Raw genomic sequence first — 105,051 nt, forward strand, 5'->3', positions numbered from 1 at the left:
GAGCGATCTGCTCGGCCGGAGCGGATTCTGTTTGCTGCTGCTGATTGCGCCGCTTCTTGCGGGGTTGCTCGGACTCGGCTGGAGCGATCTGCTCGGCCGGAGCGGATTCTGTTTGCTGCTGCTGATTGCGCCGCTTCTTGCGGGGTTGCTCGGACTCGGCTGGAGCCGCCTGCTCGGCCGGAGCGGATTCCGTTTGCTGCTGCTGGTCGCGCTTCTTCTTTCTGGGCTGCTCTGCCTGCTGGCTTTGCGCGCAGGCCTCCGCCGACTCGCCCTCGGCGCAACTCGATTGCACTGGGATGAGCGGCGCTGCGGTACGTTGCACGGGGCCGAATGCGGCGTCGCCTTGCAGCGGGAACGCGCCTAGCGGCGCGGACGCCATCAACAGGCCAAGCGCCGTGCCTGCCAGAATCCGTGGTTGGCGTTTCATCATAAACACTCCTTGTGGCGTCCCATCCATGCCCAAACTTTCAGCAACCATGTTTGGTTCCTGTTTGTAGGTTCTAGCTGTGGCACAGGGCGATTGACCGGCGTTTTGAAGGCGACTTCATGTCATTCGTATGGTCCTGGCGTATGTTCCGGCGTATGGTCCCGGCGTATCGTTCGGACGAGGGTGCACGGTTGCCGTGCTTGACCTTGAAGCGTCCGGGGGCCACATGCCGACGATGGAAAAGCCGTTCTGGAAGACCAAGACGCTCGAGGCGATGACCCCGGCCGAGTGGGAATCACTCTGCGACGGTTGTGGCAAGTGCTGCCTGTCCAAACTCGAAGACGAGGACACCGGAGAGATCTACTGGACCAGCGTCGGCTGCCGGCTGTTCGACGCTGGAAGCTGCCGCTGCTCCGACTATGCCAACCGGCTGGCGCGTGTTCCGGATTGCGTCGGGCTGACGCCGCAGAACGTGCGCACCATCAGCTGGCTGCCCAAGACCTGCGCTTACCGGCTGGTGGCCGAGGGCCGCGATCTCTATTGGTGGCACAGGCTGGTGTCGGGAAGCGACGAGACCGTGCACGAGGCCGGCATCTCGATGCGCGGCCGGGTCAGCGCCAGCGAGACCGACCTTGCCGAGCCGGACGACTATTTCGACCATATGCTCGCGGACGAGCCTTAGGATTTCCTGCGGTAACGAAGACCGGGAACCATGGCAAAAGGGTACGTTCCCCATCTGCCCTGCATAGAACGGTTCCAGAAACGGACAGACTAACGGCTGGCCCATTCTTGCCGCATGAACGGGGGATGAATGGCCGGTTCGCAAAAAATTCAGACAGGCGGGTGCATTCTCCTCGCATAGGTTTGACGAAAACGGGTGGAAACCCTCAAACAAGGAGAGAAGACAATGTTCAATACCATCAAGACGATTGCTCTTTCGGCACTTGTCGGCCTTGGCACGCTTGCTGCCATCCCCGCTCATGCTGACAGCATCTATCTCGGCTTCGGCAACAACCAGGATCCGCGCGTCGGCGTCTATACCGGCGACGAAGATGATGGTTACTATCGCGAACACCGCCGTCATGGCGGCTGGCGCCGGTCCTGTTCGCCGGAGCGTGCCATTGACAAGGCCGAACGCATGGGCCTGCACCGCGCCCGCATCATCGACATCAACCGCCGCACGGTCAAGGTCGCCGGCCGCCAGTATGGCGACCGCGTCGTAATCGTATTCGCCAACGAGCGCGGCTGTCCGATCATCTATCGCTAAGGTCTTCGGGCTTGCGGCCGGCTGACTTGCAGCCGGTAGAGTAGCGGAGCCCTTTCCGCCAGGACGGAAAGCGCGGCTCAAAAAACCCCGGAGGATCGATCCTCCGGGGTTTTTTCATGCTGCAAGCGATGATCATTTCAATTCGAAAGTCACCGTCACCTGTGCGGTATAGGAATTCTCGCCGGCTTGCACCGGGACCGACGCGCCGGCGGCATCGAATGCCTTGGCGTTGATCGGCATCGGCGGTGGTGCGAAATTCTGGTCGGTGATTTCCAGGACCCGGCCGATGCCGACGCCGGCCGCTTCGGCCAGCGTCTTGGCCTTGGCCATGGCATTGGCGACGGCCTTCTTGCGCGCCTCGGTGACGGCTGCCGCCGGATCGTCGTTGGAGAAGGAGATGCCGCCGCCCTGGTTGACGCCGAGCGACACCGCCTTGTCGAGAATGTCGCCGGTCTTGTCGATGTCGCGGACGCGCACCGAAAGCGTGTTGGTCACCTGATAGGCGACAAGCTCGGCCTCCTGGCTGCCGTCGGGCTTGTTGGTGTAGTTATAGCGCGGATTGATCTGGATGCCCGCTGTCTGCAGGTCGCGCTCCTTGATGCCGGACGATTTCATGGCAGCGATCACCGCGGCCATGGCGTCGTTATTGGCATCGAGCGCTGCACGTGCCGTCTTGGCTTCGCGCATGACGCTGAGCGTCAGCAGAGCCAGATCGGGTGCTATCGCCGCCTCGCCTTCACCGGTGACGACGATACGCGGCGGCGGTGGCGAATCGGCGGCGGCCGCGATCGCCGGAAATGCGATTGCGGCGGCAATCGCCAGGGGCAAAATACGTCTGGTCATGAAATCTCCTCGATCTGGGATCCCAAGACAGCCGAGTGTTGGCCGGCGTCCAATGGGCGACGTGCAATAGGTTATCAATATGGGCTGATTTGGGCGATCCCTGCCAGCCCCCTTGGAACGCCTGCTCGGAAAGCCCTCGGAAAGCCTTGTGCGGTTCAGGGAAAAACACTAATCCAGCGCCGTGGGGCCTGTAGCTCAATGGTTAGAGCCGGCGGCTCATAACCGCTTGGTTGGGGGTTCGAGTCCCTCCGGGCCCACCATTGGCTTTTGTGGCCGTTGATTTAATTGGATTTTTTGGCCATTTTTGTCCCACCTCTTTCAACCCCCTCAGAAAGTGGGACAATTTTGTTCTCTTTTCGATCGATAACCAGCAGGTATTTCGCCGCTCTCGCTACCTTCCGGCGACGCGCTTTCTTGATGTAGTGGTCGGGCTGCTGGTACGTAGTCCACCCATATATCGCCTTCAGCTGCTCGTGCGTCGCGCCGTTCTCAGCGGCGATCGTCGCGCCGGCCTTCCGAATTCCATGAGCACTGCAGTGCGGCAGCTCAGCTTGATCACACCACTGGCGCATCTTGTTGCCCAGACCGTTCTCCGAGAACGGGCGACCATACTCATTGACCAGGAAGGTCATCTGGTCGGAAGGCGTGTGCTCAAGTTCCGCCTCTAGTTCGGGCAGAAGCGGGAGCTCCACCAACACCGCATCCTTGTTACGACTGGTCTTCCCAGGCTTAATTCTGATCCACTTCTCCCACTGCTCGGTCTCCTCGTTGTAGACGAGCGTGATGTGCTGTCGACCGAAGATCGCGACGTCGGACAACCGCAGGCCAGTAAACATGAAGATCGAGAGCGCACGTCTGGCTGCGGTACCCAGCGGATGCCGCTTCTCATATTGAACGATCTCCGACACGTCCCATGGGTGCCAGCCGTCGCCGCTCTTTAGCCGTCTGATGCCGCGGGCGGGATTGGAGTCGACGCCCGGAATCTCTGTGTCCTTTGCCCACTCAAACATCGCGCTGATGGCTTTTACGATATTGTTTGCCGCGCCCAGGGCGTCGAGCCTGGTGTCCCTGATCTCCTTAACATGAGACCGTTTCATACCGGCGAATGGCAGAGATCCCTTGGTGGGATACTGAGGATCCGGGTCACCTTCGAGGGGATGAGGTAATTCGCATACGCGCTCCAGAATTGCTCGTCGGCGCGCCATAGTGTCTTGGGTGATTTCCGTGCCGCCCCGACGGTAATACTCCTGGCAAAGCCACACTAACGTGCCTTTCTTCGCTGGCTCGGAAGGCTTGGGGAGGCGCCGGCAAATCTCGGGAAGAGTGCCGGGCCGAACATAAGAGACCTCGGCGCGTGCGCAGCGCAGTTCCTCGAGGAACTCGTCGCTGCCGGTCGGTTCACGGAGCCGGACCTTCTTCCGACCCGGTGCGCGAAAATAGTACCGATCATTGCCGTGGCGATCAGTGTCCTTCACTACGCCCTTAAGATCGATTTTCACGGGCTCATCCGTCATGTTCGTGGTTTTCGATCCCAAGGATTGTCTAGTGGCGGCGAATCTTCGTCAAGCTTTGGTGCTCCTCCGATTTGGCGGTGAGGGAGCTTTCGAAAAGCCAATACAAGTTCCTCGACGTCCCAAACAATGCGCCCCTTGCTCGGCATTCGTGGCTGCGGCATCCGGCCGTCCTGGACCATTTCATCAAAGGTCGTTGAGCTTACGCCGATGAACGTCGCAGCCTGCTCGCGATTGATTCCTACCGGCGGGAGCGAGGGCGGCAAGACGCTCGGGGTGCGTAGCATCGGTTTAGCGCGTTGAAAGCGCGTTTTTGACGCCTGCCTGTCTTCCTATGTACCTGTCCGAATATTGCAGACGCTCAATCATGTCCTGGCCCTGTGCTTGCAGGCTCACCCTAGGTCTCCAGACCTAGGATCGCTCAAGACACCGGACTCTTTTCCAGCCTTTGTGTACGATGATGGGTATCTTAATGCGCTCGAGGCCAAGAACTGAATGGTCGGCGACTTGGAAGGGCAAAATGACCGCGGAACCACGAATCTGAGTCAGAGGCGGAATCCAACTGAGGAAAGCATGGCTGTGTTTTCAGACGGTTATGACTCTCATGCATGCGTAACAACCAACAAAAATACAAACAAAATATTTCTGTGGATTACTTTCATTCCTCATGGAATGCGCGACTGATTTGGTCCGACAGCGGCTTCACAAAATAAGAAAGCGCCGTACGCTCGCCCGTCTGGATCATCGCTTCGGCCGGCATGCCGGGCACGAGCGTCAGGTCCTTGAGCTTCGTCAGTTCCGCATGCGGAACCGACAGACGCACCAGGTAATACGAAACGCCGTTTTTTTCGTCCGTCGCCAGATCGGCTGCGATCCGGCTGACATATCCGTTCAATACCGGCGTGGTCCTCAGATTGAAGGCTGACATCCGCAGCACGGCCTTGTGACCAAGCTGGATTTGGTCGATGTCCTTCGGGGTGATTCGTGCTTCAAGCGCAAGATCGTCGCCTTCCGGCACGATTAGCATAATCGGATCGGCGGGCGTGATCACTCCTCCGACCGTATGAACTGCGAGTTGTTGAATGGCGCCTGACTGCGGCGCGACAATATCGATCCGTCGCAGTTCCTGTTCAGCCGCCATCTTGCGCTCAACATACTCCCCAACCTGCGCCTGAACCTCTCTGAGCTCCTGGCCGACTTCCGTCTTGAAATCCGGATCGATCTGCAGGATCTGGAGGCGCGTTTCGGCTATGCGGGCTGCCGTCTGTGCCTGATGTGCAATCTTCTCACCGCGTTCGCCGCCGAAAGTGGCAACCTGCGTCTTCAGGCTGTTCAAGCGTTGGTCCGAGACAATGCCTTGGTCGCGCAGCCCACTCAGGGCAGCAATTTCCTTTTGGAGAATCTCGGTGCTTTTCTCAGAAGCGATTTCCTGCGCCTTGAGCCCCTCGATCTCGTGCTCATATTGAGTGATGCGTTCCGCTAGCTGCGCCTGCCTTCCGTCGCGGGATTGTCTGCGGAATTCGAACAGCCGCGTCTCGCCATGTACTGCCGAAGCTACGTCCGGAACATCTCTGCGGGCGAGCAGCCAGTCCGGGAAGGCGATCTCCGCCAGATCGTCACGCTCAGCTTCGAGTCGTGCCAGGTTGGCGGCCAGCTCATCGAGCCGCTTGGTGACTACAGCGAGAGTGGCGCGCGTCTGGGTGGCGTCGAGCCGCATGAGGATGTCGCCGGCTTTTACTTTATCACCTTCGCTCACCAGGATTTCTCCCACCACCCCGCCGGTCGGGTGCTGCACCTTCTTCACATAGGAATCGACGACAAAGTGTCCGGACGCGACAACCGCACCGGAGAGATTCGTGAAGGCCGCCCAGGCTCCGGCTCCTCCAACAAAGATCACGCTCGCCAGAAGGCCCGCCACCAGGTGCCGGCGAATGGAGCTGGAAACGTCATTATTCTGATGAATGCCGGCCACCGGGATCCTCCATGTCAGCGCGCTCTCCCACGTTATCCTGTGTAGACTCGATGGCCTTGACGCCAGCGCCTGGTGCCATCGCTGCCCTCTTCAAGACTTTGGAAAGCGCTTCATCACGCGCACCGAATGCTCGCTGCCGTCCACCTTCCATGACCAACACAAAATCCACGGCGCGGATGGCGCTCGGCCGATGGGCGACGACAACCGCAATGCCCTTGCGCCCGCGCACGGAGGCGATCGCCTTGACGACCGCAGCCTCACCTTCCGCATCGAGATTGGCATTGGGTTCATCCAGCACAACAAGGAAAGGGTCTCGATAAAGAGCACGGGCAAGACCGATACGCTGGCGCTGCCCGGCGGAAAGTGCCGATCCGGCCTCACCAATCGGAGTTTCGTAGCCGTGCTCAAATCGGAGGATCAGTTCGTGCGTGCCCGCTGCTTTCGCCGCGGTGACAATAGCCTCAGGGTCAGGATTATCTTCAAAACGAGCGATGTTTTCGGCAATGGTGCCGTCGAACAGTTCAACACCTTGCGGCAAATACCCGATATGACGGCCTAGCGCTTCCGGGTCCCATTGATCGAGGCTTGCGCTGTCGATGCGAACCTTTCCGGCGACCGGCGTCCATGCGCCGACGATGGCGCGCGAGAGTGTCGACTTGCCCGAACCCGATGCACCGATGATCCCGAGTGCGCTTCCCGCCTGAACGGCAAACGCAAGGCCGGTCACGGTCGGCTTCCTTTCGCCGGGCGGAACGATTGTCACGCCTTCGACGCGGAGTTCGCGTTCAGGTGCAGGCATTGGCATAACAGGAGCGGTTTCAGGAACCTTTCCCAGGAGGTCCTCCAGCCGCGCCCAACCCTGGCGCGCCATGAGGAAGGGTTTCCAGCTTGAAATGGCCAGATCGACCGGAGCCAGCGCACGCCCCATCATGATCGAACTGGCAATCATGACCCCGGCCGTAGCCTCCTGCCTGATGACAAGGTACGCGCCGACGGCAAGAATGGCCGATTGCAGCAGCACGCGCAACGACTTTGCAATGCCACCCAGCCCACCTGCCACGTCCCCAGCTTTCCGGTTGGCGGCCAGATACTCGGCATTGGCCTTGTGCCATCGGGCAGCGATCCGCTTTGCGAGACCGAGAGCTTGCACGACCTCGGCATTGCGGCGCGCTGCTTCCAGTAGACCATTGCGTACCATGTTGTGGTCAATGGTATCGCGTATCGGCCGTTGCGAGAGAGTGTTGGTAAGAAGTGTCAGAGATGTGAGACCGATCGCCCCGATAAGTGCCGTCATGCCGATCCAGAAATGAAGGAGGAAGCAAATGGCAAGATAAAGCAGCATCCATGGCAGATCGAAGAACGCTGTCGGACCGTTTCCACCTAAGAATCCGCGAATATTGTCGAGGTCGCGAAGCGGCTGCAAGCCGTCGCCCGGCATGCGCGTTAAAAGCGGAAGGCGAACGATCGCATCGTGAACGCGTCCGGAAAACTGTTCATCGAAACGCTCGCCAATCCGCAGCAGCACGCGGGCGCGCAAAACGTCGAGCAGGCATTGGAACGCATAAAGCCCTGCAGCAAGCACGACGAGCCCCACTAGCGTCGATACGCTGCCACTTGCCAGAACGCGGTCGTAGACCTGAAGCATGAACAGCGGCGAGATCAGCGCAAGCACGTTGACCACGCCGCTGATCAACAGAATTCCCCAAATAGCGGAAGTCAGAGGGAAAGGTCTCAAAGCTGAATCCTTCAAGGAATGGTTACTCACGTAGGTCTCCGTGAGGATCTGGCGACCCAGCTCCCTATATTGCTCCCCGAGCGGCAACCGACTCGCTGATTCAGGATCAGTGCTCCCGCCGAATATGTTTGGCTTGGCATCTAATGGAGCGGGTCAACAACAACACCGTCCGGCTGAAGGTTTGGAAGGGCAACGTCATCGTGGCCGGCCGCAAGGGCCCGAACAGGCTTCCGCCTCCACGCGTTCAGGGAGATTTCGGTGTACGACCAGCGCGACGTGCAGGGCTTCGTCAAGCTGTACACGCTGCGACTGCTCCCGGGCGCCCCGGCCCATCGCAAGTAGCGGAAACGGAAGCGCCCGCCCCCGGGGGGCGGGGCGCTGTTCCGTATGGGTTTTCTGGATCAAACGAAGGTGAAGTCCGACGCGGTCAGGCCTAGGTCGGCCACGGTGACCACACCGCCCAGGTGGACGAATTCATGCGCGTTGTTGTCGGCGGTGACATAGGCCAGAGTTGCGACTCTGTCGGTGTAGCTGCTTTGGTAGACAATGATGTCGCCGGCGTGCTCGCCGGAGATCGCACTCGCGGCTTCAGAAGCAGAGTTGAAAGATTCGCCAGTGATTACCACGACGTGTTCGCCGTTCGCACCTGAGGCCGCACCACTGTAGAAGCTGCTCACCGGGTAGCCGGACTGTATGCTGGCGTTGTTGACGAAGTTCGCGCCAAAACCGTCATTGTAGAGGCCCACCGCATCGAAGGCGAACTTGTCCTCCGCCGGGTTGAAATCGGTGATAGTGGTAATGTCCGACTTCGACCCGACAACCCCAGGCACCGGATTGTGGAACTGGAACACGAACGTGTCACTGTCGGTGCCCCCGGTCAACGTGTCCTGGCCGTCACCCACGTAGAGGACATCCTGGCCGGGACCGCCGCTGAGCCTGTCATTGTCCTCACCGGAGACGCGCGGGTTGAAGCGGCCGTTGTCGCCGGAGAGATCGTCCCAGCCATCTCCGCCGAAGATGCGGTCGTTACCCTTGCCGCCGATGAGTCGGTCACTGTCCGGGCCACCCGAGATCTCGTCGTTGCCGCCACGACCGTCAATCCAGTCACCGCCCTGGAAACCCTCCATCCAATCGTCAAGCTCGGTGCCGATGAGTGTTTCGGCACCCGGGCCACCCTCGATAATCTTTGCCATCGAAAATACTCCTAATGATGCACCCTGCCTGACGCGTTCATATTGCTCATCGGATAATTAGAGAAATCGATTGCTTGGATAGACACACATTTACGAAATGGATGCATTCACGTTCACTTCGCCCTTCTGCTGAGCAGTTGCGGGCTCGCTGGCGGCGGGGACGCTGGTCGCCCAAGCAATCGATGAAGATTCGGCACTCAAACCGGGACTAGGACGAACTTCGTAACGGGGCCGTCCTGGTTGGGCCCCAAACTTCTCTCTGTTTGCTCGACGCCGGCATACCCGCACCGTGAGCGCTGGACGAGGACAAGTTCCGCTGGCGGAGAACGGCGTGATCGGCTTGCCGCGCCGAAACTGATGGCGCTCGTCGAAGGCATGGACTGGACACGCGTTCGAGCCGAACGGCGACGGCGTCCGGCCGGAAGGCGGTGGCGAAGTGACTCAGGCGCAAAAGGCGGGCTTCAGGCCGTGCACAATAAGCTTCTGTCGGCGTCATGATGAGAAGCGCTTCGGCCCGTCCCCACGAAATCGATACGCTCAAGGCGATGTTCGTCGCCATGGCGGCGGAGAAGGCCGAACTGCAACAACTCCGGAGCGAAACACTCAAGGCCGAGATCGTCCGGATGGCGACACTCAACGAGCGTGCCCAGGTGAGGATCGCCGACCTTCATGGGATCGTCAAGCAGCTGGAGCGCGCCGCTTCGGTCGCAGCTCCGAGAAGCTCGAACGTGCCTAGCAGGCCTTCGCCTTCGAAATCCAGACCGGGCTCGGCGCGATTGAGTCCGAGCTCGAGGCCGCAAGACCGACACGCGAGCCGCGACGTGCTGCGCGACCGCGCAAGGCGTTCCCGGCGCATCTGGAGCGGGTCGAGATCGTCATCCAGCCCGAGCCATGGGGGAAGAAGCGCTCCCGCAGCCAATCGTCCAGTCCGTCAAACGCGGTCGGCCGCACAGGCTTGCGAAACGGAACAGTCCCGCCCTCGCTTAGATACCGAGGCACCGTGTTGCGAGCGCACCCGAATTCGTTCGCCCGTCGGTTCCCCAGCCAAGCTCATGCAGCGGCAGCATCGCTGCCACCTCTTCAGGCTGAAGGATCTGCTCTCCCTGCATCGTTCTCGACAATGCAGGAATCGCCCAATCCCAATCGCCATCCATGCCTCCTCTCATAACGGAGGGGTCGTCGGCCGACAACTGAGACGTCCGGTGCTCTTAGGCGGGGTAATCATACGAGATGCCTCCTGCAACATCATTTCCCGCATCCATAGGCTTGCCGGATCATTATTGTGAAGCGCAGGCCATTGGACGGCCTCCGTGAATGCGGCAGGAAGTGGCGGCGGAAGTTCGACAATCCGCAGGGGTGTTAATTTTGCGAAATGCTGCGCCAGCCGTAAGGGCATTGTCCCAATGCGGTTGGTGCCTGATAGAAGGGGCGGGATCATGCTAAAGCCCTGTACGACGACCTCGATACGTCTCTCGAAACCGTTCTCGAGCAAATACCATTCCTCGATGGAGGGCTGCCGGGTGTCCCCGAATTTAAGCACAACCTGCCCCATCGACAAGTATCGGTCGAATGTAAGTGGCTCTGACAGCTGCTTGTTCGTGCCGCAGCCTACGCATACGAGCATATCTTCGAACAGGGCTGCGCGAGGATGTTTCGACATGAACACTTCGGGCATAATCAGAAAATCAACGTCGCCGCGCCGGAGAAGCTCCTCGGGGTCGTCGGAAATAAGCAGACATTCGAAGCGGACGGCGGGAGCTTCCCGCGCAGCACGCTTTACGATCTTCTTAAAAAATACGAGCGTGAGGTAATCGGAAAGGATGATGCGGAAGCGACGATCCGATCGGGCCGGGTTAAAGGCGTCCCAGGAAATAATCGACAGCTGGATGTGCAGCAATGCCTCCCGGACTGCTGTGGCGAGCCCCTCCGCGCGCGGTGTCAAAATGAGTTCGCGGCCGTTCATCGTAAATAGCTCATCGCTGAAATAGGCGCGTAACCGACCGACGGCGGCGCTCATGGCCGGCTGACTCAGGTTAATACTGCGGGCCGCGGCGGTGACTTTACGCTCCCTGATCAAAGCGTCCAGCACAACCAGGAGATTTAGATCGAGTCCCTTAAAACGCATGTATTGACCTATCCGACGCGTGGATGGGTATCGCCCAAAGAATCAATTTTACGAATGGTGAGTAGCGTCAACGCATCAGCCGACGACGAAATAGAGCAACCGATAGGAAGAACGGCAAAACCGTGTATATGCAAAGCGCGCCGATATGCAGGCCCATGCTGCCGGCCGGACGGCCAAGCATCGCCGGACGAATGAGGTCAATTGCATGTGCGAGCGGCAACAAGGAGGCGACGTCCTGAAAAGCGCCGGGCAATTGGTTGACCGGAAACATCGCGCCGCAAAGGAACAGCATGGGTGTTATAACAAGCGTATTATAAAATATGAAATATTCATAACTGGGCGCAAGCGCCGTGACGACCATCGCTAGACTCGCGAAGGCGAGGCCACTGAGAGCGATGACTGGCAGCAAGCAGAGGATGGATGGCCACGATGTGTAGCCGAGCGTGGTGGCAACAATAGTGATTGCTGTGCCCGCCATCAGGGCCTTGGTGGCTGCCCACGCCAATTCGCCGAGTAAGATATCGCCGAGCGTCAGCTGAGTGCATAGCATTCCTTCCCAGGTGCGCTGGTTGTCCATGCGGCCGAAACTCCCGTAAACCGTTTCAGCAGTCGCCGATGCCATCGCGCTTGTGGCAACCATGCCAGCCGCGAGAAACGCAATGTACGAAGTGCCCTCAACAGGACCTATCATTGTTCCGATGCCAAAGCCGAGACCGAACAGATAGATCATCGGATCGGCGAGGTTGCCGAGAACCGATGCAAGCCCGATTTTCTTCCATCCAAGATAGTTGCGGCGCCAAACCGCGACCCAATTCCACGCATTGGCGGGCATGGCCGCCGCATAACGTTCGCCCATTGTTCAGTCCTCCATCTCGCGCCCGGTTAGCCGCAAGAACACATCCTCGAGATTGGGGGGACGCTGCAGAAGGCGCAGACCCGCGCGCCCGCGTAGCTGCACCAGCACCTGCTCCGGATCGGGTGCATAGCAAAAAAGCGTCTCACCGCTCACCTCGATGCGCTGTGCGTACGGCCGGATCAGCGCACCCAGTTCATGCGGATTGCCGCCGTAGACCTCGACCACGTCACAGCCGATCTGCTCGTCAATGAGTGCGGACGGGCGGCCTTCGGCGATCTTGCGCCCCTCCTCCATAACGCACAGCCGATCGCACAGCCGCTCGGCCTCTTCCATGAAATGGGTAGTCAAAAGAATAGTCTTGCCCCGCGCCAGCAGCGATCGCAGCCGTTCCCAGATCAGGTGGCGGGCCTGCGGATCGAGGCCGGTGGTCGGCTCGTCCATCACCAGCAAGTGCGGGTCATTGATCAGCGCACGCGCGAGCGTCAGGCGCCGCTTCATGCCGCCGGACAGTTCGGCGACGCGCGCATCCGCTTTGTTCTCGAGGCGGGCGAACTCAAGCAGCGACGGTATGACCGCTTCGATCTGGCGTCTGCTCATCCGGAAGTAGCGCCCGAACACCAACAGGTTCTCGCGTACAGTAAACGCGGTATCAAGATTGTCGAACTGCGGGACCACGCCGATGCGCATACGTGCCAAACGCGCGCGCGCCGGCACTGGAGCGCCGAGCACAGTAATCTTCCCCGCATCAGGCGATGTCATGCCGAGGACCATACGCGCAATCGTGCTTTTGCCCGCACCGTTCGGTCCCAAGAGCCCGAAGCATTCCCCCGCCGCAACGCGGAACGACAGTCTGTCGACAACGAGCTTGTCATAAGTTTTGCTTACGTCAGTAAGATCGATCGCTACCATGGACATGGGTTCATTTTACCGAGAGGGACGCCAAGACTGGCGGTTGCTTGGTTGCCTGCCGGACCTGAAACTGTGACTCGTCTTCGCCATCCCAGCCGTCGATAACGAACTGATCGACATCACAAGGATTTAGCCCCTGTTCCGCCAAAGCGGCGACAATTACGTCGAGATTGTCGATGGTTTGATAACGCGGATTGTTGTGCCGCTTTTCCTGCTCAACGCAGAAGACGAGCCGTCCATCCTCGACAAGGGCGATCGCCCCATCATGGGTCAGCTTGGTACCACAGATGCGCATAGTGTCTCCACGTTAACGGCGATAGATTCGATTCATCAGGAAGCGGAAAGCGGGTTCCGGAAACGGACGAGCAAGCAGTCTTCGTTGACCGACTCGCCCCGACACTCAAGACGCTCTACCTCGATCAACGTTTCGTTCAGCATGGCGATGACCGGCTCAGCACCAGCGGCGTGACCCCAGCGACGGCAATTAGCATCCCTTGCCGATCCGAAGATCAGATGCCCGCCTGGCGCAAGCACCCGCACCAGGTTTTTGACGGCCGCGCGCATCTCGGCTATGTCTTCGAGGTAGTATAGGACCTCCGCCACAACGATCAGGTCAAACAACTCGTCGGTCGAAAACTGTTGAACATCGGAGACTATCCAGTTGATGCGCGACGGCTCCTTTATCCGTTGACGTGCTCGAGCAATCGCTTGCGCCACGACATCGATGACGGTGAGCCCTTGGCAGTAGGGGGCTAGTTTTTCCGTGAATGCGCCGGCAGCGCACCCGACTTCGAGGGCATTTGTAATGGAGCCTTGGGCAAGCGCCAGCTGGAGCATTTCCGTGTGGCGCTCCCGCTCGAACGGATTGCCGTCGAGGCGCCACGGATCGTCTGCGGCCAATTCCCGATCGAGCAACTGATGATTCATGTTCTGGGTCAAACTCGTCCACCTCTCGTCTACCTAGGTAATTAGCGATCACTCGTCGCCGCAGATGTTGCTCGACAGCGCTAATCCCGAAGAATCCGCGCAAGATTGAGCCTGCGAAGCGGAGCCGCATGCGGTGAGAATTCTGCCCTGCTTGATCCAGTGATCGGAGTTTGGGTGGGGGCCTGTTTTCCCCCAGTGTTCGATGTAGCGACAGCAGAGCTTCGCGACAGCCAATCGCTATTGCTCAATGTACACAGCGCGTAGGCCTTCAAGGGAAGTAAGAGAAAGATGTTGATGAACGTGTGCAGGGAAAAGCCCAGAAATCGAAACTGTCGAGCACGAAATGCTACCACGCTGCATCGGACCATGGTCATGGACACAATCATCAGTCCTGTCCACCAAGGCACAGTGCCTGTCAGTGCGAAATGTGCGAGGCCCGTTAGTACCGATAGGGCGAGGAGTAGCGGCCCGAGATTCTGTCCGACCACGTCCAACGTGAGATAGCTATTGAGGCCGGGCAGCAAGCGCAGCCCAAGCAGCGTGTCCCGGAATGTGCTTCGTGCCCAACGGAGTTGTTGGCGCAGATACGGTCCGAGTCTGTTCGGAACGACTGTGGCCGCGATGGCGCCCGGAACGTACTCGGTTCGAAAGCCTGCTTTCAGCATGAGGATAGTGAGATGGCGATCCTCCCCGAAGTCGCTTGGCTTGCCCCGAAAAAATTGCGACTCGTACTGGTCCAGTAACAAAAGGAGCGCAGACCGGCGGTACATGGCACATGGGCCGCAACAGCACATAACGGCACCGAAGCGAGCCTGTGCCGCGCGCTCCTCGTTGCAAGCCAGCCAGTACTCCATGTCTATCAGCCTTGTCAGCCAGCTCTCGCTCCGGTTACTGGCAATCAACTGACCCATGACTGCGCCGACCGCTGGATCTCGCATCTTCGGTACAAGCTTGGTGATGACGTCGGACGCGAGTATCGTGTCTGAATCAACGTTAAGCACCAAATCCCCGGATGAGCGGCGTATCGCGGCGATCTGCGCCTTGCGCTTTCCAACATTCTCGGGAAGCAAAATGATGTCGAACCTAGGGTCGCGCGCGTAGGTTTCGTGGACAGTTCGTACGGCTTCGCGATTTCCAGAACCGTCATCAACCACATAGACCCGAAGTCTTCCGGCGTATTCTTGGTCTGCAATGGACGCCAGGCACTCTGAAAGCGTGCGCGGATCCTCGTTGAAGCAGGGGACGATGACATCCACGCTGGGCAGTTGATCGGAGCCGACGAGATCCTCCAACGCCGATGAGTCGTTTGTCGGCAGAGCATAAATCCCCTGCATGCTCTTATAAGCAGTCGAGAGCAGTGCATAAAGCGAAATGGCCACAGTGCTGGTTGTACCAAGAAGAGTCATGGGATCTCGTTTGTTCAGTGATGTTGAGGAAGTGAGCGGATTACAAATCCGCGCTCATGAAGTGCTGGAATCAGCCGGGACAGCGCCGTGACCGTCTGGTCGCGCAGACCGGCGTGAGCGCCCTGGCTCAACTCGCCGGGAGGGCATCCGTCGTGCAAGAGTACGATTGCGCCCGGCCGGACAGAGGCGAGCACGGTATCGATAATCGCGTCGACCCCAGGGCGAGACCAATCTCGAGGGTCGACGGACCAATGGAGGGCCGTCAGCCCGGCGATCTGTGACGCTGTGAAGACTTCTTCGCTCCAGGCCCCGTAGGGCGCGCGAATATAGCGCACCGAGGCCTGAGGGCACGCCCTCATGATGGCGCCGTTCGCTTCAAAGATCTCACGTTGCACTTCGCCGAAGCCGCATTTGTACAGATCCGGATGAGTCATCGTGTGGTTGCCTAGCTCGTGCCCTTCTGCAAACATTCGTTGGATTAGATCCGGGTGCTCTAAGGCGTAGGCGCCGATGACGAAGAAAGTGGCCGGCACCCGCTGCTCTGCCAGCACATCCAGAATCTCCGGTGTGAAAAGTGGATTGGGACCGTCGTCAAACGTCAGATAAACGCTGCGACGGCCGGTGCCGTCAGAGCACTCACGGCGCACTTCGTACAAGCAATCGGGACGGCTCATAGCTCTGGTCCGTTCCGATCGATCATCGTGCCCGTGGGCCATTCGCTGATCGGCCGTCCAACTGGCAGAACAATGGTGAGTGCGTCATCAATGCGTGTGGGCGGCAGGTCGAGGCGCGCCTCTGGTCGGGTGGAGCGCACGCGAATTCCCGACAAGACGGCCAAAGGGCTGTATCGCCGCCCGAACCTCTCAACATGATTCCGCAGCGCGTGCCGGACGGTTCCGAAAGCGAATGGAACGCCAAGCTCCTGCAGTATTGGAAGCACGACATGGATTGAATGGGCGATTCCGAGACTCTCAAGATCCGGACGTACCCCGTACAGGCCCAGCTCAGCCACCAACAGATCGACCGCGTCAACCTTGATGAAACGGCGCAGTATGCCCATGTGAGCCGCTACACCGTTCGAATCATACGCGATTGCGCGGAGTTCAGGCCTGGCGCCGGCCCAGCTTCGACTACCTTCGAACGGTTCTGCGTTGGACGCCCCAGTCGGCCCGTAGGTATTACGAAAGAACTGGGCGAGCTCGACGTGGTCCGAGAGCTGCAACTCGTTTTCCCAGCACAATTTCCACTGCACCTGAGGGCGCATTCAGGACCTCTCTTCAAAATAGTTTCTTGCGGGCCGCATTACCCGGCCAAAGCGGCGGCGTTGTTGGCTGCACTCAACCGTTGTCGTTAGCGAAGGTGAGCCAGCCGGTGGGGCTCGCCAATGAGCTCTCTCGATGTTCCCGCCCGTCGCGGCGCCGTCGATTTGAGCTTGACGTCGGTCATTTACGTTCCTCTAATGCATGGTTCGTAAATTCGTAAAATTGATTGTTTAGATGATGCCCATCCACACGCTGGATAGATCAGGATATGCGGTTTAAGGGGCTGGATCTGAATCTCCTCGTTGTGCTGGACGCTCTGATCAGGGAGCGTAAAGTCACTGCCGCGGCCAACAGTATTAACCTGAGCCAGCCGGCCATGAGCGCCGCCGTCGCTCGGTTACGCGCCTACTTCAGCAATGAGCTATTTACGATGAACGGCCGCGAGCTCATTTTGACACCGCGCGCGGAGGGGCTTGCCCCAGCAGTCCGGGACGCATTGCTGCACATACAGCTATCGATTATTTCCTCCGACGCCTTTAACCCAGCCCAATCGGATCGTCTCTTCCGAATCATGCTTTCCGATTACCTCACGCTCGTGCTTTTTAAGAGGATCGTAGAGCGTACTGCGCGGGAAGCTCCCGCCGTCCGCTTCGAATGTCTGCCTATTTGCGACGACCCCGAGGAGCTTCTCCGGCGCGGCGACGTTGATTTTCTGATTATGCCGGAAGTGTTCATGTCGAAACATCCTCGCGCAGCCCTGTTCGAAGATATGCTCGTATGCGTAGGCTGCGGCACGAACAAGCAGCTGTCAGAGCCACTTACATTCGAGCGATACTTGTCGATGGGGCATGTCGTGCTCAAATTCAGGCACACCCGGCAGCCCACCATGGAGGAGTGGTATTTGCTCGAGCACGGTTTCGAGAGACGTATCGAGGTCGTCGTACAGGGCTTTAGCCTGATCGCGCCCGTCCTATCAGGCACCAACCGCATCGGGACCATGCCCTTACGGCTGGCGCAGCATTTCGCAAAAACAACACCCCTGCGGATCGTCGAACTTCCGCCGCCACTTCCTCATCCCGCATTCACGGAGGCCGTCCAATGGCCCGCGCTTCACAATACTGATCCGGCAAGCCTGTGGATGCGGGAAATGATGTTGCAGGAGGCATCTCGCCTGGCGCCTTTGCTTGAAAGCTATTGAGCGTCTCGGGCTTCCTGGAGGCGGTCGCGATCGCGTAGGAGCGGTTGCCATTCGGGCGTCAGGCCTTTGGCTCGGCAGAGCGGCGCAGTTCCTTGCTGAGTACGAGGGCCAGGAACGAGCAGAACACATGCCCGGGTTGGTGCTGAGTTGACTGCCGCCTCCGATTTCGCGTGCGAAGTCCCAGAAGATGTCTAGCCCCACTCAAATGCCAACTTTGCCGGCCTTGCCGCGGCTTTTCACGCGCGGCCAGGCGAGGAGATGCCGGTCGACGAGGTCTCCCAATGGACTGTGCCGGCCTCGCTCGGCTACTGGCGTGAGGCATCCTTGACGACACCGCCCTGGACCGACAACGTCGAGATGTTGGCAATGAAGCCGGTCGCGACCTCGCGCTTCCGCCTGAACGCGTGGCCGATCCGTTCACCAATTGGCGCTTCATCCTGGGCCGCGGCTGAGGCCTGTGGGGTGCGGCTACCCCGCGTGGATAGGATCATCAATCAACTTTCTCTCATTTATGAAAGGAAACTTCCCCGCTTACGATAGAAGCCATCAGTTTCATATATTTTCCGGCAGATGAATATCGAACGGCAGAAATGTCTGTCCTGGTGTTTCAGCAGTGCCGGTCTCGATAGCCCGCGTCATCAGCGTTATCAGCTCCTGGGAAAGCCGGCGCATTGGCGTGGCGACCGCCATCGTGATGATGTTATCAGCGAGTGCCGCCCGAGATTCCGGCGTGATTTCATTCACGATCGCGACGAGATCGCGACTTTTACCCTCTTCCCGGACCGCGGAGATGGCGCCCTCCATGCCGCCCCCGGCGACATAGAAGCCGACGAGCTCGGGTTCCCGCTGCATGAGATCAAGCGTTGCCTCGTAGGTGACCTGCCGTTTCTCCAGGTTCACAAGCGGATCGAGCACCTCGAACGTCGGCGCGTTCTCACGGCAATAGGAGCGAAAGCCGACGTCACGGAGCTCGTGCCCCTGGAAACGATGGCTACCGACAAACACCGCCACCTTGCCGGGCCGTTTTGCGACCTTGGACACCATCCAAGCGGCCGTGCGCCCCACCTTGCGGTTGTTGAGGCCGATATAGCCCTGTCGCACGCCGGCGGCGAAGTCGGAAAGCAGCGAGAAAACCGGAATGCCTTTGGCCTTGAGGTCCTCAACCGCTGCTGTAATTTTTGGGTGGTCCGGTGCCACCATCGCGATCGCATGGCAGCGTGCGCCCAAATCCTTGAGCGGTGCGATTAGGTCGCTCGGCATATGTGACGGGGCGAATTGGATGAGCGGAATGCCGTGGAAGGACTGGGCCAAATTGACCGACGCTTCGACCTCGCGCGCAAAGTCTTGGTAAAAATGCTGGGCCGGTTTTCTCAAGATGAAGCCCAGACGGTAGCACGGTAGGTCTCGCCGCAAGCGCTGCTTGATGAGCCCGGCAGCATGATAGCCGATCGCGTGGGCGGCGTCGTGGACCCGCCGCGCGGTCTCCTCGCGCACCGGATGGCGGGCGTTCAGAACCCGATCGACCGTTGCTACGCTGACTCGGGCTTCGCGGGCGAGATCGGCAATTGTGGGGCGCTTGGTCATGGGTCCTATTCTGATTGGTTTTTGACGCAGGCTGGCTCTCTGTCACCTAGCGCGATTCGACAATGGTTTCGGGTGGGCAAAGTGAAGACGCCCGCATACTGAATGATCGACAGCGTATTGGACTACTCCAGACGTAGACCGGCCGGGTATAACGGAAGGTTCATTCGCTTAGGGCGGCGACGATTTGCACTCACACATTTAGCGCTTCTGATACATGGTCCGTGAGGCGCCGTTTAGAGCCTGCGAGTCGATCGTTCAGGTCATGTGACCAGCTTGGCGAAACCGGTCGCGGTGCGTCGCCCTTACTCGGCGGAGGATAGCCGGTTTGATGCCTCGGCAAGCTGATGACCGGAGAAGGCGGCTTTCATCTGCGCTCGGTCCAATTCTCCTTCCCAGCGGGCAACGACGAGGGATGCCACTGCGTTGCCGACGCAATTCGTCAGCGCCCGGCATTCGGACATGAAGCGGTCGATGCCGAGTATCAGTGCCATCCCAGCAACGGGAACACTCGGAACTACGGCGAGCGTAGCAGCCAGGGTGATGAAGCCCGCACCTGTTACACCTGCAGCGCCCTTGGAGGAAAGCATCGCAACAAGCAGCAGCAGCACCTGATCGCCGATTGACAGATCCGTGTTCGTCGCCTGCGCGATGAAGAGGGCCGCCAGGGTCATGTAGATATTCGTGCCGTCCAGATTGAACGAATATCCGGCCGGGATGACGAGACCCACAACCGAACGCCTGGCGCCCGCCTTCTCCATCTTCTGCATGAGCGAGGGGAGCGCGGCCTCCGAGGAGGACGTTGCGAGGACAAGCAGCAGCTCTTCCTTGATGTAGCGAATGAGAGAACAGATCGAAAAGCCGTTGTAGCGGCAGACCGCGCCGAGAACCCCGAACACGAAGAGGAAGGCGGTGAAATAGAACGTCGCGACCAGCATCGCGAGGTTGACGACCGAACCGATGCCATATCTGCCGATGGTGAAGGCCATTGCGCCGAAAGCGCCGATCGGCGCGGCTTTCATCAGAATGCCGACGAGCTTGAAGACAGGCGCGATGAGCGCCTGAAGGAAGGAAACGACAGGCTTGCCCGTCTCTCCGGCCATCGCGAGCGCCATGCCGAACAGAACCGAGAAGAACAGCACCTGCAGGATGTCGCCTTCCGCGAAGGCGCCGACTATCGTTGGCGGGATGATGTTCATCAGGAAGCCGGTGACCGACTGCTCGTGGGCCTTTGCGGCATAGGTATTCACGGCCTGGACATCGAGCGAGGCCGGATCGATGTTGAGGCCGGCGCCAGGCTGGACGACATTGGCGACGATCAGGCCGACGATCAGCGCGAGCGTCGAGAAGGTGAGGAAATAGACCATTGCCTTGCCGGCGACCCGGCCGACCTTGTGAAGATCGTTCATGCCGGCAATGCCGGTCGCAATTGTCAGGAAGATGACAGGCGCGATGATCATCTTGACCAGCTTGATGAAGGCATCACCCAGCGGCTTCAGGCTCTCGCCGGTTCCCGGATAGAAATAGCCAATTGCGACGCCGAGGGCGATGGCGGCAAGCACCTGCGCGTAAAGCTTGGCATAGAAGGGTTTGCGGGGCGCGGGACTCGCGCCGCGGACTTGTGCAGCTGACACTGTTTCTCTCTCCCTGACCGGATCGAGGTGGCGTGACTTCTCCCGGGCTTCTCCCTATCGCGGCGCTCCGGTCGAACGCTGCACCAACGCCGCCGCAATACCCATGCCAAATGGATCCGCATGACCTGAACTGACGTTGGGCTCGCCAATGATGGGATGAATGCGGTGGCACAAGACGGGAATGACAAGGCCGCCGTCCAGCACGCGCTTGATGTTCTCCGGCAGATTGCCGGTCGATCTCTCTGGCTTGCGGTTTTGCTGCACATCGTGGTGGGCTCCTCGGTTTGCCGACTTTGGGAAGGGCCGCATCGCTGGCACCAGAGCGGAGAATTGCCGTGTTCTTTGCCGCGCTGCCGCTGCAGCGACAGCTTGAAAGCGACGTCGAGACGTAGGGATTGACGCCGCTGGTGCTGACCGCGACGATGCGGTTCAGAAGTTCCGAGCACCGCCGAGAAAGCCGCGCTCGACCGCCACCTTCGCGCCTTCACACGCGACGCCGCCGCCTTATCTGTGTCATCAATATCGAGGAAATGGCGGTTGCCGCGACCGACCAGTGTCGTCGGCAGTGATTATCGCTCCCGCCCCTGGTTCGCAGGCGCTGGTGACTGGCACGGCCCGGCAACTCGGCGCGGTCAGCCGCTCGGGCACCGCATCGCCGGCGCCGTATTTCTGTCGTTCAACATCGCCGACAAAAATTAGAACTGATGAATTCTATCATAGGCCGCGAGGTTTCCTTTCACGAATGAAAGAAAGCTCGATTGACTATCCCGCCTCGCTCCAGTCTTTTGAAAATCAACGTGTGGTTGCCCCCGTGCAAGCCGAGAACGTGGCCAAGCTTCGTGGAGGGAGAGCCAAGCGATGCGTCAGGGGTCGACCCGCTTTGCACTCGACCACACGGCGGTGGCACGAGTTCACGTCAGAGCATTTTCGCGCTTGCCCGCGACGTCGCGGGCGCACATGCCGCCGGCATGCATTTCATGGCGCGAGATCGAGGATCATATGCACCACAACATTCCCAAATCAGAACAAAATGCCAGCGAGTGCCGCATTTCGCTTCCGGATGCGAAAAGGGCTTACCCAAAGTCCGAGACGAACACCGCGGTCCCTTTTGTGCCATCGCACGAGCACGCGCTTACCGGCATCTTCGAAATATCGAAAGTACTCACCGACCCCGCCCGGCTCGAAGTCACGTTGGCCAAGGTCGTCGATCTCCTGCCCTCGTTTGTGCAGATGCGGCACGGCATCATCGCTCTCTTCGACGCTGAGGGCATACTGGACATCACCGTAGTCACCGGCTGCGACGAGAACAGCGATGAGCGCTCCCGGATGCGTCTGCCGCGCAAGGCAATCGATCGGATTGTGACGACGGACACGCCGCTCGTCGCCGAGAACATAGCGGTGCATTCGGCCTTCACTGCCGCTGACATAGAGGTGCTTGGGGCCTCCGACCCCGTGTCCTTCATCGGCGTTCCCATTCGTGTTGATGGGAACGCCGTAGGCACGCTGACTATCGACCGCGCCTTGGACAGCAGGTCAACGTATCGGCTCGATTATGATGTCCGGCTGCTCACCATGATCGCCAACATGGTGGGACAGACAGTCAAGTTGCACCGCTTCTCCGCGGGCGACCGCGAACGACCGACAGAGGTGGAAGATCGGCTGCAAACGCAATTCTCTGATGTCAAGCACCCTGCACCGCAGCGCAAGAAGGTTCACGTCAAGGGGATGATTGGCGATAGTCCGGCGCTAAGCGCGCTGCTCGAGAAGATCGCAGTGGTAGCTAAGGCAAAGACCACGGTTCTGTTGCGAGGCGAATCCGGTACCGGGAAGGAGCTGGTCGCCAAGGCAATTCACGAGTTGTCGCCGCGCGCCAAGCGGCCCTTCATCAAACTCAATTGTGCAGCGCTGCCAGAGACAGTCCTGGAATCCGAATTGTTCGGTCATGAGAAGGGTGCCTTCACAAGCGCGTTCAATTCCCGCAAGGGTCGCTTTGAGCTCGCCGACAAGGGGACGTTGTTTCTGGATGAGATCGGCGAGATCTCGGCCTCCTTCCAGGCAAAGCTACTGCGCGTGCTGCAGGAGCAGGAGTTTGAGCGCGTCGGCAGCAACCAGACCATCAAGGTCGACGTTCGCGTGATTGCCGCCACGAACAGGAACCTTGAAGAGGCGGTTGCAAGGAATGAGTTCCGCGCCGACCTATATTATCGCATCAACGTGGTTCCCTTGCTGGTGCCGGCATTACGCCAAAGGCGCAGCGATATTCCGCTCCTCGCAGCTGAGTTTCTCAAGAATTTCAACGATGAGAACGGCCGTACGCTGACCTTCGATGCGCGTGCGATTGAAGTACTGATGAAATGTGAATTTCCCGGCAACATTCGCGAGCTTGAAAATTGCGTGCACCGGACAGCGATCCTGGCGGAGGGACGATCAATCGGGAGAAACGACTTTGCGTGCTCCCACGACCAATGCTTTGCCGAGGCGCTGCGGAAGAGCAGATCGGGCAAGGCCGCGCTGCAACCAGCGCCAATCCTCCCAGAGGCAGTGAATCCGGCCACGCCGCCGGATGCGGCCGCTCGTTCGGCCGCCACCACAGTCCCGCCTGCCGGAGCAACCCACTCATTGGGCGCGAGGACCACCGACGCCGAGCGCGTCATTGCTGCCATGGAAAGATGTGGCTGGGTGCAGGCAAAGGCGGCGCGCCTGCTTGGACTGACCCCGCGCCAGATTGGCTACGTGCTGAGGAAATACGGCATCGAGGTCAAGCGTCTGTGAAAGCATGACTCAGGCGGATTAGCTGAGACCGCTTAGCGGCTTGGCCCGCGCAGGGATGCAGATCCGCGTCCGCGTCAAGTCGATCCGACCGAGGACAGCCTGGCCGAATTCCCGTGGCAGCCGGCGTTGCGACCATCTTGTGAAAGGCGACGCTGCCATCGTCAATCCGTCCGCCATGTTGCTCTCGTTGCGAGCTCATACGGATGCCCCTGTGCGACTGAAACGGAGATAAAATATGTCCGATGCAAAACTGCAAGCTGTGCTTTCGTCTCTTCCGCAAGGGACGCGACAGTTAGATGCTCTGCCGTCCAACGGACCAGCGCCGGACAAAAGTTTTGTCAAGCTGAATACGAATGAGAACCCGTTTCCGTTGCCGCCAATCATAATGCAAAGTGCAGTGGCGGCCCTCAATCGCCAGTATCTGTATCCGGACGACGATAACATCAGCTTGAGGGAAGCAGCGTCCAGTACCTATGGCGTATCCACGGATCAGGTCATCGCAGGCAACGGGTCGTCTGAACTGCTCGGACTCATCTACAGAGCTTTCCTCGCCCCTGGCGACAAGGTGGCGATGATATCGCCAGGGTTTTCGTTCAACCGCAAACTTGCCATGTTGCATGGTGCTGAGTTTCTCGAGATCGGATGTCAAACTCATTCGCTGCCAATGGAGCAATTGCTTTCCGGTCCGGCAAAAGACGCCAAGTTCATTCTGGTGGCCAATCCAAACAATCCGACCGGAACATTCCTCTCGATAAGCAATATCGAACGCCTCGTGGCACAATCGGATCGCCTGGTCGTCCTTGATGAGGCCTACGTCGACTTTGCACCCGATCACGGGCTGCGCCTCATCAACCGTTATTCGAACCTTCTGATCTTGAGAACATTTTCGAAGAGCTATGCCGCCGCCGGCATTCGCGTCGGTTTCGGTTTCGGTCACCCTGAGATTATTGGCAGGCTGCGCAACATCCAGAACGTCTTCAACATGAACGTGATTGGGCATGCGGTTGGTATCAGCGTGCTTGCGCATCGCGGCGCCTACGCAGAGAACCACAAGCACATCAGACATGAACGACAGCGAGTGACAGCCGCACTGTCGCAACTTGGATTTTCCGTAACGCCCTCCCACGCAAATTTCTTGCTAGCCCGTGTACCAGCGGGACAGGACGGCTCATGGTGGCAAGCAGCCTTGGAAAGGCAAAAGATACTCGTTGCCTACTTTCCGGACAATGGTTTGGAACATTGCATCCGCGTCAGCATCGGCACAAAAGAGCAATTGGATGCATTTCTTGCTGCCGCTCGCGATATAGTTGGAAGCTTAAACATACCAAGCACCACAGGCAGGGGAGCGTCAGGCTCTGCTCGTTCGGTACGCTGACGCTAATCCGATATCACACATTGCTATCTTTAGACTTGCTTGGTCACCCAAGCACGACAACATTTTTCTTTAAAATCGGGGACAATATCGAGTGACAAACGTCTTTCCTTCAAACCTAGCCTTCGGCATCTTCGATCATCTGGACGAGGACGGCCTCGATATCGCCCGGCAGTACGAAGATCGCCTGATATTAGCAGAGGCGTGCGATCAGCTAGGGTTCTATGCCTATCATCTCGCAGAGCACCACTGTACCCCCCATGGGAGAGGTCCATCGCCGAATCTGTTCTTATCGAGCGTCGCCCAGCGCACCCGGCGCCTGCGTCTCGGACCCTTGGTGATGCTGCTTGCGCTTTATCATCCGCTGCGTGCGTTCGAAGAGATCTGTATGCTGGACCAGTTGAGCGGTGGCAGGCTCGAACTGGGCATAGGGCGCGGTGCTCTCCCGATCGAATTGGGTTACTTCGGGATTGGTGCGGACGCGGTGCCGGGCCGCTATGCGGAAGCCAGCGAAATTCTTGTTGAAATACTTGTTAATGCCATGAAGGTTGGCACGCTGTGCTATCAAGGCCGCCATTTTGAGCTCAATGACGTTCCTTTGACGCTAAGACCTCATCAGCGTCCACATCCGCCGACATGGGTCGCCGCCAATCGACCCGAGTCCGCAGCCTGGGCCGCTGCGAATGGAGCAAATATCGCGTGTGTAGGACCTTCCTCTTCTGTTCGCAAAACTACTGATGCGTTCCGCGCCTATCGAGAGGACAACGCTGGCGCGGGCGATCAAGCGCCATTTATTGGATTGCTCCGCATGGTCGTGGTTGGGCGTTCTGAAACAGACGCGTATTCGATCGCGGCACCTGCTTACGATCGATGGCTCAAGAGCTTCCAATTCCTTTACGACCTTAATGCCATCCCGACTCCACCAAACCTGCCGCTGACCTTCGATGCGGCAATAGAGCGTGAATTGTGCGTGGTAGGATCAGCAGCGTCTGTGCGAGAAGCTCTGCTCAGTCAGTTGGAAGAGGCAGGTGCTAACTACCTTCTTTGTCAACTGGCATTTGGAAATCTGCCGCTAGATGCTTCCCTGTACACCGCGACGACCATTCAATCCGAAATCATGGCTCGACTTGGCTGACCATGAAATTCGCGGTCTGATCTGAAGGTTAAATCGTAGTAACAGCGCTCCCTCACATCCACGTGCTCGAGCGTGCACGTGGTGGGGGCGGGCAATCGGGAGGGAGGCCAAACTGACGACGAGCCGGCGGCACAGATTACCAGGTTTGTGCGTTGGCTGGCGTCTGGGCCATCGTGTGAACCTGCACGATCCTAAGGAGCCGAGCGCGTCACGATGCGGGCGCGTCTGCTCGTCGCGCTCGCGCTAGTCGTTGCCCATAGCCCGCCGCAGAGGTTCTTCTCGCCAGGGGCGGCGCCGGTGCGCCGCCCAGATCCAGCTTCATCAGCGGCTCGGCGGTAGCAAAGCCGTCACTCGCTACGGCGCTGTTGAGGGCGCGCTCGCGAGCGGCTTTGCTACGCCGAGCGACACCACCTGGAGCGAGTTCGCCCGATGTCGCGGGGTGCACCGCGGTCGGATAACGATGCTGGAGGAAATCTTCGCAGCCGGTCTTCACGATGTGCGCGAGTGCTTTCCATGAATGCTGCCTGCTTCCTCGTCTGCGGCGGCCTGAGTGTCCGCCGGCACGCCCGAAGTCAATGCCAGTACCACAAGGCCGACAAGACGTCAGGTCTGGGAGCCGGCTTGTACGGTCGTATCGTGTTCGGGAAGGTCGTCGAAGGAGGCGTAGTTGAGATAGTAGAGTTTGGAATACAGGCCGCCCATGCCTATTAGCTCATCGTGGTTGCCAGTCGCAACAACTTGGCCATTCTGAAGCACGATGATGCGGTTGGCACCCCGGGTCGTGGCAAGACGGTGGGCGATCACGAGGCCAGTGCGGCCTTCAAGCAGCTTTATCAGAGCCTTCTGAATCTGCATTTCCGTGTAGCTGTCGATGTTGGCGGTAGCTTCGTCGAGCACGAGGATCTTGGCGTCGGCGACTAGGGCGCGGGCGAAACTGATAAGCTGGCGCTGGCCGAGAGATAAGTTGTCGCCGCGTTCGCCAAGTTGGGTCTCATACCCGTCGGCGAGGCTCATGATGAAGTCGTGGGCGCCGACCGCCTTGGCGGCCTCGATCACCTTGTCGCGCGTGGCTTCCGTCTTGTGGTATCGAATGTTCTCGAAGACCGTCCCGGTGAACAGGAATGGCTCCTGCAGCACCATGGCGACCTGGCGGCCGAGCGATTCCTGGGTGAGATCGCGCACATCATGTCCGCCGACCAGCACTTGGCCCTGCTGAACATCATAGAAGCGGTGGACTAGGGCCATCGCGCTCGATTTGCCGGAACCGCTCGGCCCGACCAGTGCGACCGTCTCGCCGGGATTGACCCGGAAGGAGACATTTTTCAGCACCGAACGGCTCGGATTGTAGCCGAAGGTGACGTCCCTGAACTCGACCGAGCCGTCCATTTCGGGCGAAAGCACCTCGGCATTGGGTTTGTCCTGAACATCGATCTTGACGTCGAGCACATCGGTCAGGCGCTTGCCTGAGGCCATGGCGCGCTGCATGACCGAATATTGCAGGGTGAGTGAGCGGATCGGGTCAAAGAAGCGCTGGATGTAAAATAGGTAGGCAACCAATACGCCCACATCTATGCGGCCATTCATGACCATCGAGCCGCCGACCACAATAACGGCGGCCATGGCGAGGCCGGTGAGGCCATCGACGATAGGCACCATGACCAGTGCATATTTGGCAGCGATCAGGTGGGTCCTGAGGTTGGCATGGGCCTTGTCGTCAAAAAGGATGAAATTCACCTGCTGGCGGTCCATGGACTGGACGGTGCGCACGCCGTGAATGGCTTCGGCCAGCGCGCCGTTGACGACGGAATTAGTCTCGTGTGCAGCCATGAAGGCGGCGCGGGCACGCGGCAGCCAGACAATGCGGACGATCACCAGGACCGGCAGAACCGAGAGCGTCAGGAGGCCGAGGCGGAAGTCGAGCCACAGCATTACGAAAACGATGCCGAAGAGAAGCGCAACATCGCCTACGGAATATACCGAGGTTTCGAGGAATTCCTGTATGGAGTTGACGTCGCCTTGCAGGCGCGACATGAGGCGTCCGACCTCGGTCTTGTCCATGAAGGAGAGCGACACCTTCTGCAGATGGCCAAACATGGCGCGGCGGATGTCGAACAGGACAGTTTCGGCCACTTTCCCAACCACGGTTTCCTGCATGTAGCCGGCAGCGAAATTGACCAAAATCGCCAAAACGAACGCGCCGACGGCCGCAAGCTGGGCTGAGCGATCGGTCCTTGCCGGGTTCATGCCCTGGTCGATCGCGTAGCGGATGATCAACGGGATGAGAAGCTGCGTCCCGGTGAAGATCAGCATTGCTGCAATCGTGATGACTACCCTGGCCCGATAGGGACGGACGAAGGTCCAGATGCGCCGGAGGATGCTCTTGTCGAAAGCCCGGCCGAACATCTCCTCCTCGATGCGGTGCGAGCCGACAACCGCGCGCGGAGGGCGTCTGCCGTCGTCACGTTCGGCTTCGAGTTCGCCGGCGCGGCCCTGCGCCATCAGCGGGCGCCCCCATACTGGGTCATAATGTCATCACCCGGGCGCGTCTGGAGATCGTAAAGGGCCCTGTAGCGTCCCCGCTTCGCCAAAAGCTCTTGATGCGTGCCGCGTTCTACGATTTCGCCGTTATCGACAAAAAGGATCTGATCGGCGTGCATAAGCGCACTCAGCCGGTGCGCGATGATGATCGTCACCCGATCCTTGGCGAAGCGCCGCATCGCCGCGCGGATGCGCTGCTCGGTGCCGGCATCGATCGCCGCCGTTGAGTCGTCGAAAACGACGACGGAGGGGCGCAGCATCATGGTGCGAGCAATCGTGAGACGCTGGCGCTGGCCGCCAGAGAGAGAGACGCCGCGTTCGCCCACGACCGTCTCGTAGCCTGCTGGGAGCCCGAGGATGTAGTTGTGGAGCTGGGCGAATTCGCCAGCGCGTTCTATTCGCTGTCTCTTCGCCCAGGGATCGCCATAAGCGATGTTGTTCTCGATCGTGGTGGTGAATAGGAATGCATCCTGCTGTACGACGGCGACCGCCTTGCGAAGCGTCGCGAGGGTGACATTACGTATGTCCTGGCCGTCCAGCGTGATGGCGCCACCGGTCACGTCGTAAAAGCGGGGGACCAGATGAGCCATCGTCGATTTGCCCGAACCCGGCGGACCGACGATCGCGATCGTCTCGCCTCTACGGGCCTCAAAGCTGAGGTTCTTCAGAATGGCGCAGTTTTCGGCGCTGGGGTACGCAAACGAGACATTGTGGAAGCGCAGAGTGCCGTCGCTTATCTCGAGCGGTCTGGCCTCGAGAGCATCCCTGATTGTGATCTCCTGGTCGAGGAGACCGAAAAGCCGCGAACCGCAGCTAGAAGCGCGGGCAAAGGCATTGACCATGAGGCCGATCTGGCGGACTGGCATTTGCAGGATTGTCATGAAGGTCAGGAAGGTCGCCACCGTTCCGACGCTGATCTCGCCAGCGACGAGCCTGCTGCCACCGATCCAGAGCACCAATCCCATTGCGAAAAAGAAGGACAAGGTCATCGCCGACGTGCTGGGCACGTAGATGTCAACTCGGTCGTGGGCGAGGTCGAGCGCGTTCTTGGAAGCGCCGTCGAACTTTAGCATCTCATAGGCTTGAGCCGCAAAAGCGCGGACCACGCGGATGCCTGCGAGATTTTCCTCCATCACGCGGCTTAGTACCGAAAGCCGCTCATGCAGGTCGAGCCAGGTGGCGCGCAGCCTAAGCTGTGTGGCCGATGAGCGCCAGGCGACAAAAGGCACGAAGCTCAGCGCGATCAGGCCGAGCATGGGATCGGTCGAGATCATCATGTAGGCGCCGATCCCGATCAACATGCTGAGCAGGAGCACGCGAACGAGCGCGGTGGAAAAATACATCCGCACGCCTTGGAGATCGAGCATTCCGATGGTGATCAGATCGCCTGAATGGACCCGGTCGTGAAAGGAAAAGCTGAGACGCTGGATCTTGTCGTAGTAGGCGAGCCGCAGTTCGTACGCGACATGATGCCCGACGGCTTCGGCAAAATAGTTCTGCGCCATCGTGAAAAGGCCGCGTAGCGCGCTGACGGCGAGCAGCAGGAGAGCCGGGATCCAGAGCGCTTGTCCTGCCGCGGTCCCCGCGACACCGCCCCCGATGGCTGTCTGGGTCAGGTCGACGGCCCGGCCGAGAAGCTGGGGAATGAGCAACTGGAGGATTGCCGCCAGGACCGTCGAGCCCATAGCGAAGGCGACCTGCCAGGGATGCCGCAAATTCATACGCGTGATGCGCAACAGCGTACTCAAATCCCGGCCCCAGCGCGCCGCTTCCACATGGGTCAACGAATTCAGAGCGTTCGTTGCGCTGCCGATAGCATCACTGCTCACGGGTGTATTCCCGACTGCATTTTGCGCCTTCGAGGCAAGCCGAAGGACCAATCATCAAAGGGGCCCGCCATTGTTAATCCTGTCCACCACCTGCAGCAGTGCCCGTTCCTATAAGCCGAGCCGCGGCTTCACTTACTGGCATGTCGATCACCGTGATTCCGCTTGCCGCAAGGAAACGCGCTTCGTTTCTGGTCAGCGTTTCCGCGTCCATTACCGCGCAATGTGGACCTCGGGAGCGCTTCATGATCTGCCTGGCGTAGGTGCGCAGCATCTGATCGTTGAAGCGGCAGCCAACGAAGAAAAATCCGCGGGTGATGCGCCGTTCCTTCACCACGTCTGGGATCGGTGTCTGGATATCGATTTCGGTCAGGACTTCGACATAGTCGGAATCTGCGACGAGAAAGTTTTGCGCCGGCCTAATACTCCCGTGAGGTGTATAGAGAACCGTCTTTGCCCCCGATCGGGGGTCGAGTTCCCTCCCGGACAAATCGTAGGTTTTCGTCCAAATGTTACCGATTTCGTTCGCCCGCGTGACGCCTTGTATCTCAACGACGTCCGTTCGGCCGGTCTCTACGAGAGCCGTGCGCATCGCGCCGTCGTACCAGCTGTCGACGATGAGGGAGAGCGGCAGCCTTGCGAGCCAGGCGTGGAGGAGGGTCGGCGCCACCGGCGCTGCGAATATGTCGGTCATCCAAGCTTGAAGCGTTCGGCGATGCCGGCGCTGTTCGATGAACTGCGCAACCGACCACATATTGGTGCGGATCCTGGAAGGGGCTGGCGCCCGTGCATTGAGTGCCGCGGCAACGACCTCGGGCGTATGCGGCACAGGCGGTTCCGCACAGTTGAACCCAAGAAGACCCGGACCGAGATAGGGGATCACCTCATCGGAGGCGAGCGCTTCCTTCGCAAGGTCAAGCAGCTTTTCGGCAAAACTGTCCCGCACGATGACCAGGTGGCCCGATGTCAGGATTGTGTTCATGCTCGTTTCCTCGCGACGCACCTTATGAACGGGCAGCATCAGTCCTCTTCGGAAACCTTCCTTGCCTCGACGGTGATCGGCAGACGCGTATCCCGTGGGAGATCGGGTAGGAGGAGCCGCCACCCGTTCCTGAGCGTCACAGTTCCGCCCCACAACTCTTCCTTCTCGAGCTTGATGATCGGCTCTTCGAGGTCCTTCTTCGGGACATACGCCGACAAGCCAGCATCGGTCCTGCGGATCATGACTTTCATCTGGCCGTCCCTTCATTGGTATTGCTATCAGCACTGCAGGGCACCTCGGCTTTGTCGAGGCTCATCAGTTCACGCGCTCGCATGCCGACGACTGTGCCACGGTCGATCCATTCGACCGCATAGATGAAGAACTGCTGGAGAAAGGTGCCAATGTCGCGCACATATCCCTCGTCGCCCTTCCGCACGAGATTTTCGCCGATCTCCCTGCCAGGATAGGTGCCGTCATTCTTTATGTGGCGAGTGGCACGTACCCGCTCTCCCGGCATGAATCGTGGAGGCCTGCGGATTTCGACCTCCTCTTCGCGTCCGAGCGACATGTCCGTTCCCTGATTTCCCTTGAGGCTGCAGATTGTAAACAAAGGCGTTCCAGGCGTCCTGCGAAGGCATCCCCGACCACGTCGGCGGCCCAAAGTCCGTCACGCAGGAACGCAGGTCTTCGGCACCGGGCATACCGAGGCACATTGCTGCGCATCGAAGACCCCCTCGCATTCGGTGCACTTTTGCGGCTCGATCACATAGCTCTCGCCTTTGAACTTGATCGCGCCGGAGGGACACTCGAATTCGCAGGCGCCGCATTGGGTGCATTGGGATGCGATGATCTTGAAAGCCATTTTAACTCCTGGTCCGAATGGATGAGACGCGCTCAGGCCGTCGCCGCGAGTGCGGGGGTCCCAGACGCGGCCGCGTAAATCGCGCTGATTGCGGTCTCGATATAGTCGTGGGCATATGCGTCGGTGGCTTGGATTCCAGCGTCGGCGAGCTGATCCTGCGGGCAGTTTCCGATCTTGGCGCACAGCACGATATCTATGCCTTCAAGCGCTGCGATGACGCCATCGAGGGCGGCTTCTCCGCCCCAGCCGCCGAGGCAATACTGCTCCACCTTCCGATGCCCGACAAAACTGATCCCTCTCGGCGAGGCTTGATAAACCTGGAATTCCTTCGCATGGCCGAAATGTTCATTGACGCGGCCGCCGCCCTTGGTCGCCACCGCGAAGAGAAGGGACTTGCCGGGGCTCGCTGCCTTGACCAATCCGATCGCTTCTCTCCTAGCCGCCACGTGATCACGGCGCTCCTCCGCGACCAGCTCCCGATAGGCCTTGCGATTGCTGGCATCGTAGGTGACCTCGCCGGGAATCCGGTCGACTGTGAATTCCTGGCCACGATCCTCTCCGAGCAGGCCGACGGCATCTGCCCGGCACTGCCGGCAGTGGCGCATCAACTGGGCGCCGCCTTCGACACGATCCTGAAGAGCCTTCAGCTCCATTGCGTTTGGGCCGCGTTGCCCGCTCAGTCCGTAGTGCGTGCCGTGCGCCGGGTCCGAAATCAGCGGCATGAGGTTGTGCAGGAACGCGCCTCGCTCCTTGACCCATCTATTCACCTTGATCAGATGCTCATCGTTCACGCCGGGGATCATCACTGAATTGATTTTGGTGAGGATGCCGCGCGCGGTCAGCATCTCCAGACCCAACATCTGCCGCTCGTGCAGGATCCGGGCGGCTTCGATGCCGACGTAGCGGCGATGGTCGTAAAAGATCCAAGGATAGATCTTTGCACCGACCTCAGGGTCGACCATGTTGATGGTGATCGTCACGTGATCGACATTCATGTCGGCAAGCTCATCGACATGGTCCGGCAGCGCGAGCCCATTCGTGGAGATGCAAAACTTGATGTCTGGGATTTCCCTGGCAACTCGTTCGAACGTTGCCTTCGTCTTCTTCCAGTCGTAACAGGCATCGCCCGGTCCGGCGATGCCGAGCACGGAGAGTTGCGGCACCTCGTTGGCGACCGCGACCACCTTGCGTAGCGCCTGGTCGGGTGTCAGCTTTTCGGAGACCACCCCAGGCCGGCTTTCGTTGGCGCAGTCATATTTGCGATTGCAGTAGTTGCACTGGATATTGCAGCCGGGCGCGACCGCGACGTGCATGCGCGCGAAATAGTGATGCGCCTCTTCTGAAAAGCAGGGGTGATCCTTGATCTTCTCCCAGATAGCCGGATCCGTGTCGTCCGGCTTTATCGACGAGCCGCAGGACGAAGACGCGCAGCCACCGGCTTTCACGGTGGCAAGCAACTGGTCACCGAATGTCGTGCTGAGGCTCTCAAGCGAAATTGCCGGTGCGGACATCGAACGGCTCCGTTGCTGGGTGAATGTCGCAGTTCAAACCGCAAGAGCTATGCCAGCTCAAAGAGCGGTTTTGGTTCACGAATTGGCTTTCGTGTCGGATTCCGTCGGATTGCTCCGACACATCTTTGTCGGGCTTCCGACAGTGGACAAGCAAATCGGGTCGCGAAGGCTACCAGCCTTGGGCGCGAAGGGTGTGAGGGAGACTACTCCGGACTTACGTTTGACGTCATCACGACGTCTAGAATTTCTTCACCTCGATGCCATATCGGCGCAGCGCGTAGCCGATTTGCCGCGGCGTGAGGCCGAGGATACGAGCCGCCCTGGCCTGAACCCAACCGGCCTTGTCCATCGCGTCGATCAGCCGGTCGCGTTCCGTCAGACGCGGGGGACAAGCGGGATCGTTTGGATCGCCGGCCGCAAGGGGAGATACGTTGCCTGCGGAGGCACCGATGCGACTGGCCGGCAGCCGCAATCCGACCGGCACTGCGTTGACCCGTGCGAGATCGTCGATGGTATTGCCGCCATTCGAGCGGTCGGCTCGCTTCCAGAGGAGCCAGGAAAGGCACTGGCTCTTCTTACAGGCGAAATCGGATGGCGTGATCGTCCTTGAACGCGCAAGTGTGGCCGTCCTTTGGACGCAGTTCTCCAGCTCGCGGACGTTACCAGGGAAGTAGCATTGCGAGATCAGGTCAAGCGCCGACGGCGCGAAGGCGAGTGCGCGATCGTTCTCCTTGTTGAATCGGTTGAGGAAGGCGTTCGCAAGGCGTGGAATATCGCCGGGTCGCTCTCTGAGCGGAGGCAGGATAATTGGCACCACATTGATGCGGTAATAAAGGTCGGCCCGGAACTCCCCTTTTATGACGGCCGTCTCGAGGTCCTTGTTGGTGGCGCATATGAGGCGCACGTCGACCTGTAGCGTTTTGGTGCCGCCGACTCGCTCCAACTCGCCTTCCTGCAAGACACGCAACAGTTTGGCTTGAAAGGCCGGCGAAATCTCGCCGATTTCATCAAGTAGCAGCGTTCCCTCATTTGCCAATTCAAAACGACCGGCGCGCTGGGAGATAGCACCCGTGAAAGCGCCCTTTTCATGCCCAAACAGTTCTGACTCCAGAACGCTTTCAGACAGTGCGGCGCAGTTCAATTTGACGAAAGACTTCTTCCTCCGACGTGAGAGCTTATGGATGGCTTGCGCAAAGAATTCCTTGCCGGTGCCGCTTTCACCCCGCAGTAGCACGGTGGAATTGGTCCCTGCTACGACCGAGACGGTTTCGAGCACCTGCTTGAGTGCGGGGCTTTCCCCGATGATCCCGTCGATTTTGACATCCGCATGCCGGGCAGGGTCGTAGGTCCTCCCCTCGTTGGGCGATTTCTCCGGTCTCCATTGCTCATGGACAGACCGCTGACGATCTGTACTCAGGATGCGATGGAGACGGATCGTCCGGCCGACAAGGTTGGCGACCATCGTCAGGAAGTATGTGTCCTCGTCGTCGCGAAAGTCGGTGGCGCCGTCTCCGGCGCGGTCGATCGACAATGTCCCAAGGATTTTATGATCAGCCTTTAGCGGGATACCGATAAAGGCAATTGGGATGGTGCCGCTGCTCGAAGATGTTTGAAGGTCAGCCTGAAATAGTTGGGACTTGCGGACGTCCGGTATGAAGAGCGGCGTCCCCGTAGCGACGATTTGATCTGTTATGGCCTGTGGTATGACGCGGCGAGTGCCTGATTGAGGTGCGTGGGTATTGCCGGCAGTTGCGGCAATCTCCGGCTCTCCTTCAGCGTCCAGGACGACGATTGCTCCGTGACGCATCTGCAGAAACGAAGGCAGGATGTTCACGACATTGGCGAGCGTAATCTCCAGCTCGCTGGGGGCGGTCAGCACCTTCGATATCTCGTAGAGTCCCCTGAGCGCGATATCTGCTTGGGGCATGCTTTTGATGGGCGGTTCAGGGCGGGTATCCCGAGGTGCTACCTCGTCGACCCGATCTTGCGGTACGTGAGCCATGGAAACACCTCAGCGGTTGTCGTCCAGAGTGCTCCTCCTTTTGTGTCTGAGTCTGAATTGTGAAAGCACAGTATTCACGAGCTTCTCTTCGTGGCGCGGCAATTCAAGCAAAGATAGACTTGGCGTTGGTCGCGACCTCAGGTGTACCAAGATTGACCCTCTTGATACGGTGCGTGCGTCCTCATCCGAATTTGAAGAGGACTCCGAAGCCGCCGCGTGGATAGTTCCACTCGATCTCGCCACTGGTCTCGCACAAAATCCGGCAGGTGCCGCACTCCATGCAGCCGTCGGCAGTGATCTCCACTTGACCTTTGTCGTTCAACTCATAACATTTCGCCGGGCAGACGTGGGTCAGCGCGAGCAAGTTCGCGCTTGGCCTCTCGTGCGGTCGCACTTTGATATGCGGACGGCCGGAATCCACCAAGTAGCGGTTCTGGTAAAGCTTGTCCTCGACACGTGACTTCGTCACTGCGATCGTCATTTCGTCTCCCCTCAGCGCCACGCCAATGCAAGGCGGACCGCGTCGCTGACCAGCCCCCAGCGCGAGCGCGCCTTGATGAAGGCCGCCGTGGTCGCCTTTTCCTTCTCGATCTTCGGCGTGCCGTCGACACGCATGAAGTTCTGCGCGGCTTGCGACATCAACCGCGGATAAGCCGTGAAGTAATTGCAGGAATTGGTGTGGAGCAAGGCCGGCATGTCTTTGTATTTCCTTAGGTCCTTGACCACGAAGGACTTGTCCAGCATGGCTTTGTAAAGGGCGAGATTCCGTTTGGTCATAGGACCGTTGCGGCTCTTGACCTCGATGATTGCCTCAGCCGCGATGCGGCCGGAGGTCATGGCGAGGTTCGAACCCTCGCGGTGAATGGCGTTGTTCAGTTGCGCGGCATCGCCGACCACGACCCAACCGTCGCCAAAGAGCTGCGGAATAGCCTTGTAGCCGCCTTCGGGAATGAGATGCGCGGAATATTCTTTCACTTCCGAGCCGGCGATCAGCGGCCGGATCGAAGGATGGGTTTTTAAGGCGTCGAGGAGGACGTAAGGGCTCTCGACCATCGCGGCGAAATCGGAGACGAGGCAGCCAATGCCCAGTGAGATCGACTCCTTGTTGGTGTAGAGGAAGCCGAGCCCGGCCATGCTGCGGGAGGTCGTGCCCACCGCCTCGATCACGCAGCCTTCATCGCCTTTGAGGCCGAACCGCTGCTCAATGACCTCTTCGGGCAGGAAATGCATTTCCTTGACGGCGAGCGCCACGGTTTGCGGCTTCGGCATCTCGCGCAGCCCGGCCCGCGTGCCAAGCAGTCCGCATACACCTTCTGCGAGGACGACCACGTCCGCGTAGATGGCCCCGCCGGCCCGGTCTGTGCGGACGCCGATCACCCTGTCCTTGGCGTCACGGATGAGTTCCGTCACGGTCGTCTCGCACAGAACCGTCGCGCCGGCCTCTCGCACCTTACGCGAAAACCATTTATCGAACTGGGCACGGATGATCGTGTAGCGGTTGGGCTTCGCCTCATTGAAGTCGTCCGACCGATAGTGAATCCCGGTATGGGATGTGTCGTCCATCACCCAAAGCCGCTGTTCAACCAAATGCCGCTCGAGAGGCGCATCGTCCCGGAAATCCGGGATGATCTTCTCCAGCATGTTCGCGTACATGATGGCACCCTGGACATTCTTCGAGCCCGGATATTCACCCCGCTCCAACTGCAGCACCTTCAGGCCGTGGCTGGCCATGGTGTAAGCAGCTGCGTTTCCGGACATGCCGGCCCCAATAACAATGGCGTCGAATTGTTCCTCAATCATGTCCATCCCTTAGCTCGCAAGCTTATCGCGACTGTGGGGCGACAGCCGCCGGGTGAAGGCTTCCGTCAGTGCGGGCAGGAAGCGGATCGCGTCGGTGACGATCCCGAGGTGAGCGAAATCGAAAATCGGCGCGTTCGGGTCGGTGTTGATGGCCACGATGAGATCCGCCCCCTCGACGCCAACCCGATGCTGGACGGCGCCGGAAATCCCGGCCGCTATGTAAAGCTTCGGCCGGATGGTCTTGCCAGTTTGGCCGATCTGCCGATCAGCTGGCATCCAGCTCTTCTGGACCAACGGGCGCGAACAGCCATGCTCGGCGCCGATTGCCCGCGCGAGATTCTTCACAAGCTGCAGGTTCTCCGCCGCGCCTAGACCGAGGCCTCCCGCAACCACGACGTCGGCATAGGCAAGATTTGCCTTTGCCGACTGACTATCCGGCAGGAAGCCGAGGATTTTGGTAACGATCTCGTCCTCGGCTACCGAGAGCTTGTGCCGGATGACACGCCCGACCGGTTTATCCGCCCGCTGCGGCATGGGCATGACCCTCGGTCGCACTGTCGCCATCTGGGGGCGGAAATTGAGCGTATAGATCGTGCACAACAAGGAACCGCCGAAAGTCGGACGGGTGGCGGCGAGCGAACCGTCGGTATCCACATCGAGTTCGGTGCAGTCGGCCGTGAGCCCTGTCTGCAAGGTCGTCGCCACGGAGCCGGCAAGATCCCTGCCGAGTGTGGTGGCACCGAGAAGAAGGATCTCGGGTTTGTGGGTATCGACCAGATCCGTCATCGCCTTGGTGAAAGGCTCGTTCCTGTAGTCGGCGAGCAGCGGCTCCTCGACGATGTAGACCAGGTCGGCACCATAAGCGAAGGCTTCGGCAACGGCGTTCCCGATGGCCTCTCCCGGCGGTCCAAGCACGACGCCCGCAAGCTGGACCTGAAGCTTGTCTGCTAACTTGCGGCCTTTGCCGAGCAGTTCGAATGATACGGGATGGACCTGACCGCGTTCGAGCTCGATGAAAACCCAAACGTGCCGGTAGTCCTTGAAATGCGCGGGCAGCTCCTTCTTTATGCCGGCACGGCCGGCGGCAGGGCGAGGGGTTTCTCGGTTCGCGTTCGACATCGTCTGATCCTTGCCCTCTCACGCGCCGCCGTTGAAGGCGAGCTCATGTTCCAATGCCGGCTGGCGGGTGAAGATTGCCGTGATGAGTTCGTCAGCGACATCGCGCAAAGCCATCTCGGCGGTGTCGATTTTTGCCGCCTTTTCCGCTCGCGCAGGAGGCGCGAAAACGCGCTTGACGACCGTCGGTGAACCGCGCAGGCCGCATTTGGTGAGATCCTCAATGCCGGCGTCGGCGGCACTCCATTTCAAGACCTGGCTGCGCGCGGCGCACAGGGCGTCCTGGATCGAGCCCCGGCGGATCTCGTTTGTGCCTTCCAGCATAGTGATGAGGCAAGGGAGCCTGCTCTTCAGCATCTGTGTGCCGCCTTCGGAGCGGCGCTCGACCTTGATCTCGCGTGCAGCAAGGTCAATAGAGGCGATCTTCGCGACATAGGTCAGTTGCAGGAGTCCGAGGCGCTTGGCGATGCCGGGCCCGACCTGGGCGGTGTCGCCATCGATCGTCTGCTTGCCGGTGAAGACGAGGTCTGGCGTGCCGAACGTCTCGCCAACTTTTGCGATTGCCTGGGAAAGGGCGAACGAGGTCGCCAGCGTGTCGGAGCCGGCAAAATAGCGGTCGGTCAAGAGCACCGCTCGGTCGGCGCCGTAGCCGAGCGCCTTGCGCAGCGCGTCCTCTGCCATGGGCGGACCCATAGTGAGCACGGTGACTTCGCCACCATAGGCGTCGCGCAGTTTGAGAGCTTCTTCGAGGGCGAACAGGTCGTAAGGGTTGATGATAGTCGGAACACCCTGGCGCATGATCGTGTTCGTCACCGGATGGACCCTTATCTGTGCCGAGTCCGGCACCTGCTTGATGCAGATTACGATGTGCATTGGCGGTTTCTCCAGGCTCCTGTCCGGATGCGGGCTTGGCGGTTTATCTCCTTGGTCTGCATCATTCGTGCCAACTGTTTTGGGCTGCCCCCTATCCCTAGAACTTCGCTTGGTTGCTTCCGAGGGCGCCGTGGTGATGACGGATTTGTCGGCTTCTCGACATTGTCGCGTCGCAACCCGTGTCGCGGTCATTCCTGTCCGAACCGCTTCAGTACGGAGTCGAACGGGACAAAGGTGCGGCCCGGCGTGGCAGGTTTGTTCGGATCGTGGTCTTTGAGCACCTTGAAGACCCGATGCGAGAGCGGCGAGGAAATCGCGAAGTCTTCGTAAGCGCGTTCGAGCGTCGCGCGCACCCGCGCGGCAATCACCTGGTCGGGCAGACCGGAGAAATCTTCTTCGGCAAGGTATTGGCCCACGCGCTTCATGATATGGAGCCGCGAGACATTCAGCACCTTCGGATCATAGGAGACGCCAAGGACTGCGAAGAACTCCTCCGCAGCCGACAGGCGCTTCAGTCGTGCGAGGATGTCGGTGACGTCGATAGGGCGGCTGTCAGCGGAACAATTCATTGCATTCTCCCTGGTCGGAAAACTGTGGTGTCGGTGCGCTCGCGCACGGCTGACCTGGACCCGCACAGCTCCGCGAGGGATGCCTCGCTGCACATTCCATCGTAGAGCTCGACCAGTTGAGTTGCAGTGACGGTCGATTTGGTCTCGGTCGCCTCGCGCCGGGCGCGGGCCACCATCGCGGCTGCCAGATCCGGGTCGAGATCGCGGCCGCTTTCGCTCAGCACATGGGCAATCGCAGTGGCGCCGGAATGCTTGCCGATGACGATACGCCGGCAGCGGCCCACGAGAGCCGGATCGAGCCCCTGATAAGTACGCGAGTCCTTCAGCAGCCCTGCGACGTGAATGCCGGATTCGTGCGTGAAAACATCGGCGCCGACGACCGGTTTAATGGCCGCGGTCTGCCGGCGGGCGGCCCAAGCCACCTGGGCGGCGAGGTCGGGCAATGCGGTCAGCTCGATGCCGGTATCCGCGCCGTCGAGGACCGCCATCGCGGCGGCCACCTCTTCCAGCGCGGCATTGCCCGCACGCTCGCCGAGCCCCAGGACGGTGACGGACGCATGGCGCGCGCCTGCGCGGATCGCGGCCAGCGTGTTGGCGGCAGCAAGTCCGAGATCGTTGTGCGCATGAAATTCAAGCTCGATTGGAGACTGCGGCACGAGCTGGGCGACAAGTTCGAAGGTCGAAAACGGGTCGAGAACGCCGACTGTGTCGGCTAGCCTGACGCGGCTTGCGCCGGCGCGTGCAGCCGTCTCGATGACGCGGGCGAGATGATCCCGATTGGCCCGCGAGGCGTCCTCGCAGCCCACCGCGACGAAGAAGCCGGCGGCGGCTGCGCGCCTGACCATACGTTCGATGACCTGGAGCGCTCCCGCCTTATCGAGGCCGAGCTTGGCGGCAAGTTGGATGTCCGACGCAGGCAGCGATAGATTGATGGCGTGGACGCCGCTCTCGATCGCTGCATCGAGATCCAGCGACGTCATCCGGCACCAGGCCATGAGCCGAACCGGGAGACACCGCGCGACCACGGCGCGAATTGTTTCGATCTCGTCGGCGCCCATGACCGGCGTGCCGATATCGATCTCTGTGACGCCGGCCGCCGCAAGAGACTCGGCGATCTCCAGCTTTTCCGTCGTCGTAAAGGCGACGCCGGGCGCCTGCTCGCCATCGCGCAAGGTCGTATCGTTGAGAAAGACATGACGGGTCATGAACGGTAGCCGGTTCTGCTGCCGCTCAGGCATAGACCGGATTGACCGTCTTCGGAGCTTCGGTTACCCGGCCCAGAACTGGGAAAGCCACGCAGCTTCTCCACGATTGCCGGCATGACCTCGAGCACCCGGTCGACGTCCGCTTCGCCGTTGTCCCGCGCCAAGGAGAAGCGGACTGCCGCGTGTGGCGTTTTCATCGCGCTCAGGACATGGCTCGGTTCCAGAGAGCCGGAGGTGCAGGCAGAGCCGGAGGAACACGCGATGCCCACGCGGCTGAGGAGGAGTGGAATTCCATCACTTTCGACATCTTCGAAGGAGATGTTTGCGGTGTTGGGCAACCGTTCCAGGGGATCACCGGTGACACAGGTGCTTGGGATGCGCTGGAGAATCCCGTCCTCTAAACGGTCGCGGAGCGACTTTACCCGTGTGGTCTCGTCGTCCATGAATTTCAAGGCGAGTTCGGCCGCCATGCCGAGCCCGACTATGCCGGGCGTATTCTCGGTGCCAGCACGCCGGTTGTGTTCTTGGTGGCCCCCCTTGATCAGCGAGTGGAAATTGACGCCACGTTTTACGAAAAGCGCGCCGATCCCTTTCGGCCCGTGCAGCTTGTGGCCGGAGAGCGACAGCATGTCGATTGCGGTCGACTTCAGGTCCATCGGAAGTTTGCCGACCGTCTGCACAGCATCGGTATGGAAAAGGGCGCCCACTTCCTTGGCCAACTCGGCAAGCCTGGCCACGGGGAAGATCACACCAGTCTCATTGTTCGCCCACATTATCGAGACGATTGCCACCTGTGGGGTGAGGGCGGCCATATAGGCGTCGAGGTCGAGCCGGCCACGGCAATCCACCGGGATCCTGTGCACCTTGACGCGGCGGGTCTTCTCAAGATGCGCGCAGAGCGTCAGCACGGCGGGATGCTCGACCGCGGACGTCACGATTTCGGTTCGGTTGGGCGCCGCCTCGAGCGCCGAAAGAAGCGCTGCATTGTCGCTTTCTGTCCCACCCGAGGTGAAGGTGATCTCATCGTCGAACTCCGCGCCGATCAGAGCTTGCAACTGCCTCCGCGCCTTTCTCACCGCCGCACTGACTGAGGCGCCAAGAGCGTGCGCCGACGAAGGGTTGCCGAATTGATCCCTAAAGAACGGCAACATCGCTTGCACGACCTCAGGATCGACCCGTGTGGTTGCGTTGTTGTCGAGGTAGACAGGTTTCATGTGCGATCCTCAGTTGACCGGAATGACGCGAGCGCGCGACCGCCTCATTGAGCCTCTGGCGTATGCCGTTGATGATGATGGGCCCGAACTGGCAGCCGGCGCGGACGCCCGAGAGTTTGACGTAGACCGGATCGGCGTCGGCATGGCCAAGTCCGCAGTCGCCGCCGTCAGCCCGCAGGTAAGGACGCCCGAACACGACAACGTTATCGATAAGCCGAATTTGGCGCAGCGGCGCGATTTGGCCGCCAGCAGCTTGGGTGCCACCAGGAACCGAACTGTTTCGGGAGGCGACGTTCTTTGCATCCTACCTGAAGCGATTGCCGGTCCCAAGATCGGCTTCGACCTTGCCTTGTTCTTGAGGACAGGGACATCTGTTGTGCCGGCCATATAAGCCTCCTCTGCCGCAAATGAGTCCGTCGGCGGCAATCGCTTCATGGACCCGCACAGGCGCTTCGGGCGATCAACTGAAGGACTTGCCGCAGCCGCACTTCTCGCGCGCGTTGGGGTTATCGAAGACAAAGCCGGAAGATTCGAGCCCGGTGAGGAAGTCGACGGTCATGCCGGCGACATGCGGTTGGGAGCCCGCATCCACGAACAGCTTGATCCCATCTGTCTCGGTGATCGCGTCGCCCTCGCGCGACACGCTCTCCAGGCCCATTAAGTATTTGAAGCCGGCGCAGCCGCCGGCCTGGACCATGATGCGAAAGCCTTCCGCCGGCTCGCTGGCGCGGGAAAGAGCAGTCTTGATGGCGGCAACAGCGTTGTCGGTGAGCGTAATCATGGCTCCATTCTCCTCAGTCCGGGACCTGCTTGCGCATCACGTTGCATGCACCGTGCCAAAGCGAAAAAATGTTTCAACACAGCGCGGCATCTCTGACCCTGCGGTGGTTCTTGTGAGTCCATCGCTGCGAAGGTGTCGGCCAACCGACACGTACTGTCGGGTTTGTCGGGTCCGCCACGCGGGATGTTGGGCCTGAGTTGTTGGCTGAACTCACATTAAACCAATGACCATTACAGAAGACTCCTTCTGGGCTTGCTTCGGCGCAATTGGCACAGTTTTTGAAGCTCCACTGGCGAGGCGGCAAGAGACTGCCGATCCACAATCGTGTCGTGGGTGCCCTCGCGATCGATGCGGCGAAGCAAGGGAGCAACATGTCAGGACTGGGTCAGACACGCTTTGTTTGGCGAAGCAGCGCCGCCCGTGGCATCCGAATGACCGATTGGCCGATTGCGACAACACCCACAATCGCTCACCACCACCCGGTGGCCACCGACCGGCTCGATGAGATTCCATCGGCATGTGCCTGCACGTGTCACTCGGGTCTCGCCGCTCCGATAGCACCCCCGGTTTTCGCGCGGGTGCGACGACGTGCGCACGCTGTCCAGCGACACTTTGTTCACGGGCCAGCAGCAGATCAGGGTCGAGCATTTCGGCGCGCCTTATCGGCTGAAGATTCCCGGGCAGTGCAGCTGATCCTCACACGTAGGTGGAAGCAGGGGTAAGACATGGACCAGCGCGAGAAACCATCGCCGGACGAAATCCGGCGGGCGTGCGAAGACAATCCGAAAATCCGGGAGCATGATCTCGCCGCTCGATTGGGCATTTCGGAAGCCGAATTGGTCGCGGCGCATTGTGGTCACGGCGCGGTGCGCATCGAGCCGCGCGTCGATGATCTGCTGACCGGCCTCGAAGCGGTCGGCGAGGTGATGGCGGTCACCCGCAACCAAAGTGCCGTGCACCAAAAGATTGGCGTGTACGACAAAGTGGTCACCGGCAACCCGCATGCCATGGTGCTCGGCGACGAGATCGACCTGCGCATCTTCCCGAAAGCGTGGGCGTATGGCTTCGCCGTCGAGAAGCGCGAGGGAGCCGAGATCCGCCGCAGCCTGCAATTCTTTGATGCCACCGGCGAGGCGATGCACAAAGTACATCTCAGGCCCGCCTCGAACCTGCACGCCTATCAGAATCTGGCGGCAGAGCTCGTATCCTCCGACCAGGAGCCGATCATATCGGTCGAGGCGAGCGGGGCGCGCGATAACGCAGTGAGTCCAGACCAAGCCGCCACGGTCGACGACCTACGCGAGCACTGGAGCCGGCTGAGCGACGTGCATCAGTTCTACCATATGTTGAAAACACTGAAGCTCAGCCGCTGCCAGGCGATGCGTATGGCCGACGAGGATTACGCCTGGCTGCTCGACAATGATGCCGTTGGCGCCCTGTTCCAACAGGCGGCCGAAGACGAGATGCCGATCATGTGCTTTGTCGGCAATCGTGGTTGCATCCAGATCCATTCCGGCCCGATCAAGTCGGTCAAGCAGATCGGGCCGCGGATCAATGTGCTAGACGAGACCTTCCATCTGCATCTTAGGACCCATCACATCCGCGAGGTCTGGGCCGTGCGCAAGCCGACGAGGGACGGTCACGTCACGTCCGTTGAAGCCTATGGCGCCGACGGCAAGATGATCATCCAGTTCTTCGGCACGCGCAAGGAAGGCGAACGCGAGCGCAGCGACTGGCGGTTTCTGGCCGAGAGTCTGCCACGCGTTCCCGGTCCGACCGACAGGGATGTGTAGAGCCGACAGGCCCTCGGATTGAACCGGCCGCCATAGGACTCGGCTCCACGTTCCGACAGCGGCTCGCGAGGAAATTTAGGTCCATGTGCGGAAAAGCTTGCCGTCGTAGCGCATACGCACGGTCAGATGATGCACGCCGGAATCGACGGCATCGATACAGTCAAGCTAGTCGTCGCCGGACCGCTGCGCACGAGTGCATCGCCGTCTAGCCGGAAATCCTTGCAGCGGCTGCAGAGCGATACAACGAAGCGCGGCTCGACCTTGTTGATAATTTCGATCATCGCGCGCAAGCGCCGCCGGGTATTGTCGGACCGCACCCGATCCTTGCGCTGGATCGCGTCGTTGCTCAATCCGGGCCGTGCGAGCGATCTCCTCGCTCGTCGACCGGCAGTGCAGCAGCAGCCAAGCCGAACAGCCCGATGTCGCGGACTCGACAAACCGACCACGGATGTCGGTTGTCGGACGTTGTCCTAACAATGATGGACAGGTGATCATCAGCGGCGGGCCTAGTGCAGGCTGGCATTGCTTGGTGCAGCGCCATGGGTACGCCTATCCGGCACGCGACTTGCTTCGATAATTTGATCAGCAGGGCATCAGCAGTGCGTCACGGAGCTCAGAGGTGATTGACCAGCCTCTCAACCCTAACGGGGATAAGCGGCGGCTTTGCTTCATGACCGCAGCGCGGCGGAGATGCCCCTTCTGATCGACTTCGCAACCGATCTCATCCGCGCTGGTGCAGGTGGGCTGTATCAGGCGACAGAATCTAGAAGGCGCCCGACAAGAGACGTGCCCATGCTGGAAATCGACTTTATGAACAGCGGTGCAATCTCAATCGAGCCATGAACGCCAATGTAGAGAAAACAAAATGGCGACCAACCCCGTTCCAGATCATGTCCCGCCCGAAATGGTGAGGGACTTCAGCCTGTTTACATCGCCAGGGATGCCACCAACACCCAACGGGGATCCACACGCAGCTGTCGCTTGCGTACATGACGGGCCTCCGATCTTTTACTCCCGCTACAACACGCAAGATGGCCGGGGTACCTGGGTCATCACCCGTGCCGCGGACCAGCGGAAGGTGCTGCAGGACGCAGAGACTTTTTCCAGCCATCGCAGCATCTTCTCCTCCATACTGGGTGAAAACTGGCCGACGATCCCGCTTGAGCTCGATCCACCGGCCCATGGCGTCTTTCGCTCACTGCTCAATCCGCTGCTTTCGCCAAAGCGGGTGTTGGCTTTGGAACCGGCTGTCCGCGAACGGGCGGTCGAGCTGATCGAAAGGATCGCCGCGTCGGGCACAAGCTGCGACGTGATGAAGGATTTTGCCTTTCCTTTCGCGGTGAGCACCTTTCTTCGCTTTCTGGGGTTGCCCGATGACCGACTCGATACATTCGTCGGCTGGGGGAAAGATCTGCTCCACGGCGACGATAAGGAACGACCTGTGGCTGCCCGGACGATCGTGGCATTCATCGACGAACTTGCAGCCATGCGCCGCCAGGAGGCGGTTGACGATTTCATGACCTTTATCGTGCAGGCACAGGTCGAGGGCCGCCGGCTGACGGACACCCAAGTCCGCGGCATCGGCGTGCTTGTCTTCGTCGCTGGGCTCGACACGGTCGCAGCAGCTATAGGCTTTGACTTGGCGTACCTCGCGCGGAACCTCAAAGATCAGCAATTGCTGCGGAGCGAACCGGACCGCATCCCGCTTGCAACCGAAGAATTGCTGCGGGCCTATCCGCCCATTCAGTTGATCCGCGTGGCTACGAAAGATATCGACTTCGAAGGCGCGCCGATCCGGAAGGGGGACTATGTTTCCTGCGCCACGATGATTGCCAATCGTGACCCGGCGGAATTCGAATGCCCCAACACGATCGATTTGGAGCGAGAGGACAACCGCCACGCAGCGTTTGGCTATGGTCCCCACCGTTGCCTTGGCTCACACCTTGCCCGGCGGGAGATTGTCATTGGCCTGGAGGAGTGGCTGGCGCGCATCCCACCTTTCAGGATCAAGCAGGGTACGGCACCCGTAACCTCTGGGGGCCATGTGTTCGGGATCGAAAATTTGATCCTGGACTGGTCTTAGGCCCGCCCCGAGCCGGGGCACAGACAATGGAGGCAGCGCCATGCGCATCATCGTCCAAAATGCCAAATGCCAGGGTCACGCGCGATGCGCGGTGCAAGCGCCGGACATCTTCAAGCTTGATGACGAGGGTTACATCCTGCATGGTGACATTGAAGTTGCGGAAGGGGAGGAGCTGCGTGCATCGCGAGGCGCGCGATCCTGTCCTGAACGTGCGCTGGAACTCACCCGCGGACGCTTTGAATCGGACGTCATTCAACCGAGAGTCTAGCGGGCTTGAATGGGGTCGACCATGTGGCCGCACTGGAAAGGACGGCACGCGACCTCTGTCCCAGCACGGTCCACGTCCAACTCCGCGGGGGCATTTCCGGCGCCGAGGTGTTCCCCATGAGGCGCAAACGGCAGGGCGGGGTTCGGAAACACCTCTTCCAATCACAGAATTTGCGACAGAGCCGATGGACCAGACGAAAATTGCCGAACTACTCGACGCGAGGCGATCCGGAGTGCCATACCAAAGAACTGCCCATGTTGCGGCCGACCGGTCGCTGAATGGCTTGATAGGACAACCAGGAGAACAACACCATATTCGCCCAACACTATGCCCGGCTCAGCACCGGCCAATGGCCGCAGATCGAGCTGGAGAGGAGGTTCGACCAGCATGTACTTGCCTGTGTGCTTTCACGTGCGCTCGAGGAGATCGAGGCCGGCGAGGCGACGGCGACGGAGGCAACCGGACTTTCGCGCGCCGAGCTGCGCGATGTCCTGGCCCGCTGTTTCCCTGCTATTCCTATCAACGCGTTTGCCTTGAAAGAGGTGAGCGAGCCCGAGCCGGATCTGGAAGAAGAACTTCTGCATGGACTGCTGCTGGCGCATGCCCGACATGGCGACCCGGCGAGCGCCCGCTTCGCCAAGATCATCGCCCGGCGTGCCATGCGCAATGACCATCTCTGGCAGGAGCTTGGCCTTTTTAATCGAAACGACCTCGGCCGCCTGCTCGCCTCGCATTTTCCGACGCTGGCGGCCGGCAACACCCAAAACATGAAATGGAAGAAATACTTTTACCGCAAGCTCTGCGAGGCCGAAGGTTTTTCGCTCTGCAGCGCGCCCAGTTGCTTGGAATGCAATGATTTCGAAAGCTGCTTCGGCCCGGAGGGACTTTGCGAGTAGTCCGCCCTTAAGTCATTGAATTCTAAAGCGCGAATAGCGTTGACCGAAATCGCCAGAATCAAGAAACGTACACCTGATTGGTGTACGCAAGGGTGTACAGCGCCAAGGATTCCGTTGTCAACATTGAGAAGCGAGGGGGAATCGGTCAGAGATCGCGCAGGGCGGAGCGAGCGAACAATGAGCGTCAATTGGGGCGAAGATGACTTGGCGAGGCTGCTGGCTCTTGAGCACGCCTTTCATGCGCTTGCCCTGCTGTCAGCAAGCAACTACGCCCATCTCGCGGGAACCACACCCAGCGCCGCCGTGAAGCAGTTCCGAGAAGCTATCGAAGGCTCCGTCTACGATAGCGGACAGGCTCCGAAGACCGTACAAGTGCTCATGAGCAAGCATCTGAAGAAGATGTTCGACCACGTGGCCGCAATGGCTGCCACGCGGACCAAGGATTCATAGGTGATGAGTGACATCTACGAGAACGCCATCGCCTCGATCAGGCTTGGTATCCAGGATTTTCAATCCAACGACGAACTTCGGCCGATAAGCGCGCTGCGGAATTTCTACGCGGGGGTGCTACTTCTTGGAAAACAGTGTCTTTTGAATGCTGCGCCAGACGACGCCGACCCCATGGAAATCCTTGCATCGAAGTTCGCCCCCATTTTGGACGACGACGGCGAGGTAGCATATGCAGCGAAGGGCCAGCAGACTATTGACCTTGCGGAACTCCGTGAGCGCTTCAAGGGTTTCAAGCTCACATGGCCTGCTGGCGACATCAAAGGCCTCCAGAAGCTCCGGAATGACTTTGAGCACTACCACTCTGCAACGCCGAAACCAGCGATACGACAGGTGATAGCCGATTGCTTTCCTTTGGTGGAAGGATTCTTCGCAATACTGGAGAAATCGCCCAAGGTTGAGCTTGGCGACACGTGGAATTTGATGCTTGCAGAACGCGCGTTCTTCAGAAAGCTGAAAGACTCGTGCAACGCGACATTCCAGAAAATTCCCTGGTGGCCAGAGATTGCTGAACGCGATGATATCTCGTGCCCGAACTGTAGATCGTCGCTCGTTTACCAGAAAGACGACACCAACGACGAACCAGGTGACATTGAGGGATGCTGCAAGGCATGCGGCGATGCTTTCTCAGCAGAGAAGACCGTCGAGATAATTGTGCAGGCAGGCTTCGGCATTGATGACTTCATGGCTGCCAAGGAAGGGTTGGAGCCGACGATTCACGACTGTCCTGAGTGCTACAACGCCACATATGTGGAAACAGGCATCACCGTAAAATGCTTCTTCTGCGGCTATGCAGTGGGCGGCGACTGCGCGAGGTGCGGTGAGTCACTTAGTATAAGTAACAAGTCTGTCAACAATCCCCGACTCTGCGACTACTGCGATCACATGTTGTCGAAGGACGACTAGGTCCTGAGACCCAGACCGAGCGCCCTCTAACGGGAAACAGATTCGTGGCCAAAGAAGAGGCAGATACCTGGGAACTCGACGAACCAGCGGCGCGCACCCACACCCCCCCAGGTTGGCCGATCAAAGTGATCGAGTTCAGTGCAAGTGGGAAGGCACCAAAGAAGTATGGACCGAACACCTATCGGTTCGGCGCTTCCCTCACGTTGAGCGTGGTTCTTCCAAGGCGGGGATGGTCGCTTGTCAAGCAGACGAAGAACTACGCCTACTTAACACCACCCCCAGATCAGCTAGGCCCCAACTTCCGGATCTCAATAGCAGTTCCACCCGCTTCGGAATGCTTGGCCATCGCGCGCAGGTGTCACGCTCGTGCCGAATCCTGGGCATACCAGCTTGGCGAGTGGCCGGCGTGGTATCTCCATGAGCGAAATCGCGACATGCGCCGCTTATGGCGCGACCCGGTGACAGGAGAGATGGCATCGGAGTTGCATCCCGCCCCGGCGGGATCCAGCCTTTCCATCGGTCAGTGGGGCATTTGGGAGATGCACGTCTCCGGAATCGCCGGGAACTTCGTAATCGGGCGCGCCCCTCCTGCTGCTCCGGCGAACGGCAGCCTGGGCGTTCCCGCTGACGCCCTAACCGAAGGCGAGCTAAGAACAGTCGAACTCACGAAACACGAACGCAACGTTAAAGCTCGACGAGAGTGTATCAGGCACTTCGGCTACCGATGCCAAGCATGCGTTCTCAGCTATGAGGATAGGTATGGTCCGATTGGCGCCGATCTCATCCACGTTCACCACCTGACGCCTCTCTCGGAGATTGGCGAAGCCTATCGGGTCGACCCGATCCGCGATCTGGTGCCGCTCTGCGCAAATTGTCATCACGTCGTGCATCGCCGAAACCCGCCGTATTCAATAGCCGAGCTGAGAAGTGTGATCACCGAGCAGGCAAAACGCACCTTGGCGTAGCCCGGACCTTGCAGCGACCAGCGAATATTCTTGAACAGAAGCAACACGATACCGATCTTACAGTCACACTGGAGTTACCCTGCATGGCTGATGATAGCGAACCCATCACCGTCGATGATTCCGAGGAGCCTACAACGCTGCCAACTAACGTTGGTGTTAGCCTCAGCGGCCCGTTTGAGAGCGAGGACAAAGCTCGCGAGTTTGCCTATCGAGTATTAGGGTCGATGAGGGTTCTCGGCAGATCGATGGACCTCAGCGGGGTCGATGGCGTTACCATTTCTGGGGACTACCATGAAGCTTTGACCGCCCTCGATCGCGGCATTGAAGGCCTCCGACCTTTGACGGCCTCCACCGACGAAGACGGCGTAATCGGCATAGCAATGGCACCAGCGGTTCTAAGAGACGGAAAGCTCAAAACCCACTTGGTCTTCCACGTCCACGCGATCCTCGGCCTTGCAGAACCTGAGTCCGAATTATTCCCGCTGGCTGTCCATACCCTTGCACACGAATGCGCTCATGCGATGCTGCATACAGCATTCGACAACCGATTTCCGAACGTGATTTTACGTGAAGGCGCATCGAACTACTTCGACCGTTTCCGACTAGAGGTCACCGATGCATGCTGGGAAGAATACGGCGCTACTCGGGCGAGCGCAGACTGGGGTACAGATCCGACGGACGGTTATGTCAGCACGTTCGTCAAGGCACTCTCGGAAACAGACCAATCAGCGAATGAATTCATTTTGTCCTATCGGACACACGGCGACATCGACCAAGTTCTTGCAGAGGTCCCGCCGCTATATGGCAACCTCATCAAATGGGCATCCTATCTGATTGGAACGATGCACGGCCTCGATAAGAAGATCGCCGATCTTCCCGAACTGGTCGAAGCACTCAACGGTCATTGGTTCTCCGAGTATTTCGAAAAGCTCGAAACCGCTTATAGGAAACTCTGGGAACGGCTTGGCGAATGGGATGAGCGGGCCGAATTCGATCCAATCGGAGACATCGCGATCGACGCTCGCGAAAGGGGCGGAATGAAGCTGATCAAGACCTCCCCTGACAACACCAAGGTCGAGATTCCTTTTCGAACATGGAACACCCCTATGGGCGGCCTGCTCAATCTAATGGGGCAGCTCTAGTCGGCCAGCGTCAAAACCTTTTCAGGGAGCGCATCCCCCGGCCGGGCATCCGGAACTCCTCGGCGAGGGTGGAAGGCAAGCACACGTCGGGCCATGCGCCTCCTGCATACGGACACGGGACAGGATAGCAAGGCCTTCGCGACGCCAGTTCCGGAGGGCCTGACTGCGGTTGCAGGTGACTTCCTTGAATAGGCGCTGCCAGTCGTGCGGCTCGCGGGCGCGCAATTCGAAAAAGGTCTGAAGGGCGTGGTCTTCGGCAACGCGGGCGTCCAGTCCCAGCCATGGGCACCATGGGAGGCCGGGGCGGCGTACCAGACGGAAGGCTTTCCCGTCGCATCGGCCGGCGGCCTCGGTGGCATTGGATTCCACCCAGCATTGCGTTGCCGGATCGAAGCGCGCGAACTCGGGATAGGTCCGCCCGTGAGCGTGGGCGGACACGTATCTCCGAAGCGCATGGGACTCGTCCTGATTTTCGTGGCTCACGAAATTCAACGGGGCCTCACGGACAGCGGCGTCCGACGCGGCAGGGCCGTGGATTCGCAGTTCGTCTCCGAGATCTTGCAATCGGCATTTTCCGACCTCGATCCACACGCCGTCGGGGGCCTCCGTCACCTCGGTGAAGCCACGGCTACGCCACCTGTCGGCGAGGGATTCAACCTTGGCGAGGCGGTTGCGGATTTCGACGTGCCCGCCGTCCTTCGTGGCGATGCGGATAAGACCGGAGTTCGACGTGTCAATGAAATGCAGGGAACCCGCCCAGCCTTCGGCGTTCGGGAGGTCGGGGAAGCGCTCGCGGAGGAGCTTCTGTTTGAAGTCGGCGCGGCTCCGTGGGCGGATGCCTGCGCGTGCTTGCCTGGTTGCGTTCGTTGCCATGATTTCCTCCTCTACGCTGGCAAGTTCGTTTTCCTGAATCCTTGTCGCGCGCATGCCTGAAACAAGGGCGGTGCGGCGGCCGTGCTTCTTTCGCTTGACGGCGGCGGCTTTCCGACCCTCGCCCATGGTCGGCTCCGGCTGGCGGTCAATGCCAAGGTCGGCCCACGACTTATGAGAGACTCGGCGCGCGCTGCCTGCGCGCTCAAGGAAGGCGTTAGCGATGTCCGCAATGCGCTCGCGCTCGGCCTTCAGGGCATCGCCCCGCTTGCCGCCTCCGTGGCGGCCTCCAGACTCAAAAATCCGGATCAAGGCGTCGTTCTTAGTGGATGCGAATCCATGCGGCCCGACCGCATCCAGCGCGGGTCGTCAGCATCCCGTGGATGTGCGGATTCTTGTTCTTGTCGGCGGCGGTCGGCGCGTGAATGGCGACATCAACCACGGCACCGGCCTCGACGTAGCGTGCACAGATTTCCTCGGCGAAGGCCTGCCAGTCGGATTCAGGAATGTCGCGCGGGATGCTGATTTCCACCTCGCGGCCGACGACACCGTTGGCACGTTCAACGAACTCGCAGGCATTCCACAGGGCTTCGCGGTCGCAGGTCCAATCGGGCGCGTTTTCGGGGGTCAGGATGAATGCCGCAATCTTGTGCTTTCTCGTGTAGTCGAACGTCGCGCCGATACGGTGGTCGGTGAGGCAGGAAGTCGAGCGGTATGCGGCTGCGGCGACGGACGAACGGCCCTTCAGCCGCTGAAAGTCCTGCGGTGCGCGTCTTTTCCTTCGTTCGGAGGCGTGCCAGGTCGCTCTCCAGCTTGGCTTTCCGTTGCAGTAGGCCGCGCTCCCGTTCCCGCATTTTTTCAAGTCCAGCATCCGAATTTTCCTTCTCTTGCGAATCCGCCGGCGGCGTTTGGGAACTCTCCCGACAGAAATCCGCAGGCCAAGTTTGTTGAAGCCGCGAGGCGTTCCGGGCGAAACGCCGCTCACCAAAAAAACGAAGGTCAATTCAATAGTATGGCGAGGCCTTGAAGATCCAAAGCCCGCACCCAAAGATGGTTTCAGGAGACCCAAACGGCGGTCCCCCTGACTAAGGGCGGCGCTTAAGCGAACCAAGGTTCGCAGCGCGCCCTGACGGGCGAGAATTCCAGGCGCGGAGAGGATCATCGGGGCGGTCCGGGCTTACGTGCTGCCGATCCTGCCATTTATTTACGTGTGGGTGTTCATGTCGCTGTGGCTCCTCGCGGTCCTGGAAGCGGCGATTTCGCTCGTCGTATGGGCCTTCGGCTCATCCGCATGGATGGCGAGGACTTCCTAGCGCAGCAGTCAAAAATGGGTGCGATGCTGCTCTTTCAGGTCTTCCTCATGCCCGTGCTGGGGCTGCTCGCTTTCGAGGCGGCTTTCATCCTGCTCCCGCTCATTGTGGGAGGCCTCGAAGTCATGTGGGCGACGGCGTTTTTTGGACAGACGGGCGGACACCTCATCGGGCCGAGCGCGCTACTCGTCGGGTACGTGCTCATCACCTTCCTGTCGCTGTACCTGGTGAGCCATATTTTCGGACAGATTTTTCATATCCCCGACCGCGTGATGACATGGTTTGGAGCACCCTCGCACGGATTCAGCGACAAGAGCCTTTTCGTGGCAACGGCGGGCGGGCTGGCGGCTACGCTCGGCCGAGGCATGCCGGGGCTGCCTTCGATCCCTCGCCCGAAAGGCGAGCGAAAGGACAGCGGCGGCAAGGACTCCTAGCCCTGCCGAAAACTCGTCGCGCCGGAGTCCTTCAAGCTCCACTGCCAAGGCCTTCAGGCTGCGTGTCAGCGTCTCCCTGTCCATGGCTGCATTCAATCCTTCGAACGCCATCACGGCGAGCGCCGTCGCCCGACGCTGCGCCTCACGCCTTTTCAGTGCTCCAAGCCATATGCGCAAAGGGGTTGCACCAAGGTTTACGACTTGCCCGGCAGGGATTCGCATCTGGAAGAAGAAACCTGAGTCCTTGCGCCATAAATACATCGCCCGCTCCAGGACAAAACGGGGAGCACGTCACGATCCACCGGGAAAGCCGGCCGAATCTTTTGAACAATCGACGGTCAGAGCAGCACTTGCGGCCGACCTGTTTCGTCTGCTGCGCGGCCAGAGCAATCTGCCTTCGAATCGCTCGACCTTGCCCTTGCGGTTGAGCGCGACCTCCTCGGGGCTGATCTTTGCCAGGTTAAGGCCGAGAAGGTATGAGCGGACAGGCAGTAGTCGCAGCCGTTCACCTGGGCAACGGCCAATGCAATGCGCTCGCGGGTTTTCACGTCCAGTGCTCTGGTCTGCTTCGGTCCGCCGGTATTCGGCAAGATCGTCGGCCTCGCGTCGCCCGTCGGGGGACAGTTCGACCTCGCCGGCGCAGTCCGACGCGTCATCGATCTCACGCATATCGAGGTGGCCGCGGTTCCATCGGGTCGTTCGCGATGTTGTCAGCCGCCTTCCAGAGCTAGGCACCTATGCTGCCGACCCTGCGTCCTGTCGAGACAGCGTAATACGCGCCTTCGACCGCTTCTGCGACGCTATCGTCGACATCGGCCGCAGGCAGTTTGACCATTTGGACTGGAGCATACGCTTCAGACGGCGAGGTAGCCACTCGCATGAAGCGCCTCGATCATGCCTAGTGCGTCCTTCGCCTCGGTTGCCTTCTGGGCTTTGGACAAGAAGGCCGACGCCTTGGCGACGGGATCTGATCCCGGGGTTCTTTCTCGTTCAACCTCGCCGTCCCCTTTTTGCGAACCAGCGGGTTGCCGGTCACCTACATACAGTAGTCTAAGGGCGAAACAGGGTCAGCGGGAACGCAGCGAATCAAGGCTTAGGTACCCATTTTGCGTAAAGGCTCTTCGAGGCCGTTGGAACCGTCTTGGCATCAACGAGAGCGACGAGCGAGCGGAACCGCTTCTCGCAGCCGCTGTTCGAGTTGATGCGACTTGCGACGAGGGTTGAGGCCTTCGGTAGATCCAGCATCAGCTTGACCTCGTTTGGCGAGAACGACTTGACCATCTCATTGTAGGATGGCGACGCCGCGTTCGAAACGCCGTATGAGTTGCCAGTCGCTGCCGTCACGACTGCCTCCACAAAAGTGGCCTGCGCTGTTTCCGGAACGCGGTTTTTCCGCGACAGCTTGAGGAGCCGATCGGCGAAGGGCGGCTCGTTGTGGAAGTTATCCCAGCCATTGTGCACACTTAAGAGCTTCCTACTCGCTGATGTGAAGATACTGTGAACCTCGGCTTCGCTCAGCAGCGACAACTGGCCCAGCGTCTCGAAGAACTGCAGCGAAGCCTTCTGACGGGCTTCGTCGCCTTTTGCCTTATAGTCCTGGTGTCGATCCACCAGCGCCGACCTGGTCCGGGGGCTAAGGTCGTTACTGAACGATTCGCAGATTGCGATGGCGTTTAGGCGGGCTTCCTCTCCCGACGCTGGGTCACAGTAGATGCCGTGTAACATGACGAAGATCAGCTCGCGCTGGGCCTCGAATGTTTCCTGGATACGGCGTTCCCATTCTTGTCGTTGATCCTTCTTGAACTTCGTTGCTTTCAGCGCGGCGAGCAGGGACTTTGTGTCCACCCCCTTAGGGTTGTGGGCGCTCGAGAGCGCATGCTTCTGGCAGCGGCTTAGGAAGCTCAGGAACTCGTCTTCATCGACCGTCCCCGCAGCTGGGTGTGCGATAGAGAAACTGTTGCGTGTGGCCCTGCACTGGTCGAGGAAGAAGAAGTCGTCGTCACCGATCAGGTTGAGCTTACGGCAGAGGTCGAGCAGCTCGGCGTCCTTGAGGTCGAGGAGCGTGTCCTCGTCAAAGGACTTGTCGTCGAGGATCTGAGGGACGACGTTGATGCCGAACCGTCGCACCTTGTCACGCAGTTCCACCACGGCCGCGTTCCAAACGTAGTTGATGGCTGCGTCGAACAGACCGCTGGCGACGGCGACACACATTTTGACGATCCGCTCATCGCGCAGGTGCGGAGGGATCTTCTTGATCAGGCGTGGGAGCTGGGACCAAGCATGGGCGATCTGGTCGTCCTCGGCGAGCACATTGCGGGGGACTCCCAACGCGGCGGTAAGTTGGGCTAGCATGGGCGAGGAGAGAGGGGTCACGTCGGGCAGTGTGACGGCGGGCAGGTCGGTCTTTGGCTTAACTAGGACGTTGCTCATACCTACTCCTTGCATCGACGAGACCATCTCGCCCCATCGGTAGTCTTTAGCCGAAACAGAGTGAGGTCAGCCGGCGCGTGCGGCCTTTGTGCGATTACGTCCACCTGCCGCTCTTTTAACACTACGCACGGAGACGGCTTTGGGAGCCACGACGTCGCCGAGCCGCTCTATACGGAGGGGCGCGCGCGAGGGAAGGCGAACGACGAGTTCGAGTTGCCCCCCGATCGCCTCGACGTAGCTTTTAAGAGTAGACAAGTACATGTCGGCTTGTTTCTCGATCTTCGAGACCGAAGGCTGCTTGATCTTGAGGACCGAAGCGATTTCGGCCTGGGCCTTTCCAGCGGCACGCCGCAAATCGCCGAGACTCTCGACCTCTCCCCTTAACTCTTCGAAACGCGCGTCGACCCGCTCCCGACGATCCTTGGGGAGCGCAGCGATTAGGTCGTCAAGCTTGCGTCCCATCACTTCTTCTCCTTCTTCGCCGCCGCCAAACGGTCGAGATGCCCTTGATAGCGCTTGTCCCCCTTGGCGATCAGACTTTTATAGAAGCGCTTCTCACTCACGCCCGACTTATCGCCGGCGACGAGCAGGATCGCCTTCCGCTTCCGGTCGAATGCGAACGCAACCCGCCAGACACCATCATCAGCGTCGAAGCGAAGTTCTTTCATGTTCGCGAACGACGAGTCATTCAAGGTATCCGCATACGCTCGCCCCAGCTGGGGTCCGAACACACCGAGCAGCTTAGCCGAGGCCAATACCTCATCTTGGACTGTCTGGTGCAACGCCTCGAACTCCATCGAACTCATCGCCAAAAACGACTTCCCAAGTCATATATAGCTCCTAGGCTATGTGGTCAACATCATCAAGGTGACGAACGATAGTCTGCGGCCGAAACAAGGTACGCGCGGTCGACGATAATCCGGCCGCCGTTGACACGACTGGCAATTCGCGACCTGTCTGCGCTATCGAGTGGCATCGTCACCGGCGTTCTGACGGGCATGGCCGGCGCGTAGCTGTCGCTTGCCCAGAATGCCGGCTTGTTGTGAAGGATATGACGGCCAGCAAGGGTTCCCGCGCCGGCAGCGCTCACCGTCGCCAAATGGAAACCGGTGCCGGCGAGGTTCACGTGTCGGGCGGCGAAGGTCGCCATGGCCCGGAAGTGGAGCCGGCGAGCGCTTCCGCTGGTCCATGCAAGCGAAGGATCGCGCCGCGCCGTGCATGCGTTTGCATCTCTCGTCCCCCTGCGCTGCTGAGACCTCTCTACTGTCAGGCGGTCTAGGTTTCGCGCTTCGGGCCGAGCAGGAACACTGTCAGGGCGGCGATGAACGTGGCAACAGCACTGTAGGCAATGGCACTGGTAACCCCGGCATTGTCCACCAATAGTCCGCCGAAAATCGCGCCGGCTGCGATTGCCACTTGGAATGCTACGACCATCAGCACACCGGCGCTTTCGGCCTGCTCGGGAACGGCCCGCCGCACCATCCACGTCTGTAATCCCACCGGCACCGCGCCGAAGGCAAACCCCCATGCGGCAACCGCAATCGCCGAGGCGAAGGCCGATGCTCCCGCCGTCAGCAGCGAAACAGCGGCTATCGCTATGAGCAGCGGTGCAAGGGCCGCGACTGCCTTGAGACTGTACTCGGCCAGAAGCCCGCCGGCCAAATTGCCGAAGAATCCGCCGATGCCGAAACCAAGCAACACAAGCGAGATCGTCTCGACGTCCAGCGCGGGAATCTTCTCGAGGAAGGCGCGGATATAAGTGATTCCGGCGAAGTGGCCGGAAGCGACAAGCAGGACGACCACAATCGCGACCTTGACCATCGGAATCTTAGCCACATCCAGCAGGCTGCGGAAGCTAGCCACTCCAATCGGAGGCAGTCTCGGAATGGTTATGAGTTGCACCAGCAGTGTAGCCGCGCCGCCGACTGCGGCGAGCATGAAGGCGCTTCGCCATCCCCAGATATCGCCGACATAAGCGCCGATTGGAGCTGCGCAAACGGTAGCCACCGAAACGCCGGTGAGGATGATCGACATAGCGCGCGCCAGGAGGTGGCTTGGAACGAGCCGCATCGCCAGTGCTGCCGACATCGACCAGAAGCCTCCGAGCGCTATGCCGAGCACGACGCGTGCAGTCAGGAGAACCGCCAGCGACCACGCGCCGGCAGCCAGAACGTCCGCCAGGATCAGCAGCAGCGTCATCGCCCACATGACGATCCTGCGGTCCAGGCGCTTTGTGATGATGGCCACCGTCGGCGCCGAGATCGCCCCGACGATAGCGGTCGCCGTCATCGCCTGTCCAGCCGCTCCCTCGGTGATACCGAGATCATGTGCGAGCGGCGTGAGCAGGCTAACAGGCAGAAACTCTGCGGTCACCAGCCCGAAGGTGCCCAAGGAAAGCGAAATGACCGCACCCCATGCGGGACCAGACGGTGGGACGGGCTTTTCTGAGTCGTGCAGAACAGCGTCCACGACGCCTGCCGCGGATTGGGTCATGAACGAAGTCTCCACTTTGATGCAATGCAACGTGATGTTGGCTGCCTTGACCCAAATTTAAAAACACAAGCGCATTTCCCGGCGGCGTTGCACGGAGGAGGGGATGTTCATTGCTTCGCGATATTTTGTGACGGTGCGGCGTGCAACATCGATGCCGGTTTCCTTCAGCCGGGCAGCGATGTCCTCATCGGAAAGCACGTCGCCGGGAGATTCTGCGGCAACCATCGCTTTGATCCGATGCCGGACAGCTTCGGCGGAGTGCGCATCGCCGCCTTGGCAGGACGCGATCGCGACGGTGAAAAAATACTTCAGTTCAAAGACTCCGCGCGGGGTAAGCATGTACTTGTTCGAGGTCACCCGGCTTACCGTCGACTCGTGCACGCCGATCGCGTCAGCGACGGTTCTAAGATTGAGAGGCCGCAGGTGGGCGACGCCATGTTCCAAAAAGGCATCCTGCTGACGCACGATTTCAGCCGCAACCTTAACAATGGTCTTGGCGCGCTGATCGAGGCTGCGGATTAGCCAGTTCGCATTTTGCAAGCATTCGTCGAGAAATGCTTGATCTTTCGAATTTTGGGCAGTTTGACGCGTGACTTCGGCATAGTAGCTTTGGTTGATCAGCAGCTTCGGCAGCGTGGCGGGATCAAGTTCGATCTGCCACCCGCCTTGCGGCGAGGGCGTGACCCAGACGTCGGGTATGATTGATTCAGACGCACCGGATTGGAATCGGTTCCCAGGCTTGGGATCGAGCGCCCGAATCTCATGCATCATGTCGAGAAGGTCTTCTTCATCGACGCCGCAATGCTGCTTCAGTGCCTCAAAATCGCGTCGCGCAAGCATTTCAAGATTGGCAACCAAAGCTGCCATTGCCGGGTCGAGCCGGTTTCGCTGGCGCAACTGGATCTCGAGGCATTCTCTGAGACTTCGCGCAAAAACTCCCGGTGGATCAAATTGCTGCAAGGTTCCGAGAACCCGTTCCACAACAGCCTCACGGACATTCAGGCTCTCGGCCAGCTCCAAAAGGTTTGCCCGAAGATAGCCAGTGTCTTCCAGATCGGCGGCAAGCTGGCCAGCGATCAGCCGCTCCTGTGGTGTGAACGCAGTGAGCGAGATCTGACGAGCGACGTGGTCGTGCAATGTTTCGGCGAGTGTGGCAAACTCGTCGAGGGAAGGGCCATTGCCCGGCGGGTTGTTGGTCGTGTTGCCAAGTGATTTCCATTGCCCGAGCCGTTCAGGCGACCCTGCCCCGGTCGGTCCTTCAACGGCGTTTGCGCCAGGGCCGATAGGTTGATCCGCTCCCGAAATCGAAACATCGTCAAAAGGCCCGCCATCGTTTGATGCAGATTCCAAGAGCGGGTTCTTCTCGATTTCCCGCTCCACGAACTGATGCAGTTCAGTATGCGCCAGTTGCAGCAGGCGAATCGACTCAATGAGTTGAGGCGATGCGACCATGGATTGCTTCTGGCGCTGAAGCAGGCTTGCTGAGGATTGCATGGTGAGCGCGATAATCCTGTCGAGGAGCCTCTTGGGGCCGGCAATGGCACCAGTGAGACGTATTCTAGGTCATACGGCGGCTTTCAGCGTTTCGAGAACGTTTTGCGGGGACGAGACGCCATAGGGGTCGGCCTCGCAGTTGTCGGAGAAACCTTCCTCCTCGAACCAGTGCTCCACCACGCCATTGTTGATCAGGGCGGCGTAGCGCCAAGAGCGCATCCCGAAGCCAAGATTGTCCTTGGCGACCAGCATGCCCATTTTGCGTGTGAACTCGCCTGAGCCATCGGGGATGAGCTCGACCTGCTTCAGGCCCAAGGACTTCCCCCACGCATTCATGACGAAGGCGTCGTTGACTGAGAGGCAGTAAATCGCGTCAATTCCCTCCTTCTCAAACTCATCATAGAGCTCTTCGAACTGGGGCAATTGGTAGGTCGAGCAGGTCGGCGTGAAGGCGCCAGGCAGCGAGAACAGGATGACCCGCTTGCCGGCAAAGTAGTCGTCAGATGTCTTTTCTTGCCAGCGATATGGATTTGGCCCCTGGACTGACTTGTCGTGAACACGCGTGAGAAAGGTGACGAAGGGAACTTTCTTTTGAACTGTCATCAAGTTGCTCCTAAAGAAGAAAACTGGCGCTGAATTCTGGCAGAGGCTGGCGCAACACCGAGCAGAGGCTCGTATGCCCGGCACGGAATGAGGACCTCGCGGCTCGCAACCTCCTTTTTCCCTGCCGACGTATGGGAACGTCTTGGCGGCTGGTCTTGGCCACCCGACCGCAATCGATCTGAGCGAGTTGGACACCGTCGAGCCGCTTGCTTTCCACGGCTATGGCGCCGGAAGCGGGATCGGTCACTCGCGATCGTGCGTTTGGAAAAGGGATAGCGGCCGGAAGTAGCCAATATCGCAAGCATGTGGGGGCCTGAAATGTCACTTCACGCAACAGACCCGCGTCACTGGACTGGTTCAGCGTGTCGTGGATATGTGGCAGTGACCCGCCGGCCTTGGCTTGCGTGACCCTTTGACGGGGCTCTTGGGCACTCACATGCTGGACAGAACCGGTAAACGGCATTTGCGCGAGCGGCCCGTCTTGGCGTGCCGGCATCGGACCAGCCATGCGCAAAGCGGCCACCGAGAAGGGACTTCCGGAGGAGACGATGTCCCGCTGTTCAGCGGGAACGGGCACCGTCTCTTCAGGCCACGGCTTGGAGCTTCGCGTATCGGGCATGGCACAAGTCGCTTTCATCGTGATTTGATGGTGCTCTAACCAGGAGCAGCAAGCGGCGTGCCATTTGGAATAGAGGTGCTGTTGGACCGCCCCCTTCTTCTCGGAGGCCGTGTGTTGGACGATCGGGCGCGCGCTATAACGGCCTCGTCACACAGGCAACAACGATGCTGTATGGTTGCGGGTATTCGGCGCTTCAGCCCCGGCTGGACAAAGACGAACCGGAAGCCGAGCCGATGCACTACCTGAGGCTGGCGGGCACTCCAGTCATTGCGTAGCGTGTGCCGCTAGCGTTCTTGGGTGCGCAGGCACGGCTATCGCGAACACGCGCCTGTCCGCAGCAACCATGAGCGCGCGCTCTTGGGCAAGCGCCCTGGCGCCGTTAGGATCGAATTCCCCAATCGTGTCTGTTTGCCGCCCTCTTATGTTCGAAACTGGACCAGAATGTCGCAAGCCCGACCTAAAGGTCGCCCGAGGCGCTCTGTCCGACACTGTTCTGTCGGCTTTGTTGGTCCGCGATGCCGGCCTATTTCGCCGAGCTCTTGTCCGGCCTCAGGACAAGCCGCCAAAAGCATCACTTTTTTCTTCGGTCGGCCAAATTGGCACGAGATTTGAAGCACCTTCGTTGCGGGCCGGGAGCCGCCGACCGACTTTCATTTCGTGGATGACACGAATGGAACGAAGAAAGAAAAGCAAAATGTCAAATCCGCGTCGGATAGCGTCTATGGGCAGGGGCCCCTCGGCGAAACCGCCCTTACCAAACAGCGCGCCGCCCTTGTCGACCCTTGCGGAAATCTTGGCCGGCGGCGAGTCAAAGGCCCACCACACCGACTTTATCCTGACCTCGAAGGTGCAGGATAACGTTCTGCATCTCGCCGCGCGATGTGCCTAGACAGTACACGTTGGCCGATCTTGATAATCAGGCCGGCCTTCGGAGGACGTCATCTGTATGCCTTAGGTCATTCGCTGCCGTAGCGCCTGCCGGTCACCTTCCGCCCTTCCACCGTTTAGAGAGTGAAGTGCCACCATGTCCGAACAACCCTTGCCGACGCTGCCGATGTGGCGCGTCGATCACATCGAGCCCTCGCCCGAGATGTTGGCGCTAGGCGCCAACGGTCCGATCCACCGCGTGCGCTTCCCGTCCGGGCACGAAGGCTGGTGGGTGACAGGCTATGACGAGGCCAAGGCGGTGCTGTCCGACGCGGCGTTCCGGCCCTCGGGAATGCCGCCGGCGGCATTCACCCCGGATTCGGTGATTCTCGGATCGCCGGGGTGGTTGGTCTCGCACGAGGGGGGCGAGCATGCCCGGTTACGCACGATCGTGGCGCCGGCCTTCAGCAACCGCAGGGTGAAGCTGCTCGAGCAGCAGGTCGAGGCGATCGCCGCGCAGTTGTTCGAGACACTGGCGGCCCAGCCCCAGCCCGCCGACCTGCGGCGCCACCTCTCCTTTCCGCTTCCTGCCATGGTCATCAGCGCGCTGATGGGCGTGCTCTACGAGGATCACGCCTTTTTCGCCGGGCTGTCCGACGAGGTGATGACGCACCAGCATGAAAGCGGCCCGCGCAGCACGTCGCGCCTGGCCTGGGAAGAACTGCGCGCCTACATTCGCGGCAAGATGCGGGACAAGCGCCAGAATCCGGGCGACAACCTGCTGACGGATCTGCTCGCGGCGGTCGACCAGGGCAAGGCGACCGAGGAAGAGGCGATCGGCTTGGCGGCGGGAATGCTGGTGGCGGGGCACGAGAGCACCGTCGCGCAGATCGAATTCGGCCTGCTGGCCATGTTCCGCCATCCGCAACAGCGCGAACGCTTGGTCGGCGATCCATCTCTGGTGGACAAGGCGGTGGAGGAAATCCTGCGCATGTACCCGCCGGGCGCGGGTTGGGACGGCATCATGCGCTATCCGAGGACCGACGTGACCATCGCGGGCGTGCATATTCCCGCGGAGAGCAAGGTGCTGGTCGGCCTGCCGGCGACGTCGTTCGATGCGCGCCATTTCGACGACCCGGAAATCTTCGACATCGGACGCGACGAAAACCCGCACCTGGCGTTCTCCTACGGGCCGCACTACTGCATCGGCTTGGCGCTGGCCAGGCTGGAACTCAAGGTGGTGTTCGGTTCGATCTTCCAGCGCTTTCCCGCGCTGCGCCTGGCCGTGGCGCCCGAAGAACTGAAGTTGCGCAAGGAGATCATCACTGGCGGGTTCGAGGAGTTCCCGGTGCTCTGGTGATGCGCGGACGCTGCCGGGAATCGCGATCTTCTCCGCAATTGCAGGCGCGCCTGGCGCGCGCCGGTCAGATCAGCCAGCCAACAGGTAACCAAGATGGACGTGCAAGAAACCACGGCAACATGCCGGGACGCCTTCGCCGAACTGGCGTCGCCAGCGTGCATCCACGACCCGTATCCGTTCATGCGGTGGTTGCGCGAGCACGATCCGGTGCATCGCGCGGCGTCGGGCCTCTTTCTGTTGAGCCGCCACGCCGACATCTACTGGGCGCTCAAGGCCACGGGCGATGCTTTTCGGGGGCCGGCACCAGGCGAACTGGCGCGCTATTTCCCGCGTGCGGCGACCAGCCTGTCGCTAAGTTTGCTGGCGTCCACTTTAGCGATGAAGGAACCTCCGACGCATACGCGTCTGCGCCGGCTGATCTCGCGCGATTTCACAATCGGCCAGATCGACAAGCTGAGGCCGACCATCGCTCGCATTGTCGCAGCGCGCCTGGACGGCATGGCGCCCGCACTGGAGCGCGGGGAGGCAGTGGACCTGCATCGGGAATTCGCGCTGGCCTTGCCCATGCTGGTTTTCGGCGAACTGTTCGGCATGCCCCCGGACGACATTCTCGGGCTCATCACCGGCATCAGCGCCATTCTGGAAGGCCTGAGCCCGCACGCCAGCGATCCCCAACTCGCCGCGGGGGACGCGGCCAGCGCCAGGGTGCAGGCCTACTTCGGCGACCTCATACAGCGCAAGCGAACCGATTCCCGCCACGACATCGTGTCAATGCTGGTCGGCGCACACGACGACGATGCCGAGACGCTGTCGGATGCGGAATTGATCAGCATGCTCTGGGGCATGCTGCTGGGCGGCTTCGCCACCACTGCCGCGGCCATCGGCCATGCGGTCCTGGCGATGCTGGCGTATCCCGAACAGCGGCACTGGCTGAAGGGAGATGCCGTGGGGGTGAAGGCTTTCGTCGAAGAAGCCCTGCGCTACGACGCGCCCGCCATGTTCAGCTCCATTCCGCGTATCGCCCAGCGCGACATCGAACTGGGCGGCGTGGTGATCCCGAAGAACGCGGACGTGCGCGTGCTGATCGCGGCCGGCAATCGCGACCCGGACGCCTTCGCCGATCCCGATCGCTTCGATCCCGTGCGGTTCTACGGCACCAGTCCTGGCATGTCGATCGACGGGAAGATCATGCTGACCTTCGGCCACGGCATCCACTTCTGCCTTGGTGCGCAACTGGCCCGGGTGCAGTTGGCCGAAAGCCTGCCGCGGATCCAGGCGCGCTTCCCCACGCTGGCATTGGCCGAGCAGCCGACCCGGGAGCCCTCCGCGTTCCTTAGGACGTTCCGCGCGCTGCCGGTGCGGCTGCATGGGCAGGAGGGCTGAGATGCGCGTCCTGGTCGATCAGGATCTGTGCGGAACTACCGGGCAGTGCGTGCTGACGCTGCCGGGCACCTTTCGCCAGCGCGAACCGGACGGCGTGGCCGAAGTGTGCGTGGCGACGGTCCCGCAGGCGCTGCACGCCGCCGTGCGGCTTGCGGCCAACCAGTGCCCGGTCGGCGCCATTCGGGTCATCGAAAGCGACGCTGGCCATGACGAGCGCGCCAGCGCCGACCCTGCGCCTTCTCCGGCGGAGGCCGAGCGGCATGCCGCGAAAGACCAATGCAATTCAGGAGACACGATGGGACGGTTTGAAGGAAAGGTGGCCGTGGTGACCGGCGCCGGCGCCGGCATCGGCAAGGCATGCGCTCTCGCCATCGCGCGCGGGGGCGGCAGAGTGGTGGTGGCCGACATTGATGGCTCGGCGGCCATCGCCTGCACCGCGCAGATCGCGGCCGAAGCAGGCCACGCGCTGCCCTTAGCCATGGATATCGCCGATGAGCAGGCGGTGGCAGCGCTGTTCGAGACGGCGGAGCGGCACTTCGGGGGGGTCGACCTGCTGGTGAACAATGCGAGCGCCATGCATCTAACCCCGCGCGACCGCGCGATCCTCGACCTGGACCTGGCAGTCTGGGACCAGACCATGGCGACCAATCTGCGCGGCACGCTGCTCTGCTGCCGGCAGGCCATCCCACGGATGATCGCCCGCGGCGGTGGCGCGATCGTCAACATGTCGTCGTGCCAGGGGCTCAGCGGTGACACGGCGCAGACGTCCTACGCCGCGTCGAAGGCGGCGATGAACATGCTCTCGGCTTCGCTCGCCACCCAATACGGTCATGCGCAGATCCGCTGCAACGCCGTTGCGCCGGGTCTCGTCATGACCGAGCGTCTCCTCGCCAAGCTGGACGAGTGCATGCAACGGCATCTGCGCCGGCACCAGCTCCTGCAGCGCGTCGGCCGCCCCGAGGACGTGGCCGCGCTCGTGGCGTTCCTGCTCTCCGACGATGCTGCGTTCATCACCGGCCAGGTCGTGTGCATCGATGGCGGCATGCTGGCGCATGTGCCGACATACGCCGACGGTGGCAACAGCTGCGCCGCGCGCCCTGCCGGCGACACCGAAACGGCGGCGGCGGCGCGCTGCTGATGGACACGCTGCTCAACCCGCTCAACCGTCGGCACCGGCTGCGATGCGACATCCCGGTCATGCCTGGCGCTTTCCCCCTGGTCGGGCATCTTCCCGCCATTGTCTGCGACCTGCCGCGCCTGCTGCAGCGCGCAGAACGGACGCTGGGCAGCCACTTCTGGCTGGATTTCGGCCCTGCCGGACACCTGATGACCTGCGTGCATCCGGATGCGTTCGCACTGCTCCGGCACAAGGACGTGTCCTCGGCGCTGATCAAAGAGATCGCGCCCGAATTGCTTGGCGGAACGTTGGTTGCCCAGGACGGCGGCGCGCACCGGCAGGCGCGCGATGCCATCAAGGCAGCGTTCTTGCCCAAGGGGCTGACCCAGGCCGGGATCGGCGACCTGTTCGCGCCCGTCATCCGGGCGCGGGTGCAGGCATGGCGCGCCCGCGGCGAGGTAACCATCCTGCGCGAAACCGGTGACCTGATGCTCAAGCTCATCTTCAGCCTCATGGGAATCCCCGCGCAGGACCTGCCGGGATGGCATCGCAAGTACCGGCAACTGCTGCAGTTGGTCGTCGCGCCCCCGGTCGACCTCCCCGGACTGCCCTTGCGGCGCGGCCGCGCCGCCCGCGACTGGATCGACGCGCAGTTGCGCCAGTTCGTCCGCGACGCGCGCGCGCACGCCGCGCGCACCGGGTTGATCAACGACATGGTGAGCGCCTTCGACCGCAGCGACGATGGGCTCTCCGATGACGTCCTAGTCGCCAATATCCGATTGCTGCTGCTTGCCGGTCACGACACCACTGCCTCGACGATGGCCTGGATGGTGATCGAGCTGGCGCGGCAGCCTGTTCTGTGGGACGCCCTGGTCGAGGAGGCGCAACGCGTGGGCGCGGTGCCGACCCGGCACGCGGACCTGGCGCAGTGTCCGGTCGCCGAGGCACTGTTCCGCGAGACGCTGCGCCTGCATCCGGCGACCACGCTCCTGCCGCGTCGCGCGCTGCAGGGATTGCAACTCGGCCAACGGCGCATTCCCGCGGGCACCCATCTGTGCATCCCGCTGCTGCATTTCTCGACCTCGGCGCTGCTGCACGAGGCGCCTGATCAGTTCCGCCTGGCGCGGTGGCTGCAACGCACGGAGCCGATCCGGCCGGTGGACATGCTGCAGTTCGGTACCGGCCCACACGTCTGCATCGGCTACCACCTGGTATGGCTGGAAATGGTGCAGTTCTGCATCGCCTTGGCGCTGACCATGCACAAGGCCGGGGTGCGGCCGCAGTTGCTGAGCGACGTCGAAAAAGGCCGGCGCTATTACCCGACCGCACATCCGTCCATGGCAATCCGCATAGGCTTCTCATGAGCTGGCATCGCATGCCCCGTGTGGCGACGCAGCGGCGGCGCCAGCGAGGCGCGGCATTGCTGCACTCGGCGCACGCGCTCGGTGCGACACCGGCAACACCGCGGCGGCTTGGCGCCCGCCGTGGCCATCTCGTGTCAGGTACAAGGACATGAAAAACATGCAGACCGGTTCCACGCTACACGACGACCGAACTGGCGTTTCCGCCCTCGGCGGATTGGGTGCGCAGGCGCGCGGCGCATCCGGCAGGCTGCTGCCGGAGATCTGGATGCAGGACGGCGCAAAGCGGGTCGAACAGGCGCTGGCGCGTCTTCTCTGCGCCGAAGACGACGGTGAGACAGAGCTGATGGCGGCGATGCGCTACGCCACCTTGCATGGCGGGAAGCGCACCCGCGCCTTGCTCTGTCTGGCTGCCGGCGCACTGGCCGACACGCCGGCGCACATGCTCGACGACGTCGGCGCCGCCATCGAGATGATGCACGCCTGTACCCTGGTCCACGACGACCTGCCCGCGATGGATGACGACGTGCTTCGCCGCGGCCTTCCGACCGTGCACGTCAAGTTCGGCGAAGCCACTGCGATCTTGGTGGGCGATGCGCTGCAGGCGCACGCCTTCCTGACCCTGGCGAGCCTGGATGCGCCGGGCGACAACCGTATCGCGCTCGTGCGCGAACTGGCGCAGGCCGTGTCCGCCGAGGGTGCCGCAGGCGGGCAGGCCATGGATCTGTCGCTGGTCGGAAAGCACGCCGAGCTGGACAGGATCGTGGCGATGCACCGGATGAAGAGCGGAGCGCTAGTGCGCGCGTCCGTTCGCATGGGCGCGCTATGCTCCATCGCGGAGGATGCCGCGCACGCTGCGCTGTACTGTGCGCTTGATCGGTACACCGCCTGTTTCGGCCTGGCGTTGCAGGTGGTCGACGACATTCTCGACGCGACAGCGGATACCGCGACGCTGGGCAAGACCCCCGGCAAGGACGCGGCGGCGCAGAAGCCGACCTGCGCGTCGATCATGGGGCTGCAGGCAGCGCGCCAGTTCGCGCTGGATTTGTTGCGCGACGCCGGGGCGGCCATCGCCCCGCTGGGGCCGCGTGCGGAACGGTTGGCGCAGATGCTGCAGCGGGCCAACGTGTATCTGTCCGCGCCATACGCATGAGCGCGCCCGTCCGCATGGAGTCGCCCCTGTGCTGCTGCGATCGGCCGGCGGCAGCGGTGGATGCTGCACTGTGTCCGAGTCCGCGGCGACGTGCGCGGCGTCTGCCCGATCCTGGTTCTCCGTTAACCCTCTGCAGAAGGAACATCCCGCGTGAACGCGCTGTCCGAACAGATCCTTTCCGAATTGCGCCACCTGCTGAGCGAGATGAGCGACGGCGGCAGCGTCGGTCCGTCCGTCTACGACACGGCGCGAGCTCTGCAGTTCCACGGCAACGTCACCGGTCGGCAGGACGCATACGCGTGGCTCATCGCGCAGCAACAGGCCGATGGCGGATGGGGAAGTGCGGACTTCCCGCTGTTCCGCCATGCGCCCACGTGGGCGGCGTTGCTGGCATTGCAGCGTGCCGATCCTCTTCCCGGCGCTGCCGACGCAGTCCAGGCGGCAACCCGGTTCCTCGAGCGCCAGCCCGATCCCTACGCGCATGCGGTGCCGGAAGACGCGCCGATCGGCGCGGAGCTGATCCTGCCGCAGTTGTGCGGCGAGGCCGCATCCTTGCTGGGCGGGGTGGCGTTTCCGCGCCACCCGGCGCTGTTGCCGTTGCGGCAAGCGTGTCTGGTCAAGCTGGGGGCGGTGGCGACGTTGCCGAGCGGCCATCCGTTGCTGCACTCCTGGGAAGCCTGGGGGACGTCGCCGACCACCGCATGCCCGGATGACGACGGCAGCATCGGCATCAGTCCGGCGGCCACCGCCGCGTGGCGTGCGCACGCCCTGACACAGGGAAGCACCCCTCAGGTCGGGCGCGCCGACGCGTATCTGCAGGCGGCATCGCGGGCGACGCGCAGCGGCATCGAAGGTGTCTTTCCCAACGTCTGGCCGATCAATGTATTCGAGCCATGCTGGTCGCTGTACACCCTGCATCTGGCCGGTCTGTTCGCGCATCCCGCGCTCGCCGAGGCGGTGCAAGTGATCGTCGCGCAGCTCGACGCCCGCCTGGGCGTGCGCGGTCTGGGCCCGGCCTTGCACTTCGCGGCCGATGCGGACGATACCGCCGTTGCGATGTGCGTCCTGCGCCTTGCAGGCCGCGACCCCTCGGTCGATGCGTTGCGCCATTTCGAAATCGGCGAGCTGTTCGTCACCTTCCCCGGCGAGCGCAATGCCTCGGTGTCGACCAACATCCATGCCCTGCATGCGTTGCGACTGTTGGGAAAGCCCGCCGCCCGCACCAGCGCCTACGTCGAGGCCAATCGCAACCCGCACGGTCTATGGCACAACGAAAAATGGCACGTTTCGTGGCTGTATCCCACCGCGCATGCGGTCGCTGCGCTGGCGCAAGGCAAGCCCCAGTGGCGCGACGAGCGCGCGCTGGCGGCGCTCATGCAGGCGCAGCGTGACGACGGCGGCTGGGGCGCCGGTCGCGCGTCCACATTCGAGGAAACCGCCTATGCGCTGTTCGCGTTGCACGTGATGGACGGGAGCGAAGAGCCGACAGGGCGCCGGCGCATCGCGCAGGCGGTGGCGCGTGCGCTGGAGTGGATGCTCGCCCGCCATGCGGCGCATGCATTGCCGCAAACGCCGCTGTGGATCGGCAAGGAACTGTATTGCCCCACCCGAGTGGTGCGCGTTGCCGAACTCGCCGGGTTGTGGCTGGCGCTTCGTTGGGGGCGGCGCGTCCTGGCCGAGGGAGCAGGAGCGGCGCCATGATCCAGAACGAACGCGCGCTGCAGCAGGTGCTGGAGTGGGGGCGTACCCTGACCGGGTTCGCCGACGAGCATGCCGTGGAGGCGGTCAGGGGCGGCCAGTACATCCTGCAGCGCATCCACCCGAGCCTGCGCGACACCAGCGCCCGCACCGGCCGCGATCCGCAGGACGAAACGCTGATCGTGGCGTTCTATCGCGAACTGGCGCTGCTGTTCTGGCTCGACGATTGCAACGACCTTCGCCTGATCGCGCCGGAGCAGCTCGCCGCGGTGGAGCAGGCGCTGGGGCAGGGCGTGCCGTGCGCGTTCCCCGGATTCGAGGGCTGCGCTGTGCTGCGCGCTTCGCTGGCCGCGCTCGCCTACGATCGTCGCGACTATGCTCAGCTTCTCGACGATACCCGGTGCTACTGCGCGGCGCTGCGCGCCGGACACGCGCAGGCGGCAGGGGCGGAACGCTGGTCCTACGCCGAGTACCTGCACAACGGTATCGATTCGATCGCCTACACGAACGTGTTCTGTTGCCTGTCGTTGCTGTGGGGGCTGGACATGGCGACCTTGCGCGCGCGTCCGGCGTTTCGCCAGGTCCTGCGGCTCATCTCCGCGATAGGGCGCCTGCAGAACGATCTGCATGGACGCGAAAAGGATAGGTCGGCCGGCGAGGCCGACAACGCGGCCATCCTGCTGCTGCAGCGCTATCCGGCTATGCCTGTGGTGGAGTTCCTCAACGACGAGCTGGCCGGCCATACGCGCATGCTGCACCGGGTGATGGCGGAAGAACGCTTTCCCGCGCCGTGGGGACCGTTGATCGAGGCCATGGCGGCCATCCGCGCGCAGTACTACCAGACCTCGACCAGCCGCTACCGCAGCGACGCTGCGGAGGGAGGCCAGCGTGCGCCGGCCTGAACGCGCGGGAGGCGGCGGCGTGCGCGCGCTGCCGTCGGTCCGATCCGACGCAACGCCGTCGCCCGATGCCACGGAGAGAGCGAGCATGAGCGACACCGCCCTGAGCCGGCGCAAGGACGACCATCTGGACATCGTGTTGGATCAGCGAACGGCGCCGGCCACGGTCGCCGCCGGCTGGGAGTACATCCGTTTCGAACACTGCGCATTGCCCGAGTTGGACCTGACGGAGATCGACCTGCGCGCCTCGCTGCTAGGCAAGACCATGCACGCGCCGCTGCTGATCAGCTCCATGACAGGCGGCATGCCACGCGCCGAGGCCATCAACCGGCATCTGAGCGAGGCAGCGCAAGCCTTGGGGATCGCCATGTGCGTCGGTTCGCAGCGCGTGAGCCTGCAATCCCGCAACTCCGAGGGACTGACGCGCGCGCTGCGCCGCCTGGCCCCAGACATTCCCTTGCTGGCCAATATCGGCGCCGCGCAACTGCGCGAGGCCGACGGCCTGGACCTGGCGCGCCGGGCGGTGGATGCGCTGGAGGCCGATGGACTCATCGTTCATCTCAATCCGCTGCAGGAAGCGGTACAGCCGGAGGGCGACCGCGACTGGCGCGGCGTCCTGGCGCAGATTGCTCGCGCCGCGCGCAGCGTGGGCGTGCCGATCGTGGCCAAGGAAGTGGGGTCGGGCCTGTCCGCTCCGGTGGCCTGTGCGCTCGTCGACGCGGGCGTGGCGGTGATCGATGTCGCCGGCGCCGGCGGCACCAGTTGGGCCGCGGTGGAGGGCGAGCGCGCCCGCGATGCCGCCGACCGTGCAGTGGCGATGGCGTTCGCCGATTGGGGGATTCCGACCCCGGCCAGCGTGCAGGCGGTACGTCGGGCGCTGCCAACGGTGAAGCTGATCGCGTCGGGCGGGATCCGCGACGGCGTCGACGTGGCCAAGGCCATCCGCCTGGGCGCCGACATCGCCGGGCAGGCGGCCGGCGTGCTGCGCGCGGCTAGGGTATCCACCGAGGCGGTTGTCGCGCATTTCGAGATCGTCATCCGCCAGTTGGCCGTCGCCTGCTTCTGCACCGGCTCGGCTGATCTGGCGGCGTTGCGTCAGGCGCGCTTGTTGCCCTCGGCACATCTGCCCGCCGGTTGATGCCGGCATCGCCCGCACGTGGCGGCGGGCCTTAGAACTGGAGAAGCGAAAAAGTGCATTACGACATCATCATCATCGGCGGAGCCATCGTCGGCTCCTCGGTCGCCTATTATCCGCGCGAGGAAGGGTTTGCGGGCTCGATCGCGCTTGTCGAGCGCGACCCGCAATTTTCCCATGCGGCGACGACGCTGTCCTGCGCTTCGATCCGCCAGCAGTTTTCGATCCCCGAGAACATCCGTCTGTCGCAATTCACGCTGAAACTGTTCCGGCGGCTCAGGGAAGAGTTTGGCGCGGACGCCGATATCGGCTTTCGCGAAGGCGGCTACCTCATCCTTGCCGGCGAGAACGGGCTGCCGATCCTGCGGGCCAACCACGAGGCGCAGATGGCCGAGGGCGCCGACATCGTGCTCGAGGATGCCGAGGCGCTCGTCCGCCGCTTTCCGTGGCTGTCGGTCGAGGGCATTTCCGCCGGCGCCTATGGCCGCAGCGGCGAAGGCTGGTTCGACGCGCATGCGATGCTGATGCTGTTCCGCAAGGCACTGCGAAGCAAGAACATTGATTTCATCACAGCGTCGGTGACCGGTATCGAACGGCAGGGGAAGCGCGTCGCCGGTGTGACCCTCGACAATGGCGAGCGGCTCGAGGCCGGCACCGTCGTTAACGCCGCCGGGCCGAATGCCGGCAAGGTGGCAGCAATGGCCGGGCTGGCGCTGCCAGTGGAGCCGCGCAAGCGCAATGTCTTCGTCTTCGAGGCGCGCGAAAAATATGACGACATGCCGCTGCTGGTCGACCCGAGCGGCATCTATGTCCGGCCGGAGGGCTCGGTCTACATCACCGGCGGCGCCGAGCCGGAAGAGGGCGAAGGACCGGCCGACCCCGCCGACTTCGATCCCGACTGGCCGCTGTTCGAAGAGGTGATCTGGCCGGTGCTGGCGACCCGCATTCCGGCCTTCGAGGCGATCAAGCCGACGCGCGCCTGGGTCGGCCATTACAACTACAACACGCTCGACCAGAACGCGGTGATCGGTTCGCATTCCGAAGTCGGCAATTTCCTCTTCGCCAACGGTTTTTCCGGCCACGGCTTGCAGCAGGGACCGGCGGTCGGCAAGGCGCTAGCCGAACTGATCGTGCATGGCCGCTATCGCACCGGTGGATTGCTCAGCGTTCGGGTACAGCCGTGTCGCTGAGGGGCGGGCTTTCATGGAATTGAATGTGATTTGAGCAGGAAGGGCGGGTGCGCCGCGACGGCCCTTTTCCATGCAGGGACAAAGGGGCGCGAAGGAACGCGACGGGCGGTCGATGGCCCAAAGCTGGCGAAAACAGCCGGCCAAGGCCTGCCGCGAACGGAATGATTTTGTGATGATCGTGGCGCTCGATCCGCCGCATTTCCGGACGATCAGCGACTTCCGCAAGCGGCATTTGAAGGCGCTCGTGGCGCTGTTCGTGCAGGTTCTGAAGCTGTGTGAGACGGCAGGATTGGTCAAACTCGGCCATGTCGCGCTGGGTGGCAAGAAGATCAAGGCGAACGCGTCGAAACACAAGGCGATGAGTTATGAGCGCATGAAGAAGCGCGAGCTGGAATTGAAAGCCGAGGTCGCTGGCATGCTAACGGCGGCCGAGGCCGCGGATGCCGAGCAGGACGTGACTTTCGGCAAGGACAAGCGCGGCGACGAGATGCCGGATTGGGCCGGCGACAAGCAGAACCGGCTGGCCAAGATCCAGCAGCGATGGCGTCGCTGGAAGCCCAGGCCAAGCTGGCGGCGCACGAAGAGCGCCGGATCGAGGCCGAAAAAGAAGAGCAGCGCCAGGCCGCAGGCCGCAAGAAGCCTGGCAAACCGGCGGCGGCCCCATCAGAGGAGCCCGGTGGCCATAGCAGCTGTTCTCGGAGAAACGCCGTTCGCTGTGCGGGGCTAAAGCATGAGAGATCCTCGAAGAAGGATGATCTCTTTGCATATCATTATCTTCATATATGATACGCTAACAGATCATAAAAGTTTTGACTTGCTCGCTGGATGAGATACCTTTGCGTATCATCGCGCATTGGAATAGATCGTATAGGTATCATGATGGACTCTGAATCGGAAATTCTGCGCGAAATCGGTGGGCTTTTCAGGCAGGCGAGGCTGGCCGCTGCCATGACGCAGGAGCAGGTCGCTGACTTGGCGGGTATATCCCGTCCCCGGTATCGCGACATCGAAAAGGGAGCCGCAGCGGGGCGTGCGACGACGCTCATGAATATCGCTCGCGCGCTCGGGCTGGAAATGATGCTGGTTCCGCAAGTCATGGTGCCGGCTGTCCAGGCTTTATTGCGTCCGCATGATGATGACGATCGACCCGCCTTTGTTTCTCAACTTGACGATGACGATCATGGCCCCAGTCTTTCGCGCACCTAAGACGATCCCGTCGCTGGACGTGCTCTTGAACGCACTGAAGATCGGCACAATCGTTAGGACGCCGGGCGATTTCAATGCATTCAACTTCGATGAGGCCTACCGCGCGACGGGCGGCTTTCCGGTTTCCAGCCTGTCGTTCCGGGCAGCGACGGAAGGATTGCGGAAAGATCCGAAGCCTCTGGCGGGCGCCTTGCCCGCTTTCTTCGCGAACCTCCTACCGGAGGAGAAATTGCGCGAGGCGATGGAAAAGCACCACGAAGGCAATGTGCGGCCAGGCAATGATTTCGATCTTTTAGCGGCGCTGGGCGCCGATTTGCCGGGAGCCGTACGGGCGTTGCCCAGTGACGGCGCGATAGCGGTTTCGCAGGATGCTTCAAAGGATAAGCCCAAGGCACGGTTCTCACTTGCCGGCGTGCAGATGAAGCTGTCGGTCATGAAGAACACTGGAAAAGGCGGCCTGACCTTGCCGATGGACGACGAGCAAGGCCGATACATCGCCAAGTTCCCTTCGACGGCGTTTCCAGGCGTTTCCGAAAATGAATTCGCTAACCTGGCGTTGGCTGCAGCGATCGGCATGGAGGTGCCTGAACGCGAACTTGTCGAGAAGTCCGATTTCGAGGATATTCCCGAGGATTTCAACACGCTGTCAGAGGGCAAGGTCCTTCTCGTCAAACGCTTCGATCGCGGCGCTGAGGGCGAGAGGATTCACATCGAGGATTTCGCTCAGGTCTTCGGTGTGTATCCCTCGCGCAAATATGAGGGGGCCGCTTATCACGACATAGCCTTGGCCCTTGGCGTGGCCGTCTCGCCTACCGCGGCTCTCGAATTCGTCCGCCGCCTGGCGCTGACGGTCATCACGGGCAATGGCGACATGCACCTGAAGAACTGGTCTTTGATTTATCCCGGTAACGGCGACAAGCCGGTGCTTGCACCAATCTACGACGTTCTGTCGACCGTGCCATATATTCCCGCCGACGCCATGGCGCTTTCGCTTGGAGGGGAGCGCTCGTTCAAGGCGCTAGCAGCACCGCGATGGAAAGCATTTGCGAACCGTGCAAGGCTTCCGGAGCCGGCAGTCCTGAAGGCAGTGGTCGAGACCGTCGAACTCGTCAACGAGCACTGGTGGCATCTGCCTGAGCGCGACGTTGTCGCAGCGAAAGTGCTCGAGCGGATCGACGAACATGTGAAGGCGATGACGCCGATACTAAACTCCTGCGCCGATAAGTGAGCCGAGTCCCCTTGGGTTGGTGATATGGCGGAATTATCCGCCCGTGGCCCCGGATGGATGGCCGTGGATCGATGGTATGCCAGCGTGGCGCGCAAGATTCCGCGCAGTGTCGATGAGGACACGCGAGAACCAAGTACGTCAGCTCGCCGGAACAGAAGAGTTCGCAGCATCCCGCAATTAACGCTAGAGGTCGAGATGCTGTTGGCCCACCTCGACACAACGATGCGGTTCACGAATGCGGTGACTGAGGATCGCGATCCGACGCTTTATGTCGCTACTGTCGGGTCCGCTACACGGCTTGTTCCGACGATCCTTTCTTTGGCCTCAAGCTAAATCCCTGAAAAGCAACCATGAAATTATTCTTCGGTTCGATCAGCCAAATTGGCACGAGTCTTGAGATCCTTGGGTGCGAGGCGGCGACAGCTGCCCGACCGGCATTCATGTCGCGGCAGCCGCGATGAATGGAACGAAGGAAGGAAAGCTACATGTCAGGTTTGCGTCAGATCGCCTTTTACGGCAAGGGCGGCATCGGCAAGTCCACCACCTCCCAAAATACGCTCGCCGCCCTTGTCGACCTCGGGCAGAGAATCCTCATCGTCGGCTGCGACCCCAAAGCCGACTCCACCCGCCTGATCCTGAACGCGAAGGCGCAGGATACAGTCCTGCACCTTGCGGCAGAGGAAGGTTCGGTGGAAGACCTGGAACTCGCGGACGTGCTCAAGGTCGGCTACAAAGGCATCAAATGCGTGGAGTCGGGCGGCCCTGAGCCGGGTGTCGGCTGCGCCGGCCGCGGCGTGATCACCTCGATCAACTTCCTCGAGGAGAACGGTGCCTACGACGATGTCGACTATGTCTCCTACGACGTGCTCGGGGATGTGGTGTGCGGCGGTTTCGCGATGCCGATCCGCGAGAACAAGGCCCAGGAAATCTATATCGTCATGTCCGGCGAGATGATGGCGCTCTATGCCGCCAACAACATCGCCAAGGGCATCCTGAAATACGCCCATTCGGGCGGCGTGCGGCTCGGCGGCCTGATCTGCAACGAACGCCAAACCGACCGCGAGCTCGACCTCGCCGAAGCGCTGGCTTCCAGGCTCAATTCCAAGCTCATCCACTTCGTGCCCCGCGACAACATCGTCCAGCACGCCGAACTCAGGAAGATGTCTGTCATCCAGTATGCGCCGGACTCCAAGCAGGCCGGGGAATACCGGGCACTGGCCGAGAAGATCCATGCCAATTCGGGCCAGGGCACCATCCCAACCCCGATCACCATGGAGGAGCTCGAGGACATGCTGCTCGACTTCGGCATCATGAAGACTGACGAGCAGATGCTTGCCGAGCTTCAGGTCAAGGAAGCGGCGAAGGCGGCCGCACACTAACGACCGCTGCCGACACGAGGCGCGGCCTTGACCTGGCGCGCCTTTCAAAGAACGGCGCCTCGTTGGTGAGGCGTCACCCTGAACCTTGAAAGGGGTCCCATGAGCCTGGAATACGAGAATGACGGCGCCCTCCATGCGAAGCTTATCGAGGAGGTGCTGTCGCAATATCCTGACAAGGCGGCGAAGCGCCGCAAAAAGCACCTCAGCGTCGCAAAGAGCGGCGACGAGGCTGGCGAGGAAAGCGAGGGCCTTTCCGAATGCGAGGTCAAATCGAACATCAAGTCCATCCCCGGAGTGATGACGATTCGCGGCTGCGCCTATGCCGGCTCGAAAGGCGTGGTGTGGGGTCCAGTCAAGGATATGGTCCATATCTCGCACGGCCCGGTCGGCTGCGGGCAATATTCCTGGTCTCAACGCCGCAACTACTACGTCGGCACGACGGGCATCGACACGTTCGTCACGATGCAGTTCACCTCCGATTTCCAGGAGAAGGACATTGTTTTTGGTGGCGACAAGAAGCTGGAACGGATCATCGACGAGATCGAGGAACTGTTTCCGCTGAACAAGGGCATGACTGTGCAATCCGAATGCCCGATCGGCCTGATTGGCGACGACACCGAAGCTGTGTCCCGCAACAAGGCCAAGGAGCACGAAAAAACGATCGTGCCGGTGCGCTGCGAGGGCTTCCGCGGCGTCTCGCAATCACTCGGCCACCACATCGCCAACGACGCGATCCGCGACTGGGTGTTCGAGAAGAAGGACGTCGAGTTCGAGGCCAGCCCGTACGATGTCAATGTGATCGGCGACTATAATATCGGCGGCGACGCCTGGGCTTCGCGCATCCTGCTCGAGGAGATGGGCCTGCGCGTGGTCGGCAACTGGTCGGGCGACGCTACGCTGGCCGAAATAGAGCGCGCGCCGAAGGCCAAGCTCAATCTCATCCATTGCTACAGGTCGATGAACTACATCTGCCGGCATATGGAGGAAAAGTATGGCATCGACTGGATGGAGTATAATTTCTTCGGCCCCTCCCAGACCGAAGCCTCTCTGCGCAAGATAGCCAAGCATTTCGGGCCGGAAATCGAGGCCAAGGCCGAGGCGGTCATCGCCAAATACCGGCCGTTGGTCGATGCCGTCATCGCCAAGTACCGGCCGCGCCTCGAAGGCAGGACGGTGATGCTCTATGTCGGCGGGCTGCGCCCCCGTCACGTCGTCACGGCATATGAGGATCTGGGCATGGTGATCGTCGGCACTGGCTATGAATTTGGCCATAACGACGACTATCAGCGCACTGGCCACTACGTGAAGAAGGGCACGCTGATCTATGACGACGTGACTGGTTACGAGCTGGAGAAGTTCATCGAGGGGATCCGTCCTGATCTCGTGGGCTCCGGCATCAAAGAAAAGTACCCGGTCCAGAAGATGGGCATACCGTTCCGTCAAATGCATTCCTGGGATTATTCCGGCCCGTATCACGGCTACGACGGCTTCGCCATCTTCGCCCGCGACATGGATCTGGCCATCAACAACCCGGTCTGGAACCTCTACGACGCCCCCTGGAAGAAAAAAGCCGAGCCGTCGGCGGCGATCGCAGCCGAATGAAAATCTGGCCTCCCGGAAGCCGGGAGGCCGTTGAACGCCTGTGGCCGTTTGTCCGCGGGAGACCTGAAACGTTTCGACGTCCCTGTGCCGCCGTATGGCGCGGCCAGATGGAGAAGAGGTAACCACCCATGCCGCAGTCGGCTGAAAAAGTTCTCGACCACGCGCCCCTGTTCCGCGAGTCGGAATACAGGCAGATGCTCGCCGAGAAGAGGCTGAATTTCGAATGTCCTCACCCGGACCAGATCGTTACCGACCAACGCGAATTCACCAAGACGTGGGAATACCGCGAAAAGAACCTCGGTCGCGAAGCGCTTGTCGTGAACCCCGCCAAGGCCTGCCAGCCGCTCGGCGCGGTGTTCGCGGCCGCAGGCTTTGAGCGAACCATGTCCTTCGTCCACGGCAGCCAGGGCTGCGTGGCCTATTACCGCTCGCACCTGTCGCGCCATTTCAAGGAGCCTGCCTCGGCAGTTTCCTCCTCGATGACCGAGGACGCGGCAGTGTTCGGTGGCCTGAAGAACATGGTCGACGGGCTCGCCAATACGTACAAACTCTACGACCCGAAGATGATCGCCGTCTCGACCACTTGTATGGCGGAGGTCATTGGCGACGACCTGCACAGCTTCATCGAGAACGCCAAGGACGAAGGCTCGGTCCCGCGCGACTTCGACGTGCCCTTCGCCCACACGCCGGCCTTCGTCGGCAGCCATGTCGACGGCTATGACGTTACGGTCAAGGGCATTTTGGAGCATTTCTGGAAAGGCGAGGAGCGCACGGAAGCCGAGGGAACCATCAACCTCATTCCGGGTTTTGACGGCTTCTGTGTTGGCAACAACCGGGAACTTAAGCGCCTGCTCGATCTGCTGGGCGTGTCCTATACCTTCATCCAAGACGCCTCTGACCAGTTCGACACGCCGTCGGACGGCGAATACCGCATGTACGACGGCGGCACGAAGATCGAAGACGTGAGGAAGGCACTCAACGCCGAGGCGACACTTTCGCTACAGCATTACAACACCCGAAAAACACTGGAGTATTGCGAGGGGGTAGGGCAGGCGACTGCCTCGTTCCATTACCCTCTCGGAGTCCAGGCAACCGACGACTTCCTGATGGAGGTCTCCGCGATTTCCGGCAAGCAAATCCCCGAGGCAATCCGCCTGGAGCGCGGCCGACTTGTTGACGCCATGGCGGACAGCCAATCTTGGCTGCACGGTAAGAAATACGCCATCTACGGCGATCCGGACTTTGTCTACGCCATGGCCCGCTTCATCATGGAGACGGGCGGCGAGCCGACCCATTGCCTCGCCACCAACGGCACCTCGGCATGGGAAGCGGAGTTGAAGGAACTGCTTGCATCATCGCCCTTCGGCAAGGATGCTCAAGTCTGGGCGGGCAAGGACCTCTGGGCGATGCGCTCGCTGCTCTTCACCGAGCCGGTGGACCTGCTGATCGGCAACTCCTATGGCAAGTATCTGGAGCGCGACGCCGGCACGCCGCTGATCCGGCTGACGTTTCCGATCTTCGACCGCCACCATCACCATCGGTTTGCCCTTATGGGCTACCAAGGCGGGTTGCGCGTCCTGACGACGATCCTCGACAAGATCTTCGACAAGCTCGATCGCGAGACAAGCGAGACGGGCGTGACGGACTATTCGTATGACCTCACCCGCTAAGCGTGACGGTCGGCTTTGGCCGGTCGTCTTCCCAAGGGACTTTGGAGACCGACGCAATGTCCTCGCTCAGAGCCAAAATCCAGGATGTCTTCAACGAGCCCGCCTGCGAGCAGAACCGCCGCAAGGATGCCAAGGCGCGCAAGGAGGGCTGTTCGAAGCCACTGACCCCCGGGGCGGCGGCCGGCGGCTGTGCCTTCGATGGCGCCAAGATCGTGCTGCAGCCGATCACCGACGTTGCGCATTTGATCCATGGGCCGCTCGCCTGCGAGGGCAATTCCTGGGACAACCGCGGTGCGGCTTCGTCCGGGCCAACGCTGTGGCGCACAAGCTTCACGACCGACCTCACCGAACTCGACGTTGTGCTGGGGCAGGGCGAGCGGAAGCTCTTCAAAGCGATCCGCGAGATCAAGGAAGCGTATGGGCCGCCGGCTATCTTCGTCTATCCGACCTGCGTGACGGCGCTGATCGGCGACGACATCGAGGCCATCTGCAAGCGCGCGGCGGAAAAGTTCGGCCTACCGGTGGTGCCGGTCAATGCGCCGGGCTTCTTCGGCTCCAAGAATCTCGGCAACAAGCTTGCCGGCGAGGCGTTGCTCGAGCGTGTCATCGGCACGGTGGAGCCCGACGATGCCGGCCCTCACGACATCAACATTCTTGGCGAATTTAACCTCGCGGGCGAATTTTGGCTGGTGAAACCGCTGCTGGATCGGCTCGGCATCCGGGTGCGCGCCTGCATTCCGGGCGACGCGCGTTACCTAGACATTGCCTGCGCGCACCGCGCCCGGGCGGCTATGATGGTGTGCTCGACCGCGCTCATCAATCTCGCCCGCAAGATGGAGCAGCGCTGGGACATCCCGTTTTTCGAGGGCTCCTTCTACGGCATCACCGACACCTCGGAAGCGCTCCGACAGATCTCTCAGCTGCTCGTGAAGAAGGGTGCCGATCCGGAGATCCTCGGCCGCACCGAGGCATCGATTGCAGAGGAGGAGGCGATCGCTTGGAAGAAGCTCGCGGCCTACCGGCCGAGGCTCGAAGGCAAGCGCGTGCTGCTCAACACCGGCGGTGTGAAGTCCTGGTCGGTCGTCCATGCGCTGATGGAGATCGGCATTGAGATCGTCGGCACCTCTGTCAAGAAGTCGACCGTCGAAGACAAGGAGCGCATCAAGCAGATCCTCAAGGACGACAACCACATGTTCGAGCAGATGGCGCCGCGCGAGCTTTACGCCATGCTCTCAGAACACAAGGCCGATATCATGCTGTCGGGCGGGCGCACGCAGTTCATCGCCCTGAAGGCCAAGACACCCTGGCTCGATATCAACCAGGAGCGCCAACACCCTTACGCCGGCTATGACGGCATGGTGGAACTCGTACGCCAGATCGACCTCGCTATTCATAACCCGATCTGGCGCCAGGTGCGGGAGCCGGCACCATGGGATTGTCAGCCTGCGGTGAGGGAGGAACTGCCGCGCATGAAAAGCGAGATCGCGACCTTGCATGTTGTCCAGGAATTCGCCGGCACGACGGCCGACGATTTCGGTGAGCGTTGAAGCAAGCCGATGGTCCGCATCCTTCCCCAGACCAAAGCGGCGGCGGTCAATCCGCTGAAATCATCGCAGCCGCTGGGTGCCGCCTTGGCCTTTCTTGGCGTCGACGGCGCGATGCCGTTGTTCCACGGCAGCCAGGGGTGCACCAGCTTCGCGCTCGTGCTGTTCGTGCGGCATTTCAAGGAAGCCATTCCCTTGCAGACAACGGCGATGGACGAGGTGGCGACGATCCTCGGCGGGGCAGACCATCTGGAAGAGGCGATCCTCAACCTCAAGGCCCGCGCAAAGCCAACGCTGATCGGGGTCTGCACGACGGCGCTGGTGGAAACCCGGGGCGAAGACTGCGCAGGAGATATCGCCAATATCAGGCTGAAGCGCACGGAAGAACTCGCGGGTACGGAGGTGGTGCTAGCCAACACACCGGATTTCGGCGGCGCGATCGAAGAGGGCTGGGCCAAGGCTGTCACCGCGATGATCGAAAGGATTACGCGGCCCGGCGAGCAGGCGCGGCAGTCGAAGAAGATCGTGATCCTGCCTGGCTGGAACCTCACTGTGGCTGATATCGAGCATTTGCGTGAAACGATTGAAAGCTTTGGACTCAAGCCGGTGATTCTGCCGGACGTCTCCGGCTCGCTCGACGGTACGGTGCCCGACCGCTGGATCACGACCACCTACGGCGGCACCAGCATCGAGGATATCCGCGAGCTTGGCACGGCCGAGCAATGCATCGTCATCGGTGAGCATATGCGCCGCCCGGCCGAGCTGCTTCAGAGGTTGACCGGCGTGCCTTACGTGCTGTTCCGGTCGCTGACTGGATTGAAGGACGCCGACCGGTTCGTCTCTCTGCTGTCCGCGGTTTCGGGCGCGGCGGCGCCGGCTGGGGTGCGCCGTCGCCGGGCGCAGTTGCAGGACGCGTTGCTCGACGGACATTTCCACTTTGGAGGCAAGAAAATTGCGATCGCTGCTGAACCAGACCAACTCTACCAACTCGCGAGCTTCTTCATCGGCATGGGCTCCGAAATCGCGGCGGCGGTCACCACGACCGACATGTCGAAAATTTTGGAGGAAGTACCGGCGCAGTCGGTTCAGATCGGCGATCTCGGCGATTTGGAAGCTCTTGGCGCCAGCGCTGATCTTCTCGTCACCCATTCCCACGGCCGCCAGGCGGCGCAGCGCCTCGGCATTCCGCTCATGCGGGTTGGCTTCCCGATCTTCGACCGCCTCGGCATCCAGCACAAGCTCACAATCCTCTACCAGGGGACCCGCGACATGATCTTCGAGGTTGCCAACATTTTTGAAGCCAACCGGCACGCGCCGACGCCTGAGGCGCTTCATCCACTCCGTAAGCGAGAAATCCGAGATGAGCTCCGTTCGTCGCCTCTCGCTCGTCACTGACGAGGTTCACGCACCGACGCCGGAACGCCAAGCCGGCGCATTGCGGGTGGCGATCGCCACGCAGGACATGAAGAACCTCAACGCCCATTTCGGATCGGCCAGGCGTTTTGCTGTCTACGATGTGATGCGCGAGGAATGGAATCTCGTCGAAGCCGTGGCCTTCGATGACGTTTCCGACGAGAGCGGGAAGGAAAGGACTGAGGGCGATGATCGCATCACCCCGAAAGTCGAGGCGCTGAAGGGCTGTCATCTCCTGTTTTGTCTGGCTATCGGCGGACCTTCGGCAGCCAAGGTTGTTTCGGCAAAAATTCATCCGATCAAAGTGCCGCACCCCCAAACCATCCAAGAGGTGCTGTTGCGCACGCAGATGATGCTCAGGACGTGTCCTCCCCCTTGGCTGCGCAAGGTGCTGGCGCAGGCAGGTGTCGCCGAACAGAAACCGTCCTTCGAGGACGAGGACTGAAATGAGGAGTGGGCGAAATGTCTGACGCCGTGGTTAGCCCTGCTGTCGCCGAAGACGAGGCGGCCCTTGCCACCCCGTTCGTCAAATGCCTCGTGCGGCTGGTCCGGGCTCATGATTCCCACGGGTCTTGGGAAGGGAAATCGGGCGCCGAGCTGCTGGGCGACTTCATCATCACCAGGGAACAGCGCCGTGCGATCCCGATCATAGGCGATCCCGATCCGGACGTGCTGTGGAGGCTCGAGATGTTTTACACCGCCGTCGGGCTTGCGATCGAGGAGCGTTCCGGCCTGATGGCATCGCCGATGATGGAGATAAGCCATGAGGGCTTTGGGCGCGTGCTTCTCACGGCCGGGCGGTTGGTCGTTCTGTCGAAGACCCTGCGCGACGTCCACCGGTTCGGCTTCGAGACGTTCTGGAAACTCGCCACGGCCGGTACGAAACTGGCCGGCGATGCGACCGCAGCTATTGAGGCTCATCCCGAGGTGGCGCGGGCGTGATGGAACCGATTTTCGATCAACGGGATCGTGTCAGGCCTTGAGGACATGCGATGGCCAGCCCTCTCAATCGAGGCGATCGAGGCCGATGTGGTTCTTGGGGCAGCGCTGATGAAGCCACTGGTCCTGATCTGTTCGCAGGATCCGGAGTTCTATCTGGTCCACAGCCACATTCTGGAGGTGGATGGCTTCACGATTCAACTGGCCGGCAGCGTGGAGGAGGCGCTTGCATTGGCCAGTGAACGGGAGCCGAAGGCCGTGGTGCTGGACTGCCAGCCAACAAGCGCGACAGGCTCCATAATCTGCGCCCGGTTCAAGGGGGAGCCCCGGACCGGCGGCCTGCCCGTAATTGCGCTGATCGCGCCCGGCGCCGAGAACCAGCACCTCGATCTCTTGAAGGCTGGTATTGACGAGAGCTTTGTGCGGCCCTTCGCGCCGGCCAAGCTGCTTGACTGTCTACGGATGAAGCTGGCGCTGCCAAAGCCGGGTTCGAACGGGATTGAAAACGGCGGCTGGATCTCCTGTGGCGACCTTGAGATAAGGCTCGATGCCCACCGGGTTCGGGGCAATGGCCACGAAGTCCACCTTGGGCCGATCGAGTTCAACCTGCTGCGGCTTTTGCTTGAGACTCCCGGCAAGGTCTTCACCAGAGACGAGCTGATCAGCGCGGCCTGGCCGGCCAATATTCATGTCGGTGTACGCACCGTGGATGTCCATATCAGCCGGCTCAGAAGGGCGCTGAAGGCGGCCTCCCCCTCCAGCGTCATTCGTACCGTCAGGTCTGCCGGCTACTCGCTCGAGTGGCCGGACGGGTGAATAGATAACCGATGTGGTGCCACTCCGCATTTCCGCCGTGCTGAGGGCAAGTCTTGCGGCTTCGAAACGCGCCGGCAGGTACGACATATTCAGAAAGAAGCAGTCAAATGGCTTTCAGAAGCGTACTCAGTGTGACCGGAGCTGAGCACTCCGATCAGGATGTCAGAACAGCTGCCAGCTTGTGTGCCGAAGTCGGCGCGTATCTTTCAGTACTGGTGATTTCGCCTCCGCCGCTCGTTATGCCGTCTCCGCTGCTCGGCGATGGCATCCCCGAGTGGCCTAGACAACGCGCACAGGCCATCGCCAGACTGGACAAACGGTTTAGGCAGATCGAGAGATTTTCACAGGACATAGCCAGCCTGGAAAAAGCATCCAGGGAAATTCACAAACTGCTGAGAGCCACGTGGCGGTGCTATGATGTCGATATTGCCAACTGCGATCAGGCCAGTGTCGGTGACGCGGTGCGACAGCGGGCGCTCTGCAACGACCTGACAATCGTCGGCCCCGCACTTCTCAACGACATTAACCTCGGACCCCTTGTTATCAACGGCAGCCTATTCGATACCGGAAAGCCGGTGCTTGTCGTGCCGGAGGGCGCTGAGGCGACTCTGTCGCCACGGCGCGTGCTGGTCGGCTGGGATTCGCGAGCCGAGGCGTCCCGCGCGGTTCGGGAAGCGCTGGATCTGCTATCCGCCGCTGAGGAAGTTCGTGTCGCCCTCGTCGATCCTGAGACGACCTGGACCGGAAGCGGCGCCGAGCCGGGAGCCGACATCGCTGCCTATCTCACTCGGCACGGTGCTCGGGTGTCGGTTGACCTGCTGGCGAGTGCCGGCAAACCGGTGGCCACGGTACTCGCGCAGCACGCAATCGACACGTCTGCCGACATGATAGTCATGGGCGCTTACGGCAGCCGCCGGCTGCGCGAGCGGCTCTTCGGTGGCGTGACGAGATGGATAATTGGGAAGCCGCCATTGCCGCTGTTTCTGGCTCGCTGACAGGCTTTGAAGTAGCACCGATGCTGTTCGAAACTCTACCCCCTGGGCACCCATCCCGATGGCAAGTCAGAGGAGGTCGCGGCAAACGTGTAAGCTTCGCGAAGCTTCTCGGAGCCAATCTGCACGCGCCGCCCGAGAACATCCGCGCACGCTCTAACGCGCGCGCGGCGATGGTTCTGCTCGCCCGAGTTGGTGCGTGATGCTGAGACCAACGGCCGGGCAGAGGTATGGGCAATCCGCACTGCAGCCACGATCACGGCGCAGGAAGGCGTCAGGTCAAAGAGAGTCGTTCAGCGCGGCAGGCCGATTTCGGACCCGTAGCGGCATCGTATGCGCGCTATCACGATCTCCTCATTACTGGCCGGGAGGCTTAACAACGCAACGACCATGCCGTGGCCGACGCCCTCAACTTCGAGTGGGAACGGTCGGGCTCCTGCCGCGGTCGGCGAGAATCGATCGCATAAATCACGTTGCCATGGTCTGGAATGGCAGGCGGGTTAGGGGTGAGGACGGAGCATCTTCAGCGTTTTCAGTCGGTCCGGCCCAACCCGCCTGGCTACCGAGTGGCCTTTGGCCGGTCATTCCGACAACGCTCACATTCGCATCTGGCGGTCCCTGTAGGGCCTGTGAACAGGAACACAGAACGACAAAAGCAGGAATCCGGGAGAGTTCACCGCGCCGGCACATGCCGGCACTCATCCAAGGCCCTCTTCGCCACGATCATCATCGTCAATCTGGCGAAGACGGTACTCGCGACCCGCAGCCGGACATGACCGGCTTCGTCGTGAAGAACTCCTGCGTCGCCAGCCAGGAATTCAATCGCAAAGCGGAAGAGGTAGGGCGGAGGCGATGCTCGGATGGAGCGGCCCCCTGCAATCGCAATGGCGTTCCGCTACCACCTGAGCTACCGAAACGGCAAGAAGCTCAAGCAAGGCTTGAGGCGGACGATGATGACGAGCCTGGCGGTAGCCGACGCAGTCATAATGTCCATCTGCTCGTCCCTCAGCCCGAATATATGTCGAGTCGTCCGTGGCCACGCTTCTCTGGCGACGCGAAGCGCGTGATGCGTGTCCAAGACCTGACAGTGGCAGAAACATGTCGCGTCCAATACAACCGGCTATCTTGGGCCACCCCGAAACTTTTTTAAAATGTAATCAAGTGTTTAGTGCGCGCTGAGCGCGTTGGCACGGCCTTTGCGAATTGAGATTCAGCAACACTGAGTGAAGGCTGACTGCACGCAGATGCGCAAGACGAGCGATGCTCTCCATTCCTTGAACCCTCGTGCCCCGTCTCAAACGGGGAACAAGCTCGCGCATAAGGTCACGCAACCTTTGGCAACAGCTTTGGAGAGCAACATGGTATTGCAGATGGGGTCACCGGCTCCTCCGATCAACGTGGACACTTGGCTGCGTGGCGAGCCCCTGACGAACTTCCAACCAGGCAAAGTGTATATCGTCGAATTTTGGGCAACGTGGTGCGAACTATGCATGGCGGAGATGCTCGATCTGATGCGGATCCAGGAAAAATACAAGGACGGCGGACTTGAGGTCGTCGGCGTCGCGGCTAATGAAGACGCTCCAACGACCGTTGAGGCTCGCACCAAGTTGGACGCGTGGTTGACCGAAAAGTGCTCGCATCTGAGCTATCGGATCGCGTTCGACCACACAGGTGAAATGAACAAGCTTTGGATGAAACCCAGCTTTTCTGTTGGGATTCCGACCTCGTTCGTGGTCGACCGAGACGGCCACATCGCCCTTATCGGTCATCCCAGCCAACTCGATGAGGTTTTGCCGAAAGTGCTCAACGGCAGCTGGCGCATCAGCGATAAAGCTAAAGCCGCCGATACGGAGCGGATCGCCACAAGCGAACTCATGGCGCGCGAACGAGCGTTGAAGCAGCCGATCGATGACAGATTCTGGGCCGCGGTGAAGTTAGAAGATTGGAAGACGGCGCTCTGGGCGATCGAAGAGGGCATCGCCTTGATGCCCGACGACATCAATTTCCGCCTGGCTCATGCGCATCTGTTGCTTCACAAAATTCAAGACATGTGGACCGGCTTGCCCGCGATGCGCCAATTGGTTCGCGACGCGATCGACAAAAACTCCGAGGACTGGATGGTTTCGGCGCTAGACCAACTTTTCCATCCGGCGAATGACCATTCGCGCCTTCCCCCTGCTGAGCGCTTCGCGATCGGCAAGGAGCTGTCCGAACACATCCTGGCGCTGAATCCCCCGCAAGGCGACAGCCCTAAGTTCCGGTCCTATCCCGCCGTCGCCCGGTACTATCACGAGAACGGCAACAATGATCGCGCGATCGAGTTGGTCGAACTGGCACTGAGGTCGCTGGACGGTCCGGAGCCTATCCCGGCCGAATTGAAAGAGCAGCATCTGCCGGATTTGCTGCAGACCCTCGCCAAGTACAGGGGTGCGAAGGCTTGTTGCGGCGCTCTCTTTGCGGCTCCGCAAAACAATTTCCCGAAGGTGCCAAAGCACGGTCGGCCGAGGAGAAAACATAGAAAGGGATGATTGGTTGAAAATATCTTACTGGCCAATTCGTCCATTTCCCTGGCGTGGCCGCAGCAAGGAGGGTCCATGCAGCACTTGGTCGATCGTTTGCAGCAGGATCGAGGCTCGAATGTTCATGACCTTCGGCCGCATTGCGGCGGAAGTGGTGTTCGACGCGAATTCGCGTGGAGGACTTCGCAGTCGAGGAGGTGTTTAAGGTCGGCCACGGGGACATCAATTGCGTGGAATCGGCCGCCCCGAGCCGGGCGTCGGCTGCGCAAGTGTGCCCGAAGTAGGCGTCCCCGAAAACAGACATCGTGCTTCGAGGAAGAGGACTGAAATTGAGGAGAAGGCGAAATGTCTGATACCGCGATCAGCCCTGCCGAGGACGAGGCGGCGCTTGCCACGCCTTTTGTCAGATGCCTCGTGCGGCTGATCCGTGCTCAAGACTCCTACGGCTCGTGCGAAGGCAAATCGGACACCACGCTGCTGGCGGACTTCATCGTCACCAGGAAACAGCGCCCTGCGATGTCTGTCATCGACGATCCCGATCCTGACGTGCTGTGGAGGCTCGACATGTTCTAAACCGCCGTCGGGCTCGCGACCCGAGGAGCGCTCAGGCCTGATCATCGGCAATGATGGAGATGAAATTCACGAGGACTTGGGGCCGCATGCTTTCCACGGCCGGGCAGTTGGTCGTTCTGGCAAGACGTTCATCGGTTCGGCTTCGAGACGCTCCGGAAACTCGCTGAGGCCGGTGCGAAACTGATCGACGATGCGATCGCAGCCACTGAAGCCGGTCCCGGTGTGGCGCCGGCGTGATGAAACCGATTTCGAGGAAGGGTTTATGTCAAAGCTAGATGAAACGGGGAAGAAAGTCCGAAAGCTTCAGCTGCGCGCAGCAGTCGCCAAGATGAAATTGCGCGACCTTGCAGAGGATCTCCCGGGAAAATGGACGGAGATAGAGGACGTTGCCAAGGAAACGTCCGCCGTTTTTGCCGAGTTGGATGGTGCCAAGAGAGAGCTCGCTGCAATGAAGAAGTTAGGATGAGGAGCACATTCACCACCCGCGACGGCTCCGGATGGATGCCGGAATATCTCACCGCTATGGACGGCACGACCTGCATCGGCTGCGGCCGCTGTTTCAAAGTCTGCTCGCGCGAGGTCATGCATCTTTACGGCGTCGATGACGCGGGTGAAATCCTCGGCGCCTGCGACGACGAGGATGACGATTTCGATGGCGAGCTCAATCGCATGATCATGGTCGTCGATCATGCCGGCCGCTGCATTGGCTGCGGAGCCTGCGCCCGCGTCTGCCCGAAGAACTGCCAGACCCATGTTGCGGCCGACCAGGTCGCCGAATGATCTGACAAGACAAACCAGGAGAGCGGCGTTGCCCTTTAGAATTTTTTGTCACGTCCTGGGGCTGGTCCTGTGCAGCACCGCACTGACTGTCTACTTCGCTTCTCATTCCATCGGCGCAGTAGTCGTCACGACGCTGACTTCTTCGCTGCTCCTTCAGCTGGCGTATTTCGCAAGCGTGCTCTTTCTGATCTGGCGGTCTAGCTGCGCTGGCAGAGCTGGCCAAAGGGCTGAGCATTTGGACAGTTGCAAGGACCTTGGATCCCAGCAGCCAGACCATGATGAGGTGACGAGTGAATCTGCAGATTTGCTCCAAAGTCAAATACTAGCCATATCGCTGCTGCTCCCTTGAGGCGCGGCCGTGACAAGATCAGAGCTCGAATTCCCGCCACTTTCGAAACCAAGGGCATTGGGCTGATCGTTCAAGAACAGGTATGCTTGACTTGGACGGAGGTGACCGCATCCCGGGACGTCTAATGGCGCGAGATGCAGCTCTTGGGTTCCGCAGGCATAATAGCCGTCGCAGCAGGCCGGCATGCGGGCTGCTTCGTCTCGATGACAACCGAGGCGCTGGAAATAATGATGGGGCCCTGCTGCAACGTCCGACAACGCAGCTGGCTTCAAATTAAAAAAGCCATGCAATGACCGGTGCATAGCTGGTCAGCTTCGATCACCTGTTGCTGGAGAAAACATGCTGAAAAAGTTCGAACGCTATCCGCTCACCTTTGGACCCACGGCCATCGAGAAGCTCGACCGCCTCGGCAAGCATTTGGGGGGCAAGGTGGAAAAAATCTACGCCAAACGCGAGGACTGCAACTCCGGTCTCGCGTTCGGCGGAAACAAGCTGCGCAAGCTCGAATACATCATCCCCGACGCGATCGCGTCAGATGCCGATACGCTCGTCACCATCGGGGGTGTCCAGTCCAACCATACGCGCATGGTCGCCGCGGCCGCCGCCAAGATCGGCATGAAATGTCTCCTGGTTCAGGAGAGCTGGTACCACACGAGGATGCCATTTACGACCGGGTCGGCAATATTCTCCTGAGCCGCATTATGGGAGCAGAGGTGCGGCTGGTCGACGAGGGCTTCGACATCGGCATCAGCCGCAGTTGGGAAAAAGCGCTCTATGAGGTCAAGGCGAGGGGTGGCAGACCCTATTGCGATACCAGCCGGGCATCTGTTCACCCGAATGGCGGCCTGGGCTATGTGGGGTTGGCGGAGGAGGTGCGCGCCGAGGAGAAACAGCTTGGGTTTGCCTTCGACTACATTGTCGTTTGCACGGTCACCGGTTCAACGCCTGCTGGGATGCTCGTCGGATTCGCCGAGGACGGTCGACAGCGCAACGTGATCGGTATCGATGCCTCTGCCACCCCCGCAAAGACCAAGGCGCAGGTGCTAAGCATTGCCCAACATACAGCGATGCTCGTCGAGCTCGAAACGGAACTCGTCGAGGATGACGTGGTGTTGCTCGAGGAGTACGCGCACCCGAGTTATGGGATTCCGTCGGAGGGAACGAAGGAGCGATCCGCCTGTGGTCGCGTCTCGAGGGTATGATTACCGATCCCGTCTACGAGGGCAAATCGATCCTCGTCCAGAAAGGCTTCTTTCCAGAGGGATCGAGAGTCCTCTACGCGCATCTCGGCGGCGCGCCGGCGATCAACGGTTACAGCTACACCTTCCGCAATGGCTGACGCTCGACAGATTGAGATTGCGCTGTCCTGCCGTGCCGGCGACGCGCTCAAAGTTCGTTTGAGAGTCCGCTCGGCAAAAAGAGGAAGCTGGCCGTTGACTGCTGCCAAGGCGAAGATTGGGCCGAGTTCATTCGCATTACGCGCGGCAGTCGGCCTCGACCATTTCCGAAACGAGCTCATCGAAAGTGGTCTTCGGCTTCCAATCGAGCTTGGTGGCCGCCTTCGAGGCATCGCCGATTAGCAGGTCAACCTCGGTCGGGCGGAAATAACGCTTGTCTATCCGGATCAGCGCCTGGTACTCCTCCGTTCTCGGCCCACCTCGTCGACGCCTTCGCCTTCCCAGACGATCTCCTTGCCGAACCGCCTGAAGGCAGCCTCGACAAAGCTGCGGACCGAATGCGTCTCGCCGGTCGCGAGCACAAAATCGTCAGGCTCATGGTGCTGCAGGATCCGCCACATGCCCTCGACATAGTCGCGCGCCGAGCCCCAGTCGCGCTTTGCCTCCAGGTTGCCGAGATAGAGGCAGTCCTGCTTCCCGGCTATAATCGCAGCTACCGCACGCGTCACCTTGCGTGTGATGAAAGTTTCGCCGCGCGTCGGCCCTTCGTGATTGAACAGAATCCCGTTGCTTGCATCGAGCCCGTATGCCTCGCGGTAGTTCACGGTGATCCAGTAGGCGTAGAGCTTCGCCACCGCGTAGGGCGAGCGTGGATAAACGGAGTAGTCTCCTCCTGTGGGACGCCCTGGACCGAACCGAAGAGTTCGGACGTGGAGGCTTGGTAAAAACCGCGTTTTTTCCTCGAGGCGGAGAATGCGGATTGCTTCCAGCAGCCGCAGCGTGCCGAGCGCATCGGCATTGGCCGTATATTCGGGGTCTCGAAAGAGACTTGCACGTGGCTTTGCGCAGCGAGATTGTAGATTTCGTCGGCCTGCGTGTCCTGCAGGAGACGGATCAGGTTTGTCGCATCCGTCATGTCCCCGTAGTGCAGGACCATGTCGGGACGGTCCTCATGCGAGTCTTGATAGAGGTGGTCGACACGCTGTGTATTCCCGATCAGCGAGGCCCGCCGCTTCAGGCCATGCACCATGTAGCCCTTCGAAAGCAGCAATTCGGCAAGCAACGCGCCGCCCTGGCCTGTATTAAATGCCGTACGCCGGGGTGAACTCATTGCTGATATTTCCATGGATGAAGCGTTTTTGACAGGAGTTGTCAGTCGCACGTGCAAATGACTCCTGTGTGCTACAAGCGGGATGCAATCTGAGCGGATTCCATCGAGTGTGGCGTGCCGTTGGCATCAGATCTAGAAGGACGTCGCCTTCATCTTCCGTAGGACTTGGAGCGCTCCTGTGGACGTCGCCTCCCGAGCGGCGTTTTTCATGTCCTGCGTTGTTCTATCGGCATGCAGAGCAAAATGACGGCCGTGAGGTTTCGAAGTGCATCTGTGCAGCAGATGAGCTGCCGCACAAGCCCGACCTCCATTGTGTGGCGGATCCGGGCCGACAGCCATTATTGCAGTCCGCCGGTCATCGACTGGTGCCGCGCCAACGATATCGACTTCATCCTCGGCCTGGCGCCCACCGTGACCTTGCGCAAGCATGTCGCGGAGCTGGAAGTCAGCACGCTGGCGCGTTTTGAAGCGCCGGCGAAGACGGACAAGGTCCGCAGGTTCAAGGAATTCTTTGACGGCGCCGGCAGCTGGAGCCGTGTCGAGCGCATCATCGCCCGGATCGAGGTCGGCGCCCAAGGTGCCGACGCCCGCTTCATCGTCACCAACCTTGCCGGTGTCAAGGCCAAGGCGCTCTACGAGGATGTCTACTGCCGGCGCGGCGCTGCCGAGAACCACATCAAGTTTTGGAAGACGCATCTCGCCGCCGACCGCACCTCCTGCACAAGAGCGACGGCCAACCAGTTCCGGTTGTCCTGCATGCCGGCGCCTACTGGCTTATATGAGGAAGGGTCAAGGCGGAACGGGTGTGTCAGGGCAACATTTTTTCACTTCCTCGGTTCGGTTGTGCCGATCCATGGTCTGAGCCCGATTGCGTGACGCGGCTCGTTTATCCGAGCCAGATCCAACTTATATACGGTCGCTGTTCGAGACAGCGGCACCAACATCCCGCTCGCGGCGGACAAGGGCTCAGGAGGACGAGACCATCCTAATGTACGGGCCTGTTGAGGCCATACCAGTAGTCGATTCGTCCCACCTGGAACCGCCAAGACTTCTGATCGGGTCCTGGAAGATTGCAGAAATTCAGTTCGGCTAACGCGTCAGGCGGTCTTCATGGCCGCACCCTCGATGACGACGCCGGCATTGAGGTATTTCCACAGCGCGACGAGCAACTTGCGGGTGAGCGCGACGATCGTCGTCTTCTTGAGACGGCCGCCGTTGCGTTTTACCCGATCCTCGAACCACAAGGTGAGCGCCGATCGCGGTTGATGGCGCCGCCACAGCCAGGCGAGCTGGATCAGCGTCGTTCGCAGCCTTGGATTGCCCGATTTCGATACCCCTTAGTCATGATCGACCGCGCCGCTCTGCCAGGGTGTCGGCGCGAGGCCCGCATAGGCGGCAACCTGTCGTCGGTTGTCGAAGTGACGCGACAGCCAACAGGATGGCGAACTCCGGCCCGATGCCTTTTAGATTGAGCAGCATCGCCGGTGCCGGCGAGACGACCTACGCGGCAGCGAGCATGGCATCGCGCGCAGCCTCAACCGCCTTGATCTGTTCCAGCAGCAATTCGAGCCGATCAAGTTTCCGGCTGATCTGCATCTTCAGATGTGCAGGCAGCGGTCGGCCGTCGCCGGTCTTAAGCGCTTCCAGTCGCTTGCGCCGGTCGCGATGCATTGGCTCGTAGCCGGACACGCCTGGGCGAACAGCAGGCCTTTGATCCGGTTAACGTGGTGCACGCGCTCGTTCGTCAAGGCCTTGCGCTCACGCGTGATGCGGCGACGGTCCTCCCCTTCGGGCGTCGGCACCCGGAGCATCGCACACACCCGTGGGTCGCCTCGCTTGTAGGCCAGCAACGCCCGGACCAGCGCCTCACCGTCGATCTTGTCGGTCTTTGCGCGGCGGCGCCGGCGCGAAGTCGCAATCGACGCCGGATCGACGACGTGACTTTCGATCCCTTCGGCCTCCAAAACGCGATGGATCCAGAAGCCATCCCGGCCTCCTGGATCACGATGATCGGAAAGCACTGCCCGGTCCGCGCCTCTGCCTTCTTCTTGAGCTCGGCAAAGCGCGCCAGCAGTCCGGCGACGTGGTCGGCCACCACCGAATGCTTCGACATCTTCTCGCCGCCACCCGGCGACAGCGAGGTGATCAACCATTTCGAGCGGCTCAGTTCCAATGAGACGAAGATTGCGCCAAGATCGGTACGGATAGGGTCAGCACTTCGGATTGGTGAGCTGCAACGGGCATGCTTGCCTCCAGCGTAAGGTGTTGATTCAGCAACCTCACTTTGCCACAGCGCAGGTCGCTATCCAGCCTGCTCATAGGATCTTACGTGGGGCCTGCGCGCCGCGATGCCGAAACGCTCGAGCTTCGCAGTCGCCCAATTCGACACGCTGCGACTGCGCCTCATCAAGATCGCCGCGCGCGTGGTCGAGATGAAAACCCAAATTCGCCTGCACCTGCCGACATCCTGTCCCAACCAGCGCATCCTGCGCATCGTCCTCGACCGCATTCCGCGGCTCGTGACGTAGCCGACGGGCGCCAACGCCCCGAAACGAACCCGCCGACCGCAACCAGCAAACCCCCCCGCTTTCCATCACGACGGATCACCGCCGGCGCCCAACCAGCTTGTCAAAAAGAACCGAAACGGCGACCAGATCACCACCTCAGGCTGCCAAACGTTCAGCGCCGTGCATAAACCCGGCTAGTAGGATACGACCGTTCCTAGGCCGTGCTGCTCTGCGATGTCGAGTATAGCAGAACCTATAGCGACATCATGGATCGCGAGGCCAAGATTGAACACTGCAATGCGATCAGCGATGCGAACTCTGCCGGCGATCCGTCCTGCGATGATGTCGCTTACAGATCCACGAACTCGCGAAATATCATTATACGGAGATCCTGTAGCGATAATATAATTCTTGAATTGCCCAACGTCGTCAGCCAACAACAGATCAGAAGCCGTTGTTATATCCTGCGACCATCCTAGGACATGGACGGGCATAGCCAAGCTGCCCTTTTTTACCCATCCGAACTGAAATGCAACGTCTTCCAATCGACTTGTTGCAGTCACGACAACGTCAGCGACGCGGATCGCGGCCTCTGCCTCCTTCACGTGAATTATTGTTGCTTTAGAATAGGTTTGTTCAGTCAACCGGGTTACAGCATTCTCATTGATATCCACGATATGAAATTCGGCAGTAGGGTGAATCAACGACAACATCTCCACGTGGTAAAGGCCCTGAAGACCAGCGCCAATTATAGCTATTCTGTTCACGTGAGGCGGCGACAAATACTTGCTTGTAATGGCCGACGCTGCTGCTGTGCGAATCGCTGTCAGGTAAGCAGCATCCATCACACAGACTGGCAGGCCGGTGTCCGGATCATTTAACACCAAAAGACCTGTGATGTTCGGCAGGCCAACTTTAGGATTGCTGGAGTAACAGGCAATCCATTTAAGGCCGGCTCGGCGTTGCCTGGGAAGCCAGCCAGCCATCGCATGGATGTGTGAGTCGCGCCCCGGGTGGATTCCGATCTTGGGCGGGTTCTCGAATGCGCCGTCGCCATGGTCACGAAGCGTCCCTTCGACGATGTCTAATGCTGAAGTGAATGGCAAATTCGTCTGTGCCACATCATTTCGACTCAACCATCGTATAGGCGTCGTCATATAACCTCCTCTCTTACCGTTGAGACCGGCACTGGAAGAACAGTCCGGCGCTTGGTTCGGAATGTCGATAGCTGGAATAAGGCTACGCGTATCTCTTCGGCGAATTGGCGTGTGCTGCTGCAGGGCTAAGTGACCTTTAGCGGAGAGTAGATTTGCGTCTTTTGAAGTCTTTCCTTTATGTCAGATAACAAGACTGGCAGCTTCGGAGCCAATGCGATATTGTTTTTTTCGATGTACCGGAGAAATTCTTTGTCGTACATTGTCACATAATTGAGCTTGCTGCTTGCTGCTTCCGACAGCACCGGGATTGACGACAGATCCAGTATGACGCGCGGCTCTAGCCGCAGAAGGGCGTCCTGAAGAGTGGCCTCGTATTCATCGTTGACATCGGCAGTTCCGATAACAACGATGGATCGTGGTTCGCGTGCGTAGCCTATCTCTGCCGGGCGCATGAGCGCGAGTTCCATGTCGATCGAACGGCGGAGGCGTCTGCGAAGGTTCTTAGGGTTCCGCGTTACGACCACCGTGGAGCGGAATTGCTTTCCGACACCACTCCTGATCAGCCCGCGGCCCAACATACCCGCCCCGATGATGTAAAGGCGGTCGGGTAGCTCTTCATTCGCAAATCGATCAGCTACGATGTCTCGAACGATCTGATCGTAGTCGAACGTCGCGACGAACCGCTGCCGTTCGCGCGCCGCGCGACCCATAGCAATTGCCGACCGTGCGATCTGGAAAATCGGAAAGTTTGGGTCAACAGGTTCGATAGCCTTCTCGAGTTGATCGCTGATGTAACTCTCGCCGAGGATTTGGGAATGAGCGGCCGATGCAATCTCGGCGAGACGTTGAGCTATCGCGGGCGCGCCTTCAATACGTCCGTGTGCGAGGTTAGAAAATATGGCGCTGGTTACGTTTTTTAGAGCGGGCTCTTCACCATAGATCTCGATTCGAGCACAGGTAGCGACCAGCAGAACGCCCTTTCTTTTCAGGTCGGTCGCGAGTGGTTTAACCTTCGAAGAGCGCTGCGCTATTGCAACGGGCTCGACCATCCGATGATCACTATAAAGGCCAAGGAGCTCGTTCATCTTTCTCTCCTGATGTTGACGGGACGGAAGATCAGGCAGCAGACGCCAAATTTCCGAACCTTCTTTGCCCTGCGATGAAGGACGGTGTCCCGCGCCTTCGAGTTGGGGATCGGGCGGGGGCTTCGGGGTCGCAGCTGAGGGTCGTCCGCCCGAGGAGGTGCTGATTGGCCGATACCTCCTTCCCACAGAGTGCGGCCCTGACGTGTTTCTTTCCTTTGGGCGCGTGAATAGATGTCACCCCCGCTGGCTACTCCTGCCCAGCAACGGAGTTCCAAAAACCGTGCCAACTGAGCAGAAACAGCTCAAAAGCCAGTTTTCTGCATCAGACGACAAATTAGACAGGCGTGCAGCAGGGCCCGGACCGAACACCACTGCGTCATAAACTCGACTAAACCGACACTTTGTCGGTTTGGCCGCTTCTTCTCAGGATTGAGGGTGCGTATTTCAGGCGATCGGGAGCACGGATTTCACCGCATCGTGAGACAGATTTCACGGGGTCATGAGCAACGATTCCAGACAATCGTGAGCAGCGAGTTCAGGTGATCGTGAGCACCTTTCGGAGGTGCGGGATGCTTAGGCCGACAACCCCAACCGATCTACAGGATGCCTCGTTCAAAACGAGGAAGCCTGATGCCAACCGAGAGATTGTCGATGCGCCGGATCAGAGAAATTTTACGTCTATGGCACGTCCAGGGCCTGACCGAACGCGTCATCGCGCGCACGCTTGGGGTGAACAATGGCGCGTGCATGGTTATCTGCAGCGCGCCCGTCTTGCCGGGCTGAGCTGGCCTCTGCCTGAAGGGATGGATGACGAAGGCCTCGAGCTTCTGCTCTTCCGGGCGCTGAAGGCGGCGTCGCAAAGTCCCCGGCGCCGGTGCCCAATTGGAGCTATGTCGAGAAGGAGTCGGTCAAAATCGCTGAACAGCAGGCATCGGCGATGATCTTGAAGACGCGCTCTCTTCTGGTCCGGCAACAAACGCAGGCGATCAATGCGCGGCGTGCCCATCTGTCGGAACGGGGATCGTCACCGGTGTCGGCATCGCCAAAGTTGCGGCGCTGGTCGAAATGTGCGTGACGAAACTGACGAACGGCTACCCCGCGCCGCGCAATTCGCCTTGACGCAACTCGGTCCGCTGAACTCCGTTGAACAGTTGGCCGTGCAGGCCGTCCATCGGATTCGCCGTCGCTTGGTATCGGATCGGGTCAAACTGGTGAACCGAAAGAATGGGAGGATCGTCTGGTCGATGCTCTCGGGTAATGCTGCCTATCACCGGACCTGTCGGTGAAAACACCCTGACAGTCCCTGGAGAGCGAGAAGGAGGTCCTACCTCGGCAATTGCAGCAAAATGGCAGGAGATGGCGAAACGGGCATCCCGTCGCTTCCAGAACCTGGTGTGTGAACCGGCACGGCTTCGGCCGATGTCTGGGGGCCGTTAAGGTGGAAGCGGGCGAAAACCTATCGAGGCTCGCGGCGCTGAGCATCGATCCGCATGAAGAAGCCGGATATACGTCAGCAGTTGTGACCGTCAACCGGATTCAGCCAACCTGTTGCAGTCGGGCGGGGTCCATATACGTTCAACATGTGTCGCGGTTCAAAGCGCTATGGGCCAAGTTCCTCATGGGAGCGCCACGACGACAGGGGCGATCCGTCGAGCAACATAAAATAGTCAAGAGGGCCTGAAGGCGCTGGCGAAGCACACGGAGGCAGGTAGACGCCCGATCGATATGCGAAGTATCCGCCGGTTCGTCCATCGAGGTTGTTCTGTTGCTTTTGCCTTGCTCAACATCATGTCGCGATGAGTCTTCGGCTCCGCACCGGGAACAATGGAGCGCTGCGAACTGTCAACATTCAGGAAACCTCCAGCAACAACGGTCTGTGGCTGAATCTGCGAGTGGAGAAAAGAACTTCCTTATATCACCTGCGCAATAGGCAGTGACGCGGACTGATAATTAGCGATCGTTTCGGAGACCGGCAGCATGGTGAACCCCGCCAGGGGCTCCATAATACCGGTCTTTGGATTAGCCCGAGGGCTGTGACGCGGTGACTGACAAGGACCTCCCCGCTGCGACGGATGTGACACTTCACTGTCGCGGAGGTCGGGTCAGTCGCCGAGACATCCAACTTCAGGTCCACCAGAGAACAAGATCCGGCCGTGCAAACCCAAAAAAGCTGTTCAGCACCAGGCGACGCTTTCCGTCGCCTGGTTGACCGGTGACGCCATGAACGAAACCGCCGTCAATTAGGGCGATATCCCCGGCCTTGAGCTGGAAGTCGCGACAAGGAACGGCCTCGAGATACGCTGCCGAATAGGGATAGCCAGTGGTCTCCACACCCTGCGACTTTCGGTCCGCGACTGTAGGCTTATGGCTCCAGAGCCGCAGATTGCCACCTTCCTCGGCCATGCTCGGATAGAAATTGAGTGCGGCGACGGTGTTGTTGGCCACCGCAGAAAGCTCGTAATCGTTCCCAGCACATGCCACTTGAGCGACATCGTCGTGGGGCTCCAAGGAAAACGTACCACTGCCAGTCCAACTGAGAGCGCGACAAATATTAGCCCGACCGTGTTCCGAACGGGCCAGCCGCAACTCAATGCCCTGGTCGTGCAGCTCGCGCTTCAACGCGTTGAACAATCCGCGGACTGGATCAACCAAATTGCTAAAAAGGGCATCGACGAACGGTCGCGCAGTTTCCGCCTCTGCGAAATATGTGACTGCATCCTTCCTATAGTGTGACGCTCCGACATATTGTCCGGGGACGCCATCTCTACGCTCTTTGAGACCTGGACTGCCAACAAAGTTCGCGGTGATCTCCTCGGCTATTTCGGCACTGAAAGCTTGCTTGACGTGCAGAGCGGTGATCTCACCTTTCAGGACTGAGACGATTTCCGCAGTGCTGATTGAGCCGGTTCGTTCTCTGATCGTAGGAGGCGAGATAGCAGGTGCCTGAGATGCTTGGTTAGTGCGCATTGGCTTGCTCCTTTAGTGCGTGATCTAGGATGGCGATGCCGTGTTCGAGATCGTCATCGGTGATTGTTATTGGTGGGAGGACTTTGATAACGTCGCGATTGGGCCCTGAAGATTCGATCAGCAGGCCATTTTCGAAGGCCACATCGTGCACACGGCCGACAACAGCCTGTGATCGACACTTGAGACCGGCCATCAGACCGCGGCCGCGCTTTTGTTCGATGCAATTTGGAAATTTCGCAACGAGGTGATCGAGGTGTCTTTGCAGTTTGGCGGCGGTCCGCTCGACGCCAGCTGTAAACTGCCCGTCGGACCACATTTTGCACATGGCCCGTGCAGTCACAAAGGCGAGGTTGTTGCCTCTGAAAGTCCCGCTATGTTCTCCCGGTTTCCATATGTCTATTTCGGGGCGAATGAGAACAATCGAGAAGGGACTACCTGAACCGCTTAGGGACTTTGACAGGCACACGATGTCGGGCTCCAATTTCGCGAACTCGAACGAGAAAAAATCGCCCGTTCGACCCGAACCTGCCTGAATGTCATCAACGATCAAAAGAACGTCGTGCTTACGGCAAATGCGCTGAATTTCTATGAGCCAAGCAGCAGATGCAGTGTTCAAGCCGCCTTCTGCCTGAATGGTCTCCAGAATGATGGCGGCCGGCTTTTCTATGCCGCTCCCTGGGTCGCCCAAAACGAAGTCGATGTAGCTTGCTGAATCGAAAGCTTTGTTTGGATATCCGTCGTAAGGGACACGGATCACATCGTGGCGAGCAACGCCGCCCAGTTCCCTGGTTGACGCCGACCCCGACATTGCGAGAGAGCCGAGCGACATCCCATGAAACGCGTTTGTGAAGGCCATTACGCTCGAGCGGCCGGTATATTTTCGCGCGAGGGCCAGCGCCGCCTCGTTTGCGTTTGTGCCGGTCGGCCCAGGAAATTGTATTTTGTAGGAAAGGCCTCTAGGCTTCAGGATCGAATCCACAAACACTTCAATGAATTCACGCTTTGCCACCGTATACATATCGAGCGATAGAAGAATGTTCTCGCCAACCAGGTATTCGATTGCTGGTGCAATAATATCTGGGTTGTTGTGTCCGTAGTTGAGCGCGCCGGATCCTACAAGGAAATCGATAAAAGGCTTACCGGCCTCGTCCCAGACTGTCGCCCCAAGGGCCTTCGTAAAGACCGTGGGAAAAGACAGCCCATAGCGACGAACATTAGATTCATAATCTGTAAAAATGCCGGTATTCATTTTAGGGTCCCTCCGCAGGTAGCGTTCAACGAGAGAACGCTTGAATGCGTTTAGTTGGTTGGCGGTTGTTCTTTGGTTTCAAAAGAAGGCCAGAACAGTCCGGACGGTGGTTTTGCAAAGAATCTGCTGGCCATGCCGACATGCTCGCTAAAGTTTCCGCCATACAATGGAGGCCCGACTTGCGCGGCAGCTCATCTGCTACGCAGATGCATTTGGAATCCTCCACGGCCGTCGCGTTGCTCTGCATTCCGATACCTCTCGTTTTATCCGTTGATACGAGCTTCGTTTAGAGTGCTGGTCGTCTCTCCTTGATGTTTGGCGCTGGCTCCGGTCATGACGCCGTTCACACCCTCATTGTGAGGGACGACCGCCGCCACCAAAACGCCTCGGTCGCCGGCGCGAGGGCCCGTTACCTCATGGAATCATCAGAACAATGCTTCTTGAACCGAGCAATGATTAGCTTCGCAACCTGGTCCGAGCGGTCCACCCCAGAAACCACTTTCGCGTCGTATAGACCCCCGGGGAAATCAAGATCGAATTCAATCACGTAGGGATAAGCCATATCTATGGCACCGAAGTTGATCCCATGTGCCATCAGCTTTCGGCCAATCAACTCAGCAAGCTCTATCTCATTGGAATTCAGATCGACTGGAATTGCCGTCCCTCCTTGTGTCATATTTGATCGGTGATCATCTGCTGCGCCTTGCCGACCATGCCAAGCAACGACTTTCCCACAAGTAAAGATGATGCGCTTTTCGCCTTGGGCGACCTCCGGGATAAACTTCTGAAGAATTGCATACTGAGCTTTGAAGCCACCTAGCGCGCCATAATCCATCGTGCTTTGCGCGACAGTGTTTCCGGTAAGGCATTGGAGAATTGCTCGAACGTTTGGTCCGTGTTGAGGAAGTAAGAAGACGTTTTCTCCGCATCCGGAATTTGGCGGTTTGGCCACCCACCATTGATCTCGGGCCTGCTGATAGCGCTCCCAGAGCGACGTAAAATCATTCGATACATATGAAAATGCTCGGTTCTCTTTTGGGACGAGATAGCCCATTGCATGTTTGCTGTTTAGAAACATCAGCCCTTCAATACTGTTAACGAAGGGCGTCTGTTGGGAAGCTAACCACAGCATTCGCCAAACATCTCGGTACACGCAAGCTTGGGGCGAACCTAGGACCCAGATCAGCTGGCATTCGTCAAGAAAATATGTCTCTCGAGTCCCAGGTGCCATGGCGCCAGGAGAGTACGGCTCGGCATTCTCTGGCAGGAGCACTCCTCGTGTGAAATAGCGGTAGTCGTCTGCCGCAATAGCATTGATCTCCCCGAGAATTACTCGCCAGCCGAAGCGACGGAACGCGCAGGTGAGAAGTGCATCATTGTCACCTAAGCAATCGAGACTGTTGACAAGTATGAGCAATTTCATTACGTCCTCCTAAATAGATAGCCAAAAGGCGATTAGCTGCACGTCAGCGCTTCGATCACGTCGAGAGAGTTACGTCGACATCAGCGCCTATTCGCGACGATCTGCCCGTCGCTGTGAGATTCGGATCCAATGACAGCATCACCCAGTCTTGCAGCATCCTAAGAGCAACCGCCGTGCCAGCCTTGTCCGTGGTCTGTAAGCTACTGATTGCACTTTCGAAAAGGCGGTATCCGGCGACTCACGTGATGTGTATTGAACCTGACAACATAGCTGGCGTTGTCGGAAGAGGGACAACGACTGCAAGCGAAAGTCGCTTGCGTAAGCGCCCACCCTGCCGACACCGGCCAAGCCTCGGTCGCCTCAACTTCAACAGCTGCCGCGACAGATATTGCCCCCAGCTGCCAATCGCTGACCGCGCAATGGCTGGAGGATCGCCCAAGTGCTTAGGATCGGCGGTGGTGCGAAGCGTCTCGGCGGTGGCGCGAAGCGTCTCGGCGATGTTGCGGAAGAGCAGGCCGGAGACGAGCGCCTTGATCTGATAGGTGCTGGCGGCAAAGTCGCCTGGCAGCGTGAAGACGATGTCAAAGTACTGTGTGTTGAGAGGCTCGGCGCGACGCTGCACGGTCGAAAGCGACGCGCCGTGCTGCAGGCGATAGGCATCGCCATTGCCGCGGATGATGTGTAAGCGTCACGAGCACCGCACGACTGTCCTTGCTTGACAGAGGCAGGATTCAGATGCGGGCCGCTTTGACCCGCTTGGGCATG

Annotated in this window: 88 protein-coding genes, 1 tRNA gene and 15 pseudogenes; 48 read left to right on the forward strand and 56 right to left on the reverse strand. The window is 60.4% G+C overall.

The features are described 5' to 3' along the window. Positions 1 to 427, reverse strand: a pseudogene (locus NKH41_RS19540) (OmpA family protein); the annotation flags it as partial. A gap of 235 nt (positions 428 to 662) precedes the next feature. Here NKH41_RS19540 and NKH41_RS19545 point away from each other — a divergent pair. Beyond that, positions 663 to 1,109: a YcgN family cysteine cluster protein gene (locus NKH41_RS19545; RefSeq protein WP_023678278.1), complete on the forward strand. Its 447-nt coding sequence runs from the start codon at positions 663 to 665 to the stop codon at positions 1,107 to 1,109. Between the two features lie 225 nt (positions 1,110 to 1,334). Beyond that, positions 1,335 to 1,694 carry a hypothetical protein gene (locus NKH41_RS19550; RefSeq protein WP_352472399.1) on the forward strand — a complete coding sequence of 120 codons (360 nt, stop codon included), beginning with the start codon at positions 1,335 to 1,337 and terminating at the stop codon, positions 1,692 to 1,694. A 132-nt stretch (positions 1,695 to 1,826) separates the two neighbouring features. Here the strand turns inward: NKH41_RS19550 and NKH41_RS19555 are convergent, their stop codons facing one another. Beyond that, positions 1,827 to 2,537, reverse strand: a complete 711-nt coding sequence (locus NKH41_RS19555; RefSeq protein WP_352472400.1) for an SIMPL domain-containing protein — start codon at positions 2,535 to 2,537, stop codon at positions 1,827 to 1,829. Between the two features lie 184 nt (positions 2,538 to 2,721). Between NKH41_RS19555 and NKH41_RS19560 the strand changes: the two genes are divergently transcribed. Then, positions 2,722 to 2,797 (forward strand) — tRNA-Ile (locus NKH41_RS19560). Between the two features lie 21 nt (positions 2,798 to 2,818). Here NKH41_RS19560 and NKH41_RS19565 read toward each other — a convergent pair. The 13 genes and pseudogenes from NKH41_RS19565 to NKH41_RS19625 form a co-directional block, all read right to left on the reverse strand. Further along, positions 2,819 to 4,036 carry a tyrosine-type recombinase/integrase gene (locus tag NKH41_RS19565; protein ID WP_245278594.1) on the reverse strand — a complete coding sequence of 406 codons (1,218 nt, stop codon included), beginning with the start codon at positions 4,034 to 4,036 and terminating at the stop codon, positions 2,819 to 2,821. A gap of 670 nt (positions 4,037 to 4,706) precedes the next feature. Next, positions 4,707 to 6,020 (reverse strand): HlyD family type I secretion periplasmic adaptor subunit, encoded by a 1,314-nt coding sequence (locus tag NKH41_RS19570; protein ID WP_023719317.1) that lies wholly within the window; start codon positions 6,018 to 6,020, stop codon positions 4,707 to 4,709. After that, a complete protein-coding gene (locus tag NKH41_RS19575) occupies positions 5,998 to 7,770 on the reverse strand; it encodes a type I secretion system permease/ATPase (RefSeq protein ID WP_352822034.1) in 1,773 nt (590 codons plus the stop codon). Before NKH41_RS19575 ends, NKH41_RS19570 begins: the two co-directional genes overlap by 23 nt. 386 nt (positions 7,771 to 8,156) lie before the next feature. Then, on the reverse strand, positions 8,157 to 8,948 hold the full coding sequence (locus tag NKH41_RS19580; RefSeq protein WP_352483785.1) for a calcium-binding protein: 792 nt from the start codon (positions 8,946 to 8,948) through the stop codon (positions 8,157 to 8,159). A gap of 891 nt (positions 8,949 to 9,839) precedes the next feature. Further along, a pseudogene (locus NKH41_RS19585) lies at positions 9,840 to 10,102 on the reverse strand (hypothetical protein); the annotation flags it as partial. A gap of 8 nt (positions 10,103 to 10,110) precedes the next feature. Then, positions 10,111 to 11,073, reverse strand: coding sequence for a LysR family transcriptional regulator (locus NKH41_RS19590; protein WP_352450737.1), 963 nt, complete (start codon positions 11,071 to 11,073; stop codon positions 10,111 to 10,113). Positions 11,074 to 11,140: 67 nt separating this feature from the next. After that, positions 11,141 to 11,929 carry an ABC transporter permease gene (locus tag NKH41_RS19595; protein WP_352450738.1) on the reverse strand — a complete coding sequence of 263 codons (789 nt, stop codon included), beginning with the start codon at positions 11,927 to 11,929 and terminating at the stop codon, positions 11,141 to 11,143. 3 nt (positions 11,930 to 11,932) lie between these two features. After that, positions 11,933 to 12,844: a nodulation factor ABC transporter ATP-binding protein NodI gene (gene nodI, locus NKH41_RS19600; RefSeq protein ID WP_023719311.1), complete on the reverse strand. Its 912-nt coding sequence runs from the start codon at positions 12,842 to 12,844 to the stop codon at positions 11,933 to 11,935. Positions 12,845 to 12,887: 43 nt separating this feature from the next. Further along, positions 12,888 to 13,133: pseudogene (locus tag NKH41_RS19605) on the reverse strand (carbamoyltransferase N-terminal domain-containing protein); the annotation flags it as partial. Between the two features lie 35 nt (positions 13,134 to 13,168). After that, a complete protein-coding gene (gene nodS, locus NKH41_RS19610; protein ID WP_352466712.1) occupies positions 13,169 to 13,765 on the reverse strand; it encodes a nodulation methyltransferase NodS in 597 nt (198 codons plus the stop codon). Between the two features lie 80 nt (positions 13,766 to 13,845). Continuing rightward, complete coding sequence (nodC, locus tag NKH41_RS19615; RefSeq protein ID WP_352933378.1) at positions 13,846 to 15,171, reverse strand: chitooligosaccharide synthase NodC; 1,326 nt, start codon at positions 15,169 to 15,171, stop codon at positions 13,846 to 13,848. 14 nt (positions 15,172 to 15,185) lie between these two features. Beyond that, positions 15,186 to 15,845, reverse strand: a complete 660-nt coding sequence (gene nodB / locus NKH41_RS19620) for a chitooligosaccharide deacetylase NodB (protein ID WP_352457035.1) — start codon at positions 15,843 to 15,845, stop codon at positions 15,186 to 15,188. Continuing rightward, a complete protein-coding gene (locus NKH41_RS19625) occupies positions 15,842 to 16,435 on the reverse strand; it encodes a NodA family N-acyltransferase (RefSeq protein WP_352483781.1) in 594 nt (197 codons plus the stop codon). Before NKH41_RS19625 ends, nodB begins: the two co-directional genes overlap by 4 nt. Positions 16,436 to 16,701: 266 nt before the next feature. Here NKH41_RS19625 and NKH41_RS19630 point away from each other — a divergent pair, with 266 nt between their 5' ends. Continuing rightward, positions 16,702 to 17,631, forward strand: a complete 930-nt coding sequence (locus NKH41_RS19630; RefSeq protein WP_352591353.1) for a LysR family transcriptional regulator — start codon at positions 16,702 to 16,704, stop codon at positions 17,629 to 17,631. Positions 17,632 to 17,936: 305 nt separating this feature from the next. On the opposite strand, the gene NKH41_RS19635 is transcribed toward NKH41_RS19630, so the two are convergent. The 4 genes from NKH41_RS19635 to NKH41_RS19650 form a co-directional block, all read right to left on the reverse strand. Beyond that, positions 17,937 to 18,122, reverse strand: coding sequence for a hypothetical protein (locus NKH41_RS19635; protein WP_352753581.1), 186 nt, complete (start codon positions 18,120 to 18,122; stop codon positions 17,937 to 17,939). Positions 18,123 to 18,183: 61 nt separating this feature from the next. Further along, complete coding sequence (locus tag NKH41_RS19640) at positions 18,184 to 19,215, reverse strand: LacI family DNA-binding transcriptional regulator (protein WP_023678260.1); 1,032 nt, start codon at positions 19,213 to 19,215, stop codon at positions 18,184 to 18,186. Positions 19,216 to 19,517: 302 nt separating this feature from the next. Further along, complete coding sequence (locus NKH41_RS19645) at positions 19,518 to 20,846, reverse strand: dicarboxylate/amino acid:cation symporter (protein ID WP_352591359.1); 1,329 nt, start codon at positions 20,844 to 20,846, stop codon at positions 19,518 to 19,520. 54 nt (positions 20,847 to 20,900) lie between these two features. Further along, on the reverse strand, positions 20,901 to 21,110 hold the full coding sequence (locus NKH41_RS19650; protein WP_156937379.1) for a hypothetical protein: 210 nt from the start codon (positions 21,108 to 21,110) through the stop codon (positions 20,901 to 20,903). A gap of 735 nt (positions 21,111 to 21,845) precedes the next feature. On the opposite strand from NKH41_RS19650, the gene nifA (NKH41_RS19655) reads away from it, so the two are divergent. From nifA (NKH41_RS19655) to NKH41_RS19665, 3 genes are all read left to right on the forward strand, one after another. After that, positions 21,846 to 23,618, forward strand: coding sequence for a nif-specific transcriptional activator NifA (nifA, locus tag NKH41_RS19655; RefSeq protein ID WP_352710407.1), 1,773 nt, complete (start codon positions 21,846 to 21,848; stop codon positions 23,616 to 23,618). A 235-nt stretch (positions 23,619 to 23,853) separates the two neighbouring features. Further along, on the forward strand, positions 23,854 to 24,993 hold the full coding sequence (hisC, locus tag NKH41_RS19660; RefSeq protein ID WP_352860322.1) for a histidinol-phosphate transaminase: 1,140 nt from the start codon (positions 23,854 to 23,856) through the stop codon (positions 24,991 to 24,993). 91 nt (positions 24,994 to 25,084) lie between these two features. After that, positions 25,085 to 26,125 (forward strand): LLM class flavin-dependent oxidoreductase, encoded by a 1,041-nt coding sequence (locus NKH41_RS19665; protein ID WP_352594659.1) that lies wholly within the window; start codon positions 25,085 to 25,087, stop codon positions 26,123 to 26,125. 603 nt (positions 26,126 to 26,728) lie between these two features. Here NKH41_RS19665 and NKH41_RS19670 read toward each other — a convergent pair. The 17 genes from NKH41_RS19670 to NKH41_RS19750 all read right to left on the reverse strand — a co-directional run bounded on the left by NKH41_RS19670 (position 26,729) and on the right by NKH41_RS19750 (position 43,404). Further along, positions 26,729 to 28,624, reverse strand: coding sequence for an ABC transporter ATP-binding protein (locus NKH41_RS19670; protein ID WP_352933382.1), 1,896 nt, complete (start codon positions 28,622 to 28,624; stop codon positions 26,729 to 26,731). Further along, complete coding sequence (locus NKH41_RS19675) at positions 28,624 to 30,492, reverse strand: ABC transporter ATP-binding protein (protein ID WP_352594663.1); 1,869 nt, start codon at positions 30,490 to 30,492, stop codon at positions 28,624 to 28,626. The genes NKH41_RS19670 and NKH41_RS19675 overlap by 1 nt, the downstream gene beginning before the upstream one ends. Positions 30,493 to 30,565: 73 nt before the next feature. Continuing rightward, positions 30,566 to 31,471 carry an SIR2 family NAD-dependent protein deacylase gene (locus NKH41_RS19680; protein WP_352933386.1) on the reverse strand — a complete coding sequence of 302 codons (906 nt, stop codon included), beginning with the start codon at positions 31,469 to 31,471 and terminating at the stop codon, positions 30,566 to 30,568. 38 nt (positions 31,472 to 31,509) lie between these two features. Further along, positions 31,510 to 31,722, reverse strand: a complete 213-nt coding sequence (gene nifT, locus NKH41_RS19685; protein ID WP_023678250.1) for a putative nitrogen fixation protein NifT — start codon at positions 31,720 to 31,722, stop codon at positions 31,510 to 31,512. Next, positions 31,719 to 32,039 carry a nitrogen fixation protein NifZ gene (locus tag NKH41_RS19690; RefSeq protein ID WP_352450751.1) on the reverse strand — a complete coding sequence of 107 codons (321 nt, stop codon included), beginning with the start codon at positions 32,037 to 32,039 and terminating at the stop codon, positions 31,719 to 31,721. The genes nifT and NKH41_RS19690 overlap by 4 nt, the downstream gene beginning before the upstream one ends. Positions 32,040 to 32,138: 99 nt before the next feature. After that, positions 32,139 to 32,333 (reverse strand): 4Fe-4S dicluster domain-containing protein, encoded by a 195-nt coding sequence (locus tag NKH41_RS34145; protein WP_023678248.1) that lies wholly within the window; start codon positions 32,331 to 32,333, stop codon positions 32,139 to 32,141. A gap of 32 nt (positions 32,334 to 32,365) precedes the next feature. Further along, a complete protein-coding gene (nifB, locus tag NKH41_RS19700) occupies positions 32,366 to 33,844 on the reverse strand; it encodes a nitrogenase cofactor biosynthesis protein NifB (RefSeq protein ID WP_352700536.1) in 1,479 nt (492 codons plus the stop codon). Positions 33,845 to 34,082: 238 nt separating this feature from the next. Then, the gene (nifA, locus tag NKH41_RS19705) at positions 34,083 to 35,846 is read right to left on the reverse strand and encodes a nif-specific transcriptional activator NifA (protein WP_036238852.1); all 1,764 of its coding nucleotides are present in this window, start codon (positions 35,844 to 35,846) and stop codon (positions 34,083 to 34,085) included. 181 nt (positions 35,847 to 36,027) lie between these two features. Then, positions 36,028 to 36,327, reverse strand: a complete 300-nt coding sequence (locus tag NKH41_RS19710) for a ferredoxin family protein (RefSeq protein WP_023678245.1) — start codon at positions 36,325 to 36,327, stop codon at positions 36,028 to 36,030. Between the two features lie 11 nt (positions 36,328 to 36,338). Then, on the reverse strand, positions 36,339 to 37,646 hold the full coding sequence (locus NKH41_RS19715) for an FAD-binding protein (protein ID WP_023678244.1): 1,308 nt from the start codon (positions 37,644 to 37,646) through the stop codon (positions 36,339 to 36,341). A 9-nt stretch (positions 37,647 to 37,655) separates the two neighbouring features. Next, the gene (locus NKH41_RS19720; protein WP_352480509.1) at positions 37,656 to 38,765 is read right to left on the reverse strand and encodes an electron transfer flavoprotein subunit alpha/FixB family protein; all 1,110 of its coding nucleotides are present in this window, start codon (positions 38,763 to 38,765) and stop codon (positions 37,656 to 37,658) included. Between the two features lie 18 nt (positions 38,766 to 38,783). Then, complete coding sequence (locus NKH41_RS19725; RefSeq protein ID WP_352480508.1) at positions 38,784 to 39,635, reverse strand: electron transfer flavoprotein subunit beta/FixA family protein; 852 nt, start codon at positions 39,633 to 39,635, stop codon at positions 38,784 to 38,786. Positions 39,636 to 39,823: 188 nt separating this feature from the next. Further along, entirely contained in the window at positions 39,824 to 40,204 is a 381-nt protein-coding gene (gene nifW / locus NKH41_RS19730) for a nitrogenase stabilizing/protective protein NifW (RefSeq protein WP_352480507.1), read from the reverse strand. After that, complete coding sequence (gene nifV, locus NKH41_RS19735; protein ID WP_352933390.1) at positions 40,201 to 41,409, reverse strand: homocitrate synthase; 1,209 nt, start codon at positions 41,407 to 41,409, stop codon at positions 40,201 to 40,203. Before nifV ends, nifW begins: the two co-directional genes overlap by 4 nt. After that, positions 41,406 to 42,623: a cysteine desulfurase NifS gene (gene nifS, locus NKH41_RS19740; RefSeq protein WP_352516050.1), complete on the reverse strand. Its 1,218-nt coding sequence runs from the start codon at positions 42,621 to 42,623 to the stop codon at positions 41,406 to 41,408. The genes nifV and nifS overlap by 4 nt, the downstream gene beginning before the upstream one ends. Further along, entirely contained in the window at positions 42,574 to 42,819 is a 246-nt protein-coding gene (locus NKH41_RS19745) for a NifU family protein (RefSeq protein ID WP_352480504.1), read from the reverse strand. Before NKH41_RS19745 ends, nifS begins: the two co-directional genes overlap by 50 nt. A gap of 264 nt (positions 42,820 to 43,083) precedes the next feature. Then, entirely contained in the window at positions 43,084 to 43,404 is a 321-nt protein-coding gene (locus tag NKH41_RS19750) for a HesB/IscA family protein (RefSeq protein WP_023678237.1), read from the reverse strand. A gap of 588 nt (positions 43,405 to 43,992) precedes the next feature. On the opposite strand from NKH41_RS19750, the gene hemP reads away from it, so the two are divergent. Together hemP and NKH41_RS19760 are read left to right on the forward strand one after the other, a co-directional pair. Further along, positions 43,993 to 44,097, forward strand: a complete 105-nt coding sequence (gene hemP, locus NKH41_RS19755) for a hemin uptake protein HemP (RefSeq protein WP_352480503.1) — start codon at positions 43,993 to 43,995, stop codon at positions 44,095 to 44,097. Positions 44,098 to 44,129: 32 nt separating this feature from the next. Next, a complete protein-coding gene (locus NKH41_RS19760) occupies positions 44,130 to 45,197 on the forward strand; it encodes a hemin-degrading factor (RefSeq protein ID WP_352480502.1) in 1,068 nt (355 codons plus the stop codon). Positions 45,198 to 45,272: 75 nt separating this feature from the next. Here the strand turns inward: NKH41_RS19760 and NKH41_RS19765 are convergent. After that, positions 45,273 to 45,584: pseudogene (locus NKH41_RS19765) on the reverse strand (hypothetical protein); the annotation flags it as partial. A gap of 478 nt (positions 45,585 to 46,062) precedes the next feature. Between NKH41_RS19765 and NKH41_RS19770 the strand changes: the two are divergent. The 7 genes from NKH41_RS19770 (at position 46,063) to NKH41_RS19800 (ending at position 51,964) form a co-directional block, all read left to right on the forward strand. After that, positions 46,063 to 47,280, forward strand: coding sequence for a cytochrome P450 (locus tag NKH41_RS19770; RefSeq protein ID WP_352933395.1), 1,218 nt, complete (start codon positions 46,063 to 46,065; stop codon positions 47,278 to 47,280). 40 nt (positions 47,281 to 47,320) lie between these two features. Further along, entirely contained in the window at positions 47,321 to 47,548 is a 228-nt protein-coding gene (locus tag NKH41_RS19775) for a ferredoxin (RefSeq protein WP_352933397.1), read from the forward strand. A gap of 311 nt (positions 47,549 to 47,859) precedes the next feature. Further along, entirely contained in the window at positions 47,860 to 48,444 is a 585-nt protein-coding gene (locus NKH41_RS19780) for a nitrogen fixation protein NifQ (RefSeq protein ID WP_352748038.1), read from the forward strand. A 177-nt stretch (positions 48,445 to 48,621) separates the two neighbouring features. Further along, positions 48,622 to 48,894: a hypothetical protein gene (locus NKH41_RS19785; RefSeq protein WP_352933400.1), complete on the forward strand. Its 273-nt coding sequence runs from the start codon at positions 48,622 to 48,624 to the stop codon at positions 48,892 to 48,894. Positions 48,895 to 48,897: 3 nt separating this feature from the next. Next, positions 48,898 to 49,857, forward strand: coding sequence for a hypothetical protein (locus NKH41_RS19790; protein WP_352933402.1), 960 nt, complete (start codon positions 48,898 to 48,900; stop codon positions 49,855 to 49,857). Between the two features lie 44 nt (positions 49,858 to 49,901). Next, complete coding sequence (locus NKH41_RS19795) at positions 49,902 to 50,822, forward strand: HNH endonuclease (RefSeq protein WP_352933405.1); 921 nt, start codon at positions 49,902 to 49,904, stop codon at positions 50,820 to 50,822. Positions 50,823 to 50,905: 83 nt separating this feature from the next. After that, positions 50,906 to 51,964 (forward strand): hypothetical protein, encoded by a 1,059-nt coding sequence (locus NKH41_RS19800; RefSeq protein ID WP_352933407.1) that lies wholly within the window; start codon positions 50,906 to 50,908, stop codon positions 51,962 to 51,964. 21 nt (positions 51,965 to 51,985) lie between these two features. On the opposite strand, the gene NKH41_RS19805 is transcribed toward NKH41_RS19800, so the two are convergent. Both NKH41_RS19805 and NKH41_RS19810 read right to left on the reverse strand, forming a co-directional pair. Further along, a complete protein-coding gene (locus NKH41_RS19805; protein WP_352933410.1) occupies positions 51,986 to 53,146 on the reverse strand; it encodes a MobA/MobL family protein in 1,161 nt (386 codons plus the stop codon). A 10-nt stretch (positions 53,147 to 53,156) separates the two neighbouring features. Beyond that, positions 53,157 to 53,705, reverse strand: coding sequence for a MobA/MobL family protein (locus NKH41_RS19810; RefSeq protein WP_352933413.1), 549 nt, complete (start codon positions 53,703 to 53,705; stop codon positions 53,157 to 53,159). Between the two features lie 456 nt (positions 53,706 to 54,161). On the opposite strand from NKH41_RS19810, the gene NKH41_RS19815 reads away from it, so the two are divergent. After that, on the forward strand, positions 54,162 to 54,578 hold the full coding sequence (locus NKH41_RS19815; RefSeq protein ID WP_352933416.1) for a hypothetical protein: 417 nt from the start codon (positions 54,162 to 54,164) through the stop codon (positions 54,576 to 54,578). A gap of 414 nt (positions 54,579 to 54,992) precedes the next feature. Here the strand turns inward: NKH41_RS19815 and NKH41_RS34150 are convergent. From NKH41_RS34150 to NKH41_RS19860, 9 genes and pseudogenes are all read right to left on the reverse strand, one after another. Next, positions 54,993 to 55,138, reverse strand: a pseudogene (locus NKH41_RS34150) (carboxymuconolactone decarboxylase family protein); the annotation flags it as partial. A gap of 526 nt (positions 55,139 to 55,664) precedes the next feature. Continuing rightward, positions 55,665 to 57,008: a hypothetical protein gene (locus tag NKH41_RS19825; RefSeq protein ID WP_352747977.1), complete on the reverse strand. Its 1,344-nt coding sequence runs from the start codon at positions 57,006 to 57,008 to the stop codon at positions 55,665 to 55,667. 66 nt (positions 57,009 to 57,074) lie between these two features. Further along, on the reverse strand, positions 57,075 to 57,470 hold the full coding sequence (locus tag NKH41_RS19830; protein WP_352747975.1) for an XRE family transcriptional regulator: 396 nt from the start codon (positions 57,468 to 57,470) through the stop codon (positions 57,075 to 57,077). Next, positions 57,470 to 57,814, reverse strand: coding sequence for a type II toxin-antitoxin system RelE/ParE family toxin (locus NKH41_RS19835; RefSeq protein ID WP_352780314.1), 345 nt, complete (start codon positions 57,812 to 57,814; stop codon positions 57,470 to 57,472). Before NKH41_RS19835 ends, NKH41_RS19830 begins: the two co-directional genes overlap by 1 nt. A 56-nt stretch (positions 57,815 to 57,870) precedes the next feature. Next, positions 57,871 to 58,158, reverse strand: a complete 288-nt coding sequence (locus NKH41_RS19840) for a hypothetical protein (protein WP_352933423.1) — start codon at positions 58,156 to 58,158, stop codon at positions 57,871 to 57,873. A gap of 125 nt (positions 58,159 to 58,283) precedes the next feature. After that, positions 58,284 to 59,501 (reverse strand): MFS transporter, encoded by a 1,218-nt coding sequence (locus NKH41_RS19845; RefSeq protein WP_352747970.1) that lies wholly within the window; start codon positions 59,499 to 59,501, stop codon positions 58,284 to 58,286. Positions 59,502 to 59,558: 57 nt separating this feature from the next. After that, on the reverse strand, positions 59,559 to 60,995 hold the full coding sequence (rpoN, locus tag NKH41_RS19850) for an RNA polymerase factor sigma-54 (RefSeq protein WP_352933426.1): 1,437 nt from the start codon (positions 60,993 to 60,995) through the stop codon (positions 59,559 to 59,561). A 69-nt stretch (positions 60,996 to 61,064) separates the two neighbouring features. Then, the gene (locus tag NKH41_RS19855; RefSeq protein ID WP_352933429.1) at positions 61,065 to 61,598 is read right to left on the reverse strand and encodes a peroxiredoxin; all 534 of its coding nucleotides are present in this window, start codon (positions 61,596 to 61,598) and stop codon (positions 61,065 to 61,067) included. A gap of 1,168 nt (positions 61,599 to 62,766) precedes the next feature. Then, a complete protein-coding gene (locus tag NKH41_RS19860) occupies positions 62,767 to 63,042 on the reverse strand; it encodes a hypothetical protein (protein ID WP_352855532.1) in 276 nt (91 codons plus the stop codon). Positions 63,043 to 63,241: 199 nt separating this feature from the next. Between NKH41_RS19860 and NKH41_RS19865 the strand changes: the two genes are divergently transcribed. The 28 genes and pseudogenes from NKH41_RS19865 (at position 63,242) to NKH41_RS20005 (ending at position 92,729) form a co-directional block, all read left to right on the forward strand. Beyond that, on the forward strand, positions 63,242 to 64,444 hold the full coding sequence (locus NKH41_RS19865) for a cytochrome P450 (protein ID WP_352933432.1): 1,203 nt from the start codon (positions 63,242 to 63,244) through the stop codon (positions 64,442 to 64,444). 93 nt (positions 64,445 to 64,537) lie between these two features. After that, positions 64,538 to 65,827 carry a cytochrome P450 gene (locus NKH41_RS19870; protein ID WP_352933435.1) on the forward strand — a complete coding sequence of 430 codons (1,290 nt, stop codon included), beginning with the start codon at positions 64,538 to 64,540 and terminating at the stop codon, positions 65,825 to 65,827. 1 nt (position 65,828) lies between these two features. Then, a pseudogene (locus tag NKH41_RS19875) lies at positions 65,829 to 65,954 on the forward strand (ferredoxin); the annotation flags it as partial. Between the two features lie 168 nt (positions 65,955 to 66,122). Next, positions 66,123 to 66,965 carry an SDR family oxidoreductase gene (locus NKH41_RS19880; RefSeq protein ID WP_352933501.1) on the forward strand — a complete coding sequence of 281 codons (843 nt, stop codon included), beginning with the start codon at positions 66,123 to 66,125 and terminating at the stop codon, positions 66,963 to 66,965. Next, positions 66,965 to 68,308 (forward strand): cytochrome P450, encoded by a 1,344-nt coding sequence (locus NKH41_RS19885; RefSeq protein ID WP_352933438.1) that lies wholly within the window; start codon positions 66,965 to 66,967, stop codon positions 68,306 to 68,308. The genes NKH41_RS19880 and NKH41_RS19885 overlap by 1 nt, the downstream gene beginning before the upstream one ends. Before the next feature lie 157 nt (positions 68,309 to 68,465). Further along, entirely contained in the window at positions 68,466 to 69,458 is a 993-nt protein-coding gene (locus NKH41_RS19890) for a polyprenyl synthetase family protein (protein ID WP_352933504.1), read from the forward strand. A gap of 150 nt (positions 69,459 to 69,608) precedes the next feature. Then, the gene (locus NKH41_RS19895; protein ID WP_352933441.1) at positions 69,609 to 71,159 is read left to right on the forward strand and encodes a hypothetical protein; all 1,551 of its coding nucleotides are present in this window, start codon (positions 69,609 to 69,611) and stop codon (positions 71,157 to 71,159) included. Continuing rightward, on the forward strand, positions 71,156 to 72,058 hold the full coding sequence (locus NKH41_RS19900; RefSeq protein WP_352933444.1) for a terpene synthase family protein: 903 nt from the start codon (positions 71,156 to 71,158) through the stop codon (positions 72,056 to 72,058). The genes NKH41_RS19895 and NKH41_RS19900 overlap by 4 nt, the downstream gene beginning before the upstream one ends. Before the next feature lie 85 nt (positions 72,059 to 72,143). Continuing rightward, positions 72,144 to 73,193 (forward strand): type 2 isopentenyl-diphosphate Delta-isomerase, encoded by a 1,050-nt coding sequence (gene fni / locus NKH41_RS19905; RefSeq protein ID WP_352933447.1) that lies wholly within the window; start codon positions 72,144 to 72,146, stop codon positions 73,191 to 73,193. Positions 73,194 to 73,246: 53 nt separating this feature from the next. Further along, positions 73,247 to 74,414 (forward strand): annotated as a pseudogene (locus NKH41_RS19910) (NAD(P)/FAD-dependent oxidoreductase). A gap of 78 nt (positions 74,415 to 74,492) precedes the next feature. After that, positions 74,493 to 75,107, forward strand: coding sequence for a transposase (locus tag NKH41_RS19915; RefSeq protein ID WP_502906027.1), 615 nt, complete (start codon positions 74,493 to 74,495; stop codon positions 75,105 to 75,107). A gap of 152 nt (positions 75,108 to 75,259) precedes the next feature. After that, positions 75,260 to 75,586, forward strand: a complete 327-nt coding sequence (locus NKH41_RS19920; protein WP_352933507.1) for a helix-turn-helix domain-containing protein — start codon at positions 75,260 to 75,262, stop codon at positions 75,584 to 75,586. After that, positions 75,561 to 76,814: a type II toxin-antitoxin system HipA family toxin gene (locus NKH41_RS19925; RefSeq protein WP_352933450.1), complete on the forward strand. Its 1,254-nt coding sequence runs from the start codon at positions 75,561 to 75,563 to the stop codon at positions 76,812 to 76,814. Before NKH41_RS19920 ends, NKH41_RS19925 begins: the two co-directional genes overlap by 26 nt. Before the next feature lie 485 nt (positions 76,815 to 77,299). Further along, on the forward strand, positions 77,300 to 78,193 hold the full coding sequence (gene nifH, locus NKH41_RS19930) for a nitrogenase iron protein (protein ID WP_352933452.1): 894 nt from the start codon (positions 77,300 to 77,302) through the stop codon (positions 78,191 to 78,193). Between the two features lie 99 nt (positions 78,194 to 78,292). Further along, on the forward strand, positions 78,293 to 79,795 hold the full coding sequence (gene nifD, locus NKH41_RS19935) for a nitrogenase molybdenum-iron protein alpha chain (RefSeq protein WP_352933455.1): 1,503 nt from the start codon (positions 78,293 to 78,295) through the stop codon (positions 79,793 to 79,795). Positions 79,796 to 79,923: 128 nt separating this feature from the next. Next, positions 79,924 to 81,465, forward strand: a complete 1,542-nt coding sequence (nifK, locus tag NKH41_RS19940) for a nitrogenase molybdenum-iron protein subunit beta (protein ID WP_352933458.1) — start codon at positions 79,924 to 79,926, stop codon at positions 81,463 to 81,465. A 56-nt stretch (positions 81,466 to 81,521) separates the two neighbouring features. Next, positions 81,522 to 83,012, forward strand: coding sequence for a nitrogenase iron-molybdenum cofactor biosynthesis protein NifE (gene nifE / locus NKH41_RS19945; RefSeq protein ID WP_352933461.1), 1,491 nt, complete (start codon positions 81,522 to 81,524; stop codon positions 83,010 to 83,012). Positions 83,013 to 83,021: 9 nt separating this feature from the next. Next, a complete protein-coding gene (nifN, locus tag NKH41_RS19950) occupies positions 83,022 to 84,404 on the forward strand; it encodes a nitrogenase iron-molybdenum cofactor biosynthesis protein NifN (RefSeq protein ID WP_352933463.1) in 1,383 nt (460 codons plus the stop codon). Further along, positions 84,370 to 84,867, forward strand: coding sequence for a nitrogen fixation protein NifX (nifX, locus tag NKH41_RS19955; protein ID WP_352933466.1), 498 nt, complete (start codon positions 84,370 to 84,372; stop codon positions 84,865 to 84,867). The genes nifN and nifX overlap by 35 nt, the downstream gene beginning before the upstream one ends. A gap of 17 nt (positions 84,868 to 84,884) precedes the next feature. Further along, positions 84,885 to 85,364, forward strand: coding sequence for a NifX-associated nitrogen fixation protein (locus NKH41_RS19960; RefSeq protein WP_352855504.1), 480 nt, complete (start codon positions 84,885 to 84,887; stop codon positions 85,362 to 85,364). A gap of 27 nt (positions 85,365 to 85,391) precedes the next feature. After that, on the forward strand, positions 85,392 to 86,177 hold the full coding sequence (locus NKH41_RS19965) for a response regulator transcription factor (protein WP_352700587.1): 786 nt from the start codon (positions 85,392 to 85,394) through the stop codon (positions 86,175 to 86,177). A 107-nt stretch (positions 86,178 to 86,284) separates the two neighbouring features. Continuing rightward, positions 86,285 to 87,172 carry a universal stress protein gene (locus tag NKH41_RS19970; RefSeq protein ID WP_352933470.1) on the forward strand — a complete coding sequence of 296 codons (888 nt, stop codon included), beginning with the start codon at positions 86,285 to 86,287 and terminating at the stop codon, positions 87,170 to 87,172. A 1,355-nt stretch (positions 87,173 to 88,527) separates the two neighbouring features. Next, the gene (locus NKH41_RS19975; RefSeq protein WP_352933473.1) at positions 88,528 to 89,697 is read left to right on the forward strand and encodes a TlpA disulfide reductase family protein; all 1,170 of its coding nucleotides are present in this window, start codon (positions 88,528 to 88,530) and stop codon (positions 89,695 to 89,697) included. A 336-nt stretch (positions 89,698 to 90,033) separates the two neighbouring features. Beyond that, positions 90,034 to 90,498, forward strand: a pseudogene (locus NKH41_RS19985) (DUF269 domain-containing protein). Positions 90,499 to 90,523: 25 nt separating this feature from the next. After that, positions 90,524 to 90,727 (forward strand): CCE_0567 family metalloprotein, encoded by a 204-nt coding sequence (locus tag NKH41_RS19990; RefSeq protein ID WP_352933476.1) that lies wholly within the window; start codon positions 90,524 to 90,526, stop codon positions 90,725 to 90,727. Beyond that, on the forward strand, positions 90,724 to 91,041 hold the full coding sequence (fdxB, locus tag NKH41_RS19995; protein ID WP_352933479.1) for a ferredoxin III, nif-specific: 318 nt from the start codon (positions 90,724 to 90,726) through the stop codon (positions 91,039 to 91,041). The genes NKH41_RS19990 and fdxB overlap by 4 nt, the downstream gene beginning before the upstream one ends. Further along, complete coding sequence (locus tag NKH41_RS20000; protein ID WP_352933482.1) at positions 91,013 to 91,390, forward strand: exopolysaccharide production repressor protein; 378 nt, start codon at positions 91,013 to 91,015, stop codon at positions 91,388 to 91,390. Before fdxB ends, NKH41_RS20000 begins: the two co-directional genes overlap by 29 nt. A 339-nt stretch (positions 91,391 to 91,729) precedes the next feature. After that, positions 91,730 to 92,729, forward strand: a pseudogene (locus tag NKH41_RS20005) (1-aminocyclopropane-1-carboxylate deaminase). A gap of 136 nt (positions 92,730 to 92,865) precedes the next feature. Here the strand turns inward: NKH41_RS20005 and gmd are convergent. Next, a pseudogene (gene gmd, locus NKH41_RS20010) lies at positions 92,866 to 93,913 on the reverse strand (GDP-mannose 4,6-dehydratase). Positions 93,914 to 94,219: 306 nt separating this feature from the next. Between gmd and NKH41_RS20015 the strand changes: the two are divergent. Beyond that, a pseudogene (locus NKH41_RS20015) lies at positions 94,220 to 94,677 on the forward strand (transposase); the annotation flags it as partial. Positions 94,678 to 94,995: 318 nt separating this feature from the next. Here NKH41_RS20015 and NKH41_RS20020 read toward each other — a convergent pair. Next, positions 94,996 to 96,122 (reverse strand): annotated as a pseudogene (locus NKH41_RS20020) (IS110 family RNA-guided transposase). Between the two features lie 100 nt (positions 96,123 to 96,222). Here NKH41_RS20020 and NKH41_RS20025 point away from each other — a divergent pair. Further along, positions 96,223 to 96,426, forward strand: a pseudogene (locus tag NKH41_RS20025) (transposase); the annotation flags it as partial. 173 nt (positions 96,427 to 96,599) lie between these two features. On the opposite strand, the gene NKH41_RS20030 reads toward NKH41_RS20025, so the two are convergent. Next, positions 96,600 to 97,562, reverse strand: coding sequence for an ornithine cyclodeaminase family protein (locus tag NKH41_RS20030; RefSeq protein WP_352933485.1), 963 nt, complete (start codon positions 97,560 to 97,562; stop codon positions 96,600 to 96,602). Between the two features lie 125 nt (positions 97,563 to 97,687). After that, the gene (locus tag NKH41_RS20035) at positions 97,688 to 98,647 is read right to left on the reverse strand and encodes a hypothetical protein (RefSeq protein ID WP_352933488.1); all 960 of its coding nucleotides are present in this window, start codon (positions 98,645 to 98,647) and stop codon (positions 97,688 to 97,690) included. A gap of 630 nt (positions 98,648 to 99,277) precedes the next feature. On the opposite strand from NKH41_RS20035, the pseudogene NKH41_RS20040 reads away from it, so the two are divergent. Continuing rightward, a pseudogene (locus tag NKH41_RS20040) lies at positions 99,278 to 99,551 on the forward strand (IS21 family transposase); the annotation flags it as partial. A 1,220-nt stretch (positions 99,552 to 100,771) separates the two neighbouring features. Here NKH41_RS20040 and NKH41_RS20050 read toward each other — a convergent pair. From NKH41_RS20050 to NKH41_RS20065, 4 genes and pseudogenes are all read right to left on the reverse strand, one after another. Continuing rightward, the gene (locus NKH41_RS20050) at positions 100,772 to 101,614 is read right to left on the reverse strand and encodes a 2OG-Fe(II)-dependent halogenase WelO5 family protein (protein ID WP_352933491.1); all 843 of its coding nucleotides are present in this window, start codon (positions 101,612 to 101,614) and stop codon (positions 100,772 to 100,774) included. Next, positions 101,604 to 102,863, reverse strand: a complete 1,260-nt coding sequence (gene ectB / locus NKH41_RS20055) for a diaminobutyrate--2-oxoglutarate transaminase (protein ID WP_352933494.1) — start codon at positions 102,861 to 102,863, stop codon at positions 101,604 to 101,606. Before ectB ends, NKH41_RS20050 begins: the two co-directional genes overlap by 11 nt. A 409-nt stretch (positions 102,864 to 103,272) precedes the next feature. Further along, positions 103,273 to 104,286 (reverse strand): ATP-grasp domain-containing protein, encoded by a 1,014-nt coding sequence (locus tag NKH41_RS20060; RefSeq protein ID WP_352933496.1) that lies wholly within the window; start codon positions 104,284 to 104,286, stop codon positions 103,273 to 103,275. Positions 104,287 to 104,668: 382 nt separating this feature from the next. Beyond that, a pseudogene (locus NKH41_RS20065) lies at positions 104,669 to 104,902 on the reverse strand (IS91 family transposase); the annotation flags it as partial. Between the last annotated feature and the right edge of the window lie 149 nt (positions 104,903 to 105,051).

Origin of the sequence: Mesorhizobium sp. M1169 (genome assembly GCF_040318345.1) — a bacterium.
Taxonomy (GTDB): Bacteria; Pseudomonadota; Alphaproteobacteria; order Rhizobiales; family Rhizobiaceae; genus Mesorhizobium.

What these genes read in the sequence shown, in the direction of transcription:
- NKH41_RS19545 (WP_023678278.1), top strand. Translation starts at nt 663, where the DNA reads ATGGAAAAGCCGTTCTGGAAGACCAAGACGCTCGAGGCGATGACCCCG.
- NKH41_RS19550 (WP_352472399.1), top strand. Translation starts at nt 1,335, where the DNA reads ATGTTCAATACCATCAAGACGATTGCTCTTTCGGCACTTGTCGGCCTT.
- NKH41_RS19555 (WP_352472400.1), bottom strand. Translation starts at nt 2,537, where the DNA reads ATGACCAGACGTATTTTGCCCCTGGCGATTGCCGCCGCAATCGCATTT.
- NKH41_RS19580 (WP_352483785.1), bottom strand. Translation starts at nt 8,948, where the DNA reads ATGGCAAAGATTATCGAGGGTGGCCCGGGTGCCGAAACACTCATCGGC.
- NKH41_RS19590 (WP_352450737.1), bottom strand. Translation starts at nt 11,073, where the DNA reads ATGCGTTTTAAGGGACTCGATCTAAATCTCCTGGTTGTGCTGGACGCT.
- NKH41_RS19595 (WP_352450738.1), bottom strand. Translation starts at nt 11,929, where the DNA reads ATGGGCGAACGTTATGCGGCGGCCATGCCCGCCAATGCGTGGAATTGG.
- nodI (WP_023719311.1), bottom strand. Translation starts at nt 12,844, where the DNA reads ATGTCCATGGTAGCGATCGATCTTACTGACGTAAGCAAAACTTATGAC.
- nodS (WP_352466712.1), bottom strand. Translation starts at nt 13,765, where the DNA reads ATGAATCATCAGTTGCTCGATCGGGAATTGGCCGCAGACGATCCGTGG.
- nodC (WP_352933378.1), bottom strand. Translation starts at nt 15,171, where the DNA reads ATGACTCTTCTTGGTACAACCAGCACTGTGGCCATTTCGCTTTATGCA.
- nodB (WP_352457035.1), bottom strand. Translation starts at nt 15,845, where the DNA reads ATGAGCCGTCCCGATTGCTTGTACGAAGTGCGCCGTGAGTGCTCTGAC.
- NKH41_RS19625 (WP_352483781.1), bottom strand. Translation starts at nt 16,435, where the DNA reads ATGCGCCCTCAGGTGCAGTGGAAATTGTGCTGGGAAAACGAGTTGCAG.
- NKH41_RS19630 (WP_352591353.1), top strand. Translation starts at nt 16,702, where the DNA reads ATGCGGTTTAAGGGGCTGGATCTGAATCTCCTCGTTGTGCTGGACGCT.
- NKH41_RS19635 (WP_352753581.1), bottom strand. Translation starts at nt 18,122, where the DNA reads ATGATCCTATCCACGCGGGGTAGCCGCACCCCACAGGCCTCAGCCGCG.
- NKH41_RS19640 (WP_023678260.1), bottom strand. Translation starts at nt 19,215, where the DNA reads ATGACCAAGCGCCCCACAATTGCCGATCTCGCCCGCGAAGCCCGAGTC.
- nifA (WP_352710407.1), top strand. Translation starts at nt 21,846, where the DNA reads ATGCACCACAACATTCCCAAATCAGAACAAAATGCCAGCGAGTGCCGC.
- hisC (WP_352860322.1), top strand. Translation starts at nt 23,854, where the DNA reads ATGTCCGATGCAAAACTGCAAGCTGTGCTTTCGTCTCTTCCGCAAGGG.
- NKH41_RS19670 (WP_352933382.1), bottom strand. Translation starts at nt 28,624, where the DNA reads ATGGCGCAGGGCCGCGCCGGCGAACTCGAAGCCGAACGTGACGACGGC.
- NKH41_RS19680 (WP_352933386.1), bottom strand. Translation starts at nt 31,471, where the DNA reads ATGAACACAATCCTGACATCGGGCCACCTGGTCATCGTGCGGGACAGT.
- nifT (WP_023678250.1), bottom strand. Translation starts at nt 31,722, where the DNA reads ATGAAAGTCATGATCCGCAGGACCGATGCTGGCTTGTCGGCGTATGTC.
- NKH41_RS19690 (WP_352450751.1), bottom strand. Translation starts at nt 32,039, where the DNA reads ATGTCGCTCGGACGCGAAGAGGAGGTCGAAATCCGCAGGCCTCCACGA.
- NKH41_RS34145 (WP_023678248.1), bottom strand. Translation starts at nt 32,333, where the DNA reads ATGGCTTTCAAGATCATCGCATCCCAATGCACCCAATGCGGCGCCTGC.
- nifB (WP_352700536.1), bottom strand. Translation starts at nt 33,844, where the DNA reads ATGTCCGCACCGGCAATTTCGCTTGAGAGCCTCAGCACGACATTCGGT.
- nifA (WP_036238852.1), bottom strand. Translation starts at nt 35,846, where the DNA reads ATGGCTCACGTACCGCAAGATCGGGTCGACGAGGTAGCACCTCGGGAT.
- NKH41_RS19710 (WP_023678245.1), bottom strand. Translation starts at nt 36,327, where the DNA reads ATGACGATCGCAGTGACGAAGTCACGTGTCGAGGACAAGCTTTACCAG.
- NKH41_RS19715 (WP_023678244.1), bottom strand. Translation starts at nt 37,646, where the DNA reads ATGATTGAGGAACAATTCGACGCCATTGTTATTGGGGCCGGCATGTCC.
- NKH41_RS19720 (WP_352480509.1), bottom strand. Translation starts at nt 38,765, where the DNA reads ATGTCGAACGCGAACCGAGAAACCCCTCGCCCTGCCGCCGGCCGTGCC.
- NKH41_RS19725 (WP_352480508.1), bottom strand. Translation starts at nt 39,635, where the DNA reads ATGCACATCGTAATCTGCATCAAGCAGGTGCCGGACTCGGCACAGATA.
- nifW (WP_352480507.1), bottom strand. Translation starts at nt 40,204, where the DNA reads ATGAATTGTTCCGCTGACAGCCGCCCTATCGACGTCACCGACATCCTC.
- nifV (WP_352933390.1), bottom strand. Translation starts at nt 41,409, where the DNA reads ATGACCCGTCATGTCTTTCTCAACGATACGACCTTGCGCGATGGCGAG.
- nifS (WP_352516050.1), bottom strand. Translation starts at nt 42,623, where the DNA reads ATGAAACCTGTCTACCTCGACAACAACGCAACCACACGGGTCGATCCT.
- NKH41_RS19750 (WP_023678237.1), bottom strand. Translation starts at nt 43,404, where the DNA reads ATGATTACGCTCACCGACAACGCTGTTGCCGCCATCAAGACTGCTCTT.
- NKH41_RS19760 (WP_352480502.1), top strand. Translation starts at nt 44,130, where the DNA reads ATGGACCAGCGCGAGAAACCATCGCCGGACGAAATCCGGCGGGCGTGC.
- NKH41_RS19770 (WP_352933395.1), top strand. Translation starts at nt 46,063, where the DNA reads ATGGCGACCAACCCCGTTCCAGATCATGTCCCGCCCGAAATGGTGAGG.
- NKH41_RS19775 (WP_352933397.1), top strand. Translation starts at nt 47,321, where the DNA reads ATGCGCATCATCGTCCAAAATGCCAAATGCCAGGGTCACGCGCGATGC.
- NKH41_RS19785 (WP_352933400.1), top strand. Translation starts at nt 48,622, where the DNA reads ATGAGCGTCAATTGGGGCGAAGATGACTTGGCGAGGCTGCTGGCTCTT.
- NKH41_RS19790 (WP_352933402.1), top strand. Translation starts at nt 48,898, where the DNA reads ATGAGTGACATCTACGAGAACGCCATCGCCTCGATCAGGCTTGGTATC.
- NKH41_RS19800 (WP_352933407.1), top strand. Translation starts at nt 50,906, where the DNA reads ATGGCTGATGATAGCGAACCCATCACCGTCGATGATTCCGAGGAGCCT.
- NKH41_RS19810 (WP_352933413.1), bottom strand. Translation starts at nt 53,705, where the DNA reads ATGCTGGACTTGAAAAAATGCGGGAACGGGAGCGCGGCCTACTGCAAC.
- NKH41_RS19815 (WP_352933416.1), top strand. Translation starts at nt 54,162, where the DNA reads ATGGGTGCGATGCTGCTCTTTCAGGTCTTCCTCATGCCCGTGCTGGGG.
- NKH41_RS19825 (WP_352747977.1), bottom strand. Translation starts at nt 57,008, where the DNA reads ATGAGCAACGTCCTAGTTAAGCCAAAGACCGACCTGCCCGCCGTCACA.
- NKH41_RS19830 (WP_352747975.1), bottom strand. Translation starts at nt 57,470, where the DNA reads ATGGGACGCAAGCTTGACGACCTAATCGCTGCGCTCCCCAAGGATCGT.
- NKH41_RS19835 (WP_352780314.1), bottom strand. Translation starts at nt 57,814, where the DNA reads ATGAGTTCGATGGAGTTCGAGGCGTTGCACCAGACAGTCCAAGATGAG.
- NKH41_RS19840 (WP_352933423.1), bottom strand. Translation starts at nt 58,158, where the DNA reads ATGGCGACCTTCGCCGCCCGACACGTGAACCTCGCCGGCACCGGTTTC.
- NKH41_RS19845 (WP_352747970.1), bottom strand. Translation starts at nt 59,501, where the DNA reads ATGACCCAATCCGCGGCAGGCGTCGTGGACGCTGTTCTGCACGACTCA.
- rpoN (WP_352933426.1), bottom strand. Translation starts at nt 60,995, where the DNA reads ATGCAATCCTCAGCAAGCCTGCTTCAGCGCCAGAAGCAATCCATGGTC.
- NKH41_RS19855 (WP_352933429.1), bottom strand. Translation starts at nt 61,598, where the DNA reads ATGACAGTTCAAAAGAAAGTTCCCTTCGTCACCTTTCTCACGCGTGTT.
- NKH41_RS19865 (WP_352933432.1), top strand. Translation starts at nt 63,242, where the DNA reads ATGTCCGAACAACCCTTGCCGACGCTGCCGATGTGGCGCGTCGATCAC.
- NKH41_RS19870 (WP_352933435.1), top strand. Translation starts at nt 64,538, where the DNA reads ATGGACGTGCAAGAAACCACGGCAACATGCCGGGACGCCTTCGCCGAA.
- NKH41_RS19880 (WP_352933501.1), top strand. Translation starts at nt 66,123, where the DNA reads ATGGGACGGTTTGAAGGAAAGGTGGCCGTGGTGACCGGCGCCGGCGCC.
- NKH41_RS19885 (WP_352933438.1), top strand. Translation starts at nt 66,965, where the DNA reads ATGGACACGCTGCTCAACCCGCTCAACCGTCGGCACCGGCTGCGATGC.
- NKH41_RS19890 (WP_352933504.1), top strand. Translation starts at nt 68,466, where the DNA reads ATGCAGACCGGTTCCACGCTACACGACGACCGAACTGGCGTTTCCGCC.
- NKH41_RS19900 (WP_352933444.1), top strand. Translation starts at nt 71,156, where the DNA reads ATGATCCAGAACGAACGCGCGCTGCAGCAGGTGCTGGAGTGGGGGCGT.
- fni (WP_352933447.1), top strand. Translation starts at nt 72,144, where the DNA reads ATGAGCGACACCGCCCTGAGCCGGCGCAAGGACGACCATCTGGACATC.
- NKH41_RS19915 (WP_502906027.1), top strand. Translation starts at nt 74,493, where the DNA reads ATGGCCCAAAGCTGGCGAAAACAGCCGGCCAAGGCCTGCCGCGAACGG.
- NKH41_RS19920 (WP_352933507.1), top strand. Translation starts at nt 75,260, where the DNA reads ATGGACTCTGAATCGGAAATTCTGCGCGAAATCGGTGGGCTTTTCAGG.
- NKH41_RS19925 (WP_352933450.1), top strand. Translation starts at nt 75,561, where the DNA reads ATGGCCCCAGTCTTTCGCGCACCTAAGACGATCCCGTCGCTGGACGTG.
- nifH (WP_352933452.1), top strand. Translation starts at nt 77,300, where the DNA reads ATGTCAGGTTTGCGTCAGATCGCCTTTTACGGCAAGGGCGGCATCGGC.
- nifD (WP_352933455.1), top strand. Translation starts at nt 78,293, where the DNA reads ATGAGCCTGGAATACGAGAATGACGGCGCCCTCCATGCGAAGCTTATC.
- nifK (WP_352933458.1), top strand. Translation starts at nt 79,924, where the DNA reads ATGCCGCAGTCGGCTGAAAAAGTTCTCGACCACGCGCCCCTGTTCCGC.
- nifE (WP_352933461.1), top strand. Translation starts at nt 81,522, where the DNA reads ATGTCCTCGCTCAGAGCCAAAATCCAGGATGTCTTCAACGAGCCCGCC.
- nifN (WP_352933463.1), top strand. Translation starts at nt 83,022, where the DNA reads ATGGTCCGCATCCTTCCCCAGACCAAAGCGGCGGCGGTCAATCCGCTG.
- nifX (WP_352933466.1), top strand. Translation starts at nt 84,370, where the DNA reads ATGAGCTCCGTTCGTCGCCTCTCGCTCGTCACTGACGAGGTTCACGCA.
- NKH41_RS19960 (WP_352855504.1), top strand. Translation starts at nt 84,885, where the DNA reads ATGTCTGACGCCGTGGTTAGCCCTGCTGTCGCCGAAGACGAGGCGGCC.
- NKH41_RS19970 (WP_352933470.1), top strand. Translation starts at nt 86,285, where the DNA reads ATGGCTTTCAGAAGCGTACTCAGTGTGACCGGAGCTGAGCACTCCGAT.
- NKH41_RS19975 (WP_352933473.1), top strand. Translation starts at nt 88,528, where the DNA reads ATGGTATTGCAGATGGGGTCACCGGCTCCTCCGATCAACGTGGACACT.
- NKH41_RS19990 (WP_352933476.1), top strand. Translation starts at nt 90,524, where the DNA reads ATGTCAAAGCTAGATGAAACGGGGAAGAAAGTCCGAAAGCTTCAGCTG.
- fdxB (WP_352933479.1), top strand. Translation starts at nt 90,724, where the DNA reads ATGAGGAGCACATTCACCACCCGCGACGGCTCCGGATGGATGCCGGAA.
- NKH41_RS20000 (WP_352933482.1), top strand. Translation starts at nt 91,013, where the DNA reads ATGTTGCGGCCGACCAGGTCGCCGAATGATCTGACAAGACAAACCAGG.
- NKH41_RS20030 (WP_352933485.1), bottom strand. Translation starts at nt 97,562, where the DNA reads ATGACGACGCCTATACGATGGTTGAGTCGAAATGATGTGGCACAGACG.
- NKH41_RS20035 (WP_352933488.1), bottom strand. Translation starts at nt 98,647, where the DNA reads ATGAACGAGCTCCTTGGCCTTTATAGTGATCATCGGATGGTCGAGCCC.
- NKH41_RS20050 (WP_352933491.1), bottom strand. Translation starts at nt 101,614, where the DNA reads ATGCGCACTAACCAAGCATCTCAGGCACCTGCTATCTCGCCTCCTACG.
- ectB (WP_352933494.1), bottom strand. Translation starts at nt 102,863, where the DNA reads ATGAATACCGGCATTTTTACAGATTATGAATCTAATGTTCGTCGCTAT.
- NKH41_RS20060 (WP_352933496.1), bottom strand. Translation starts at nt 104,286, where the DNA reads ATGAAATTGCTCATACTTGTCAACAGTCTCGATTGCTTAGGTGACAAT.